Below are 114165 nucleotides of genomic sequence, written 5' to 3' on the forward strand. Positions count from 1 at the left end.
GCGATAGTCTCAAGAGTCCGTCGTGCCGTTCCATTTATCCTTGAAGATGCTGAAAATGGCCTTAGCGTCAGAATGCGCAGGACGATTACAGAACTCTACTGACTATTATATTGGCCTCAGAGATAGGGGGTTACAGATCTAGTACTTGACTGCATATTATATAAGCTCAGACTAACATTAACTAAGTCTCAACCATTTTTTATTCAAAAAGGAACAGCAAAAGGAGGTGCAAAGTGAACAGTATCACTATCTCCACTAAACAGGTACTCATCCTGAACAAAAGTCAACAGTTCCCGCGACCAACCCATAATGACATGCCGTTACTTGCAATATGCAAGGATGCGACGAAAAAGTACTGGTTATATGTATATCACAAACGGCAATGGAGGCTCGTGTCAGATACACCGTTCACCACTCAACGTTCGGCATCAGAAGCCGCTGGCGCTTTTGATTTCACCAAACTCTATAACCTCTATAACTGACCTGCTTCCTGTTGATTAATACACCGCGATGTTAGTAATGTCTTCATAAGCCATATGAGGACATCCCCATGAAGAAGCGTTTTTCCGACGAACAGATCATCAGTATCCTCCGCGAGGCTGAAGCCGGGGTTTCTGCCCGTGAGCTCTGCCGTAAGCACGCCATCTCCGATGCCACCTTTTACACCTGTAAGGAGGCACATCAGGTGGCTCTCGGGCGAAGGAACCGTCACGATCGCGCGGCGTGCGCAGCTCCAGCGGGCCATCGCCGGTGGTAACGGTCTTCGTGGTATAGCCATTGCGGGCGTTGGTCGCCGGTTTGGGCTGATTTTTATCGTAGCCGAGATGATGGGTCATTTCGGCATTGAGCGCCACCTCGACGCTGATTTTCTTCAGCAGGCGATCGAACTGGTTGAGAACCTCAGGGGTTTTGAGATTTTTTGGCCAGTTCGTTAGCCAGAGCCTGCAACTGTTTTCGTCCATAAATTAACCTGCTTTTGATGTTGGATTGAACATATCAAAATCAGGCAATTACACAAATTTATGTACAGGCTCGACACAGCCTAGTTACGCTGTGAGTAACCGCGCTGGATTATCAACACAGAGCTTGCGAAGAGTATCGTTGTCAACCCCACGGGCAGCCAGATAGGCGGGGAAAACATTCGGGACAAATCCCCAACCGTTCCCCCCATTTTTTGCCCACATCTGTTTGAGAAAAACATCATGGCTTAATACGATCTGGTCGGCGTAACCCAGTTCAATCAGATGTGCTACCGCATCTGCGGTCTCCTGAACTCCCGGGGCAATACCTTCTTTAGGGAAAGTAATGTCCAGACCAATCATGTCAAATTCAAGCCACACGCCGCGGTCGAGCATTTTACGTTGATAGGCAACATCTTTTCCTGACGGGTCTGAGTGCGCCAGCGAAACTTTTGCCGGAGAGACGTTCATCTCTTCAAGGACAATATTCAGTACCTCATCACCCAGCCGCAACCACCCTGGCATATGGATATTCATCGCCGTATGAGGATTATTACGTTGTGCCAGAGAAGCTGCCCGTAGGCTATTGCGCTCCGCTTGGGTAAAAGCGGGTGATACGCCAATTTCACCGATCATACCGGCGCGAATATCCGTCTCGCCAATCCCTTGATTCAGTTCCTTATCAATTAGTGAGGCTAACAACTCGACAGATTTATGGATCCTGGCGCTTTCAAACTTCTCCAGATAAGGTCCTGATGAAGCAACGATATTCAAACCGGTTTTTATTGCCACTTCCCGCAATGATGTGGCGTCCCGACCGATAGATTCAGAACCCGTTGCGTCGACAATAGTCCTGCCTCCCAGTGACATAAAATTATTGATTTCAAAGATGACATCATCAATCTCTTTTCTGTCCATGTTATCGGCGCAGCAGTATGGGTCGTGTTTCAGCCCCCACTGCAGGTCAGCACTTACTTTCTTTCCCACCAGTTGCTGTGAAAAAGCATACTGTGGTTCGTCAACAACCGATGACAGATCGTTAAACAGATGCTCATGCGGTAGCGTCAGACCCATATCCTTGTGCGCCACAGGGCCTGTCACAGTTTGCAGAAAACCTTTCATCCTGACACCTCCATTTTTTGCGCCATTTTGGATGCTCTGTATTCGGGGATGGTGGTAACAATGGCGCCAACTAACGCGAATAATGTACCGATGATGGTGACCAGATAGACCGTATTGCCTAATGATGGGATTAACTCATCAATCAACACCGATCCCAGCAACTGACCCGCGGTAGAAGCTACGCCCAGCATAAGCAGACCTAATCCTCTGACCAGAATCGCCATCAGCCCGATGGACAGCAGACCCAGCGGACCACCGAGATACATCCACCACGTATCGGGTAACTGGACGGTGACATGACCTAATGCGATACGTATCGCCAGCGCTGCGCCCAGGACGCAAAAGCCGACGATAAAGTTCCAGGTAATGGAAACCAGCATGGAGCCCGTTGCCTCGGCGACTTTGGCATTCCCCGCAGGCTGCCAGCCAGCGAGTAATCCTGCCAAAAATGGAATGATAGCAAGCAGGATAAAGGAAGTTGAGTGCCACTGTGGTAACACGACAAAAATCGTGGCAATAACAGCGAACAATGAGCCAACAATGCGCCATGGCGTAAAATATTTCTTCTCATCCACACCGACTCCAAAACGGTCGCAGAGCAGGCCGGAAAGGAGCAGGGCGGAAATTAATGCAGTTTGAAAAGTGGCAACGCCCAACGCGCTGGCTGATACGCCTTCAGAAAATACGACCATCGCCCCGCATAACCCGGCAAACCAATTCCACAACGGGATTTTCCGCTTTTTAATCAGAGTAGGGATCGACGCGAATTGCTGACGTGTTTCTTTACGCACAATAATAATAAAAAACATGACAACTAGACCACTGGCGAACGAGATTACTGCGCAGGCATTACCATCTTGCAGCCAGTGTCCCAATTGCCCATTAACGGCAGACTGCATTGGGGAAAGCATACCGGCTAAGATGGTTGCAAGCATCAGTAAGGGGGGCGAGTAATTATTCTTATTCATACAGCAATCCTTATGCTTTATAAAAGGAGCAACTTTCGTTACTCCATTGTTTTTCATTGTCTGGCGATGAATTGAAGTGTTTTAACCCACAGGTCGGTATAAAAAGGCCAGGACATGAATTGCTGAGTTCCCCAGTGCGGCGAACAGTCACTCATAAAACAGGCGGTTTTACCCTGATGGTATTCACCGAGCACTAATAGTGGGTCATTATTTATTGTTAATACGACATCGGCATCTTCTCTGGCGATAACCTGATTATATCCAAGAAATACCGGGTAGTCTGATAATCCGTTAACGACAGGATGTTTAGGCGAGACAGCCTCAGCGTAGATACCCTCTGGTTTTTCTACCCTGTCATCGCCGTCAAGCATAATAACTGGCAAAACCTCGGCAAGAATGGTGTTCTTGTAATTAGCCTTTGCCTCAATACCCATAAATGACAGATAACCGCCAATCATGAGCAGTCCACCACCATTCTTAACATACTCTTTAATTGATTCCAGAGCATTTGGCTTTACTTTTAGCTGATAGAACGTCTCGTTTTGCAACAGGAACGTATTGCTGCCGATATCGCTAATGACAATGACATCGTAACGGTTTAGCTCATCAATACTCTCTGGGAATGTGACTTGTACGGTATGAGCAGGCATATAATCAATTCCCATACCAGCTTTTTTTAAACATTCCAGTAACCATGTAGCACCTTCTTCATATTTACTGGAGGTGAAACTGTCATAGCCTTTTGAATGGATCATGTGAATATGCCAGGATTCTCCAATAAAGAGCACCTTTAGTTTTTTTTGCGTATTGTTCATAGTCTGCTCCTTGGCTTAGTGAGTAGAGATAGTTTGTTTGTAATGAGAACCCTGAATGCGATGAAGAACGGATTCGTTTTCTGGCATGTCAGAGGCATTGGGTGTTTCAACAGCAAGCGAAGCGAATGCGCTGGCGTAGCACAATGCGAATGCCAGTGACTTTCCTTTAGCAAGGCCAGACGCGAGTGCGCCATTGAAGGCATCGCCAGCCCCAGCGGTATTTTTTACAACTGCCGGGAATGCCGGAGAATAGATGAATTTCATTCCATCATAAGCGAGAGAACCTTTGCTACCTAATGTAATAATGGTATTTTTGGCGCCTTTCTGATGAATAATCCTCGCTGCACACTTGGCCGATTCAATATCATTCACGGACATGTTTGCCAGCAGGCCAGCCTCGGTTTCATTTGGTGTGATATAATCGACACCATCAATGATGGTATTAACCATTTCATTGTATGGCGCTGGGTTGATAACGACCGGGATATAATTTTCCCGTGCGAGACGAATTATTTGTTGAAGTGCCTCGTAATTTGTCTCCAGTTGTACTAGAACAATATCTGAATGAATGATAGCTTCTTTTTGTATGGTGATCTCATCAGGTGAAATTGTCATATTAGCACCGGGATAGATAGCGATGACGTTATCCCCGCTATCTCCATTAACCATGATGGTAGCTGTACCTGTTTGTGTTGCTTTGGTCTGGTAAATAACACTTTTATGGATTTTTGATGAGTTTATAAAATTAATGGCGTAATCACTAAAATGGTCTAACCCTACTTTAGTAATAAAATGCACATCAGAATCGGCATAGCTTGCTGCTAATGCCTGATTACATCCTTTACCGCCTGGCGAAAAGATAAATTTATCGGCAAGTAATGATTCCCCTGTCGAGGGTAGCCTCGGTAGGTAACTTATAATATCAACATTGAACGAGCCAATAACACATACGTTATTTTTCATGGCAGAGAAGCCTTTTTTTATTTTCTTCGCTGGTTCATATTTTTCCAGCACATAAGCAATTTCGTTTTTTGCAACGTTATCAAGAGATTTAAGGGTAATAAATGCACCACCATGGCAGCGAGTGAGATATCCCTGCCCGGCAAGTTCATTGAGATCTGAACGAATGGTTTCTTTTGTTACCTTGAGACTTTTCGCCAGATTTGAAACTTTTACAACTCCCGATATACTGACTTCTTTCAATATTCTATGGTGGCGTTCAAATTTCATTTTTTACCTCACCGTGGTTAAGTTAGTCTCAGGGTAAGTATATTATTGTGATTGTCACCATAAAGTGATGACAGAAAGCAAAAAAAAACAAAAATGTAATATTTAGGCTGTGTCCCTTAATTGCATAACGTCCTGTAAAACAGTCGGATGCAGCCCAGTTTCACCATCGCCAGATAATTCCTCACCGTTTTGTCGTAACATATGGCAATGCGTTCGATAAAAGTGGCGCCAACACGGCCGCCACGCCCAACTCCGTCAGGCCGGAAGAGGAAACCATCACCATCAGGCAGAGCAAGTACCTGAACAGCCTGGTGGAGCAGGATCACCGCAATATCAAACGACGGATTAAGCTGATGACCGGATTCAAATCGTTCCGGCGGGCGCAGACACTTCTTACAGGCATCGAACTGATACACATGTTGCGTAAGGGACAGTATCAGCATCCGCACGGGAACGGCCTGTCCCCGGCAGAGCAGTTCTATCTGCTGGCTGCCTGACATATGAACAACGCAACTTTTGCTGACCTCATCTTTTTAATGCGATAGAGCCGCGCCGTGTTGCCGGCGCCCCTGACCAGATGGCGTTCTCTTGCCTCTCAGCTGTCACCTGCATGCGCTGATGCACATACCGTGACGATGTTGTGAGAACAATGGCACAACACTGACCAATCGCTGTAACAGTATCGGTAGAGTAAGTTACTGGTTGTGCATACAGTTATTTGCACGACTCATTTTTTAACGTAAACAGCCAGAGAGGAAAAGATTATGAGTGGCGATGGTGCTGATAACGCCCATAACAATGCATTCGGCGGTGGCAAAAACCCGGGCATGGGAAATTCCGGCTCCGGGAATACTTCAGGTGCATCCGGGAATGGCGGTAATTCAAATGGATGGTCCTGGAGTGATAAGCCTCATCCAAATGATGGTTTTCATAATGACGGATCCTTCCATATTACATTTCATGGTGAGAGCACTCCAGAGAATAAACCAGGAGGACATGGTGGAAGTAGCGTAGGTGGTAAAGGTAGCAAGGGGAAAGGTGTAACAATCACACCAGTTCCCGGTAAACCTGGTAGTTACGCCTCCTCAGACCCCGAAAAAACGATGCTGGCTAAATCAATTGATGATAATTCAGCAAACGGTACAGGTTCATATACTCTGCATACTGAATTTGGTGCAACAATCAGGGTTACAGTGCCTGGTGGTGACATCAATAACATGAAAGCTGAGTACAGTAACTGGAAGGGACCAAAGCTCAATCACAAAAATCTTCGCAATTTCATCAAAGGATTTATGGATTTCAGAGCAGCAGAGAAGGCTCGTGATGAAAAGGAGGCGTTACTTAAAGCCAGCGAACTGATTTCAGATATGGGTGAAAAGCTCGGCGAACACCTGAGTGAAAAATATAAGGCAGTGGCAAAGGAAATTGCGAATGATATTAAAAATTTTCAGGGTAAAACGTTGCGCACCCATAAGCAGGCTATGGCATCTCTGAATAAAATCATGGCTAATCCGGGAATGAAAATTAACAAAGGCGATAGGGACGCACTGATTAATGCCTGGAAGAGTTTTAAAGCCAGTGATACGGCTAAGAAGCTTGCAAATATGAGCCGGGCGTTCAAAGTCGCAGATGTGGCCCTGAAAGCAGAGAAAGTGCGGGAGAAGAGCATTGAAGGGTATGAAACTGGCAACTGGGGGCCGCTGATGCTGGAGGTGGAGTCCTGGGTTCTGAGTGGTGTGGCCACAGGTGTCGCTATGGGGTTGTTTGGTGCCATTCTGAGTATGCTTCCTGTCACAGGCCTGGCGTTAACAGCTATAACCATTGCTAGAATTATGGCTATCAGTTATTTGTCATCGAAAATTGATGACAAAATAGCTGAAAAGATAAATAACGAAGTTATTCGTCCAGCCCATTAGCCTTAGTGAGAGAGGCAGTTTTACTGCCTCTCTTTAAATTGGCCAAATACGGCGCGGGCATAACACAGCGGTTGCCGACAGCGCGTGTCCCGCAGCGGGAGTGGCACATCGCTCAGGTGGAAGGCAAACGCCGCCAGCAACGGCCCACTTAGCCGCCGATGCTGATACATCGCCTGCCAGCGCTCTGCCGTCCAGCGGTGACAGGGCATATTCAGGCGGGCTATTTCGGCCAGGACAGCCTGGATGGTCACCCGGACTATCCGCCCGCTCGCCCCGCTGCGCCGGGCAATACGACCAGCGGCTGCAATAACGGCGGGACAGGCCGGCGGTGCTGATACAGCGTGCGCCCGTGAGCGGTGCTGATAGCCCGGCGGTCTTCTTCTGACAACGTATCGTCGAGGCGGTAGGCCGCTCGCTCAAAGGGTTGCCAGATCACCGGGGGGCGATTTTCAGTCGGCATGGGACACCTCCGGACAGCCAAACACCTGGCTGGCGACGCGCCGGTCCTGCTCCGCGATCGCCCCGGCCATTTTGGCCGACAAATCGGTACCGGACAGGTGCAGGTATATCTGGGTGGTGCGTGGTGCGGGGATCGCGGTGGCCGGCATAGGCGGCGATTTCGTGCAGTCGCCAGCCGGCCCGGGCAAGGTGCGTCAGGCGCAGATGACGGAAGGTATGCGTTGAAAAATCCGGCAATTCGGCCTGTGCAGCCCAGCGCCGCACCGTCTTGCTCCAACTCCAGATGCTCAGGGGGACGCCGTGGTTACGGTCCGACACCGAACGAAACAGCGCGCCGCCGGTATGCCCTTCCCGTCGAAGTTGCTGCAGGTGTGCCGCCAGCATCGGGGCTACGGCCTGGCTGTAGCACACCACGCGCTCGCGCCGACTTTTGGTGGTTTCCGCCCGGATACGGATCAAGCGGAGCCCCGGATCCAGGTCTTCGACCCTGAGGGCGGTCACTTCGGCCCGCCGCAGGGCACCATAATAGGCCAGCGCCAGCATCAGCCGGTCGCGCAGAGAAGCATGTGCTGCCTGTCCGAGCAAGGCAAACCAGCCCGGATCATCCGGAATACGGGGCAGTTTGACGATACGCGGCACCAGTCCCCGTGCACTGAAACCCGTAGCGGGCTGCAGGGTGCGTGGCACCGGGTTATGGTCACAGTTTCCCTGGTAGAAGAGGAAATCATACCAGAGGCGAATGGCGGAGATCCGCAGTTGCAAGGTGGCGCTGGCGACGGGGTGCACCATTCCCGGCAACTGCGGGCGAAGATAGGCAGAAAAGTCCTCAAAGCACGCGGACTCGGGCCGCAATGCCTGCGTCTCACAGTGACGCAAATAATGTGCCAGCGCCTGGCGGTAGGCGAGTATCGTGGCTGGAGCACGCCCCAAATCAGCCAGGATCTTCAGCCATTGTTCGACAAAGAGCATGCTGCAAGTGGAAAGCGGACGTCTGGTCATTGGTATTCACCTTTGATGTGAGAACACGTTCAGTGTTGGCGATCACATGTTGCATTCCACTTAACTTACTACAGCGCGTAGTTAGAGGAGAACACCGCGACGTTGCGGCGGCGCATCTCCTCTTTGATCTTGAAATAAGGCGCGCCCATCGGCACGCCCAGCGCCTTCGCCTCGGCGCTGCGGGCGATCACGCAGCCGTCGTTGTTGGACAGCACGATCACCGGCCGCCCCCGCAGATCGGGCCGAAAGATGGTCTCGCAGGAAGCGTAGAAGCTGTTGACGTCTACCAGAGCGAACATGGTTACCGACCTTTCATCGTCAGTGGGTTGTTATTCATAACGGCACCAGATTACTGTTCATGCATACAGTATTTGTATTTTTCTGGCGACGATCAAGTAGAAACCACCCCATCGCTGCTATCCGTTTGATGCGCATTGGCTTTTAACTCAGCCTCCGTTTACCTGGAGCCAAGTTTTTCATTAACGGCGAACTTCACGCAGATCGAAACGAATCGGAATGTTCACGCTGAATTCCGCCTGCCCCGCTGCGATCTCGTTGCCGGGCGCGGGCAGTGGAGAAGCGCGCTGCGGTAACTGAAGCGCCTCCCGGTCGAGCGAAGCAACCCCACTCGATCGCAATAGCTTCACACCCAGCACGTTCCCCTGCCGATCCAACGTCACGGCAACCTGAACAATGCCCTGGCGCTGCTGGCGTACCGCCAGGGCCGGGTAGCGTTTGAAACGGCTCAAATGCGCCAACAGCAGGCCGCTCCAGACCGAGGCATCCTGGCTCGGCTGCGACGCCACGCTGGTTTGCGGCGCGGCAACACGCTTTCCATCCAGAGACGGCGGCGCGCTGGTGCTTGATGCTATTGAGCTTGCAGACGCTATTTTTTCCTGTTCCTTTTGCCTTGGACGCGGCAGTTCCGTCTTCGGTCTGATGGGGTCGTTCCGTTGCCCTTTGGCCTTGCTCTGCTGCTCCGTCGCACGCGGCGCATGAATCAGCGGAGGCATCGCCGCCTCCGGTTCCCGGTTGGCCTGCCGTTGCGCCACCGCCTGCACCTGGCGCACGCCGGTTGGCATCGGCTCTGCGTTGGGGATCGATTCCGCCTGCTCGGCAACCATCATCAACACCATCGGTTGCGCCGCGGGCAGCAACGGTGGCACCAGGTGATAACCAAGGCCAAACAACAACGCACCATGCAGACCCAACGCCAACACATTGGCGGTAGCCCAGCGCAATCGCCCGCCTGTAGGCGGTAAAGATAAATCGGCAGGTAATACGTTGTGATTCAACATGGAAAACGATACTCAGGTTAAGCGTGAAACAGACCAACGTACGCAGCGGTCAACGGCGGTCGGGGTATGTCAGAAAGGTCGTTTAGGCACGCGGCACCGGGCAGGGAACGAGAAAGAACAGACTAAACGAAAAGGAAATACCATAATGGCAGAGTAAAAAACTTTATGACACGGTAATGAAGTATTTTGACAGCATATTTACCCTAACCGGCAGCGCACCGGGCAGAGCCGCAATGACGCGCTCGGGGTCAGCCAGCGGGAACGCACCGGAGAGCCGCAGGCCGGCGACCTCCGGCCGGCAGCGAATAACGCCCTGACGATAACGCCCCAGCTCCATCAGGAAGTCGTCCAGCCGCATGTTGTCGGCCAACAGCATGCCTTGCCGCCAACCGGGCTCTTGCGTCACGCGGTACGGATCGCCAATGCCTTGCCGGCTTAATCTGCCGCCCTGACCGGCGTTGAGCACCGCGTTCCGATGCGCCGGCGAAAGGATTGTGACCCGGCCAAGATAAACGGCGATATCACTGTAGGTTTCCCACAGGCGAACGCTGAAGCGAGCAGCCTGCGCCACGATCTCGCCCTGCGGCAGCCTCACCGTCAACGCGCCGCTTTCCGGCGGCAGATTCACCATCATTTCACCTTCCAGCAATGCGGCCTGCTGAAGGCTGACGTTGACCGCCGTTTGCGTGTTCAGCATCAACTGCGCGCCATCCGCCAACGCGACGGTTTGCTGCTCCCCCACCGCCGTGCGGTAATCCGCCAGCCAGGGGCGCCATGGCAGCGCGCCAGAACCGATGCCAACCGACCCTACCACGCCGATGGCCGCCAGGCTTCTCAGCAACCGGCGGCGTTGCGGGTTTGGCAACTGCGACAGGCTACGCTGCGCCGCCGCCCCGTTAAGCAGAGAAAAACGGGATGAAAACGCGGCGATATGCCGCCAGGCGCGTTCATTTTCCGGTTTCGCCTGATACCAACGCCGCCAGTTTTCCCTATCCGCGTCGCTTGCCTCTTCCGACATCAGCTGGGTTAACCAGGCGGCGGCCTCACGCGCGCTCTGCCGATCGATATCCGATTCCATCATGGGTTCCGCACCTGCCGTTACGCCGCCAATGCAAAGAAACAGTGCAAATTGGCGCGCTGCAGATATTGTTTCACCGAACTGGTCGACACCCGCAAACGTTCAGCGATGTCGCAATAACGCATGCCCTGCAGGTGCGCCAACAGGAAAGCCTCGCGAACGTGCGCCGGCAATCCGTCCAACGCCTGATCCAACTGTTCGAGCATTTCGAGGGTTTGTTGACGGACCTCCGGCGAGGGCGCCTCGATCGCCGGCAGCTCGCTCAAGGCCTGCAGATAGCTCTCTTCGATTGTTTTACGTCGGTAATAATTCGCCACCAGCCGGCGCGCCACGGTCGCCAGGAAGGGGCGTGGTTGCCGAATGGCAAGCAACTGCGGACTCAGTAAAATACTGATGAACGTATCCTGCGCCAGGTCTTCGGCGTGATGCGCGCATCCGACCTTCTGTCTCAGCCAATGGCATAGCCAACTGTGGTGCTCAAGGTAAAGCTGTTGAGCAAACCCGTTGGCTGCCGCGGCCTCTTTCCTTGCCATTCGGTGACACCAATTGATAATGATATTGAAAATGATAATTATTATTATTTTAAAATTGTAACTTCTGTGTCAAGCGATTGCTGATGATTTATAAACGGCGAAAAAGTAGGGAAATACGGGAGAGAAAACGTGAAAAGGGGCCAAAATGGCCCCTGTCAGCAGGATATTCAGAAACGTTGGCTAACGCTAAACTTGATGTTGCGCCCTACGCCGGACACCGATTCGCCCAGGTAAGGGTAATAATCGCGGTTGAACAGGTTGTCCACCGCGACGCGAGCTTCGAAGCCCTGCAAACCGCTGGGCTGCCACGAGGCGAACAGGCCGTGCAATGCATAACCCGACGTTTTCGGCAGCGCCCAGACAACGGCCATTGGATCGCCGTCGGCCGGTGAACGATCCTGTTTACGCACAAAATCGCCGGTCCAGCCGAAGGCCATGTCCCACTGCGGCACTTTCATGCCCAGCATCGCGTGTGCCGTAACGGGTGGAATTTCGGCAATCCAGATTTCGTTGCCCCACGGATCGCGCGGTGAAGCGTCGCGTTTGCCGCGAATCGAGGAGAACGACAGGCTGCCGAACAGGCTTTCGCTGTCATAAAACGATTCGAGCTCCACGCCCTCAATGGTATAGCCCGGCAAGTTGCGATAGTTCGACAACGGTTGACCACATTGGCCCCCATGCCGTGCGGCGTCGCACACTACGCCGCGACGATAGAAAATCTCGTCCTTGCCGCGATTGCGGAACAGCGTAGTGCGGATCTGCAGGCTGTCTCGCGCCATCAACACATCGTTGAAGTCCAGCACCGCGCCAAGGCGCACGCCCGTCATGCGTTCCACCTGCAGGCCGCGGCTGGTGCCGGGCACGCTGGAAGCGGCGTATTGCACTTCGTACTGTTCGTCGATCACCGGGGCGCGCCAGGTGCGGCTGACGTCGGCAAACAGGGACAGATTCGACGTCGCTTTCCACATCACGCCCAAATGCGGCGACCAGCCGGTATAGGTCACGCTGCTGTAATCATGGCCCACGAGCGGATCGCTGTCGTTATAGCGCGGCGCCCGGTTCGGTTGCCCGGTATTGGTCACATGATCGTAACGCACGCCCGGCGTCACGGTCAGGCTGCCGAAGCTGACCGCATCCTGCAGATAAACGCTGCGGGTTTCCTGTTCGCCCGCCGGCATGTAATACGGCTGGAAATAGCCGTAGTTGTAACTGGCGTTTTTCACCTGCGAGGGGTAATACATCAGGGTATCGCGCTGGTGTTTATGCCAACGCGCGCCGAGCAACAGCTTGTGTTCCAGCGGCCCGCTGGCGAAACGGCTTTCATTGCTGACGTCAAACTGCCGATCGGTATAGTTCACCCAGCTTTCATTGCCCAACGTACCGAGATAGCTGAACTTTGACGCGGAATCCGGCCGCTTGTCATGCTGTTCTGTCTTCGAATAGGCATAAGACAGCGTCAGATTCAGCAACGGCTGCGCTTCCGGCGCCAGATTCCATTTCACCGAGTAATTGGTGTCCGTCTGGTCGCGATACACCAGAATGCGGCGCCACGCTTCTTCCCGGCCATATTTATCGATATCCGCCTGGCTGGGCGCGGCGATATCGTCCCGCTTGGCGGCAAAAGGCTGCCAGCCATCGGAATCGGAGCGCATCGCCGATAGCGTCAGCGTTTGCGCCTCGCTCAGATAAATATTGGTTTTTAACAGGTAGGAAGCCTGATCGTTGGCGGAATAGGCAAAGCGCGTGCCGTCCGGCCGCTTCAGGTTGCCGCCGTCACGCTTGCTCATGTAGATCAAACCGTCGGCAAATCCTTCCGGCGTACGGCCGTACAACGCACCGCTGTAAATGCCCTGGCGATCGTTGGTGTGGTAGCTGTATTTCAGCAAGCCGCCAAAATCTTCGCCCGGCAGCAGCATATCCCCGGCATCTTTGGTCTCCAGCGTAATGGTTCCGCCAAAGCCGCCATTGCCGTTCAACAGATTGTGCGGCCCCTTATCGACCTCAACCTTTTTCAGCAATTCGGGTTCAATGAATACCGAACCCTGCCGATATTTCTCAAATCCCTTCGGCGCCCCGTCCAGCACCACCTTCACATCTTCCATGTCGCCCATGCCCCAGATATTCAGGCTTTGGCCGCCCGGGCGCGGCGATCCCGCCATCCCTACTCCGGGCAAGCGATCAAGCAAACTGGCGATATTGTCTGCCTGCACGCGTTCGATGTCTTCTTTATCCAGCACCGAACGGCCGGCGGCGACGCTGTCGGACAAACCGCCGACCACCGACAGCTCCGGTATCGTCAACGGCTGAACCGGCCCGGCGTCGACCAACCGATATCCCTGTGCGGTTTGCTGAGCGCGCAATCCGCTGCCCGCCAACAGCGTATTGAACGCGTCGGTGAGGCGATAATGTCCCTGCAGGCCCGCGGTGCTTTTTCCACGCGTCTGTTCGGGCGTGAAAATCACTATCACGCCGGCCTTAGCGGCCGCCGTCTGCAAGGCGGGCGCCAGATCACCGGCGGGAATGGCGAAGGAAAGGATAGCGGGCTGTTCGACCGCCGAGGGTGATGCCGACGCACCGGGTGCCGCCATCGCGGAGGTAAGCATGCCCGATAGTGCGCATCCTATCCCGATAGCGACGCGCTTCCCGGTAATGCGTTTGGCTGATGTGAACGTACGCCCTGCGCCGTTCTTGTTTTTTATGGCCATGAAGGATTCCCCTGAGTGTATTGAACTGGAAACTCAGTAGAGAGGTCACGCCAACGAAAAGATCGGGCAGAAAAAAAGGGCCGAAGTTACCGCGCCGCGTAGACGATAAAGGTCACCACGCCGAAGATCTCCAGCTGCGCCTCGTCGTCGAACACGATCGGCGCATAGGCGGGATTCATCGGCAACAGCCGCACGTCGGGGTGGCGCTGCAGCTTTTTGACGGTGAATTCGCCGTCCACCGCGGCGATCACGATATTGCCGTGCTCCGGCGTCAGGGCGCTGTCGACGATCAGCAGATCGCCATCCTGGATATTGCCGTCGATCATCGACTCGCCGCTGGCGCGCACGAAGTAAGTGGCGTTGGGGTGCCGCACCAGCAGCTTGCCGATGTCCAGCCTGCTCTCGACATAGTCCTGCGCCGGGGAAGGAAAGCCGCAGGCCACGCGATCGGCAAACAGCGGTAACGTCAGGGGTTCACCTGGTGAAAAAGCATACAACCTTGAATTGCTCAGCATAATCATAACCAAACTGTATATTTATACAGTTAAGCATAAACAAAACGCGAACGCGTGCAACCCCCAATCCCCCTGCGGATCACGCTTTGCCGCGTAATATAATAATTTTCTGAGTGATTTTTCCTGCAGCTTTTGGCGTTCTTCGCGTGTGTTTACACACATGATACCCACCAAAACTGTGGATAATGCGGCACTCAGACCGTTTGCGTATCGATGGGCAGGATGAGTGAGGGATTGTCATTGCGAACGGCGCCGACGGCGGGCGATACCGGTTGCCAGACGAAATCCTCTGCCTGCAGGCTGTACACGTCAGCCTGCATTTGACCAGAGGGCGGGACTAAGCGGGTGTCGCGCGCGGCCGTCGGTCTCTGCTGCGTACAGCGCCGCAAAGAACAGCGGCAGGCCTTGCCTCACGGGAGGAACGGCGGACGGCCTTACAAAATGACGCCAATAAAATTGCGACTGGCAATGGCATCAATGGGACGGCCAGAGACGAAAGTCAGTACGTTATGCCAGGAGCTTGGGATAACCCGACAAACGCTGTACCGCCACATTTCCCCTGATGGTCCACTGCGAGCTGACGGTATAAAGCTGCTCAACCAGGGATAATTTTAGCGGACGGAAAAATCTGGGGTTCCGGCGTAGAACCCCGAATAAGGAATAATCCTTAATTCATTTCAGGATTATTAATTCCATCTAAAACCTCTCGGCAATATTCTTTTTTATAGGCTTCATCATTACTTAATGACTTAACCAAAAAATCAGCATTTTTCCAACCATTATCCCAATGCGTATCGAATCCTGACTGTTCAAACTTTAATGTTCTAGTTAATGAGTCTTTTATTTGTTTTTTATATTTATCAATTTTCTCATTGGTTGCCCCACAAACATCATGTGCAACACGAGCATTTGAGCCAGAAAAACCTATTGCTGAAATTGCCATCGCTTCATTTGATTTGTCGAAATCATTCGCATATGCCACAGCATTAGATAAAGCGAATATGACAAGAGCAGGTATGGTTTTTTTGTATGAAATCATCTTTCACCTCTACTCATTGATTTTCATGGGTCAGTTTGGATATCGAAAATTATTGTACATTAAGGCTGCTTTTTAATCAGTCTCAACTTCTTTATAGAAGGCCTGAATGCGACAAACTCGGGAAGTACTGTAGCCTGTCGCGTCTGCTGTTTCTCGGATGCTCAGTTTCTTAATCTGTCGGTAGTGCCTGATCCATCCTGCACGCTCCATCTCGCCGCTGGCGCGCACGAAGTAGGTGGCGTTGGGGTGCCGCACCAGCAGCTTGCCGATATCCAGCCTGCTCTCGACATAGTCCTGCGCCGGGGAAGGAAAGCCGCAGGCCACACGATCGGCAAACAGCGGTAACGTCAGGGGTTCAGCTGGTGAAAAAGCATACAACCTTGAATTGCTCAGCATAATCACAACCAAGCTGTATATTTATACAGTAATGCATAAACAAAACGCGAACGCGTGCAACCCCCAATCCCCCTGCAGATCGCGCTTTGCCGCGTAATATAATAATTTTCTGAGCGATTTTTTTTTACGCCTGCTAAGCGTTTCACCGCCCCTTGCACACACGTTATCCACCAAAACTGTGGATAACCTGGTGGGGTCGCCGGCAGACGTCATTCCCTGCGCGAGCGGGATCAGAATCCTGTATAATCCCCACACCTGCTAATAAGAATTCATCCCCGTCGGCGCCTCGTCACCGACGGTCACGAGAACGTTATGAACAAGCACCTACTCCTCGCAGAAACCGACGATATCGAACAGGAATGCCTGTCGCGCCACGCGGTCTGGCAGCGCAACGATCTGGCTCTGGCGCAGCAGGATTGGCTGGCGGAAGAAGTGCCGGTCGCCCTGGTGTACAACGGCATTTCCCACGTGGTGATGATGGCGACGCCGAAAGATCTGGCGGCCTTCGCCATCGGTTTTTCGCTGTCCGAAGGCATCATCGCCTCCCCTGACGATATCTACGACATCCGCCAGCAACCGGCCTGCAACGGCATTGAAGTGCATGTGGAACTCTCGAGCCGCCGTTTTATGCAGCTGAAAGAGAAGCGCCGCAGCCTGGCCGGCCGCACCGGCTGCGGTGTCTGCGGGGTGGAACAACTGCAGGAGGTCGCCCAGCCCATCGCGCCGCTGCCCTTCACGCAACGCTTCGATTTGGCCCTGCTCGACCGGGCATTGGCGCAGCTGCAGGAGGTGCAAACGGTGGGGAAACTGACCGGCTGCACCCACGCGGCGGCCTGGATCCAGCCAGATGGCGCGCTCAGCGGCGGGTGTGAAGACGTCGGCCGCCACGTGGTGCTCGACAAGCTGCTGGGCTACCGCAGCCAACAGGCGTGGCTGCAAGGGGCGGCGCTGGTGTCGAGCCGCGCCAGCTATGAAATGGTGCAAAAATCCGCCATGTGCGGCGTCGAGATCCTGTTCGCCGTTTCCGCCGCCACCCGCCTGGCGGTCGAGGTGGCCGAGCGCAGCAACCTGACGCTGGTGGGCTTCAGCAAGCCAGGGCGCGCCACCGTCTATACGCACCCGCAGCGGCTCTGGCAATCGACGACGGCGGCATAGCGCCGCCGGATAAGAATCGACTATTCTCAATAGCAGGACACCAGGAAGCACCCACGTCATGATAATTCGCCCGAACCAGAACTGGTTTTTTCGCCTGTTCGCCTGGCACGGTTCCGTGCTGTCAAAGATCACCTTTCGCCTGTCGCTGAACGTGCTGATGTCGATAGTGGCGGTGATCAGCTATCAATGGTACGAACAGCTCGGCGTGCATTTGACCATCGCGCCGTTCAGCCTGCTGGGTATCGCCATCGCGATTTTTCTCGGCTTTCGCAATAACGCCGGCTACAGCCGTTTTGTCGAAGCGCGCAACCTGTGGGGCTCGCTGCTGATTACCGAGCGATCCCTGCTGCGCCAGATAAAAAGCCTGCTGCCGGACGAACCGGCGGTGCACCAGAAGGTCGCCAAGCTGCTGATCGCCTTCAGCTGGAGCCTGAAGCATCAGCTGCGCGCCACCGATCCGACCGCCGATCTGTACCACAACCTCAGCAGCAAAGAGCTGGCGGAGGTGATCGCCAGCCCGATGCCGACCAACCGCATCCTGCTGATGCTGGGCCAGGAGATCGGCAAGCTGCGCCGACGGGGGCTGCTGAGCGACATCACCTTCGAGCTGCTCGACAACAAGCTGAGCGAGCTGTCCCACGCCCTCGGCGGCTGTGAACGGCTCGCCAGCACGCCGGTGCCGTTCGCCTATACCCTGATCCTGCAGCGCACCGTTTACCTGTTCTGCAGCCTGTTGCCTTTTGCCCTGGTGACCGATCTGCATTACATGACACCGTTTGTTTCGGTGTTCATTTCCTATACCTTCTTATCCTGGGACTCACTGGCCGAAGAGCTGGAAGATCCGTTCGGCGTGTCGGCCAACCATCTGCCGTTAAACGCCATCTGCAACACCATCGAGCGCAACCTGCTGGAAATGAACGACCAAAGCCCGCTGCCGCCGCCGATGAAACCCGACGAGCACTTTAATTTGATCTGATCGATTTCACCCGAACACACTGGAGCCGAATGCAATGAATGCAAATAACAACCCGCCGCAAGCCGTATTCACGCCGGTAACGCGCCATGCCATCTTCATCGTCGCCACTCTGTCGCCCGTTCCCGCCCATCTGGCGGCGGTGCGCGCCTGGTGCGGCGACATCGCCGCCGTGGTGCGTTCGGTCGGCAAACGCGCGCCGGCGGGCAACCTCACCTGCGTTTGCGGCTTCGGCTCCGAAGCCTGGGATACGCTGTTTGGTGCCCCGCGCCCTCGCCAGCTGCATCCGTTCAGCCCGATCGGCAGCGGGGAACGCGTCGCCGTCGCCACGCCCGGCGATATCCTGCTGCATATCCGCGCCGATGAAATGGATCTGTGTTTCGAACTGGCCTCGCAGCTGGTCGGCAAGCTCGGCGATGCCGTGACGGTGGTCGAAGAGGTGCACGGCTTCCGTTACTTCGATCAGCGCGCCATGATCGGCTTCGTCGACGGCACGGAGAACCCGGAGGGGCACGAAGCCTTCGACTACACGGTGATCGGCGACGAAGACGCGGCGTTCAGCGGCGGCAGCTATGTGCTGGTGCAAAAATACCTGCACGATATGCAGGGCTGGAACTCGCTCAGCGTGGAAACGCAGGAGAAGATCATCGGCCGCCATAAGCAGTCCAACATCGAACTGGATGAAGCGGTCAAACCGTCGTCATCGCACAGTTCGCTGACCACCATCACCGACGAGCAAGGCAACGAGGTGAAAATTCTGCGCGACAACATGCCGTTCGGCCGCCCCGGCCTGCGCGAATTCGGCACCTACTTTATCGGCTATGCGCGCTCCCCGCAGCCAATCGAGCAGATGCTGGAAAACATGTTTATCGGCCGCCCGGCCGGCAACTACGATCGGCTGCTCGATTTTAGCCACGCGGTGACCGGCACCCTGTTCTTCGTGCCGTCCGCCCCGCTGCTGGAAGCGCTGGCCGATCGCAGCGGCGCCGAACTGCACTGATTTTGCCTGGGCGCAGGGCCGCAGCGATCAACCTTTGGTTATCCTGCAGCCCTGCGCATCGATCACCGGCTCCCCATCCTCTTTGCTGAAAGCCCCGCGCTGCGGATCCGGCAGAATATCCAACACCGCCTCCGACGGCCGGCACAGGCGCGTGCCGAGCGGTGTCACCACAATGGGCCGATTAATCAAAATCGGCTGTTGCAGCATGAAGTCAATCAGTTGCTCATCGTTCCAGCCGGTCTCATCCAGTTTCAGCTCGGCGTAAGGCTCGACGTTTTTACGCAGCAGCGCGCGCGGCGTCATCCCCATTTCGGCCAGCAGCGCAATCAACCGTTCACGGCTGGGCGGTGTTTCCAGATACAAAATCACCTCCGGCTCAACGCCGCTGTTGCGGATCAGCGCCAACGTATTGCGCGACGTGCCGCAAGCCGGGTTGTGATAAATCTTGATACTGCTCATGACGGTTTCTCCTATCAGGATCAAACGGACAGCCGCAGCGCCAGCGCGGCCAGGGTGACGAACAGGATCGGCAGCGTCATCACCAGCCCCACGCGAAAATAATAGCCCCAGGTAATGACGATGTTCTTCCTTGCCAACACATGCAGCCACAGCAACGTGGCCAGGCTGCCGATCGGGGTGATTTTGGGGCCGAGATCGCTGCCGATGACGTTGGCGTAAATCATCGCCTGCTTGATGACGCCTTCCGCGCCGCTGCCGTCGATTGACAACGCCCCCACCAGCACCGTCGGCATATTATTCATGACGGAAGAGAGAAACGCGCTCAGGAAGCCGGTGCCGAGCGTCGCCGCCCACAGCCCCTGCCGCGCCAGCGCGTCCAACACGCCGGAAAGCAGCTCGGTCAAGCCGGCATTGCGCAGCCCGTAGACCACCAGATACATGCCCAGCGAGAAAATCACGATCTGCCAGGGTGCCCCGCGCAGCACTTTGCCGGTGTCGATCGCGCGCCCACGTTTCGCCACCGCCAGCAGAACCAGCGCGCCGCAGGCAGCGACCAAACTCACCGGCACGCCGAGCGGCTCCAGAGCGAAGAAGCCAATCAGCAACAGCGCCAATACCGCCCAGCCGGCTCGGAAAGTCGCACGATCGCGAATCGCTTCTTGGGGTATCGGTAAACGCGTCAACGCGTAGCGCCGCGGAATATCCTTGCGAAAGAACAGATGCAACATCACCAGGGTCGCCGCCACTGCGGCAAGGTTGACCGGCACCATCACCGCCGCATACTCCGTAAAGCCCAGCCGGAAGAAATCCGCCGAAACGATATTCACCAGATTGGACACCACCAGCGGCAAGCTGGCGGCATCGGCGATAAAGCCCGCCGCCATCACGAAAGCCAGTACCGCCGCAGGGCGAAAGCCGAGCGCCGACAGCATGGCGATCACGATTGGCGTAAGGATTAACGCGGCGCCGTCGTTCGCAAACAGCGCCGCCACCACGGCCCCCAGCAGCAGCATGTAGGTAAACAGCCATCGGCCTTTGCCGTTGCCCCAGCGCGCGACGTGCAGAGCAGTCCAGGCAAAGAAGCCGCTCTCATCCAGCAGCAGGCTGATGATGATGACGGCGATAAAGGTCGCGGTCGCATTCCAGACTATCTGCCACACCACGGGAATATCGCCGACGTGCACCACGCCGCTCAGTAATGCCAATCCCGCGCCGAACGCCGCGCTCCAGCCAATGCCCAGCCCTCTCGGTTGCCAGATAACCAAGGCCAACGTCAGAATAAAGATCGCTCCTGCCACTATCATCGCCGTCTCACCGCCTCTTCACATATACATATTCGATTTTTCGCATGTGTTTGCGCAAATTTTTTACCGTTACGGGCAGCCTTTCGCTACGCGTTGCCCCAACTCCATCATCTGTTCTGCCCGACACTGATAAGCCTGCTCAATAATCCCCGCCGCCCAAGCCGGCATATGCGGCGACAGGCGATAATATATCCACTTGCCATCGCGCCGATCGAGCAACAGCCCGCTTTCACGCAGCATCGCCAAATGCCTTGAGATTTTGGGTTGCGGCAGCGCCAATGCGCCCGACAACTCGCACACGCACAACTCACCGGCGTGGCGCAGCAACAGCACCAGCGTCAGACGCGTCTCGTCCGACAGGTTTTTAAACAGCTTCAGCGGCGTCAATGACGTCATGTCGCACTCCCGTTAACCTTATCGTCTCCACAAATCGCTCATGAAGATACCATTTTCATATTCTGAAAAACAAATATAAAACACAAAGCGTTGTCCCCCTCGCCGAGGCATATACTTATCTTTATGCTGTTCTTGCAGGAAGGAGGCACCATGCCGCTCACATTCAAACGTTCGGAAAGGCTCTCCATCGGCACCGAAATAGAGCTGCAGCTGGTCGATGACAAGCACTACGATCTTACGGATCGGGCCGACCGGGTGGTCAGCGCGGTCGGCGACCGCCGGCGCGTCAAACATGAGCTCACCAAATCGATGGTGGAGCTGAACAGCTCGGTGCACCGCGATCTCGATGAGCTGCACGCCGAGCTGCGCGCCCTGACCCATACCGTCCGGCGCAGCGCGCAGCGCCTGGGCTGTGACGTCTGCGGCGGCGGCCGCCATCTGAGCAACGACTGGCGCAAGCAGGTCATCAGCGACAACGCGCGCTACAGGCAGCTGGCCAGCCGCTTTGGCTATCTTTCCAAGCTGGCCTGCGTGTTCGGCCAACACATCCACCTCGGCGTCAACGACGGGGACGAAGCGATGTACCTGTGCCATGCGCTGACGCCCTACTTTCCGCAGCTGATCGCGCTCAGCGCATCGTCACCGCTGTACCAGGGCGTCGATACGCGCTTTGCCAGCTCCCGTTTCAGCGCGCAGAATTCCTTCCCCAACTACGGATGCCTGGAACACATCTACAGCTGGCGCGAATTCAACGCCTATTACGAACGGCTGAACGCCGCCGGCGTGATTGAAAGCATCAAGGATATTTACTGGGATGCGCGGCCCAAACCGGAGCTGGGCACGGTGGAGATCCGCATCTGCGATACGCCGCTGCGCCTCGCGCATGCCGTGCTGCTGGTCGGTTACTGCCGTCTGCTGGCTGATTTTCTGTTGCAACACCGCACGCCGATCGCGCCGGAATACGATGCCTTCACCAATTACAACAAGATCAACGCCTATCGCAGCGGTTTCGCCGCCGAATACGTCGATCCCGCGACGCTGCGTCGCAGCAGCCTGACCGCCCATATCCTGCACACTCTCGATGCGCTGAGCGGGTTCGCCGAGCGACGGGAGGATCGGGCCGTGCTACAGGCGATCGAGCGCCATGTCCGCCAGGGCATCAGCGATTCGGAGCATATCCGCCAGATGTTGCACAACGGCCTGCCGCAGGCTCAGGTGATCAAGCGCCTGTGCGATGAGCTGTTGCAACCGGCAAGTTAAGTTTCGGCTATCGATTCCATACGCCAAAGCCGCTGTTCATTATGTGCTCTTTCGCTACAATCGTGAGCACTGACATTCACCGTATCGAGGACACCATGTACAACTTCTCCCGCTATCAGGCAAAAGAACTGGCGCTGGCTTACATGAGCGGCAAAAAACACGATCTGTCGCCGCAGGAATTTTTGCAGCAGCTGAAAAGCAGCGAGCGATCGTTTGAGCACCTGCTGAAACACGGCAGCGAAATGCCGCGTGACGTGCTGGTTAAAAGCTTCTGAACGGCCGGTTGCCGGCCACTTTCCGTTTACGCCGCCGGTGGCGAGCCTGCAGCCCGCGCATTCCCGGCCATTCATTCCCCTCCTCACCCTGCCTCAATTCGTCCTCACAGGCGAAAATCCGATAAATTCGCCCCTAAAGGCGAATTATTGACATATTCGCATCCAGGTGCGAATTTATAGTCATCCTTCTATAAACATCGGAACATGTCATGCCGACGCCAATCAGCGTAATCAGCGGCGATCTGGTCGATTCCCGCCGATCAGACACCGTCAACTACCTCAATGAGCTGCATAGCCTGCTCGATCGGCTGCGGCGCGACGGGCGGCTGCATCAGGTGGAAATCTTTCGCGGCGACGCCTTCCAGGCGCAGGCCGCCCCGGAGGACGGGCTGCTGCTGGCGGTGTATATTCGCCTCGCGCTGCGGGCAACGGGCGCCGCGCACTGGGATGCGCGCGTCGCCGTCGGGCTGGGCAGCCAACGGCCCGACGCCGCCGGCTATGGCAGCGCCTTTATCAACTCCGGCAGCGCGTTGGACGCCATGGCGAAAAATTGCCGGCTGGCTCTGAAAACCGACAACGATCGGACAAACGCCATTGTCAGCGATCTGCTGCCGATGTTAGATCATGTGATTGGCCGCCTGTCGCAGACCGAAGCGCGCATCGTCCAGGCGAGAATGTTCGCCGACAGCGGCGCTGCCGTGGCGGATCAGCTGCAAAAAGCCGCCTCCACGGTCTCCGCCGCGCTGAAACGCGCGGCCTACGAGGAAATCATGCGGTTTATTCACGCCATTAACAGGATCGTCTGACTATGGATCTGACCTATGCGCCTTTGCTGGCCTGGCTGTTGCTCGTCCATCTGCTGGCGGATTTTCCGCTGCAGCCGCTGAGTTGGGTGGAAGATAAAATCCAGCATCGCGCGCGTTCACGTTTTCTGGTGTTGCACGCGTTGCTGCACGGGGTGCTGGCCGCCTGGGTGGTGGCCGGTTTCGGCCTGCTGCACGGCGGGCTTTCTTCACTTCAGGTGCTGGCCAGCCTGCTGATCATCGCCGTCAGCCACTACCTGATCGATTTACTGAAGGTCACCGCGATGAACCGCCTGAGCCCGGCCCGCAGTTTCCTGCTCGATCAGGGATTGCATCTGGCGGTAATCGCCTTGCTGTGGCTGGGGCTGACGCCGAATGCCGGTGAACTGCTCGCCGCGCTGGGGCGGCAACTGGGGCGTTGGCAAACCGGCCTGGTGCTGGTGGCCTACAGCCTGATTTATCTGCCGATGAGCCTGCTGATCGGGCAACTGCTGGCGCACTGGACGCCGCAAATGCCGCCTTCGGCCAAGGCCGACAACGACTCGCTGCTGCGCGCGGGCAAACAGATTGGCTATCTGGAGAGAACGCTGATCCTGACCTTTGTGCTGCTGGGGCAAATCCCGGCGATCGGCTTTTTGCTGGCGGCCAAATCTATCTTCCGTTTCGGCGATCTGCGCCAGAGCGACGATAAGATGCGCACCGAGTATGTGCTGCTCGGCACGCTGTTTTCCTTCACGCTGACCATCATGCTCGGCCTGCTGGTCAACAAACTGCTGTAGCGGAGCGGGGGCGAAGAATTTCGCCCCCGAAGTGAGTGCCGAAGCGGCTTACAGCCACTCGCCGAAGCGGCGGATGTAGAAACGCTTCATCAACTGCGCGACCACGCAGTAGCTGACCAACGTAGCGGCCAACCACGGGAAGTATTCCCACGGCAGCGGCTGCAGGCCAACCAGGGCGCCGAGCGGCGAGAACGGAATGTAGATGCCGAGCGCCATCACCAACCCGGTGGTCAGCAATACCGGCAGCGCCGCGGTGCTCTGAATGAACGGGATCTTCTGGGTGCGCAGCATATGCACCACCAGCGTTTGCGACAGCAACCCCTCAATGAACCAGCCGGACTGGAACAGCGCCTGGTGTTCCACGCTGTTGGCGGCGAACACGTACCACATCAGCGCATACGTCGTGATATCGAAGATTGACGAGGTCGGCCCAATCCACAGCATAAAGCGCCCGATGTTTTTGGAGTCCCACTTGCGCGGCTTGCGCAGGAACTCTTTGTCCATCTTGTCCCACGGCAGCGACAGCTGGGAAATATCGTACATCAGGTTTTGAATTAACAGGTGGATCGCCAGCATCGGCAGGAACGGAATGAAGGCGCTGGCCACCAGCACCGAAAACACGTTGCCGAAGTTGGAGCTGGCGGTCATGTTCAGGTACTTGATGATATTGCCGAAGGTCTCGCGCCCTTTGATCACCCCCTCTTCCAGCACCATCAGGTTCTTTTCCAACAGGATGATGTCCGCCGACTCCTTGGCGATGTCGGTGCCGGTGTCGACCGAAATGCCGACGTCGGCATCGCGCAGCGCCGGCGCATCGTTGATGCCGTCGCCGAGGAAGCCGACGGTATGGCCGTTGGCCTGCAGCATTTTCAGCACCCGCGATTTTTGCAGCGGCGTCAGCTTGGTGAAGACCGTGCGCTGCTCCACTTCGCGCGCCAGCGTTTCGTCATCCATCTGTTCAATCTGCAGCCCGGAGAGCGGTTCACCCGGCTCCAGCCCGACGTCGCGGCAAATCTTGCAGGTGATCACCGGGTTGTCGCCGGTCAGCACCTTCACCGTCACGCCGTTTTCCTGCAGTGCGGCGATCGCCTGCTGCGCGCTCTCCTTCGGCGGATCGAGGAAGGTCAGCAACCCTTGCACCACCATGTCGCGCTCGTCGGCCACGCTCAGCGGGTCGGCCGGGCGTTGCGCATCCAGCTCGCGCGTCGCCAGCACCAGCACGCGGAAACCGTCTTCGTTATACTCGCGGGCCAGCGCCTGCAGCGCCGCACGGCGCGCGTCGTCCAGTTCCAGCGTCTTGTCGCCTTCACGCACGTGAGTGGCGATCTCCAGCATCTCCTCTACCGCGCCCTTACAGATCAGCTGCTGCTTGCCATTTTCGTCCGCCACCACGATCGACAAGCGGCGGCGCACGAAATCGAACGGCAGCTCATCCACCTTGCTGAAACGCCCCAGGGCTTCGATCCCCGGTTTGCCGCGCCCGAAGCGGATCACCGCCTGATCCATCAGGTTCTTCATGCCGCTCTGATGGAAGCTGTTCAGCCAGGCCAGGTGCAGCACCTCGTTATCCCTGGCGCCGTTGACGTCGATATGGTGCTCGAGAATGATGCGGTCCTGGGTCAGCGTGCCGGTCTTGTCGGTGCAGAGCACGTCCATGGCGCCGAAGTTCTGAATGGCGTTCAGGCGCTTCACCACCACCTTGCGGCGCGACATGGCGATCGCCCCTTTCGCCAGGTTGGAGCTGACGATCATCGGCAGCATTTCCGGCGTCAGGCCGACCGCCACCGCCAGTGCGAACAGCGCCGCCTCGCTCCAGTCGCCTTTGGTGAAACCGTTGATCAGCAACACCACCGGCACCATCACCAGCATGAAGCGAATCAGCAGCCAGCTGACGCTGTTCACCCCGCGATCGAACGCGGTTTGCGCCCGCGAACCGACGATCGACTTGGCCAACGAGCCGAAGTAGGTGCGCCCGCCGGTCGCCACCACCACCGCCGTGGCGGTGCCGCTGGCGACGTTGGTGCCCATCAGGCAGACGTTGGAGAGCTCAAGCAGCGCGTTCTCGCTGGACACTTCCCCTTCGCTCGACTTCTGCGCCACGCTGCCCATGGCATCGTATTTTTCGATAGGGATCGCTTCGCCGGTCAAAATCGCCTGGCTGATGAACAGATCGCGCGAGGCGATAAGGCGCACGTCGGCCGGCACCATGTCGCCGGCGGAGAGCTGAATGATATCCCCCGGCACCAGTTCGCGGATCGGCACTTCCAGCGTCAGCGGATGCGCGCTGTAGCTGCTGCGGCGCAGCACCGTGGCGGTGGTGCGCACCATCGACTTCAGCGCTTCCGCCGCTTTGTTGGTGCGGTATTCCTGCCAGAAACGCAGCAGCCCGCTCAGCGTGACCATGATGAGAATGATAATGACGCCGGTGAGTTCAGTTTCTTCACCGCTCTGGCGCGGCAGCCAATAATCGGTAAAGAAACTGATCGCAGCCAGCACCATCAGCACGAAGATAAACGGGTTGTTGAAAGCCTTGATCAGCTGGATCAAGGCATGCGGCGCCTTGTCGTGGGCGACCTGATTGGCGCCGAACTGCTCCAGCCGCTCATCGGCGTCGTCCTGAGTCAAACCGTTGCGGTTGCACTTCAGGTTCGCCAGCGTTTGGGCGATGCTGTTGGTCGCTTCTTCCGCAATGGCGTAGGTCACCGCGTCTTTATCACGGCGACGCGTTCTTTCATTAATCTGAGTCATAACGCTATTCTCTTATTTTCGTTCTGCGCACAGGGATATCCCGCCCGATAAACAGGTGACTCTGCGCAGAGTGGAATTTTTTAATTAGCGTGACTGAATAGCGTGATTACCCTGTCAGCCACGCACGAATCATTTCCCTTCCGGGGTCATCGTCCATAACGCCTCCTTAATGCCCGCGTTATTCAGGCCTACCTGAATAAACACGAACATATAATCAAGTTAATAAATATTTATATCATTACTCAGACAGGTAATTCGGACGCAACGCGCCAGCGAACGGCGCTCACGCTTTTTTCCAGGCTGACGCGGCAGACAATACCCTCAATTTCTTTTTGTGCGGCCGGCGTGGCGGTAATTTCCGCGCACACTTCCAATTGCCCCGGGCTGGAAATATCGGCGCTGCGCAAAGATTGCAGCCGCAAGGCGACGCCGTTCAGCGCCTGCAGAATCAGGGTGCGCACCAGAATTTCATCCTGCTCGCCACAGGTCACCTGAATGCGATAGCACAGTTCCAGATCGGTCGCCTGCTGGTGTGGCTGCAGATTGATGCGCTGGGCGGCCTCGCGCAGCAGGATATTGGCGCACAGGATCACCAGCGTGGCGACCACCGCATCCCAATGCTGGCCCAGGCCGCACAGTACGCCGATCCCCGCCGAACACCACAGCGTGGCGGCGGTGTTGAGGCCGCGAATGTTCAGCCCTTCACGCATGATAACGCCGGCGCCGAGGAAGCCGATACCGGATACGATCTGCGCAGCCACGCGGCCGGCGCTGGCCGGATCGGTGGACATGGAGCTGAGAATAAAGACCGCCGCGCCGGTCGCCACCAGCGCATTGGTGCGCAGGCCGGCCATACGTTGGCGCCACTGGCGCTCGGCGCCAATTACCGCGCCCAGGCACATCGCCAGCAATAAATTTAAAACGAAAGGAGTCATAGCCATGACTGTCCCCTTAATTAACCTCAGGAGATAAAATCATGTGCTGTTTAGCACACGCAAAATCGCGCCGAAAATAAATCAGCGAATCAGCGTACTGTGCCTGGAGGGAAAAGGCTGTGGCTGCAGAATACCATAATAACGTCCAACTCAATTCACCTGAAACCATCAGGCCTCAGGAAACGTTTTTTATTCGGGTATGCACAGCTCAGGAATAACTGGAGAGGGGTGCTGCCCGCCGATAACGGCAAGCAACAAATCAGAAGAGAATTGGTCAGCTTGCCTTATTTGTTTTATTACAACTACAACTGTCCAATTGGGTTTCTCCACCGAAATTTTGGCTGAGTATAGTGACGTCGGGTAATGAAGTAAAGGCTAATTTATTAAACGAAAAATAAACTGAAATACCGCGATGATATTTCGATGTCACAAATCGGCAGCGACAGCGTTGGGCGCCAGTGCGCTTATCGGTAAACTGCTCCCCTTCATCTTTCAAGGACGCCCCCGATGAAACACCGGCTTTCCCCGCTCGCGCTCGCGCTGCTCGTCAGCTATCCCGCCGATGCCCTGCTGCTGCAGCAAGGCGACGCGCAGTTTGAACTCGATCCCGCCACGCTGCGCATTGCCGCCGGCGCTGTGCCGGTCAATCTGGCGCAGCCCGCGCAACAGGTGGAAGATCTCACCGCGTCGCCACAACGCGCCAGTTGGCGCTGGCCGCAGAGCGCGGTCAAGGTTAGCGCCCGTCTGGAAGGCGGCGATCTGCGCCTGAGCTTCAGCAGCGACCGGCCACAGCCTCTGAACTGGTATCGCCTGCCGCCACAAACAGAAACGCTGCTGTTGCCGATCGGCGAAGGCAGCCGCATTCCGCTCGACAACGCCGTCTGGCGCCATTACCTGACGGCGGAAATGACGCCGCTGGATACCAACTGGGATCTGAAGCTGCCGCTGTGGAGCCAGCAATACCAGGGCAAGGTCTACAGCTGGCTGATGTTGACGCCGTTCAGCAACCGGGTCACCTTCGCCTCGGCGCAGGAAAAGCTGGAGATGCGCGCCGGGCATCAGTTCAACCGCTTCAATCAGCAACAGGCATTCGAGGTGCTGCTGCACGTCGGTGACACGCCGCTGTCCGGCGCCCGCCGCTATCGCGACTATTTGCAACAGAACGGCCAGTTCAGCAGCCTGCGCGAGAAGATAAAGCAGGCGCCCGAAGGCGAAAAGCTGATCGGCGCCACCCATGTCTACCTGTGGGGGGACAAACTGCTGGCGGCGGAAGATGTCAAAGATTGGCCGGGGTTGCTGCACTACCTCGCCTCTCCCGCCGCCGAAGCGCTGCGGCAGAAGATGGATGCCGAGAGCAGAAAGCTCCTGCTGCAGCTGGCGGGCAAAACACCGGAGGGCTGGCAGCAACAGCCCCTGATCGACGGCATCAACCAGGCGTTGACGACGCAAATCCCGCTGGGCGCCACGCCGGATGACGCAGACTTTCTGCAGGCGCAGCAGCGCCAGGCCGCTGCGGTACGGGAGCGGGCGCAGCGAGAGCTGGGGCGCTGGCTAACCCCGGCGGACCGTTGGGGGCAAGGGCTGGCCAAACCGGTGATCGACGCGCTGCGCCAGGCCGGCTTGCCGCGCCTGTGGTTAGGCACCGATAACTGGACCGCCGCCTTCCTGCACCCGCAGGCGGTGGGCGCCGCCAAAGCGGCCGGCTATCTGATCGCCAGCTACGACTCCTACGATACCGCCATTGCGCGCGGCGTGAACGACAGCTGGCTCACCGCGCAACTGCCGACGGCGCTGCGGGAAAGTTGCGCCATCGTGCGCGCCGACGGCAGCAAGAAACCCGGCTTCGGCAAACAGGGTTACTACCTCAACCCGGGCTGCGTCCTGCCCTATTCTCAACGGCGCATGCGCGAGCTGGTGCAACTGGCCGGGTTGAACAGCCTGTTCCTCGACGTGGACGGCACCGGCATGGTCTCCGACGACTATCAGCCCGGCCACCCGACCGGCGCGGCGCAGATGGCCGAGGCGCGCAACGCCCGGCTGGCCTGGTTCAGCGCCACCCTTAAGCTGCCGCTCGGCTCGGAGGACGGCAATGCGGTGACCGCCCGCAGCCTGATGTTCGCCCACGGCATGGAAACCTGGGGATTCGGCTGGGGCGACAAGCAGATGAATCAGGATAAATCCTCGCCCTATTATCTCGGCGCCTGGTGGCCCAACGCCCAACCGGCGTTTTTCTTCCGCCCCGCCAAGGTGAAGCAGCCCTACCGCACCGTCGAATTCGATCCGCGTTATCGCCTGCCGCTGTACCAGGCCGTTTTCCACGATGCGATCGTCAGCAGCCACCACTGGAATTACGACAATCTGAAGTTCAGCGACGTTCAGACCACCCGCAGTCTGCTCAGCCAGCTGTACAACACCGCGCCGATGTTCCATCTGAGCCGCGCCACCCTGGCGGCCCGCCTGCCGGCGATCAAACGCGTCGACGCCGCCTTCCGGCCGTTGCATCAGGCCCTCTGGGACAAAGCGCTGACCGACTTCCGCTGGCTCGATCGGGACGGCTGGGTGCAGCAGACGACCTTCAGCGACGGTTCGACGCTGACCGCCAACTTCAGCGCGCAGCCGTTCGCCGGCGTAGCGGCCCACAGCCTGCGCGCCAAACTGGCCGACGGCCGCACGTTCGACGTTGCGCCTTAGCAAGGTCGCCGGCGATGGGCTACGCTAGGCTATATTTCCGACGACCCGCAAGGAGTGGCTGATGACGCCTCTGATCCACACTCTGCTCGACGAGATTTGGCAAAGCCTGGGGCAACGCCCCGCGCCCTGCGACCGGTTAACCGTAAGCGGTACCGGCGCATTGCCTTCGGCTTTTCCCGTGACCGAATTGGCTACCGCCGCCTGGAGCGCCGCCGGTTTGGCCTGCGCCGAGTTGCTTCGCCGCGAGGCTGCCGATGCGCCGCAGGTCTGGATCGATCAACGCCTGGCCTCGCTCTGGTTCGGCTGGACGCTGCGCCCGCTGGGTTGGACGCTGCCTGCGGCCTGGGACGCCCTGGCCGGCGACTACGCGACGGCGGACGGCTGGATACGCCTGCACACCAATGCACCGCACCATCGGCGGGCGGTGGAACAGGTGCTGGGCGCGGCATCGGACAAAGGCGCGCTGGCGGAACGCGTGCTGGGCTGGAAAAAAAGCGAGCTGGCGGAACGCGTGCTGGGCTGGAAAAAAAGCGAGCTGGAGGAAGCGGTGATCGAGGCCGGCGGCTGCGCGGCTCAAATGCGCTCGGCGGCCGCGTGGCGACAACATATTCAGGGCAAGAGCGTGGCGCTCGAACCGCTGATCCACGCCTCGCTGCAGCCGGAAGCACCGCCGCCGGGCTGGACGTTGCCCGTCGCCCGGCCGCTGCACGGCGTGCGGGTGCTGGATCTGACGCGCATTCTCGCCGGGCCGATCGCCACCCGTTTTCTCGCCGGTTTGGGCGCCGACGTGCTGCGCATCGATCCCTATGGTTGGGATGAGCCCGGCGTCGAGCACGAGGTAATGCTGGGCAAACGCAGCGCGCGCCTCAACCTGACCAATGCGCACGATCGCCACACGTTTGAACATCTGCTGAGGAACGCCGACGTGATCGTGCACGGCTACCGTGCCGGTGCGCTGGAGAAGTTGGGCTATGGCGCGGAGGAAAGGCGCGCGCTGGCGCCGGGTCTGATAGACGTCTGCCTGAATGCCTACGGCTGGAGCGGACCGTGGCGCACCCGGCGCGGTTTCGACAGCCTGGTGCAGATGAGCTGCGGGCTGGCGGAGGCGGGCATGGTTTGGCGCAGCGCCAGTTTGCCGGTGCCGCTGCCGGTACAGGCGCTGGACCACGCCACCGGCTATTTGATGGCGGCGGCGGTGCTGACCGGTATGGCGCAGCGCCTAAGCCGCGGCACCGGCTACCACGCGCGGCTGTCGCTGGCGCGCACGGCGCAACTGCTGCTGGCGCATCCCTGTTCGGCAGATTATCGGCCGGAGCCGCTGGCGCCGGCCGGAACCGCCGACGAGAACCCGGAAACGGAACTGACTTACTGGGGCGCCGCGCAACGCCTGCGCGCCCCGTTAAGCCTGCAGGGTACGGCGCTGCAATGGGCGTTGCCGGCGACCACGCTCGGCACCTCACAGCCGGAGTGGCTGCGCCGTTAAACCGCCGCCAACTGTTGCTGCAGCCATTGCAGCAAGCGTGTGACCGCTGGCGTCAGCCCGGCGGTCTGCGGCCACACCAGATAAACGTCGTCCTCGCTCAGGCGACAGGGCGCAGCCAGCGCCACCAGCCGCCCCGCGTCGATCGCATCCTGCACCAGCAGCTTTTTCGCCAGCGCGATGCCGAACCCCTGCTCCGCGGCGCGAATCAACAACCCGGCATCGTTGAACACCGCCTGTTGCCGCCCGCACCGCGAGCGCCCTTGCGCATTGAACCAGTCGCGCCACGGGCTGACGTCGTGCTCCAGCAAGGGAACGTCGCCGCCGTTCTCGAATGCCGTTCCCCACTGCCGCGCCATATCCGGCGAGGCGACCGGCAGCACGTCGCCCGACGCGATGCGCTGCGCCTGCAGCCCCGCCCACTGGCCGCTGCCGATGCGGATCGCCGCATCGAACCCGCGCTGCGACAGATCCTGCAACGCCAGCGAGGCATCGATATCCAGCGCAATATCGGCGCAGGCTGCATGAAATGCCGGCAACCGCGGCAACAGCCAGTAATGGGCAAAAGACGGCAGCACGCTGATGCGCAGCGTCTGGCTCGCCGCCGAGCGCCGGGCGCGGGCGACGCCCTGCTGCAGCGCCTGCAGCGCCGGCTCTACCGCCGCCAGCAACTCTTTCCCGGCGGCATTCAGGCGCACACCGCGCCCGCGCCGTTCAAACAGCGGGTAGCCCACCGCCTGCTCCAGCAGCTGAATTTGCTGACTGACCGCGCCATGCGTCAAATGCACCTGCTGCGCCGTGGCGCGCAAATTCTCCAACCTGGCGGCGATAGCAAAGGTCGGCAAGACATGCAGCGGGAGACGTTCATTCATCATTGGTTAACCAGGCTAGCCAAAAAGGCTATTTTTCATCGATTTTGGCCCGCAGGCAAATGTTCTATGTTTACCTCATCATCCCTGACGCTTTCGGAGCCGCCATGCACCCGCGTTTACAACAGGATCTTGCACAGTTTCCGCAGATCCTCGATCACACCCGCCAGTTGGCGGAAGATTTTCTGGCCGGGCTGCAGCAACGCTCAGTCTGCCCACCGCTCGCGCAACAGCAGCTGCAACCCGGTGACGATCGGCTGGCGGAAAACGGCGAAGGCGCCCTGGCGGCGCTGGATGACTTTTGGCAACGTTATCAGGCGGGCATTTCCGCCAGCGCCGGCCCGCGTTATTTTGGCTTCGTCACCGGCGGGGGCACGCCGGCGGCGGTCGCGGCAGACTGGCTGGTTAGCGTGACAGACCAAAATAGCCAACTCAGCCATGATACGATCGCCGCGGCGATCGAGCTGGCCGCGGTGACGCAGTTGAAATCCCTGCTGGGCCTGCCGGAAGCGTTCAGCGGCAGCCTGGTCAGCGGCGCCACCATGGCCAATTTCGCCGGGCTGGCCATTGGCCGGCAATGGCTGGGGCAACAGCACGGCGTGGATATCGCCCAACAGGGCCTGGCGGCGCTCGGCCCCGTCCGGGTGCTGGCGGCCAACCCGCATTCCAGCAGCGTGAAGGCGCTCAGCATGCTCGGCATCGGCCGCGACGCGCTGACGACCGTCGCCAGCCTGCCGGACTCAGAAGCCATGGATATGGCGGCGCTGGAGCGACAGCTCGCCGCCGGCGCAGGCCGTCCCACGCTGGTGCTGGCCAGCGCCGGCACGGTCAACACCGTCGCTTTCGACGATCTGCCGCGTCTGCTGGCGCTGCGGGAGCGCTACCCGTTCTGGCTGCATGTCGATGCGGCATTCGGCGGCGTGGCGGCCTGCTCGCCGCTATACGCCCCAAGGCTCGAGGGCTGGCAGCATGCCGATTCCATCACCGTCGATGCGCACAAATGGCTGAACGTGCCTTATGACAGCGCGATCCAATTTACCCGCCACCTGGATCTGCAGATGCAGGTATTTCAGAACCATTCGGCTTACCTGGAAGCGCCGACGCCGCGGCCGGACAACTATCTGCACCTGACGCCGGAAAATTCGCGCCGCTTCCGCGCCCTGCCGCTTTGGCTGACGCTGAAAGCCTATGGCCGCAGCGGCATACGGGATATCGTCGAGCGCAACGTCCGATTGGCGCAGGCGCTGGGCGCGGCGTTAGCGGCCGACGACGGCTTCCATCTGCTGGCGCCGGTGAATTTGAACGTGGTGTGCTTCGCGCTCAGTCACCCGCAGGGCGACAGCGAAGCGGCGCGCGATCGCTTTCTCGATCGCCTTAACCGGCACGGCGTGGTGCGTTGCACCCCAACGAGCTATCACCATCAGCCGGGGATCCGCGCCGCGCTGGTCAACTGGATGACAGAGGAACAGGACATCAGACTGGCGCTGGACTCGCTGCGCCATTGCCTGGCGGAAGCGGCCTAATGCACGCGGCGCATTACTCGCGTCGGAAGGCCTGCAATTGCCGTGCTTGCCGCCCGTCATCGCCGATGTTATCCGGCGATAGCCAGGCGGCAAACGCCGCGCGCCGCGCCGGCCATTCCCCGTCGACGATCGACAGCCAGTCGGTGTCGCGCGTGCGTCCTTTGACGACGACGGCCTGGCGGAACGTGCCTTCATAGCGGAACCCCAGGCGCTCGGCGGCCTGGCGTGAAGGCAGATTGAGGCTATCGCACTTCCATTCGCAACGCCGGTAACCAAGATCGTCGAACAGGTGCCGCAGCATCAGGAAGATCGCCTCGCTGCCCAGCGCACTGCGCTTCATCAGCGGCGACCAGTTGATGGTGCCCAGTTCGGCCACGCCGTTGGCGGGATCGATGCGCAAAAAAGCGCAGGTTCCTACCGCGCGCCCGTTCGCCCGATCGATCACCACCATCGTGTTTCTGTCTGCGCTGGACGCCTGCGCCTGGAGATAACGTTGGAAATCTGCGCGCGACTGCGGGCGTTCCCAAAACAGATAGGTCCAGTCGCGATCGTCCTCGGCGGTTTGATAAGCCTGATAAAGCTCATCCCCCCAGCGCTCGAGGTTAAGCGGTTCCAGGCGGCAAAACCGCCCTTGCAGTGGCGTGTGGCCGGGCATGCCTGCCGGCTGCCAATGAGGGAGGGCTTCACCTATCGGCTGCCCATACTGATTCCGTCTCACCGCGGCATCCTGTTTTTTGAAAGGTGGAGAGGCAAGTTAAAACCAACGCGGGCCAGAGACAACTCCGACCTGCCATTCCTCCCCGGGGATCGGGCAGCAGGATGATAGTTTAGAAAAATCACTCAATCACCGTTAAACATTCGCGAAAACTATTTCATGTGAAATAAATATCCAGATAACTCATTGTAAAACGGTGATTTATAGCAACAATTAAGCTACACATTCCAGCCAGAATGTTAACTTCTGTTTGTTGTTATGATAAAAAAAGGCGTGCTTATCATTTGCGCGAAAAGCAAAAAACACCGCAAAATAATGATTTTTATATGTAAAAATCCAAAGCATTCAGGGCGAGTGTTTTTTCACCGTTCAAGAAACACGCTAAAAGACCTCAAAAAAACGACACATGAATTTTTTTTAAGACTTTTCCTAGCAAACTAAAATTTTGTTTCGTGACATGATGAACAGATTCACGGCAAGCAATGCAGACAGGCTCGGGCGCCAAGCGCAAATCAGGCTCAACATGCCGAAGCTGGACGAACAGCAGATCGCCCTGACTTAAGCCAAACTTATAGATTCATGCAATTAATAAGTTTAGTATGAAAATATCATTGAGTGACGTCGTGTTTATTGATAGAACACTCGCTACACTGAATTATTGCTCCATTTTGCCTTTCGGCTTTTTAGGCTTTTTCTCATATTACCGCAGTAAAACGGATTTAAGTGGGGGTGCGATATGCCAACGATCATCATGGATTCATGTAGCTATACCAGATTGGGATTAACCGACTATCTGACTTCGCATGGCGTGAAGAAACGCCATATTAATGCCATCGAGGACATTGACAGCCTGCACGAAAAATGCAGCAAGTTGAATCCCAGCCTGGTGTTTATTAACGAGGACTGCTTCATCCACGAAGCGAACGCCACCGAGCGAATAAAACGGGTGATTTCACTGCACCCGGATACGTTATTCTTCATCTTCATGGCCATTACCAACGTACATTTCGACGATTATTTATATGTTCGCAAGAACGTCATCATATCGTCAAAATCCATCAAACCAGAGACTATGAATCAGCTACTTAGTCACTATCTCGAGAGAACGTCCCTACGGGCGGAGAAATCCTCTCTGGATCAAACGCCGGTAACGCTGAGCCAGACCGAATCGAACATGTTACGCATGTGGATGTCCGGTCAAGGCACCATCCAGATATCAGACCAGATGCAAATAAAGGCCAAAACGGTCTCTTCCCACAAAGGAAACATCAAGCGGAAAATAAAGACGCACAACAAGCAGATCATTTACCACGTTGTTCGTTTGACCGATACCTTGACCAGTGGAATATTTGTCAATAGCCGTTAAACCACAGAGAACGCCCCCACTCTGTTTTGCCAGCCGTTAAATACCTGGTGATAATGTCATCTGGATATCAGATGCTGGCGCCCTTAAAAGAATACCTGCTGCGTTATCCCCCGCTAGCGCAACGGGTATTTTTTTGTCATCGATAAAAAGAATCTTACCGCTATGAAATAATCTCAAAACGGACAATTTCATTAGCAAATTAATGAGATTAGCCGAAGTTACTGTCCATGCTCGCGACAGGGCTCCACAAACGTGCCGTCACGGCTGTCGATTTCATTAAAAAACCATACGCCCGCCGGGTAGTCGTCAAGAGAAACCAGATACATGGTGCCTTCGTTGAACACCTCTACGGCCAAAATGATGCCTTCACGCCGTGGGCCGCCGTCTGTTTTTACCGTCACTCGATCGTTAACCTGCATACCATTCCCCATTATTTGCGATTGCCGTCAGTGTATTACAAAACCGAGGGCGATGGACATCACCCTAGCCCTGCCGGCCTCTGCTATCAGCGTAGCAGCCGCCTGGATTTTCACTTTCTTAACGGTTTGGCCGCAGAATCTTAAGCCGGTCTCGCGTAGCCTGTCTTCAGGCGTTTCCCCCCCAGAGAAGCGCTCGCAAATGAAGAAGTAACAAGGAACTTTTGCCCGCAGACTTGCGGGCTTTTTTTCGCACCGCCGAATTTCAGACACAAAAAAACCCGCCGCAGCGGGTTTTTTTCAATCAGCGCCAGGCGCCAATTAGATAGCGGTAACGTTAGCCGCAGATGGACCTTTCGCACCGTTCTCGATAGAGAACTGTACGTTCTGGCCTTCAGCCAGGGTCTTGAAGCCTTGATCCTGGATAGCAGAGAAGTGTACGAATACGTCTTTGCTGCCGTCTGCTGGGGTGATGAAACCAAAACCTTTAGCTTCGTTGAACCACTTCACTTGACCTTTGATCATGTTAGACATGTCTAATTCCTTCAATAATAAATGTAAGCCGCCATGGGCGAGGTAGCCGGTCATCAGTTACTTATGGAGGCACTGGAAAGGAAATTCGTCAGAGAAGGGCTATCCGGGATAACGCTTTAAATTTGAACTACTTTACTCAAAATGTCGTGCATAAATAGGTCTGTACCACAGGCCGACATCATTAACTCACGAGCGCGCGGCAATAGCAACCTTTTTCGCCGCGATGGGGCGCTAATCTCGGCTAAACGCACAGGATTTGACCCCGTCTGCTGATGGAATCGCCGCCTGGCTCGCCCGTAACGCCCAAGACAAATGATAGTAATTCTCGTTCTGCTGTTTTATAGTTGCCTGACGAAATCATTCAGGGAGAGTCACCATGCCGAGATGGCTTACATTGCCGGCCGCCAGTGCCATTCTGCTGGCCTTTGCCGCTTGCAGCGCCCCGTTGGGCGCGCTGGAGCTGAATTATCATCCGCCTGAACCCAGTATCTCCCCCGCCCCCAAAACTGCGCCGGAGCCGGGGCCGGCCCCCAAAGCGGAAAAAACGCCGATTGCCTGGGCAGAGGCGAGAGATAAAAGCGGTTTTCGCGTCGATATCGAGTGCGATCATCCAGGCTGCAGCAAACCGCGCGCCAAACCTTATCCCGCGTATGAAGGCCCGGTGAAGAAAACCGATCGCCGCCGCCAGTCCGATCCTTATTCCACCAATCAGGATCCCGATTACAACATTCAGTTGGGCTATGAGTGGTAGCGGCGCTTTCGGAGTAATACCTATATCAGCCGCCTTTGCCGCTGCATAGAATAGCGTCAGTTCACCACTCCTCCTGGTGTTGAACACAACAAGCTGTGTTGCAAATCTTTATGCGCCTCCCTATAGGCGCTTTTTTTTTGCCTCGCCCTCACAGCGTCTTCCCGATTACAGATTGCTCTCATTGCCCCGCAGAGTGATCAATGTCACAAATACGCCTCCTTGCCATTCTTATTCGGAGGTAACGTTCATGGCCACAGGATCCCTTGCCCTCCTGGCCGTCTTGGCCGGCATTGCGGGCTTCGCCCTCTATAAGCATTTAAAATCTCAGAAAAAAAGCACACTCATCCGCCCGTACGATCGGTAACCGACAACGCGCTTTCACCGCGAAGGCCCGGCACAACGCACGCCGCGCCTTCGCGGGCTGTCATGATTTCATCACAAAATTGTCACACTATGGCCATATGATAATTCGCGTATATCCGCTCTGGCTTAACACCAAGGATTTCGCCCATGACCATAATTAAAGCTGCAAACCATCAGGAAGCAGAAAAACTCATCCGCGCCGGCACCGCCAAGAAAATCGAACTGGCCTACGATATCGACAGCGACGACTTCTTCCAGCTTGCCAGCCTGTGGTGCGATAAAGGCGCCAAGATCTCCAAAGGAAAAGACCACTTCATCGTCTCGTTGAAAGGGTTCCGCATCCCCCCTAACGATTGATGCCCTGCCGCCCATCGCGGCGGCTTCGCCCCTTCCTCGCAAAACCGCTCTATTCGACCACGCGCGCCTCATTCGATTTCGCTAAGCTAACAGCAGACTTTATTGCGGACGTTTCGCCCGATAGCCACGTCCGCCACGATGAGGAGAGTAACCATGTCAACAAATGCAGCGCTGCCCGGCACGATGAAAGCGATTGAAATCAGCCAGCCGGGCGCCCCCGAGGTTCTGGTCGTCGCTGAACGCCCGGTGCCGGTTCCGCAAGCGGGCCAACTTCTGGTGAAAATCGCCGCCGCCGGCGTTAACCGCCCCGACGTGCTGCAGCGCCAGGGGAACTATGCGCCGCCGCCCGGCGCCTCGGATATCCCCGGCCTGGAAATTGCCGGCGAAGTGGTGGCCACCGGGGAAGGCGTGACCTGCTTCGCGCTCGGCGATCGGGTTTGCGCCCTCATCGCCGGCGGCGGCTATGCCGAATACTGCACCGTGCATGAAAGCAATGCGCTGCCCGTTCCGGCGGGCCTGAGCCTGACCGAGGCCGCCGCGCTGCCGGAAACCTTCTTTACCGTCTGGGTCAACGTGTTCCAGCGCGGCCACCTCAAGGCCGGCGAGACCGTGTTGATCCATGGCGGCACCTCCGGCATCGGCACGGTCGCCACCATGCTGGCGAAGGCCTTCTGCGCTCAGGTGATCACCACCGTCGGCTCCGAAGAGAAACGACAGGCCAGCCTGGCGCTGGGCGCCGACGTGGCGATTAATTACCGCAGCGAAGACTTTGTCGCACGCACCAAAGACGCCACCAACGGTAAAGGCGCCGACGTTATCGTCGACCTGATCGCCGGCGATTATGTAGCCAAAAACTATCAGGCCGCGGCGATGGAAGGCCGCATCGTGCAAATCGGCACGCAAAACGGCGTGGTGAAAGAGCTCAATCTGATGCCGCTGCTGTTGAAACGCCTGACCCATACCGGTTCGACGCTGCGTTCGCGCAGCGTGGCGGACAAAGCGCAGATCGCCGCCGAGCTGCGCGAGAAGGTTTGGCCGCTGCTGGAGCGCGGCGTGCTGAAGCCGCAAATTTTTAAAACCTTCCCGCTTGAGCAGGCCGCCGCCGCGCATGCGCTGATGGAGTCCAGCGAGCACATCGGCAAGATCATGCTGACGTTCTGACCTCATTCCCCGCGGCCGGTGCTGCGGGGAAACCGATGCCACGCTCAGGGGATGATGCCGCGACGGCGGAACTCATCGAACAGCGAGAAAAACATGGCTTCGGTTTCGACGAACTGATGGAAACCGAAGCGCCGCGCCTTGCTGCCGTCCGCGAACATGTCATAGTCCCAGGAAAAGACGAAATCGGCGAAGCGCCAGCCGGCCACCGCGCGATAGTCCGGTTCAGCCAATTGGTGCCGCTGCACCAGCTCGCGCCACAGCGGCGCTTTGTCCGCCATCATGCTCTCCAGCGGCATCGGCAGCGGCGGCGCACATTCCAGCCCAAAGTAAGCGGCGATTTTCGGCCACATCTCGCTCCAGCGAAACAGATCGCCGTTGTTGATATTAAATGCCTGATTGGCCGCCGCCGGCTCGGTCGCCGCCCACAGCGTGGCGCGCGCCAACAGCCCGGCGTCGGTCATTTCCAGCAGGCTGTGGTAAGCGCCCGGTTTACCGGGGAAGCGCAGCGGCAACCCGAGCGCTTTGCTGATCGACGCGTAAACCGCGATGCTTAACGCCAGATTCATCGGATTGCCGAGGGAGAAGCCCCCCACCACGCTCGGGCGAATGGCGCTCCAGCGCCAGCGCTTGCCGGCCTGCCGCTGCGCCAGATACTGTTGCTGCGCCACGTTAAACTCCGGCGGCATATGCCCGGCGTCGCTTTCGCGCGCCGGCGTTTTAAACGGCCCCAAATGCGCGCCATACACCTTATAGCCCTGCATCAGACTGATGTGCTCCAACGCCGGTGCGGCCGGCTCCAGCCCCTCGACAACGTGTTGCAACATCTGCAGGTTCGGCGCCACCAGCCCCGCCCAGTCCGGCGCATCCTGATAGGCGGCATAGAAAACGTGGCTAATCGCGCTCAGCGGCCGCAGCGCGTCGCGCGTCGCCGCCGCATCCAGCAGATCAACCTGCAGGTGGCGCCCCCCCGGCGCCGGTTGCCCACCCCGGCGCGAGACGCCCACCACTTGCCAGCCCTGGCCGGTCAGCTCCTCAATCAATCGGCGCCCAATCACGCCATTGGCGCCGATCACCAATGCCTGTCGCTTTGCATTCATCTTGCCACTCCTCGGGTTGTCGATGCCCTGAGTGTTATTGATTAGCGATGCTTGCGGTAGAGCCGAATTAGCACTAACACTTATAAGAAAAATCTATAGGCAAGATCGACATGGATAAGCTGAACGCAATGAAAACCTTTATGCGGGTGGCGGAACTGGGCAGCCTGTCGGCCGCCGCTCGCGATCTGCGTTTGACGCAGCCGGCGGTCAGTCAGCAAATCGCTGCCCTGGAGCAGCGACTGGGAGCCCAGTTGCTGTTTCGCAGCACCCGGGCGGTCACCCTGACCGATGCCGGCAGCGGTTATTATCAGCGCCTCAAACCGATTCTGGCGGCGGTCGACGAAGCGGAAGAAGCGTTGCACGGCCAGCGCCACCAGTTGCAGGGCAATCTGCGCATTCACGCCCCGACCGGGTTCGGGCAGTTGCACGTCACACCGCTGGCCATCGCTTTCCAGCAGCGCCATCCGAACCTCGCCATTGAGCTGCTGCTGGACGATCGCCTCGCCGACGTGATCGGCGAAGGCATCGACGTGGCGCTGCGTTTCGGTGAACTGCATGCGCCCGGCATGGTGGCGAAACGTTTGGGCGAGCTGCAACGCCTGCTGGTGGCGTCACCGGCCTATCTGGCCAGGCATGGCACGCCGCGTTCCCCGGCGGAGTTGGCGAAACATGCGCACATTCGTTACAGCGGCCTGAACGACGGCGATACGCTCACCCTGTTCGGCCCGCACGGCCCCGAGACGGTTGCTCTGCGGCCCACGTTCCGCGCCAACAATACGCTATCGCTGCTGGCCGCCATTGATGCTGGGGCCGGCATCGGCGGCGCTCAACGGCCTTTAATCGCCGAACAGCTGGCGACAGGGGCGCTGGTGCCCGTTTTACCGGAATACCGCTACCCGCCTATGGCGCTGCACGCGGTCTATCCCGCCTTGCGTTTTATTCCGGAGAAAGTGCGCGCCTGGGTGGCGCATCTGCAGCAGGCGTTGACGACGATCGAAGGGATCAGCGGAGTGAATGCCCCCGGCCAGACGCCGGGAGCCTAATCATTATTTGAACAGTTTACCGACCATGTCGCCCAGCTCGTTGCTGTCTTGCTGCACTTCACCGTTTGGCGAGGCGGCATCGGTGACCGTTGGCAAGAACTGTGCAATGGTGCTGGACGCCTGAGCCGGATCGATACCCAGCTTTTCAGCCAGTTGGTTGATGGCGTCGCTACCCAACGCCTGCTGTACGTGATCGCCGGTAATCGGCTGATTTTCGCCATTGCCGAGCCAGGAACCGACGATATCGCCGAACTGCCCCTGACGGAATTTGTCCAAAATGGCCTGCAGGCCGCCTTGTTGCTCGACCCACTGCATAATGGCGATGTAGTCGATGCCTTTGCCGTTGGCGCCGCCGCCCAGAATGTTACCCAATACGCTATCGAACAGACCCATGATATTCCCCTTTCAGCGAGTGCGGACTGCGCCGCGCCGCCGGATTGATTTCACGAAAAAGGGCCGCCGCGGCGACCCTGTTGAGCAATGGCTGCTTAGCCTTTGATCTTCCTGTAGACAAAAAGCACCACCAGGGCGCCGATTACTGCCACCACAAAGCTGCCCAGGTTAAAACCGTCAACGCGGCCCATACCGAAGAAGGTGCTGATATAGCCGCCGACTACGGCGCCCACGACCCCCAATATAACGGTCACAATAAAGCCGCCGCCGTCTTTGCCCGGCATAATCCACTTGGCCAGGATACCGGCGATTAAACCAAAAATGATCCAGGAAATGATGCCCATCTTTACTCTCCCTATTACCTTTTGCCTAACAGAAATCCTATTACCAGGCCCACGACGGCGCCGGCGCCTATCCCCGCCCAAGGGTTATCCTTGATGCAGGCACATGATTGCTCGAGCGCTGCCTTTACGCCGCTGCGCACTTCGCAGGCGGTGGTTTTCACGTAGTCGCTCGGTTGCTCAACACCGTTTAGATCGTCATTTTCATATGACATGTCAAATCCTTACAGACCAACCCTCTGAGAATCTCGTCACATGTTTCGCGCCAGGCGCCGTCCGCTCCGCGATCTTGCTCTGGGCAACCTGCCCGCTGCCGCTCAATGCAGAGGCGTACGGCGACAAACGCATAACTTCACACTATGACTATAGTAAAAAATCAGCGGTTTACCCATTTCCGTCCGTCTGAATTTCACCGTACAAAAAACGATCTGATTTCATCCTGCTGTCATCTCGCGAGGCTAAACTTTAAACAAATCCTCCTGGAGGAAACGCCGATGTTCAATGCCCCTTTTGTCCTGATTCTCGCGCTACTGTACGCACTGGCCGCCGTTTGGGACGGTTCCGCCGCGTTATTGTTTCATTAAGGTTACATAGCAGTTGTCACTTTTGCGATGCGCTTAATTGTGTCTTTATTTTTCAATTTCGCCAGTCGTTTGAAATAGCGGAAAATATCTGCCATTCCCTCGGTAAAAATCCTATCTCTCCCCGTTTTTCGCCTGCGCTTAACTAAAGCGTAAAAAAAGCATTAATGGAAAATCCTATTTAGCTCAGAATGTTCTACCATTCGCCCTATGAAAATTTGGGTTAAGGTCCCATTGAAAAAGACAAGGAATCACAGGAAAAATGCTTTCTAACCAACGCTTTGAGCGCGAATTCTTGCGCCCTCGTTATTGGTTGCTGTGGATAGGGCTGGGAATACTCTATCTCTTGGTATTACTGCCCTACCCGCTCATTTATCGACTCGGACACGGCCTTGGCAGAATAGCCATGCGCCTGATGAAACGCCGGGTAAAAATAGCGCGCCGCAATTTAGAGCTCTGCTTCCCCGCAATGCCCGCCGCCGAGCGCGAGGCGCTGATCGTCAAAAATTTTGAGTCCGTCGGTATGGGCCTGTTCGAAGTCGGCATGGCCTGGTTCTGGCCCGACTGGCGCATCGCCCGCTGGTTCAAGGTGAGCGGCATGGAAAACATGCGGCTGGCGCGTCAGGGCGGCAAAGGCGTTCTGCTGATCGGTCTGCATTTTCTGACGCTGGAACTGGGCGCGCGCATTTTCGGCATGCAAAACCCCGGCATCGGCGTGCATCGCCCGCACAACAACAGGCTGATGGAGTGGGTACAAACCCGCGGCCGGCTGCGCTCGAATAAATTCATGCTCGACCGTAAAGATATCAAAGGCATGATCCGCAACCTGAAACAGGGCGAAATCCTGTGGTACGCGCCGGATCACGATTATGGGCCGCAAAGCAGCGTGTTCGCGCCGCTCTTCGCCGTGGAAAACGCCGCCACGACCACCGGAACCTTTATCCTGGCGCGCATGGGACGGCCGTCGATCGTGCCTTTCGTGCCGCGCCGCCTGCCAGATGCTCAGGGCTATGAGCTGATCGTGCAGCCGCCGTTGACGGACTTCCCGCTGGATGATGAAACGCGCGCGGCGGCCAAGATGAACCGCGTGGTGGAAGAACAGGTGCTGCTGGCCCCCGATCAGTACATGTGGCTGCACCGCCGCTTTAAAACCCGCCCAGCCGGCGAGCCGTCGCTGTATTGACCGCCCTTGCGCCTTCGCCCGTCATGCCGGCGGCGAAGGCGCACTCACCTCGCACAAGCATTCTGCGCCAGGGGAACTACACTAATAAGTCACCGACGGCAATTATTGCCGCCAGCAACCATTTCTTCCTGCCCGAGGGCCGGTCGTTGCCTGTCGAGCCACAACCGAGGTCAATGTCATGCTGGTACAACCCTATCTGTTTTTCAGCGGTAACTGTGAGCAAGCGATTAACTTCTACGAACAGCAGTTGAATGCCAAAATTGAAATGGTCATGCGCTATAAAGACATGCCCGAAGAAGCCCGGCAAGACGGGCCGCAGGACGTCAATCCGGAGGCGATCATGCATGCGCGCCTGCTGATCGGCGACGGCGTACTGATGGCCTCCGACGGCTGCCCGCAAGATGACGGCGGCGGCGCTTCTCATAAAGGCTTCTCGCTGTCGCTGAACCCCAGCGATGCGGAACAAGGACGCAAACTGTTCGACAATCTGGCGCAGGGCGGCCAGGTGACGATGCCTTACCAAGCCACCTTCTGGGCCAAAGGCTTTGGCATGCTGACCGACAAATTCGGCGTCAACTGGATGATCAACGTCGAATAACCCGTCATGGCGCCGCTAGCCATAGCGGTGCCAGTCATACGCCGCCTTGGCGAACAGCACGAACAGCAGCGCCAACAGCGCCAATCCCAACCGCCAATAGGGCGACCGGCGCCGCCGCCAGGCGAAGTACATCATCACCGCCAGCGTCCCCAGCGTAAGGGGGTAATACACCGCCAGCGTCAGTAAAGTGATTATGATGTAATCCGACATGGCTCTTTCACTCCGCAGTGTCCACCCCGCCGCTGATACGGGGTGCAAACGCCCTTTCTCGCTATCGCCACGTTAGGGGCTAGAGGTCTGGCGCATTTATGCATAAAATATAAGATTGCTCTTAACTCAAATTGAATAGTAATCAAACAACAAGGGTGACATGACTCAGCAGCAACCCATACAGGATGCCGTGCCGGCGCGCAGCGTTAAAAGCTCCCCATTATTATTTCAGGCCGGCGTGTTTGTCATCATCGTTGCCGCCACGCTGATCCTCTTTAACAGCTGGCAAATCTGGAACGCGCATCAGCGCGATCTGCGCAGCGCCGAGCATGAGTCCGCCAACCTCGCCCGCTCGCTGGCGCAGCATGCCGACGATACTTTCATGCAGGTGGACGGCAACCTGCTCGATCTGAACGAACGTCTCCAGACCGACGGGCTGGGCCCAGCGCAGCTGACGCGACTGCAGCGCGTCATGCAGACGCAGGTCGGCAACCTGCCGCAGCTGCACGGGCTGTTTCTCTACGATGCGCGCGGGCGCTGGCTGGCGACCTCCTCGGGCAAATTCATCAAGAACGCCAACAACGCCGATCGCGATTACTTCAAATACCATCAAAACCGCGACGGCGGCGGCCTGTACATCGGCAAGGTGGTCCGCAGCCGCACCACCGGCGATCTGATCATTCCCGTTTCGCGGCGATTCAACAACCCGGACGGCAGCTTTGGCGGCGTGGTGCTGGCGACGCTGTACGTCGATTATTTCCGCCAGTTTTACGACAGCTTCGCCCTCAATACCGACGCCTCACTGAACCTGCTGCTGGCGGACGGCACTATCCTTTACCGCCGCCCTTACTCGGCGGCGTCGATCGGTAAAAACATCGCCAAGGGCGTGCTGTTCAGCGAAATTTTGCCGCATTCGGAATTCGGCAACGCCACCATCACCTCGCTGTACGACAAAGTGGAGCGCATCTACGGCTATTCGCGGGTCAACCGCTTTCCGCTGGTGATCGCCGCCGGGTTGTCGAAACGCGACGCGCTGGCGGACTGGCGCACCGACGCCGGTCTGTTCGCCGCGGGCGGCCTCTCGCTGCTGATGATCCTGTTGGCGATGGGCATGGTGCTACTGCGGCAAATCAAGCACAGCATGCAAACCGAAGCCGAGCTGATGCGCACCCGCGATCAGTTGACCAGCATCAACCAAATGCTCGAAGAGCTGGCGCTGCTGGACGGCCTGACCGGGCTGGCCAACCGCCGCCAGTTTGATATCGCGCTGAAGAACGAGCTGGCGCGGGCTTCGCGCAACTACCGCAGCGTGGCGCTGCTGATGCTGGATATCGACTATTTCAAACAGTACAACGACAGCTACGGCCACGTCGCCGGTGACCAGTGCCTGCAGCAGATCGGCCAAACGCTCAAAGGGTTGGCCTGCCGCAGCAACGACGTCCTGGCGCGCTACGGCGGCGAAGAGATGGGGATTATCCTGCCGGATACCGACGTGCAAGGCGCACTGATTTTCGCCGAGCGCGTTATCAACGCGGTGCGCGATCTGAAAATTCCGCATCAGGGCAACCCGCACGGCATCGTTACCATCAGCATCGGCATCTGCGCCAAAGTGCCGCATATGTATAACGATACGCCGATCAGCTTTATCAATGAGGCGGACAGTGCGTTGTATCAGGCCAAGAAAAAAGGCAAAAACTGCATTTACGGCGCTTAACTAATAATCGGGCCACCAAAATTTGGCGGCCCGATTTATTCGCCAGAAAAATGAAGTAGTTCCCTCGCGAAACATTATTTCACCGGTTTACCCTGCACTCTGAATAAAATAACGGAAATAATAAGCAGTATATTTATTTTCATTACAATTCAATAGGATAAAATACGCCATTCAGCAGGCAATTTGTGCCTTTTTTGATTATTCGTGCCTATACCTCGCCTCGTTTATACCTCGTTTACTTTTCATTGGCATTGCCGGTGATACCCTTATCAGGATTATTCTATCTATCAGGAAGCCATCGCACGCTTCGGCGCATTGCGCCCTGCTGATACAACCATAATAGAACCCACAAATTTCACGTTGCCATTGGGCGGCCTGCTGACGCCGCTCCAGCCAGCCACTGCGCAAGCCAGTGCAGCCAATCACGCGGCAACCTGAGAGGCAGGAATAAAGCGATATAGATTTGCAAGGAGATCTCATGCCTACTGGCGATATTATGCACGAACAGGCCGTCCTGACGCTGCCGTTACGACAATGGGCGGCAGCGGAAGCATCCAGCACGGTCAGCGAACTGGAACAGGGCAAGGTGCTGTTTCTGCCCGAACTGGCCTTCACCCTGTCTGAACAGGAAATGCCGCTGCTGGATCCGACATTGGTCGACCCGAAGCGCAAAAACATCAGCTACCAACCGCTGTCCGGCAAGCTGAGCGGCGTCGCCGTCGCGGAACGCCGGCAGCAGGTTCAGCAATTGCTGGAACGCTATTACCAATCCTGCCGCCAGTTGATCGCCGGGCTGTTGCCCGAATATCAGGAGGCGCTGCACCACCCGACCGGCAGCCTGCGTTTACATCCGGTTTCCGCCTGGCGGGCGGCCAGTTCCTGGCGCAAAGACGACAGCCGGCTGCACGTTGACGCCTTCCCGTCACGCCCGAACTACGGCGAACGCATTCTGCGCATTTTCACCAACATCAACCCGCACGGCGAGCATCGCCAATGGCGGGTCGGCGAGCCGTTCCCTGAGCTGGCGGCACGCTTTATGCCGCGTCTCGCTCGCTACTCCGCCTTCGGCAGTTGGCTGCAGCACCAGGTGCGCATCACCAAAACCCGCCGCAGCCATTATGACCACCTGATGCTGCAGTTGCATGACGCCATGAAGGCCGACGGCGATTATCAGCAACGGGGGCCGCAGCTGGCGCTGACGTTCCCGCCGGGCAGCAGCTGGATTTGCTTCTCTGATCAAACGCCGCATGCCGCGATGGGCGGCCAGTTTATGCTGGAACAGACCTTCCTGCTGCCGGTGAATAAGATGCAGGATCCGCAGCGTTCACCGCTGAAAGTGCTTGAACAGCTGCGCGGTCAGCCGCTGATCTGAATGATTTGCCGCCGCCGGGGGCCGGCGGCGGCAAACGCGCATCACGCTTCGAAGTCCCCCTGTTGGCGCGCCACCAGCGTCAGAATGCTGTACAGCGCCACCGGCTGCTGTTGCTGATTCAACACCTGCACATCCCACACCACCACGCCGTGCGGGCGATCTTCGGCGATTTTCTGCGGCTTGCGGATTTTCTTTTTGCAGGTCAACCGCACCTGAATGGTATCGCCGATCTTCACCGGCTCGATAAAGCGCAAATTTTCCATGCCGTAGTTGGCGATCACCGGCCCGACGGCGGCGTCGACAAACAGCCCAGCCGCGGCGGACACCACAAAGTAACCGTGCGCCACCCGCTCGCCGAACAGCGAGTCGGCGGCGCCGATCTTGTCCATATGCGCGTAGAAATGGTCGCCGCTCAGGCAGGCGAAGTTGACGATATCCGCTTCGGTCACGGTGCGGCGCGCGGTCAACAGGCTATCGCCCAGCTGCAGCTGCTCAAAGTATTTCCGGAACGGATGCACCGGATGCTCGGCGACCGGCGCGCCGCGCACCCATTCGCCGCCGATGGCCGCCAGCATCGCCGGGCTGCCCTGGATCGCCGTGCGCTGCATATAGTGTTTCACCGCGCGCAGCCCGCCCAGCTCTTCACCGCCGCCGGCGCGCCCCGGGCCGCCGTGCACCAGCATCGGCAGCGGCGAACCGTGGCCGGTGGACTCCGCCGCCGCCCGCTCATCCAAAATCAACATGCGGCCGTGGGCGCAGGCCGCCGCGCGAATGAAGCGCGTGGCCAATGCCGGATCGGCGGTCACCAGCGAGCCCGCCAGGCTGCCCTGCCCCAGCAACGCCAGCGCGATCGCCTGTTCGGTATCCGCATACGGCATCAGCGTCGCCACCGGGCCGAAGGCCTCGGTGCCGTGCACCGCCTGATGGGTGAACGGATCGGCGCAATATAACAGGGTCGGCGGATAAAACGCCCCGCCGCACGCGCCGTCGCCCAGCACCTCCAGCTTATCCAGCGCCGCGCCACAGAGCGGTTCGCAGCCGTTGCGCAGCAGGAACTCCACCTTGCTTTGCACATCATCACGCTGCTCGTGGCTGACCAACGCCCCCATGCGCACCTGCTCCAGCTGCGGGTCGCCCACCGTCACCCCCGCCAGGCGCTGCAGCAAGGCCTGACGCACCGCCGCCACCTGCGCCGCCGGCACGATGATGCGGCGGATCGCGGTGCATTTCTGCCCCGCCTTGGCGGTCATTTCACGGCACACTTCTTTGATGAACAGCGCAAACTCCGGCATTTCCGGCGTCACGTCTTCTGCCAGCACGCAGCAGTTGAGCGAATCCGCCTCCATGGTGAACGCGATCGATTTCTCCAGCAGGCGCGGGTGTGCCCGCAGCCGCTGCCCGGTCTGCGCCGAACCGGTGAAAGTCACCGCATCCTGGTAATCCAGGTGCGCAAACATGTCGCCGACGCCGCCGCAAACCAGCTGCAGCGCCCCTTCCGGCACCAGGCCGCTATCGACGATCAGCCTGACCATCGCCTGCGTCAGCTGCGCGGTGGCGGTTGCCGGCTTGATGATGGCCGGCATGCCCGCCAGCCAGGTCGGCGCCAGTTTCTCCAGCATGCCCCAGCACGGGAAGTTGAAGGCGTTGATGTGCAGCGCCACGCCGGGGCGTGAAGTGAGCACGTGGCGGGCGGCGAACTGCGCCTGTTTCGACAATGGGATCAGCTCGTCTTCCGGCCACAGGGTATCGTCCGGCAGATCGCGGCCGGCCATGCCGGCATAGGCGAACAGCGTGGCGATGCCGCCCTCGATATCGACCCAGCCGTCGCTGCGCGTCGCCCCGGTTTGATAGGAAATCTGATACAGCGCCTCTTTATGCGCCAGCAGGTGTTTGGCTACCGCTTTCAGCATCTGGGCGCGCTGCTGGAACGTCATGTGCGCCAGCGCCGGGCCGCCGCGGCTGCGGGCATAGTCCAGACTCGCCGCCAACGGCAGGCCGTCAGAGCAGACCTGGTACAGCGCTTCGCCGGTCACCGCGTGGCGGATTTCGCGCGCCTCTCCCTGCCCGTACACCCAGGCGCCAGAAAGATAACTGTGTAACTGCTGCATGTGCCCTCCGAAATTCATAAATTTTCACCATACAGCTTAATTACGTATCATATAAATGCCAGTCGAGGCCAAATCAAATTTTAACAAAAAGAGAACAAAAGGCGTTTTCAGACCGCTTAACCTGCCATAAACAAGTAATTAATCACTTTATTTATCAAATAAAATCAAATAAATAACAAAACCAATTATGAGTAACCTCGCAAAACCACATTAATTACGTTTGATCTTTTTGTTATCAGTTTGTAGCCTTATGGTTAGTTAAAGTGATTCACATTTTTATGTTTAATGTGAAAAACACGAATCACCAAGAGGCAAGCATGACAACTGACGCACAGTATCAGCAGCATTTCGACGACAAGATCGCGGCGGATATCGCCATTGAGGCCAAAGACTGGATGCCGGACGCCTACCGTCAGAACCTGATTCGGCAGATTGGCCAACACGCCCACTCGGAAGTCATCGGCATGCTGCCGGAAGCCAACTGGCTGACGCGCGCCCCCACGCTGCGCCGCAAAGCGGTGCTGCTGGCCAAAGTGCAAGATGAGGCCGGCCACGGCCTGTACCTCTACAGCGCCGCCGAAACCCTCGGCTGTTCGCGCCAGGACATCTACCAAAAGATGCTCGACGGCAAGATGAAGTACTCCTCTATCTTCAATTACCCCACGCTCAACTGGGCGGATATCGGCGTGATCGGCTGGCTGGTCGACGGCGCCGCCATCGTCAACCAGGTGGCGCTGTGCCGCGCGTCCTACGGCCCCTATGCGCGGGCGATGGTGAAGATCTGCAAAGAGGAAAGCTTCCATCAGCGCCAGGGCTACGAGGCGGTAATGGCGATGGCCAACGGCAGCGACACGCAGCGCGCCATGCTGCAGGACGCCATCGATCGCTTCTGGTGGCCGGTGCTGATGATGTTCGGCCCGAGCGACGCCGACTCCCCCCACAGCGCCCAGAGCATGGCGTGGAAGATCAAACGCCACAGCAACGATGAGCTGCGGCAGAAGTTCGTCGACAACACCGTGCCGCAGCTTGAAGCGCTCGGCATGACGGCGCCGGATCCGGAGCTGCGCTGGGACGCCGCCGCCGGCCACTATCGCTTCGGCGAAATCGACTGGAGCGAGCTGCATGAGGTGATCAAAGGGCGCGGCCAATGCAACCACGAACGCCTGCAGGCCAAACGCCGAGCCTGGGAAGACGGCGCCTGGGTGCGCGACGGCGCCATGGCCCACGCCGCGAAAAACGCCGCCTCCGCCGCATAGCCAACATAAGGAACCGAGATCATGAGCCACGTTGAATGGCCGCTGTATGAAGTGTTTATCCGCAGCAAACAAGGGCTGGCGCATCGCCACGTCGGCAGCCTGCACGCCGCCGACGACCAAATGGCGCTGGAAAACGCCCGCGACGCCTACACGCGCCGCAACGAAGGTTGCTCGATCTGGGTGGTGCAGTCGCGCCATCTGATCGCCTCGCAGCCGGAAGATCGCGGCGCGTTCTTCGATCCGTCCGAAGACAAGATCTACCGTCATCCGACGTTTTACACCATTCCCGACGGCATCAAGAACATGTAGAGGCGACCATGACGGTTAACGATCCGCGCATCAGCTATTTACTCCGCCAGGGCGACACGCCACTGATCCTCGCCCAGCGCCTGTGCGCCTGGTGCGGCCACGCGCCCGAGCTGGAAATCGATCTGGCGCTGGCCAACATCGGGCTCGATCTGCTCGGCCAGGCGCGCAACTTCCTGGGCTACGCCGCCGAACTGGCCGGCCCGTCCTGCAGCGAAGACAGCCTGGCCTTCGGGCGCGACGAGCGCCAGTTTCATAACCTGCTGTTGGCGGAGCAGCCGAACGGCGGTTTCAACGACACGCTGGTGCGTCAGTTCCTGCTCGATGCCTACCACGTACAGCTGCACCAGGCGCTGAGCCGCAGCCGCGACGCGCAGATCGCCGCCATCGCCGCCAAGTCGTTGAAGGAGGCCGATTACCACCTGCGCTTTAGCCACGGCTGGATGATCCGCCTTGGCGACGGCAACGACGTCAGCCACCGCAAGATCCAGCAATCACTGGATAACCTGTGGCGCTTCACCGCCGAGCTGTTCCACGCCGACGCGCTGGAGCTGGAACTGGCGGAACAAGGCATCGCCGTCGATCCGCGCGAACTGCAGGCCCCCTGGCAAGCGCAGGTGGAAGAGACGCTGCGCCAGGCGACGCTGGCGCTGCCTGCCGAGCAGGCGTTCCGGCACGGCGGCAAGCAAGGCCGGCACAGCGAACACCTCGGCCCGCTGCTGGCGGAGATGCAGTTCCTGCAGCGCGCCTATCCAAACGGGCAATGGTAGGAGGCCGCGATGAACGTCACCCGTTTGCAACCCGCCGAAATTCCGCAGATTTGGCACTGCCTGCAGCAGATCAGCGATCCCGAACTGCCGGTGCTGTCGATCACCGATTTGGGCATGGTGCGCGACGTGGCGCGCGACGGCGCGGGCTGGCGCGTGACCTTCACTCCAACCTATTCCGGCTGCCCGGCCACCGAATTTCTGCTCAACGCCATCGAGCAGCGGCTGGCGGCCGCCGGCTTCAGCCCGGTGCAGGTGGACATTCGCCTCAGCCCGGCCTGGACCACCGACTGGATGAACGCCGACGCCCGCGAACGGCTGCGGCAATACGGCGTAGCGCCCCCGCAGGGCCACACCTGCGATCGGCCACACGCCCACGGCCCGGTAGCCTGCCCGCGCTGCGGCAGCACCCACAGCGAGAAGATCAGCGAGTTCGGCTCCACCGCCTGTAAAGCGCTGTACCGCTGCTGCGACTGCCGGGAACCGTTCGATTATTTCAAATGCATATAGGAGCGCTGACACCATGACGGTCTTTCATCGCCTGAACGTCGCCGCCATCGAGCGCGAAACGCCGGACGCCGTAGCCATCACCCTGCGGGTGCCCGAAGAGCTGCAAAACCAATACCGCTATACCCCCGGCCAGCACCTGACGCTCAAGGCGTTGGTCAACGGCGAAGAGTTGCGGCGTTGCTATTCCATCTGCAGTTCACCGCAGGAAGGCCTGCTGCAGATCGGCGTGAAGGCGATTGATCAGGGGCGCTTCTCCGGCTTCGTCAACCGCATGCTGAAAGTCGGCGACGCGCTGGAGGTGATGGTGCCGCAGGGGCGCTTCGGCTACCAGCCGCAGGCAGAGCGCCACGGCAACTACCTGGCGATCGCCGCCGGCTCCGGCATCACGCCGATGCTGTCGATCATCAAGGCGACGCTGCTGCTCGAACCGGGCAGCAGCTTCACCCTGATCTACGGCAACCGCAACAGCCGTTCGATGATGTTCAAAGAGGCGCTGTCGGATCTGAAAAACCGCTACCCGCAGCGTTTTCAGCCGCTGTACCTGTTCAGCCAGGAAAGTCTCGACAGCCCGTTGCTCAGCGGCCGTATCGACCGCGAACGCCTCGCGGCGATCGGCGGCGCGCTGCTGAATTTCCGCGACTATGACCACGCCTTTATCTGCGGGCCGGAATCGATGATGGACGACGCGCAAACCGTGCTGGAACAGGCCGGCGTACCGGCCAATCACATCCACAGCGAGCGCTTCAACACCAGCGGCTTGGCCGCCCGCCCGCGCCACAGCGGCGATCGCAACGCCACCCGGGTGGCAATCCTGCTCGACGGCCGCCGGTTGGATATCGAGATCGGCGAACAGGACGACAGCATTCTCGACGCCGCGCTGCGCCAGGGCGCCGATCTGCCCTACGCCTGCAAAGGCGGCGTCTGCGCCACCTGCAAATGCCGTCTGAAGGCCGGCAAGGTGGAGATGGGCGTCAACTATAGCCTGGAGCCGGATCAGCTGGCTGCGGGCTACGTATTGAGCTGCCAGTCGTGGCCGAAAGGCGACGGCGTGGTATTGGACTTCGACGTCTAGGAGCCGCGATGGACACCCCCTTTATTTTGCATCAGCAGCAGCACCGCGTGGTCACGCTGACGCTGCATCGCCCGGAGGCGCGCAACGCCCTGAGCACGCCGTGCCTGGAACAGCTGGTTGCACGGCTGGAGCAGGCCGACGCCGACAGCGGCGTGGGCGCCGTGGTGATCGCCGGTGCGGCGCGCTTCTTCGCCGCCGGCGCCGATCTGCGCGAATTGCAACAGCAGGATCTGCCGGCCGCGCTGGCGGATCGCCGTCCGCAGCTGTGGCAGCGTCTGGCGCAGTTCAGCAAGCCGCTGCTGGCGGCGGTGAATGGTTATGCCCTGGGCGCCGGCTGCGAGCTGGCGCTGGCCTGCGACATCGTCATCGGCGGCGAAAGCGCCCGCTTCGGCCTGCCGGAGATCACCCTCGGCCTGATGCCGGGCGCCGGGGGCACTCAGCGCCTGATCCGCTGCGTCGGCAAGTCGCGCGCCAGCCAGATGGTGCTGACCGGCGAGCCCATCGACGCCCGCACCGCGCTGCAGGCCGGTCTTATCAGCGAAGTGTGCGTCGATGCCCTGACGCTGGAACGCACGCAGCAGATTGCCGATCGCATCAGCCGTCAGGCGCCGCTGGCGCTGCGCGCCGCCAAACAGGCGCTGAAACAGGCCGAGGAAATCGGCCTCAGCCAGGGGCTGACGATGGAGCGTCAGCAGTTCGTCACCCTGGCCGCCACCGACGATCGCCGCGAAGGCATCGCCGCCTTTTTCGAAAAACGTACGCCAAACTATCAGGGGCGCTGATTTATGGATAACGCATTGATTCTCAGCCATCTCGACGCCGGGGTGTTGACGCTGACCCTCAACCGGCCGGATCGGCTCAACAGCTTTAACGATGAGATGCATCGCCAGCTGAGCGAAGCGCTGACGCAAGCCGAGCGCGACGACAGCGTGCGCTGCCTGCTGATCGCCGGCGCCGGGCGCGGTTTCTGCGCCGGGCAGGATCTCAACGATCGCAACGTCAGCGCCGATCAACAGGCGCCGGATCTCGGCCTGTCGGTCGAACGTTTCTACAACCCCCTGATCCGTCGCCTGACCGCCCTGCCGAAGCCGGTGGTGTGCGCGGTCAACGGCGTGGCGGCCGGCGCCGGCGCCGCGCTGGCCCTGGCGTGCGATATCGTCATCGCCGCCGACAACGCCAGCTTCATTCAGTCGTTCTGCCGTCTGGGGCTGGTGCCTGACTCCGGCGGCAGCTGGTTCCTGCCGCGGCTGGCCGGCCACGCCCGCGCGATGGGGATGGCCATGCTGGGTGACAAAATCAGCGCCCAACAGGCGCTGGCGTGGGGCATGATCTGGCAGGTGGTGCCGGCGGATGAATTGGCCGACCACACGCAAACGCTGGCGCGCCATCTGGCTACCCAGCCGACCTACGGCCTGGGGCTGATCAAAAAAGCCCTCTACAGCTCGGCCACCAACAGCCTCGATCAGCAGCTCGATCTGGAGCGCGATCTGCAACGCCTGGGCGGCCGCAGCGACGACTATCGCGAAGGCGTCAGCGCGTTCTTTGCCAAACGCACGCCCAACTTCAGCGGGAAATAGCCATGAATGCGCCCCTTCTTAACGGCCAGGTGGCGGTGATCGGCGCCGGCACCATGGGCATCGGCATCGCCCAGGTGGCCGCCGCCGCCGGCCACCCGGTGCGGCTGTTCGATATCGCGCCCGCCGCCGCCCAGCGCGCGATCGACGATCTCGCTCGCCGCCTGCGCCAGAGGGTAGACGGCGGCAAGGCCGACGCCGCGCCCACCGAAGCGCTGCTGGCGCGCCTCGAACGCGCCGACTCGCTCGAGCAGCTGGCCGACTGCACGCTGGTGATTGAAGCGGTGGCGGAAAATTTGGCGATTAAGCAGAGCCTGTTCCGCGATCTGGAGGCGATCTGCTCGCCCACGACGCTGTTCGTAAGCAATACCTCTTCGCTGTCGATCACCGCCATCGCCGGCGCACTGCAATACCCGCAGCGCATGGCCGGGCTGCACTTCTTCAACCCGGCGCCGCTGATGAAGCTGGTGGAGATCGTCAGCGGTCTGGAGACCGGTACCGAGACCCTCGCCGCGCTGCAGGCCCTGGCGCAGCGCTGGGGTAAGCAAAGCGTCGTATGCCGCTCGACGCCCGGATTTATCGTCAACCGCGTGGCGCGGCCGTTCTATGCCGAAACCCTGCGCGCGCTGGAGGAACAGGTGGCCGACGCCGCCACGCTGGATGCGGTATTGCGCGACGCCGGCGGTTTCGCCATGGGCCCGCTGCAGTTGACCGATCTGATCGGCCAGGACGTCAATTACGCCGTGACCGAATCGGTGTATCAGGCCTTCTATCAGGATCCGCGCTTCACGCCCTCACTGGTGCAGCAGGAGCTGGTGGCGGCCGGGCGCCTCGGCCGCAAGTCCGGCCGCGGTTTCTACCGCTACGACGCACCGCGATCCGCCGCCGCGATCGCCTTTGCGCCTCCGGCGCAGGCCGCATTGCCGCAACGCGTTACGCTGCACGGCGACTGGTCTTCGCTGGCCGATTTGGCGGAACTGTTGATCGAAAATGCGGGGGCGATCAAACAACCCGGCCAGACCAGCCCGCACGTCACGATCGACGACGTTACACTGATGTTAACCAATGGTAAAACCGCCGGCCAGCTGGCCGACGAACGTGGAACGCCCGTGGTGCTGTTCGATCTCTGTGCCGACTATGCGCACGCCTCCGCCATCGCCATCAGCTGCGCGGCGCAAAACGGTGCGCAACACAATGCCAAAGCGATTCGCCTGCTGCAGTCCCTTGGCAAGCAGGTCATTCAACTGCCGGATTACCCCGGCCTGCTGACGATGCGCACCCTGGCCATGCTGGCCAACGAAGCGCTCGACGTGGTGAACAAAGGCGTCGCCAGCGCCAAAGATACCGATCTGGCGATGCTGCGCGGCGTCAACTATCCGCGCGGCCCGCTGGCCTGGGGCGCCGCGCTCGGCTGGCGCCACATTCTGGCGACGCTGGAAAACCTGCAACGCTATTACGGCGAAGCGCGCTATCGCCCGATGCCGCTGCTGCGCCGCTACGCTTCCCCCGCCTCTTTCCCAGGAGCCGAACGATGAACGCCAATACGCCGCGCGCGCTGGCTCAGCGCTGCGCCGAACAGATGTTCCAGCAAGATACCTGCGCTCAGGCGATGGGAATGCACATCGACGCCGTCGACGCCGGATACGCTCAGGTCAGCATGACCGTCGGCCCGCAGATGCTCAACGGCCACCAGACCTGCCACGGCGGCCAGCTGTTCAGCCTGGCGGACACCGCCTTCGCCTACGCCTGCAACAGCCAGGGGTTGGCGGCGGTGGCCTCCGGCTGCAGCATCGACTTCGTCCGCCCGGCGCTGGCCGGCGACCGCCTCACCGCCAGCGCGGAGATGCGCCATCAGGGCAAAGCCACCGGGCTGTATGACGTCGAGATCGTTAACCAACGGGGCAAAACCGTCGCTTGGTTCCGCGGCCGCGCGCACCGCCTCGGCCACAGCATTTTAGGAGATCAGGCATGAATCAGGCATTTATCTGCGACGGCGTGCGCACCCCGATCGGCCGCTATGGCGGCGCGCTGGCCCAGGTGCGCGCCGACGACCTCGCCTCCCTGCCGCTGCGCGTGCTGTTGGAACGCCATCCGCATGTGGATTGGGCGCAGTTGGACGACGTGATCCTCGGCTGCGCCAACCAGGCCGGGGAAGACAACCGCAACCTGGCGCGCATGGCGCTGCTGCTGGCCGGAGTGCCTGTCGGCGTTTCCGGCACCACGGTGAACCGCCTGTGCGGATCGGGCCTGGATGCGCTGGCGATGGCGGCACGCAGCATCAAGGCCGGCGACGCCGGGCTGCTGCTGGCGGGCGGCGCGGAATCGATGACCCGTGCGCCGCTGGTGATGGGCAAGGCCGACAGCGCCTTCAGCCGCCAGGCGCAGCTGTACGACACCACCCTCGGCTGGCGCTTCGTCAATCCGCGGATGCAGGCCGAGTTCGGCACCGATTCGATGCCGGAGACCGCCGAAAACGTCGCGGCGCAGTTCAACATCAGCCGTGCCGATCAGGACGCCTTTGCGCTGCGCAGCCAGCAGCGCGCCGCCCGGGCGCAGGCGCTGGGCCACCTGGCGCAGGAGATAGCCCCCGTCAGCCTCAGCGGCAAAAAAGGCGCGGTGACGCTGTTTAGCCAGGATGAACACCCGCGCCCCGACACCACCCTCGAACAGCTGCAGGCGCTGAAAACCCCGTTCCGTCAGCCCGGCAGCGTCACCGCCGGCAACGCCTCGGGCCTGAACGACGGTGCGGCGGCGCTGATCGTCGCCTCCGAAGCGATGGCGGCGCGCCAGGGGCTGACGCCGCGCGCGCGCATCGTTGCCACCGCCACCTGCGGCGTGGAGCCGCGGCTGATGGGCATCGGCCCGCTGCCCGCCACCCGCAAGGTGCTGGAAATCGCCGGGCTGAGCCTGGCGCAGATGGACGTTATCGAACTGAACGAAGCGTTCGCCGCCCAAGCGTTGGCGGTGATGCGCCAGCTTGGCCTGCCGGACGATGCCCCGCAGGTCAACCCCAACGGCGGCGCGATCGCTCTGGGGCATCCGCTGGGCATGAGCGGCGCGCGCCTGGCGCTGGCCGCCCTGTTTGAACTGGAACGGCGAGCCGGCCGCTACGCGCTTTGCACCATGTGCATCGGCGTCGGCCAGGGCATCGCCATGATCATTGAGCGTGTCTGACCCCTGAGGCTAACCATGACAATAAATCCACAGCCCCTCGAAACGATCGAATTCGCCTCGCGCGATGAGATTGAAGCGTTGCAGTTGGCGCGTCTGAAGTGGACGCTGCACCACGCCTACGACAATGTGCCGATGTACAAACGCAAATTCGACCAGGCCGGCGTGCACCCCGACGATCTCAAACAGCTGAGCGATCTGGCGCGCTTCCCCTACACCACCAAGCAGGATCTGCGCGACAACTACCCGTTCGACACCTTCGCGGTGCCGATGGAACAGGTGGTGCGCATCCACGCCTCCTCGGGCACCACCGGCCGCCCGACGGTGGTGGGTTACACCCAGCGCGACATCGATAACTGGGCCGATATCGTCGCTCGCTGTCTGCGCGCCGGCGGCGCCACCGCCAAAGACAAGGTGCACGTCGCCTACGGTTACGGCCTGTTCACCGGCGGCCTTGGCGCGCACTACGGCGCGGAGCGGCTCGGCGCGACGGTGATCCCGATGTCCGGCGGCCAGACGGAACGCCAGGCGCAGCTGATCCTCGATTTCAAACCCGACATCATCATGGTGACGCCGTCCTATTACCTGACGCTGATCGACGAGCTGGAACGCAAGATGGGCGGCGACGCGCGCGGCTGCTCGCTGCGGCTCGGCGTGTTCGGCGCCGAACCCTGGACCGAAGCCCTGCGCCACGAAATCGAAACCCGCATGGGCATCAAGGCGCTGGACATTTACGGCCTGTCGGAAGTGATGGGGCCGGGCGTGGCGATGGAGTGCCTGGAAAGCGGCGGCGGCCCCACCATTTGGGAAGACCACTTCCTGCCGGAGATCATCTGCCCGGAAACCGGCGTCGCCCTGCCGGACGGCGAGCACGGCGAACTGGTGTTCACCACCCTGACCAAAGAGGCGCTGCCGGTGATCCGCTACCGCACCCGCGATCTCACCCGGCTGCTGCCGGGCGACGCGCGCCAGATGCGCCGCATGGGCAAAATCACCGGCCGCTCCGACGACATGCTGATCATCCGCGGCGTCAACGTCTTCCCGTCGCAGGTGGAAGAGCAGATCATGCAGTTCGAGCAGCTGTCGCCGCACTATCAGCTGCAGGTCAGCCGCAGCGGGCACCTGGACACGCTGGCGGTGCGCGTCGAGCTGAAAGAATCGGCGCTCAGCCTCAGCCACCAGCAGCGTTGCGACATCTGCCACCAGCTGCGCCACCACATCAAATCGATCGTGGGCGTCAGCACCGACGTCAGCATCGCCAACTGCGGCGATATTCCGCGCTCGGAAGGCAAAGCGCAGCGCGTGGTCGATTTGCGGCCGCGCTAAGGCGCACGGCGTCACGGATGACGCCGCCCCAAATTAGGCGTAATGTTATGGCTCATCGAAGGCTAACCCATGGAAAAATATGGAACATAAACTGGATGAGTTCATTCGCCATGCCGTCGACGCGCAGCCGATCAGCGGCACCTCGCTGATCATTTCGCTGTACGGCGACGCGCTCAGCCACCGCGGCGGCGAAGTGTGGCTCGGCAGCCTGAGCGCGCTGCTGGAGGCCTTCGGCTTCGGCGATCGCTTCGTGCGCACCTCGGTGTTCCGCCTGCAAAAAGAAGGGTGGCTGGCGGTGGAGAAAATAGGCCGCCGCAGCTTCTACCGCGTGACCGAGCAGGGAATGCGCCAGTTCCGCCACGCCGAATCGAAAATCTATTTGCGCGAGCAGCCCGCCTGGGACGGCAAGTGGGAGCTGTTGCTGCTGGAAAGCGCCGAAAAAAACGCACGCGCGCGGCTGAAAAAAGAGCTGGGCTGGCTCGGGTTCGGGCAAATCGCCAACAACCTGATGGCCGCTCCCACCCATGCGCAAACCGACGTGACGGCGCTGCTCGGCGAGCTGAACGCCAGCGAGCAGGTGATTTATTTCCGCGCCGATTATCCCTACAACCGCTCCGAGCAAACCCTGCAGAAATTGGTGGCCGACTGCTGGTCGCTAAGCGAGGTGGCGGCCGGCTATCATGAGTTTATCGTCTCCTTCCGGCCGCTGATGGCGCTGCTGCGCGAAGTCGATCCGGCGGCGCTGACGCCGCTGCGCTGTTTCCAGATTAAGCTATTATTGATTCACTTCTTCCGTCGCGTGGTGTTGAAAGATCCGCTGCTGCCGGACGCGCTGCTGCCCGCGCAGTGGGAGGGCCAGATCGCCCGCAATCTGTGCATCAATCTCTATCAGCAGGTCGATCGCGCCGCGACGGAGTACGTCAGCGCGCTGGCGGAAACCACCATCGGCGCCCTACCCGCGCCGGCCGCCGGCTACTATCGGCGCTTCGGCGGCCTGCCGCGCGACCCTACATATTAAGGAACTCACGCTATGCCTGTGTATCAGATTGACGGCCTGACGCCGGTCGTTGACCCCAGCAGTTACGTGCACCCGACGGCGGTGCTGATCGGCGACGTGATCGTCGGCAAACACGTGTACATCGGCCCGAACGCCAGCCTGCGCGGCGATTTTGGCCGCCTGGTGATCTGCGACGGCGCCAACATTCAGGACAACTGCGTGATGCACGGCTTCCCGCAGCAGGACACGGTGGTGGAAGAAGACGGCCATATCGGCCACGGCGCCATCCTGCACGGCTGTCGCATTCGCCGCAATGCGATGGTGGGCATGAATGCGGTGGTGATGGACGGCGCGGAGATCGGCGAGAACACCATCGTCGGCGCGATGGCGTTCGTCAAAGCCGCGGCGACTCTCGAAGCCAACAAGCTGGTGGTCGGCAGCCCGGCGCGCGTGTTGCGCGATCTGACCGAGCAAGAACTGGCCTGGAAGATCGCCGGCACCCGCGAATATCAGGATCTGGTTCAGCGCTGCAAATCCTCGCTGCGTGAAGTGGCGCCGCTGACCGAAATCGAACCGGGCCGCCAGCGCCTGAGCTTCGGCGACCACCTGATCCCGAAAAGCCAGCTGTAATCCCCGGGGCTGAGGCGCGCCTCAGCCCCTCTCCCGCATTACTCCACCTCCGGCGCCTTGAACGGCGACGGCGCCGCCGCGCGGCGGCTTTGGAAGCGGTAGGCCGCCACCAGCAGCAAGGTGAACGGAATACCGAACCACAGCGTCATGCGGAAGAATTCGGTAAACGCGGTCGAGATCATCAGCGCCGCCATCAGCCCGGCGCCCAGCAAGGTGGTATAGGGGAACCCCCACATGCGGAATTTCAGGTGGGTCTGCCGATGCCGGCGGCGGAAGAACAGGTGGGTGACGAAAATCATCAGCCAGGTAAAGCAGGCGCCATACACCGAAATGGACATCATGGCGGCGAACGAGGTTTCCGGCGCCACCAGGCTCAGCACGATAGACACCACGATGCCGATGCACGACATCGCCAGCGCATTGACCGGAATGCCGCGCCGGCTGACGCGCCCCAACGCCGCCGGCGCCTGCCCGGCGCGCGACAGCGAGAACATCATGCGGGTGGTGATATACAGCTGGCTGTTCATCGCCGACAGCGCCGCCACCAGCACGATAAAGTTGAAAATACCGGTGGCGGCGGGCAGATGGATGACGTTCATCGCCATCAGGAACGGGCTTTCGCCGGTGCCGGACTGGCGCCAGGGCACGATGGCCAGCATCAGGGCGATCGACAGCATGTAGAAGATGAACAGCCGCACGAGTGTGCCCTTGAACGCCGCCTTCACCGCAATCACCGGATTTTTCGCCTCGCCGGCGGCCACCGCGATCATTTCAATGCTCAGGTAGCTGAAGATGGACACGATCGTTGCGAACCACATGCCCTTGACGCCAAACGGCATGAAGCCGCCGGCGGTCAGGTTGCGCAGGCCGTAGGCCGGGTTGCCCGAGAACGCCAGCATGCCGAGACCGATCAGAATGAACGCCACGATCGCCGTCACTTTGACGGTGGACAGCGCGTATTCCACCTGGCCGAACGACTTCACGCCGATCACATTGACGACGATCACCGCCGCCGAGAACAGCAGCACCCACGGCCAGGTCGGCGTCGCCGGGAACCAGAACTGCATGTACATGCCGATGGCGGTAACTTCGGTGCCCACCGCCAGCACCACGCAAGACCAGTAGGAATAACGCACCAGAAAACCGAACAGCGAGCCGAGGTAGAATTCGGCATAGTCGCCGAACGAGCCGGGCGTCGGGTGTTCGGAGGTCATTTCCGCCAGGCACCCCATCAACAGCAGCGCAATAACGCCGCCGATCAGGTAGCTCAGCAATACCGCCGGCCCCGCCATCTGAATGGCGTAGGCGCTGCCGAGAAACAGCCCGGTGCCGATGGCGCCGCCGATCGCCAGCATCGACATCTGCCCGGCGGTAAGATGCTTGTTCAACCCGCCCTGACGGCGGGCGATATGCTCAAAATCATTCATCTGTGGCATGGCTGGGTTCCCGGGCGAAGTTAGACGGTACGGGTGACGTCGAGAATGGCGGCGGTCACGTAGTCGATATTGCCGGGGTTGAGCCCCGGCAGGCACATGCGGCCGGGCGAAAATCATGCTGCCGGTCGTAATAGAGGCCAATGCCTAAATTCACTTTTTGCGGATTGGGATCCTGCAAATAGACTCCCATCAGCGATGGAACAGAATCGGCCGCGGAAGGTGCAATCTGTTTAAACATGACGCATCCTTAACTCGTTATTGAATTAATATGAAGACGGACTTAATGAGAAATTAAATCAGGCGATGGCGCTGACGGTAATTTCTATTTTCATTCCCGGCACCACCAATTTTTCGACAATAACCGTGGAGCGATTGGGATAAGGATAATTAAAGTATTTCCGGTAAATATCATCGAGCAATTTAACGTCATTAACGTCGGTGAGATAAACCATTACCTGCAGCACCTTATCGCTGTGGCTGCCCGCCGCCTTCAGCGTCTGGGCCAGGTTGTCGAAGGTTAACGCAATCTGTCGCTCAGGCGCGCCGGTCTCGATGCTGCCGTCCGCCCGCACCGGGCCGTGGGCGGTAAACAGCATGCCGCCGCCCCGGGTAGCCCAGGAAAAAGGCTGGCCGATCTCCGGCAGCCCGGTTTCTACGATCTCGCGCATGTCAGTGGTTCCCGTGGTGGTCAAGTTGGCGAAGCAGCGCGCCGTCGGCGGCGAACAACGCATCCAGAATGGTGAAATGATTGGCGCCGGGCACCGCGACCAGATCGGCCGGCAGCCCGCCTTGGCGCAGCGCCGCGTGATAGTGCTGCGACTGGCCGATCAGTTCCGGCAGCTCATCAGCGCCGTAATACAACGTGAGCGGCTTACTGCGCGCCGGCAGCCGGCGCGCCGGGCTGAGCGTTTCAATCTGCCGCGCGGTCAGCTGCAGCGCACGGTTGACATAGCTCTCTTGCAGCGGCGCCAGTTCGAACAGGCCGCTGACGGGAAAGACCGCATCCACCAACGCATGCCGCTGCCAAAACGCCGCCAGATGCCCGCCGGCGGAATGGCCGCACAAATGCACCGGATGGGCATAGTGCGGCGGCAGACGACGCTGAATGGCATCAAGCGCCGCCCCCACCTGGCGACAAATGGCGTCAAGATTAACCGCCGGCGCCAGCGCATATTCCACCAGCACCACGTCAAAACCCAACGCCAACGGCCCGGCGGCGATAAAGGCGAAATCCGCCTTATCGCAGCATTGCCAATAGCCGCCGTGAATAAAAATTAACGTGCCCTGGTGCTGCTTTGCAGAATAAAGCCAATCAAACGTCTCGCGTTCGCTTTCGCCATACGCAATATTCTTTTCATGCTTAGCCTGATGATAAATAGCCGCGCTGCGAGTTTGAAATGAAGTCAAAATAGCATCTTCATTATCCACCGTGGCGCCGTTGTCATAGCTCCCCGCAAGTTGTTTCATATATTAAACTTCGTTTATTATTTAAGATATGAATTAACTATTAGCACCGGCAACATTATTGTCAAGATGGGCGCATCAGCAATGCGCGCCCGGTAAAATAAAATGAGACAGGCGGCGAAAAAGTTTAACCCATGAAACTTTTCGCGCTTATTTTCCCCGCCCGTCCGGCTGAATTTGCGGCAATGCGCTGAGCCGTTCAAACGCATAATCCCAAAAGGCGCGCACCTTCAGCGGCATGCGCTGCGCCTGCTGCGCCACCAGCTGTACCGGCATCGGCAACGGTTCATGGTCCGCCAGCAGCCGTACCAGCGTGCCGGCGGCCAGATCGTCCGCTACCTGATACGAGAGCAGCCGGGCGATGCCCTTGCCGGCGCGCACCGCCAGCAGCTGCGCCTCCACGTCGTTGAGCAACAGCCGGGGAGCCAAGCGCACGCGCTCGCCGTTTTCCTGCGGGCCGAAGCGCCATTCGCGCAGTGACGGCCGCTGGGTGCCAACGATGGTGGCATGCTCCGCCAGCTGCGCCGGTGAGCGCGGCTCGCCGCAGCGCGCCAGGTAAGCCGGGCTGGCGACCGTCACCCGGCTGACCTGCCCCAGCCGCCGCGCCGCGCGGGAAGAGTCCTGCAGATGACCGATGCGCACCGCGATATCCAATCCTTCGTCAATCAGATCGAGATTGCGATCGTTCAACACCATTTCGATCTGCATCTGCGGGTAGTCATCGAGAAACGCCATCACCACCGGCGCCACGTAGCGGCGGCCGAACTGCACCGGCGAGGTGACGCGCAGCAAGCCGCTCAGCTGCGCTTCGGCGGTATCCTGCACCACCGCCTGATAATCCTGCAGCAGCTGTTGCGCGCGCTCCAGCAACCGCACGCCCGCTTCGGTAGGCGCCAGCCGCCGGGTGGTGCGTTCCACCAGTCGGGTGCCGAACCGCTGTTCCAGCGCGGCGATCGCCCGGGTGATCGCCGGCGCCGAGCGCCGCAGTTTGCGCCCGGCGGCCGCCAGGCTGCCCTGCTGCACCACCGCCACGAAGATGGCCAACTCGTCTAACCGATCCATAGACTCTTCCGGTAAGTGAAATTATCAATTTCCACATTGCCGGATCCCGCTCATTCGCCGCAAGAGTATGCTGAAAAAAAGCACTGAGGAGAAACGCCATGTCCACCATCACCCTCTACGGCACCCCGCTTTCCGGCCACGTTCACCGCGTGGCGTTGCTGCTACGCATGCTGGCGCAGCCCTATGAATGGGTAGAAGCCTCGGCGGAAGTACGCCAGAGCGCGGCCTTTCGCCGGCTCAACCCGTTCGGCCAGATCCCGGTCTTGCAGGACGGCGATCTGACGCTGGCCGACAGCAACGCCATTCTGGTCTATCTGGTGAAGCGCTATGCGCCGAACAGCCACTGGCTGCCGGAACAGCCGGCGGCGGCGGCGCGAGTGCAGGCCTGGCTTTCCAAAGCCGCCGGTGAAGTGCGCTACGGCCCGGCCTCCTGCCGGCTGATCGCCCAGTTCGCCGTGCCGGAGGATTATCAGGCGGCGCGGGCAATCAGCGATCGTTTTCTGCCGCAGATGGAGCAGCACCTGAGCGAGCGCGACTATCTGGCCGGCGAACAGGCGACCATCGCCGATCTGGCCTGCTACAGCTATGTGGCGGTCGCGGCCGAAGGCGGCATTTCGCTGGCGCCTTACCCCGCCATACGCCGCTGGGTGGCGAGCATCGCGGCGCTTCCCGGCTTCTTCGCCATGCCGGCTCTGCCGGCACCGGCGGCGAGCTGACGCCATGATCTCGCAGCGGTTCCACCCCGATGAGCTGCGCGCGCAAACGCTGGCCGGTTTCGATCGCGTGGGCGGCGGCATCTACCCCGCGATGCCGGATCAGCACCGCGCGTTTTTCGCCGCGTTGCCCTACCTGTTCGTCGCCACGCTGGACGAACAGGGCTGGCCCATCGCCACCCTGTTCAGCGGCCCGCCCGGGTTTTTACGCACGCCGGACGACACGCACCTGCGCATCAGCGCGCCGCGCCGCAGCGACGATCCCGCCCAGGCGCTGTTGCTGCCCGGCAAACCGGTCGGCGCGCTCGGGCTCGACTTCAGCAACCGGCGGCGCAACCGCGCCAACGGCACCGTCGGCCGCACCGACAAAAACCGGGTGGAGATCGTCGTTCACCAAAGCTTCGGCAACTGCCCGCAGTACATTCAGCGCCGCGAACTCTACCCGGTGGAGAGCCGGCCACAGCCGGTTGAGCATTTAGCTTCGCTCGATGCGGCGGCGCAGGCGCTGATCCGCACCGCGGACACCAGCTTCGTCGCCAGCGGCGCGCACCTGGAACTGGCGCAGGGCGGCGTCGATATTTCCCATCGCGGCGGGCGGCCCGGCTTTATCCATCTGGCAGGCGACACGCTGTGGATGCCGGACTTTCGCGGCAACCGCTATATGAATACGCTGGGCAACCTGCTGGCCGAACCGCGGGCGGCGCTGCTGTTCATCGATTTTGAGCGCGGCGACGTGCTGCATCTGCAGGGAAAAACGCAGATCCTCTGGCAGGCGGAAGGACATCCCGGCGTTGAAGGGGCGGAACGCTATTGGCGGTTTGACGTTCACCGCGCTTGGCGCTTTGCGGCGGCGCTGCCGTGGCGGGGACGCGATCTGGAATATTCGCCGGCGACGCTGGCGACCGGGGTGTGGCGCCGCTGAAATGAAAAGCCCCGCTGCGGCGGGGCTGAATCGGAAGATTACAGGCTGTGTTCGGCCGCCGATGCGGCCTGATAAAGCTGACGAAAATAACTCAACCGCGCAAAGAACAGGCGGCTTTGCTGTTCCGACATATTGCCGGCCACCTGCCCGGCGTCAATCTGCCGCCCTTGCCATTCCATCAGGGCGATGCTCGACGCCAAAAAATCCATTTCGCTGCCGTAGGCCGCGAGATGTCTGTCCACTGATTTCATCATTCGCACACTCCTTTTAATCACATCGAAAAGGGTCATATGCCTGCTCTTTCAGTATCGGCCCGGCGGCGGATATTTTTTGTACAGAAGGTGCGCATAAAGAAAACGCTCATCTTGTCGTCGCGGCGGCAAACGGCGGCGGCAAAGTTTGCTAGGGTAAAGGGTAGCCGTATGGGATAGACCATTCTGTTGAACTCAGCAAAGGAAGAGAACAATGAGCACCAGCATCAGCGCTACCCTCAAGGATCCCACGCTGTTCCGCGAGGCCAATTACATCGACGGGCAATGGTTGCCGGCCCAAGCAGGCCGTTCGATCGCCATTCATAACCCCGCCAACGGCGAGCTGGTCGGCCACGTGCCGGCCTTCGGCGCCGAAGAAACCGCGCGCGCCATCGCCGCCGCCAAGAAGGCGCAGCCCGCCTGGCGTGCGCTGACCGCCAAAGAACGCGCCGGCAAACTGCGGCGGCTGTTTGAACTGATGATGGAAAATCAGGACGATCTGGCACGCATCATGACGGCGGAACAGGGTAAACCGCTGGCTGAAAGCCGCGGTGAGATCGCCTATGCCGCCTCCTTTATCGAATGGTTCGCCGAGGAAGGCAAGCGGGTCTACGGCGACACCATTCCGCAGCCGCAGGCCGGTCGCCGCATTATCGTGCAGAAAGAGCCGATCGGCGTGTTCGCCGCCATCACCCCGTGGAACTTCCCGGCGGCGATGATCACCCGCAAAGCCGGCCCCGGCTGGGCCGCCGGCTGTACCGGGGTGATCCGCCCCGCCAGCCAGACGCCGTTCTCTGCGCTGGCGATCGCCGTGCTGGCGGAGCGCGCCGGGCTGCCCGCCGGGGTGTGCAACGTGATCACCGGCCCCAGCAAGGGCATCGGCGGCGAACTCACCGCCAACCCGGATGTGCGTAAACTCTCCTTCACCGGCAGCACCGAAGTCGGCGCGCAGCTGCTGGCCCAGTGCGCGCCCACCATCAAGAAAACCAGCATGGAGCTGGGCGGCAACGCGCCGTTTATCGTGTTCGACGACGCCGATCTGGACGCCGCCGTGGCCGGCGCGGTCGCCTCGAAATACCGCAACGCCGGCCAGACCTGCGTCTGCACCAACCGTTTTCTGGTGCAGGACGGCGTATACGACGCCTTCGCCGCCAAACTGAAAGCCGCCGTCGCCAAGCTGAAAGTCGGCAACGGGCTGGATGAGGGCGTCACCATCGGCCCGCTGATTAACCCGGACGCAGTGGAGAAAGTGCGCGAGCATATCGCCGACGCCGTCGAACACGGCGCATCGGTGCTGCTGGGCGGCAAGCCTGACGCGCTGGGCGGCAATTTCTTCACCCCGACCATCCTGACCGACGTGCCGCGCACGGCGAAAATCTTCCGCGAGGAGACGTTCGGCCCGGTGGCGCCCCTGATCCGCTTCAGCCACGAGGCCGACGCCGTCGAACTGGCCAACGACACGCCGTTCGGCCTGGCCGCTTACTTCTACAGCCGCGACATCGGCCGAGTGATGCGCGTGGCCGAAGCGCTGGAGTACGGCATCGTCGGCATCAACGAAGGGCTGATCTCCACCGAGGTGGCGCCGTTCGGCGGCATGAAGCACTCAGGTTTGGGGCGCGAAGGCTCAAAATACGGCATCGAAGACTATCTCGAAATCAAATACCTGTGCCTTGGCGGTTTGGGCGCCTGATGCGATGGGCTCCCGCGCCTGCGGGGGCCCTGCCTGGCGGTTTTGGAGAGTCTTTGCTACCTTTAGGCCTCTTTTCAGCGGTTAAAAGGCACTGCCTCCGTAACAGTGAGATCAACGATGGCCACCTTCTTCCCCGCCATTCCGATCCTGCGCATCTTTTCGGTCGACAAGGCCAAAGAGTTTTATCTGGATTTTCTCGGTTTCACGCTGGCGTGGGAGCATCGTTTCAGCGAGGATCTGCCGCTGTACATGCAGGTGAGCCGCGCCGGATTGACGCTGCACCTGAGCGAACACCATGGCGACAGCACGCCCGGCGCCGCCCTTTTCATCCCGGTGCACGATATCGACGCGCTGCACCGGGAGCTCACGGCCAAAAACTACCGCTATGCCCGGCCGGGGGTGGAGGTTGTCGACTGGGGCAAGGAGCTGAATCTCACCGATCCGTTCGGCAACCGCCTGCGGTTTTGCGAGCAGAGCCACGAAGCCTGAGCGGCCTTATTGGCGGTACTCCGCCTCGCTGACCGGCTCCAGCCAGGTCACCGGGCTGCCGTCCACCGCTTCGGCGATGGCGATATGGGTCATGGCGGTGTCCGGTGTCGCGCCGTGCCAGTGTTTGACGCCTGCCGGGATCCAGACGATATCGCCGGGGTGCATTTCCTGCGTGGCCTCGCCCCACATCTGGATCCAACCGCGCCCCTGAGTGACAATCAGCGTCTGGCCGAGCGGATGCGTATGCCAGGCCGTGCGGGCGCCGGGTTCGAAGGTGACGGTCGCGCCGCCCACCCTGGCCGGCGCGTCACCGGCGAACGGCGCGTCGATGCGTACCTGCCCGGTAAAATAATCCGCTGAACCGCGCTGTGATGGGATCGAACCGCTGCGTTGTATTTTCATCTGTCGTGTCCTCCGCGCCGGCTCTCACCGCCGGCGCTGATCGTCATGAATGCGTGATGCCAAGATAGCGCCATGCTTTTCCGGCGACTAGCGGGTAAAATGCGCAAGGAGCTATGAGCTAAATTCATAAATCTGCGCGACAGTGCGCTCACCTTCCTCTTCGGTGCCGATATGTTGAAAGAAAACTTTAACGATCTGATCGCTTTCCTGATGGTGGCCAGGGAGCGCAGCTTCACCAAAGCGGCGGCGCAGCTTGGGGTTTCCCAATCGGCGCTCAGCCACGCTATTCGCGGGCTGGAAGAACGCCTGGCACTGCGCTTGCTCACCCGCACCACCCGCAGCGTCGCCCCCACCGAGGCCGGTGAACGGCTGCTCAACAGCATCGGCCCGCGCTTTGCGGAGATTGAAAGCGAGCTGAACGCGCTGGGTGAAATGCGCGATCGGCCCGCCGGCAACATCCGCATCACCGCCGGCGAACACGCGGTGGATGCGGTGCTGTGGCCGGTGCTGCGCACTTTTCTCGTCGATTACCCGGATATCAACGTGGAAATCACCGTCGACAACAGCCTGACCGACATCGTCGCCGGGCGATTCGACGCCGGCATTCGGCTGGGGGAACAGGTGGCGAAGGATATGGTGGCGGTGCGCGTCGGGCCGGACATGCGCATGGTGCCCGTCGCCTCCCCCGCCTATTTCGCCCGTTACGGCCTTCCTGCCACGCCGCAAGCGCTGCAAAACCATCGCTGCATCAACATGCGCCTGCCCACCCTCGGCGGGCTGTACGCCTGGGAATTTGCCCGCGATGGCCGGGAGATCAAAGTGCGGGTGGAGGGGCAACTGACCTTCAACAGCCTGCGCCAGCGGATCGACGCCGCGCAGCTCGGCCTGGGCATCGCCTTTGTGCCGGAAGACACCGTCGCCGAGCCGCTGGCCGACGGGCGGTTGCAGATGGCGTTGGACGACTGGTGCCCGCCGTTTCCCGGCTATTACCTCTATTATCCGAGCCGCAGGCAGCACACCACCGCCTTTGCGCTGCTGATTGAGGCGCTGCGGCGCGGGGCTTAACGCCCGACGTTTTTCTGCAGATGCGCCGGGTAGCGATCGCCGATCACGTCGATAGCGGAGAGCGCGCGCTCAATCTCGCCCAGCTCGTCCGCCGCCAACGCGACCGCCGCCGCCGCGAGGTTTTCTTGCAGACGATGGCGCTTGGTGGTTCCCGGGATCGGCACGATCCACGGCTGCTGCGCCAGCAGCCAGGCCAGAGCGATCTGCGCCGGCGTCGCGCCCTTGCGCTGCGCTATCTGCCCCAGCACATCCACCAGCGCCTGGTTGGCTCGGCGCGCCTCGGCGCTGAAGCGTGGCACCTGGTTGCGAAAATCGCCGCTGTCGAAGGTGGTGTCCTCGGTGATGGCGCCGGTGAGAAAGCCCTTGCCGAGCGGGCTGAACGGCACCAGACCGATGCCCAGTTCCGCCAGCGTCGGCAAGATTTCACGCTCCGGCTCGCGCCACCACAGCGAATATTCGCTTTGCAGCGCCGTGACCGGCTGCACTGCGTGGGCACGCCGAATGGTTTGCGCTCCGGCTTCCGACAGGCCGAAGTACTTCACTTTCCCTTCGCGAATCAGTTGCTGCACCGCCCCGGCCACCTCCTCGATAGGTACCTCGGGATCGACGCGATGTTGATACAGCAGATCGATGGCCTCTACCCGCAGGCGCTTCAGCGAACCGTCCACCGCCCGGCGAATATGCTCCGGACGGCTGTTCAACACCTGTTGCCCCGCCGGCTGCGACAGATCGAAACCAAACTTGGTGGCGATAACGACCCGCTCGCGCACCGGCGCCAGCGCTTCGCCCAACAATTCCTCGTTGGTGAACGGACCATAAATCTCGGCGGTATCGAAGAACGTCACGCCTTCGTCGACCGCGGCACGGATCAGCTCGATCGCCTGTCGTTTGTCGGTGGCCGGGCCATAGCCAAAACTCAGCCCCATGCAGCCCAACCCCAACGCCGAGACTTCCAGCCCTTCGTGCCCCAATTTGCGTGTTTGCATCTTCACTCTCCCGCTGATTGATACCGGCGCCGCCTGACGCGGCACCGCTCCGGTGTGATGACTGTAAAACACGGTTGGCACCATGACTATGGGGCGAAATACGCTTGGGCTTATGAGCCAGGCTCATGAATCAAACGTCATCGTTGAGCGCTTGGCCGATCGCCTCCTCACACAGCAGGATGTTATGGTGATGACAAGCCAGCGGGATGACCCTCAGCCGCTCACAGACCGCGCCTAGCCCATTATCCGCCACCGCCAGCAGCGGCGCCGTGACCGCCTCCGGCAACTGCGGGTTCCTCTCCGTCGCCTTAAACAGCGTCACCTCGGTGGTCTGCAGCCTGCGGCTCAGACTCCCCTCAGACAGCCGCCGCTCCGCCTGCCCTGCGGCCATGGCGCGTGTAGCCGCCTCGCCTTCGATGCCCAGCACCGGCAGCAGCTGATCCAAGGGCAACTCCGCCGTAGCCTGCCGGTAGAAGCTGTCCAGCAGATACAGTTGCACGTTACGGCAGCCACGCGCTTCCAGGCGGGCGGCAATCTCCAACGCGATAATGCCCCCCAGCGACCAACCGAGAATGCGCACCGGCCCGGCGCCTTGCAGCAGAGCGGCGGCGATCATCTCGTTCAGATACCGTTCGGCCAGATCGCCGAGCGAGTCGATAGCGGGTTGATGGTAAAGGTTATGGTTATCGACGCCATAGCAGTTGAATCGCCCCTGCAGCGGCTGGGCGAAAGCGTGGAATGCCTCCGCCCCTACCAGCGCCGGATGGATCATCCATACGACGGGCGCGCCCTCTGCCCAGCGGTTAAGCGGCAAGACCAGGCGGCGTTCGTTGGCGGCCAACAGGTTTTTCAGCGTGCGACTTTGCAACAGCTGCACCACCGGCACCGGCGCGGCCATCAATTCGCCCATGCCGACACACAGGGAAATGGCCTTGATCGAGGTGCCGCCCAGCAGGAAGAAATCGTCCGTCATGCCGACCTGCCCGCACTGCAGCGCCGCCTGCCACAGCGCACACAGCTGCTGTTCCAGCTCGTTCGCGGGAGCGACATAAACCTGCGGTTCGCTCGCAGCAGGCATAGGCAACGCCTTGCGATCCAGCTTGCCGCTGGAGTTGTGCGGCAACGCTTCCAGCCGCATCAGCGCCGCAGGCAGCATGTACAACGGCAATTGCCCGCTCATAAAGGCCAACAGCGCCGATTCATCCAGCGGCGCCTCGCTGACGTAATACAGCGCCAGGCGCTGCCGATGCGCCTCCGACAGCACGACGGCGCAACAGGATTTGATCGCGCCGAACGCCAGCGCACATTGCTCGACCTCGCCCAGCTCAACGCGGTAGCCGTTGATTTTCACCTGAAAATCCATACGGCCGAGGAACTCCAGGTTGCCGTCCGGCAAATAGCGGCCGGCGTCGCCGGTGCGATAAAGCCGCTCCCCCAGCTCCGGATGGTAGATGAATTTCTCTTCGGTCAGCGACGGATTGCGGTAATAGCCGCGCGCCACGCCGATCCCACCGATGTATTGCTCCCCCGGCAAGCAGGGCGGCAGCACGCGCAGATGACGATCCAGCACGTAAAAACGCTGATGGGCCATCGCCTGACCGTAAGGCACGCTGGGCGCCAGGATCGGCGTCTCCGGGATGTCGTACAGGATCGACCAAATGGAGCTCTCGGTCGCGCCCCCGGCGCTGACGACTCGGCACCCCGGCCGCCATTGACGAATGCGCGCCGGCAGTTGGCGGGAGATCACCTCGCCCACCAGCACCACGTTGCGCAGCTGCGGCCACTGCGCCTGCGACGCGGCGGATTCCAACTGCTCTACCAACAGCGTCATCACCGAAGGCGCGGAGTTCCAGAAGGTCACGCCCTGAGTCATCAACAGCCGATGCCAGGCCTCAGGCTGATAGCGTTCGGTTTCGGACGGCATCACGATAGCGCCGCCCACCGACAGCAGGCCGAAAATATCGAACACCGAAATGTCGAAACTCAGCGCGCTGAGCGCCAACCCGCGATCGTCCGCGCCGAGTTCCAGCTGGCGCAAGGTATCGATGATGCTGTTCACCGCGCCGCGATGTTCTATCGCCACCCCTTTCGGCGCGCCGGTAGAGCCGGAGGTGAAAATGACATAGGCCAGCGCGGAAGGCGCCGGCAAGACAGGCTCTCCCGGCGCCGCCGGCGGTAACGCCGTGACGGCCCCCTGCGGATCGATGGTCAACAGCCTGGCCTCGCCGCTGGTCGCCCACTCCCGGCTGCTGAGGATAATTCGGGTTTGCGACTGCGCGACGATATCCAGGCGGCGGCGTTCCGGCCAGGCGCCGTCCAGCGGCAAATAGGCCTTGCCGGCCATCAGAATCGCCAGCACCGCAATGATTTGCGCCCGCCCTTTGTCCACCATCACCGCGATGGTATCGGCGCGCATGTCCGCGTGCTGACGCAGCTGCAGCGACAGCGTCAGCGCGCGCCGATACAGCTCACCGTAGCTCAGTTCGCCCCATCCATCGACGATTGCCAGCCGTTGCGGATGGCGCTCGGCCTGACGGATGAAATCATGATGGATGGCGCGCTCAAAATCGTAGGCCGGCGGACAGGATTGATGGAAGGCGCGTTGCCGCGCCATTTCACTCTCCGAGACCAGCGCCAACTGGCTGACGCGCTGCTCCCCGTGATTGACGATCTGCGTGAGGATGGTCAGATAATACTCGCCCAACAGCGCCAGCGTGGCCGGTGAGAACAATGCGGTGGCATAGTTGAAGATCGCCCTGCCGCCCTGCGGCGCCGGCTGTATGCTCAGCGTCAAATCGAATTTGGCCGCCTGGTAGTGCGCCAGCAGATCCTGTGGCGCCAGCCAGGCCGGCGCATCCCCCACTTCCTCCAGCGCGAACAGCGCCTGGAACAGCGGATGGCGCGACAGATCGCGCGGCACCTGCAGCAGCTCGATCAGCTGATCCAACGGCAAATTCTGATGCCGTTGCGCCTGCAGCACGCCGTCAAAGACCCGGTTTACATAGTCGTTCAGCGACGCCGCATCGTCGATCTGCGAACGCAGCGGCAGCGTGTTGACGAAGAACCCGATCGCCGAGCGGGTCTCCGCCACCGGCCGGTTGGCGACCGGCGTGCCGACCAGAATGTCTTGCTGGCCGCTGAAGTAACCGAGCAGCAGGTTAAAGGCCGCGAGATACAGCGCAAACGGCGTGACGCCCTGGCGCCGGGCGAACTGCGTCGCCTGCATCGTCAGGGCCTCCGGCAGCGCGATGACGTGGTTGGCGCCGCGATGATCGAAGCGGGCAGGCCGCACGAAATCGAGCGGCATTTCCAGCGCCTGCCATCCATCCAGCGCTTGCCGCCAATACGCCTTCGCCTCATCCGCCTGAGCGGATTCCAGCCAGCGCCGCTGCCAGACGGCATAGTCGCCATAGTGCAACGGCAACGCCGCCAGCCCGGCCTCTTGCCCTTGCCGCTGCGCCTGATACAGCACGTCCAGCTCCTGCAACAGCACCGGCTGCGACCAGCCGTCAAACGCCAGGTGATGCACCAGAATCAGGCTGTAAGTCACCCACCCGCTATCCGGCTGCGCCACCCGGTAAACGGCTGCCCGGATCGGCAACTCCACCCCCAGCGCAAACGGCCGGTCGATATCCTGCCGCAGCCTGTCCGGCCAGTGCGCCGCCGCCAGCGTCACGCGCTCCAGCGAAAGCGTCAGTTCACAGGCGCGGGCGACGGCGCTTTGGGATGGCATCTGGACAATCAGGCTGTGCAAGACCTGATGCCGGGCGACCACCGCCTGCAAACTGCGCTCGTAAGCCGCCAGGCACACCCCGTCGCCGAGACGGAACAGCATCGGCACGTGGTAGAGATTGCCGCCGCCGTTCAAATTCTCGATAAACCACAACTGCAGCTGTGAAGAAGAGAGCGGATACTCGCGCTGCCGCAGCGGCGGGATCGACACCGGCGCGGCGCCCTGCTCCTGTTGCGGCAACGCGCGGCACAGCGAGCGGATCGTCGGGAAGCGCCCCAGCTCGCTCAGCGTGACCTCGCGCGCCAGCCGCCGGCCGATCTGATAGCAGGCCTGGATAGCCAGAAGAGAGTTGCCCCCCAGCGAGAAGAAATTGTCCTCCACGCCGATATCCTGCCGCTGCAGCAGATCGCGCCACACCGCCAGACAAGCGTTCTCCCATTCGCTCTGCGCCGCGACGAACTCACGCGCCGCCCTTTCCGGCTGCGGCAACGCCTGTCGCGCTATCTTGCCGTTTTCGGTCAGCGGCAGCTGCGCCAGCTGCATCAGCGCCTGCGGCACCATGTAAGGAGGCAGTTGGCGGCTCAAATGCTGAGCCAGCGCCTGAGGGGCGATCGCCTCATCGGCAACGTAATACGCGGCCAGGCAGGGCTGCGGTTGCGTGACGAGCACGCAGCAACAGGCGGTCACGCCCGGATAGGCGAGCGCGGCATGTTCTATCTCCCCCAGTTCGATGCGATAGCCGTTCAGTTTGATCTGCTGATCGAGGCGCCCCATAAACTCCACGTTGCCATCCTCCAGCCATCGGCCCGCATCGCCGGTGCGATACACCCGCTCCTGCAGCTCGTCATGCCAGAAGAAACTCTCGGCGGTGCGTTGCGGATCGCCGTAATACCCGCGCGCCAGGCCTTCCCCCGCCAGATAGATTTCGCCTCGGACACCCGGCGCGGCGGGCCGCCGCCCGGCATCCAGGATATAACAACGCTGGTGCGGCAACGGTTTGCCGTAAGGAATGCTGACCGACCGAATTTTCTGACCGCGCGGCACCTCGTACAGCATGGTGAAGATCGCCGCCTCCGTAGCGCCGCCGGCGCTGCAAAAACGGCCGTGCGGCGCCCAGGCCAGGCAGCGTTCCGGCAGTGAGGTGGCGATCCAGTCGCCCCCCACCATCACCGCCCGCAGCGCCGGTACAGGCCCGGCCGTCAACCCCGCGCCGTTTACATAATCCAGCAACAGCTCCATCAGCGCCGGTGCGCTCAGCCATTGCGTCACCCGATGGGTCATCATCAGCTGATACCAGGCCTGCGGATTGGTCCGATCCCGCTCGGCTGGCATTACGACCGCGCCGCCGGCGCTCAACGGGCTGAAAATGTCGAAGATCGCCAGATCGAAGCTCAACGCGCTGAGGGCCAGGCTGCGATCCCGCTCGTTGAGGCCGAAATACCGCCGCACGCCCTCCAGCATATTCACCGCGCTGCGATGTTCGATCGCCACGCCTTTCGGTGTGCCGGTCGATCCCGAGGTGAAAATGATATAGGCCAGGCTGTCGGGCCCGGCATCCAGCGCCGGCAGGCGCTGTTCCGGCAGCGGCAGCTGCGCCGCCAGCCCTGCGGCATTCAGTTCGATCAGATTGATCTCGTTGCAGGCCCAGGGCGCATCGCTGAGCAGCGTATTGATGCCGGCCTGCGCCATCACGTTCAGCTGGCGCTGCGGCGGCCATGCTGCCTCCATCGGCAAGAACGCCTTACCGCACATCAGCGCCGCCAGCAGGGCTACCGGCTGCCGGCGCCCCTTGTCGGCGATGACGGCGATGGCGTCACCGGTCATCCGCCCTTGCACGCGCAGCTGAGTGGCAAGCGTCAGCGCCGCCGCGTGCAGCTCGCCGTAAGTCATCTCGCCCTGCTCGTCGACAACCGCCACGGCCTGCGGATTGCGCCGCGCATGCTGCACGAAGTCCTGTTGCAGGCTGCGTTCAAACGCATAGCCGAAGGCGGGCGACGCCGGCAACGCCTGGCCCTGCGGTTGCAGACGGATATTTTCCAGCGGCCAGTCGTCGTGGTGCGCCATCTGCTGCAACACGGCGAGATAGTAGCCGGCCAGCCGATCCATCGACGCTTTGCTGAACAGCGCCGAAGCAAAGTTGAAGCGCGCGCGCATCTGCTCCCCCTGCGGCGTCAGCGTGAGCGTAAGATCAAACTTGGCGGTGCGTTCATAAGCGCTCAGATCGACCACCGACAGCCAGTCCGGGCGCGCCAGTGCGCCGCCTTCGCTCTCCAGCGCGAACATGACCTGGAACAGCGGATGGTGCGAAAAATCGCGCGGCAGCGCCAGGTCGTCCACCAGCGCTTCCAGCGACAGCGTCTGATGCTGCTGCGCCTGCAGCGTCGTGGCCGCGACCTGCCGCACAAACTCGACGACGCGATGGCGCGGGTCGATCTGCCGGCGCAAAGGCAGCGTATTGACGAAGAACCCGATCAGATTCTCCAGTTCAGGGCGGCTGCGGTTGGCCAACGGCGTGCCGACCATGACATCGTTCTGGCCGCTGTAGCGGGACAACAGCAACATGAACCCCGCCAGCATCACCGCATGCAGCGTCACCCCCTCTCTGCGCGCCAGCGCATCCAGCGCCTTCACCAGCGCCGCCGGCAACGGCACTTCGCTGTTGTCGCCGCGCTCGTCGAAGACCGCCGGCCGCAAAAAGTCCAACGGCAGCGAGAGTTGCTGGCAGCCCGCCAGCGCTTGCCGCCAAAAGGCCAATTCTTCCGCCCGGCGCTGCACATTTTCCGGCGCTTGTTGCCAGCACGCATAGTCGAGGTATTGCAACGCAGGCTCTGTCGCCTCGCGCCACGTGCCCCGATAGCGCGCGTCCAATTCCTGCAGCAGCACCTCAAGTGACCAGCCGTCAAAGACGATGTGATGGAACACCAACAGGCAAACGGTCGTTTCCCGCTCCGCCGCATCGCGGTAACGGTAGCGCGTGGCGCGCAGCGGCAGCTCGCGCGTCAAATCCATCGGCTGGCTGCAGGCTTGCGTCAGCGCGGCGTCAAATTCATCGGCGCTCAGCGTTAGCACAGGCACCGGCAACGCGGTGTCGCTGACCCACTGGCTGGCTTCGCCCCGATCATTCTGGCGAATCAGGCTGCGCAAGATCTGGTGGCGCTCGACGATCGCCTGCAGGCACTCCGCAAAACGTTCGTCATCGATATCCGGCGACAGCCGCAGCAGCACCGGCGACAGATAATGCGTGGCGTTCACCGACAGTTGCTGAACAAACCACAGCCGCGACTGCTGAAGCGACAGCGGCGCCTCCCGCAGCCCGCCGGGGAGGATCGGCAGCTCGTCCGGCGGCGCCTGACGCTGGGCAGCGATGTGCTCGCTCAGCGCGGCCACCGTCGGGTGCTGATTCAACGTTAGCACCGAGATCTTCGCCCCCGGCAGTTTATTCACTTCGTGGCACAGCCGGATCGCCATCATGGAGTTGCCACCGAGGCGGAAGAAGTTGTCATCCACGCCGACATCGCCCCCCAGCAGCCGATTGAACAGTGCCGACAGGCGAATCTCCAGCGGCGAACACGGCCGGCGAAACGCCGTTTGCGGCTCGATCGGTAGCGGTTCTGGCAATGCCCGGTAATCGACCTTGCGGCTCACCGTCAGCGGCAGCGCCGCCAGCGCCCGCATCGCCGAGGGCAACATGTAGTGCGGCAGCTGCGCCGCCAGCCGTTGCAAGATGTCGCCGGCCTCCGGCTCCGCGCCAGGTTGCGGCACATACCAGGCCGCCAGCTGATCCGCCGTGCCGGGACGCAGGCTCACCACCGCCTCGGCCACCTCAGGCAGCGCGCGCAGCTGCATTTCTATCTCGCCCAATTCGATGCGATAGCCGTTGATCTTGATTTGCTGATCGTGCCGTCCGAGGTACTCCAGACTGCCGTCGGCCAAGCGCCGCACTCTGTCGCCGGTGCGGTACAGGCGCCGGTACGGCTCACGCAGTTCAAAAGGATTGGCGGTGAACGCGGCCTCCGTCAACGTCGGCAGGTTCAGGTATCCGCGCGCCAGACCGACGCCGGCCAGGCACAGTTCGCCTTCCGCCCCCAGCGGCAGCAAGTTATCGTGCTCGTCAACCACATAGCAACGCATGTTGGCGATGGCGTGGCCGATATTGCGCGCGCCGTTGCGGCGATAAATATTCAGGCTGGCGCTGACCGAAGCTTCGGTCGGGCCATACATGTTGGCGACCTGCATGCCGCGGGCCAGGTAATGGTCGAGCGCTTCCTGCGCGCTCGCCTCGCCGCCGGTCGCGAGATAGCGCACCGAAGCCGGCAATTCAGGGAAGATGCCAAGCAGCGCCGGCGGCAGGAAGCAGGCCTCGATGCACCAGGCCGCCATCTGTTCGCACAACAACGCCGGATCTCGTCGCTGCGCTTCGCTCGCGATGAACAGCCGGTGGCCGTTGCCCAGGGCCATGAACACCTCAAAGACGTGCGCGTCAAAGGCCAGCGAGGCGAACTGCAGGCAGTTGAGCGCATCCGGCTCATTGCGCAACAAACGCTGCGTATGGCCAAGCACCATATTGGCTGCACCCCGGTGTTCGCACAGCGTGCCCTTCGGCCGCCCGCTGGTGCCGGAGGTGTAAATCACGTAGGCCAACTGCCGGGCGTCCACACTCGGCAAGCTCGCGGCATCCGCATCGGCGAGCGGTTCATCCGCCGACAGGCAAAGATCGCCCGGCGCCAATCGCTGCGCCGCGGCCTGCAACGCGCTTTCGGTCAGGACGATCGGGCTGTTCACCTCTTGCAGGATATAATCCAGCCGCTGCGCCGGCGCGGCGGGATCCAGCGGCACATAGGCGCCGCCCGCCTTCATGATGGCCAGCATCGCCACCACCGCCTCCGCGCTGCGCTGCAGATACAGCGGGATCAGCGTCTCCGGCGGCATGGCCACGCCGCGCAGCCGTTGATACTCCGCCCGCAGCCGCAGCGCCAGACGATCGCTGCGCTGCGCCAGCTGGCGGTAGCTGAGCGATCCTTTGGCGTCGGTCACGGCGATGCGTTCCGGGTGACGGCGCGCCTGGCGAGCCAGGCCGTCGAGCAGCGTCGCTTCCGCGTCGGCCGTTGCAGGCCCGCTCTCCCAGGCGTCGCGGCAGCGCAAAACCTGTTGCGCCGTCAGCTGCGGCCAAGCGGCAATCGGCGCATCCGGTTCGGTTAACGCGCGCTGCAATAGCCAAAGATACTGCTCCGCCATCTCCGCCATCTGGGTCGCGTCGAACAGATCGGGGCGGTAGCGCAGGCGAAACTCAAAGGCCTGTTCGGTGGGCTGATACTCCAGCAGCAGTTCCGAACCGGCCAGATCGACGTTGAACCGGTGATTGACGCCAATGCGACACCCCTCGAGCGCCAGCGGCGCATCTTTCAGGTAAGCCTGGGTAAAGTTGACGTTCAGCTGACGCACCGGACTGAGGCTCAGCATGTCATAAACCGGTAATTGGCTGTGCCGCAGCTTGCCAGCCACCTTGAGTGCTTTGCTGTAGGCCAGCGTCGCGCGGTACAGCTGATTGAACGTGGCTCCCGGGGCGAGGGTCAAGGGAAACACCGCAGTGTTGACCTGTGCGCCGAAGAACAGCGCCTCGCCGCCCTCCGGCGCGATGGGATAACCGATATGCACCGTTTCCTGCGCAGATTGTCGGGCGATCAGCAGCGCCCACAGCGTTTTGAAGATCAGGAAAGGATTGGCATACCTGACGCCGGATTTCAGCGCTTGCCACTCAGCGAACGGCAACGCAAAGCGCACTTCGCCGGCGCCGGGCGCTTCGGCCGCTGCGCCGGGGAGATAAGGCAACGCCACGCGCGGGGCGCATTCGGCCAGCATGTCGCCCCAGAATGACGCGGAACCGAACTCGTGTTTCAACGCCGCGATATCCGCCTCATAGCGCCGGTACAATGTGCTGATGTCCGTTTCATCCGCCTGCGGCGGCGTCACCGCCGTGCCGCGATTGTAATAGGCAGAAACGGCGCTGTAGAACTCCTGTCCGGACAGGCCGTCGATCAGGATGTGATGAACGACAATGATCAGGTTATAGCGCTGCGGAGCCAGCTCAATCAGGTAGAAGCGGCACAGCGGGCCTTCCCGGAGATCGAACGGCGCATTGATTAACTTACCGACATCGCAATCGGCATCGAGCGTTTCCAGCGCAATTTTTTTCGCCGACCTTACCCAGCGTAATTGCGAGGCGCTGTCATCCAGAACGTGGTGAAACAGAATATAGTCACGGCAAACCCCGTCGATCGCCGCGCGCAGTCGGCCGACGTCCAATTCTCCCTCAATCGTCTGATCCAGCACCAGGTTGTACTCGCAGGAGTGTGGATTGAGCATGTACTCATTCCAAAATGTGTGGGTATAGGGTGAAGCGATGAGCGCGTCCATAAATCAATTCCCTTTTAATATATTCCGTAAATATATAAATAGATATTTATGCATGACATAAATACCGTAAGCGTTATACGATTGAGCTGTTAACTGAAAACCTAAAAAACATAAGAGGGAATATTATTTTATTTTTATAAAAAATAAAGCCACAAAAATACAAATAAATAAATATGATAAAAATCAATCAGATAAAATATATTTTTATTTTCCACCAATGAATTAACCACATTGCATTCATTAATAAAATAAATGAGATAAACAAATTAAAAAAACGAATAGGATTATGTTTAAGATAAGCCGGGGTGATTTAAAAACGCCCAGCACATCGCTATTGAATAGAGAATTTTCTTAATTGAAAACACGCCTCTTTCGGCTGCGCTATTCCAAAGCATACGATATCGGAATATCCTATACTTTTGCAGGATGCAGTTTCCTTCCCCTTGAATGCCGGTACAGGGAGTCAAAAATGGCTATTTTCGCCCCCTTGCGGGCAACTCTTTCAGCATTATTGGCAGAATTATCTGATGAATAAAAAACGTCCCGCCTTGACCCCGGCAACCCTGTTATTGCTACAGCCGATCTATATCGGCTCGGCCCTGGCGGCGGAGCAAAAAGACAGCGACACCCTGGTGGTGATGGCGCAACCCACCGGATTGACGGAGCTGGGGTCGCCGGTCTCCGTCAGCGTGATCGACGGCGAAGACCTGCGCAACGCCGCGCCGCAGATTAACCTGTCGGAAAACCTCGGCAGCGTGCCGGGCCTGCAGATCCAAAACCGGCAAAATTATGCGCAGGATCTGCAGCTGTCGATACGCGGGTTCGGTAGCCGCTCGATGTTCGGCGTGCGCGGGGTGCGCATGTACGTCGACGGCATTCCCGCCACCATGCCCGACGGCCAAGGGCAAACCTCCAATATCGACATCAATTCCGTCGAACGCATCGAGGTGCTGCGCGGCCCCTATTCCGCGCTGTACGGCAACGCCTCGGGCGGGGTCATCAATGTTGACACCATTACCGGCACCCAGCCGCCGACACTGGAGGCCGGCGGCTATTTCGGCAGTGACAACACCTGGCGCTACGGGGTGAAAGCGACCGGCGCCACCGGCGACGGCACCCAGGCCGGCGACGTCAACTACGCCATCTCCGGCACCCGCTTTACTACCCAGGGCTACCGCGATCACAGCGCCGCGCGGAAAAACCTCGGCAACGGCAAGCTCGGCGTGCGGCTGGACGACGTCAGCACCCTGACGCTGATGTTCAACAGCGTCTCAATCGATGCCGGCGATCCGGGCGGCCTGACCGAAGCGGAATGGAAGGAAAACCCGCGCCAGGCGCCGCGCGCGGATCAATACAACACCCGCAAATCGCTCGACCAGACCCAGGCCGGCCTGCGCTATCAACGCCAGATGAGCGAACGCGACGAACTGACCCTGACCGCCTACCACGGCGAGCGCCACACCACGCAGTACCAATCGATCCCGATGGGGCCGCAGCTCAACCCCACCCACGCCGGCGGGGTGATCGTGCTGGAAAGAAAATATCAGGGCATTGACACTCGCTGGAAGCATGAGGATACTCTCGCATCGTTACCGGTAACACTGATCGGCGGTCTGGATTATGAAACCATGACCGAACGCCGGCAGGGGTTCGAAAACTTTATTCTGCGAGACGGCACAGTGGACTACGGCGAGAAAGGCGACCAGCGGCGCAACGAGAAGAACCGCATCTGGAACCTGGATCCTTACCTGCAAACCTCCTGGCAACTGACGCCGCACTGGACGCTGGATGCCGGCCTGCGCTACAGCACGGTCAGCTTCGACTCGACCGACTATTACATCACGCCGCGCAACGGCGACGACAGCGGCAGCAAGCGCTACCACCAGTGGCTGCCGATGGGCTCGCTCAACTACAAGATCAATCCGGCGTGGAACGTTTATCTCTCCGCCGGCCGCGGCTTTGAAACCCCCACCATCAACGAGCTCTCATACCGCCCCGACGGCCAGGCGGGCCTCAACATCGGCCTGCAGCCGTCTACCAGCGACACCGTCGAGCTGGGCAGCAAGCTGCGCCTCGGCAACGGCCTGGTGAGCGCCGCCCTGTTCCAGACCGAGACCGACAACGAACTGGTGGTGGCGGAAAGCAGCGGCGGGCGCACCAGCTATGCCAACGCCGGTAAAACCCGGCGGCGCGGCCTCGAGCTGGCGCTGGATCAGGAGTTTGCGCTGGACTGGCGCCTGAATATGGCCTGGACGCTGCTGGACGCCACCTACCGCAGCGATATGTGCGGTAAATCCGGCTGTACCCCCGCCGGCAATCGCCTGCCGGGCATCGCACGCAATATGGGCTACGCCTCGCTGGCCTGGGCGCCGCCGGAAGGCTGGCACGCCGGCGCGGAGCTGCGCTACATGAGCGACATTCAGGCTAACGACGCCAACAGCGCGCAGGCGCCCTCTTACACCGTGGCCGGCGTAAACGCCGGTTATCGCTTTACCTGGAACCGCTGGGCGCTGGACGTCTTCAGCCGGGTAGACAATGTGTTCGATCGCCGTTACGTCGGTTCGGTGATCGTCAACGAAGGCAACGGCCGCTATTTCGAGCCGGCGCCGGGTCGCAACTGGGGTGGCGGCGCCACCTTGTCTTACCGCTTTGAATAAGGCAAAGCACCTTAAGGTTAAAAAACGGGATGGGTTTTACGTCACCCTAGCGGCTTCCCGCTGAAATATTAGGGATAAACCGCGTGTTTTTTCCGATTTGGCTTAATCTCTAAATCGGGGACTTTCATTTTTGGTAAGGGTATTGCTATGCAAAATAAAGCGTCACTATCGCCGCTTATCGTCATAACGGCGCTATTTGCCGCGCTGAGCGGGCTTTATCTGCTCGGCGGCGGCATTTGGCTGGCCAAGTTGGGCGGTTCGCTGTATTACATCATCGCCGGGCTGGTGCTGCTGGCGACCTCCTGGCTGCTGTTCCGCCGCCGCGCCACCGCGCTGCTGCTGTACGCGGTATTCCTGCTGGGCACCACTATTTGGGCCCTGTGGGAAGTTGGCCCGGACTTCTGGGCGCTGACGCCGCGCCTGGACGTCACCTTCTTCTTCGGCCTGTGGCTGGTGCTGCCGTTTATCTACCGTAAGCTGGTCGCCAACGGCAAGTTCGCCTACGGTGCGCTGAGCGCGGCGCTGGCAATTACCGTCATCGCGCTGGCCTATGCCGTATTCAACGATCCGCAAGAGATCAACGGCACTCTCGACGCCGCGCAGGTGCAGCCGAAAGACGCCAACGGCGCCGACTGGCCGGCCTATGGCCGCACCCAGGAAGGCACCCGTTACTCGCCGCTGAGCCAGATCAACGACAAAAACGTTGGCCAGCTGCAAGAGGTTTGGCGTTTCCAGACCGGCGATCTGAAGACCGCCAATGATCCGGGTGAGATCACCAACGAAGTCACGCCGATCAAGATCCGCGATACCCTTTACATGTGTACGCCGCACCAGAAGCTGTTCGCGCTGGATGCCGCCACCGGTAAAGAAAAGTGGAAATTTGATCCGCAGCTGAAGTACAACCCGACCTTCCAGCACATCACCTGCCGCGGCGTGTCTTACCACGAAACCGCTGCAGCCGCGGGCGCCGCCGGCGATGCCGCACCGGCGATGTGCGCGCGCCGCATCATTCTGCCGGTCAACGACGGTCGCCTGTTCGCGCTGGACGCCGACACCGGCAAACCGTGCCCGGACTTCGCCAACAACGGCGAGTTGAACCTGCAGAGCAACATGCCGTATGCGACGCCGGGCCACTACGAGCCGACTTCGCCGCCGGTGATCACCGATAAAGTGATCGTCATCGCCGGCGCCGTGACCGACAACTACTCCAACCGCGAGCCTTCCGGCGTCATTCGCGGCTTCGACGTCAACAGCGGCAAGCTGCTGTGGGCCTTCGATCCGGGCGCGAAAGATCCGAACGCCATCCCGGCGGACGAGCATCACTTCGTGCCGAACTCGCCGAACTCCTGGGCGCCGGCCGCCTATGACGCCAAGCTGGATATCGTCTATCTGCCGATGGGCGTTTCCACGCCGGACATCTGGGGCGGCGATCGCACCCCGGAAATGGAGCGCTACGCCAGCGGCCTGTTGGCGCTGAACGCCTCCACCGGCAAGCTGGCCTGGTTCTATCAGACGGTACACCACGACCTGTGGGATATGGACGTGCCGGCGCAGCCGACCCTGGCGGACATTACCGACAAGAGCGGTAAAAAAGTGCCGGTCATCTACGTGCCGACCAAAACCGGCAACATCTTCGTGCTGAACCGCACCAACGGCGAGCTGGTGGTGCCGGCCCCGGAGAAACCGGTACCGCAGGGCCCGGCCAAAGGCGACCGCCTGTCGCCGACCCAGCCGTTCTCCGAGCTGACCTTCCGTCCTGAGAAGAAACTGACCGGTGCGGACATGTGGGGCGCGACCATCTATGACCAGCTGGTCTGCCGCGTGATGTTCCACAGCCTGCGTTATGAAGGCACCTTCACCCCGCCGTCCGAGCAGGGCACGCTGGTGTTCCCGGGTAACCTCGGCATGTTCGAGTGGGGCGGCCTGGCCGTCGATACCGATCGCGAAATCGCCATCGCCAACCCGATCGCGCTGCCGTTCGTGTCCAAGCTGATCCCACGCGGCCCAGGCAACCCGATTGAGCCGCCGGAAGGCGACAAGGGCGGCAGCGGCACCGAGTCCGGCGTACAGCCGCAGTATGGCGTGCCGTTCGGCGTGACCCTGAACCCGTTCCTGTCACCGTTCGGTCTGCCGTGCAAACAGCCGGCCTGGGGTTACATTTCCGCCGTGGATCTGAAAACCAACGACATCGTGTGGAAAAAACGCATCGGCACCGTGCGCGACAGCTCCCCGCTGCCGCTGCCGTTCAAAATGGGCATGCCGATGCTGGGCGGCCCGGTGACCACCGCCGGTAACGTGTTCTTCATTGGCGCCACCGCAGACAACTACCTGCGTGCCTTCAGCGTGACCAACGGTGAAAAACTGTGGGAAGCGCGCTTGCCGGCCGGCGGCCAGGCGACGCCGATGACCTATGAGGTCAACGGCAAGCAGTACGTGCTGATCTTCGCCGGCGGCCACGGTTCCTTCGGCACCAAGCTGGGTGACTATCTGGTCGCTTACGCCCTGCCCGACCAGAAGTAACCGCTGCTGTTAATACCGCGCAAAGCACGCCGCAAGGCGTGCTTTTTCTTTTCCCGCACCGCCGACTGCCCCTCGTAATACCCTTAATTTTTTACTCTCAATATTGATAATGGTTATCATTCGCAATATTATGAGTGCGTGGCCCCGGCAGCGGCCCGAAATCCTTCTCTAGCTTAATGGGCAATACAACGATCGGCCGCCTGCGGGCGGCTTTATTCGGAGGCGCATGGTCGACCATACTCGGAAGCATCGAAAGAAAATTCTGCAAGCGGCGGTGAAGACGCGGCGCGCCGCTCTGCCGCTCGCGGCGAACTCCCCCGCCACTGCGCATTTTATTGGTTTGCCCCATCAGACGGAGGCCGTGCTGGTGCACCTGGTCGGCCATGATGACGCACAAGAGGAGCATGAATGAACCTGCAGCCCTTTACCGCCATGCTGATGTTCGCCTACGTGCTGTTGATGGTGCCGCTGCTCTACATCATCGACAGCCGGCTGAGCGCCAGCAAACTGGTGCGCAAAGCCACACAAAACGTCATCATCATCGTGTTGACGCTACTGTTCTTCAGCGCGATGACGCTGCTGTATTGACGCCGCAGCGGTTCCGGCGCCAAGCCGCGCACCTGAACCGCACCCCTCTCCTCGCGACCGCTCTACGGTTTTCAGGCCCCCTTGCCGCAGCCAGTGGTATAAATCGACGTTGCGCTTGAACCCCAGTTTTCTCATCGCTGCCTGTTTGTGGTTACTGACGGTCTTCACGCTCAACGCCAAATAACGCGCTATCGCCGTCGGCGGCATTTCCCAGGCCAGATAGCGCATCACATCCTGTTCGCGGCGGGTAATGCGCTGTCGCTCGCACCAATAACAGCGGCGCGCTTCGCTATCAGACGTCTGCAACGCCAGCGCCTGTTCCACCCGGCTCAGCACGAGGCCGATCGTATCGTTGCGAAAGATCACACCCGATTCGCTGATGCAGCGCGGCTTGTCGCGCCAACGGGTGTCATCCGGCGCACGCAGAGAAAAATTAATCTGTTTACCGCCCTCCGCGGCACGCAGGCAGAATCGCGCCTGCCAATCCCTTTCCACGGACTGGAACACCATATCCGCCTGCGCCGCCGCGGCGGGATCCAGCAATCGAACCGGAATCGCCCTGCGGGCAAAATAAGACAGCAGCACCCGCTGCAGCCCTTCAATAAAAAAGCGGTCGTTATCGATGAACGCCAGGGACAGACTATTTCCCATCGGTACCTTCTCCATGAAATCTCCCTTTTCGCACCCAGATGCACGTCATCCTTTCCGCTTATCAGCGATAAAAAGACCGATGACGGCCTTGCGGTGATACGCGGCCTTAAGCGCGACCAAGCGGCTACGGCAGCGCCAGAATGGCGACCGACTGCCCAGAGTAATCACCGGCTTTGACCGTTCCGGTCACGCCGAGCGTTGAAGTGACCGGCAACGTGATGCCGCTCGTGTCGGCAGTGAACGGATACCCCTGATTGCCCAACACGCCATTGATGCGCAGCGTGCTGTAGACGCCCGAGTTGTTGCCCAGATCCAAACGGCCGCTGCTGCCGGTGCGGATATACATGACGATATTCATCTTCTGCGAACACACCACCCGCAGACTGCCGCGCGCGGTATTACCCGCCAGTTCAGTGTCCTGCAGCACGCCATGGTTCAAATCGAGCTGCTGCTCATCAATGCCGCACACCCCGACCGGCGGCGGCGCGATGCCGCAGACGCTGCTGGGCATCAGGCGCGCATTGCTCCCCGTTACCACGGAACCAGAACGCGTGTTGTAAAACAACCCGACGCACTCCTGAGTGATCGACTCCCCCACGTGCGAAGTGCTCCCCTGTATCGGCAACGGATAGATGCTTTGATAAAAACGGCTGAGCTCGCCCATCGTCGCCAATTGAGTAATTTGCGGATAACGCGTCGAGCCGACAACGTAGGCAGACGGTGACACCGAAGATGTGCCCCCGGTGTTGGTGCTGGTATGCCGGTGGTTAATGCCGATAGCGCAATTTGCCTGCTGATAGCAGGGATTGGGCGACAGGTCGTCCATATCCCAGCTTTCAAGCACGAACTTATAGCTAGCGTTGGAGGGAGAGCCGGTGCTTTGGGTGACGTACGAATAGATTTGTGCCGAGCACAGCCCCGGCGCCAGGCCAAGCAGTAGAGACATCCATCTGAAGTGAGCACGCTGCATCGCGTCAGGTCCTTATTCTGTTTTGCCGAATACCGGGCCGGCCCGGCGTTTATTGATAGTCCAGGTTGAAAGTCGCAATGGCGTTGAACGCGCCGCGACCGATGGTCTTCTTCGCCAGCGCCTCCGGTTCGCCCCGCACATAAGCCTGCACGGCGATCACCGTACTGCCGTTCTGCAACGGGTATTTGCCGCCGGCGCTGTTGAGCGGCAATGGCCGCCCTTGCGCGGTTTCCATGCCGATGGCGATCCCGCTGGCCTCGCTGCTCGCCGCCAGCGCCAACAACCCCGGCAACTGCGGGTTTTCCTCGCCCTTGAAGGTGATCGACACCGTTTTTCCCAGACTCAGATCGCATTCGGACAGCCGCAGCTCGAACGGTTGGCTCAACGTGCGCTGATTCAGGTACAGGTATTTGTCGACCACGGTGCCGAAATCCAGTTGGATATCTTCGTCGCCCGGCTGAATGACACAGGGCTCCGCCACCAGCGCGCCGTGCATATACAGATTGTCCGCCGCTCGCACCATGCCGCTCGCGCCCAGTGAAAACAGCAACAGCCCCGCCGTCGCCCAGCGGCGTCTTGGCGTCATTTTCATACGTGTTCCCTCCTTCACTGGTAGTCAGCCTGCAGGGTCGCCGTGGCGTCGAACGCCCCTTCCGTCAAGGTTTCCCCCGCCTTGCCGACCGGCACCGCTTCCAGCACCGGCGGCTTGAGCGGATCGATGGGCAGCGAACTGCCCACTTTGAATGGCGCGGCATTTTGGTAAATGCGAATGCCCAGATAACGGTGGTTGGTTTGCACCGCCGCCTCATCGAAAGAGGTCGCCGTGCCGTTCAGGCGCAACATCATGTCCCACTTGCCGATCCCCGGCTCGCAGGTAATGCGATAGCCGATGGTTTGCCGGTAATTCACGCCGTCGACCTTATTGATACCGACGCGATCGCCGAAATCCACATCGATCACGCCATCATCGTTGATGGTGCAGGGCGGCGGCTCGATCAGCGTGCCGCGGAACTGCATATCGACCGTTTTTTCCGCCCAGGCGAAGTGGCACACCACGCCGGCGCACAGCAGCACGCTCGCCGTTAAACGCTGTTTCATGCTCTAGCTCCTGCGTTACTGATAGTCCACTTTCATCGTCGCGCCGGCGGTGAATTCGCCCGCCGTCAGTTTGGCAGTGGCCGATTTCACCGGCACCGCCTCAAGCGTCGGCGTGACGGGATAGGTAAAACTCAACCACTGATTGATCGGCCAGCGGCCGCCCCCGTGAAGCAGCGCGATGCCCAGTCCGTCCTGGCTGGTGCGCAACAATTGACCGTCGAAACCGGCCGCCGCCCCCTGAACCTGCAGTTTGAGAGCGTTGCTGCTCTGCCCGTTGCACGTCAGCGTATAGTTCACCGGCCGCCGATAGTTGCTGCCGTCGATCCGGGTGGTCATCACTTCATCGCCGAAATTCACCTCGATAGGCTGCCCACCGTTGATAACGCAGGGAGGGGAAAGCACGGTGACCCGCACGTTCACCAGGGTGTTCGCCTCAGCCGACAGTTGAACCAGCGCCAACAGCCCCGCCAGCCAGAGCGCCGTTCGGCTTCGTTTCATCATCTGCGCCATCTCGCCGCCTCAGTCATAACTCAGCCTAAAATCCACCGCCGCCCGATAAGCGCCGGCCATCAACGGCGCCGCGGTTCGCTCCGGCGCGACGGTGTAGCTCAAGGTATTCTGCCCCGGCGTCAGCATCAGCGGCTCACCGCGGCTGCCCAGGCGAACGTCGCGGCCGCGGCCGTCCAGCAGGCGCAGCCCCAGACCAGACACGCCCTGCGCTTTCACCAACTGTGGGTTGTCCATATCCGCCGGCGCGCCGAAGCTGACCGTCACCGCCGGTTGGTTCGGCGCCCAGGTCAGCGCGCCGGTGCGCGCATCGCGCTGGCTGGTCGAGGCGCGCAGACAATCTTGCAGACGCAGCTCGAACGCCACCGGCAGCCCGCGATCGCCGGCCTGCCGCAAGCGTGCGGTGCCGGTTTCCCCCAGCCAAATATCCTGCCGCGCGCTGGTCATCTCCAACCGACAGGCACTCTCCGTCAGCGCGCCGCGCACCTGCAACACGCCGTTGGCGCCTTCCACCTGCCAGTTGTCGGCCGCGACGGCTTTCGGCAATAGCAGCGGCAACATCAGCGCCAGGCCGCCCATCGCGGCGTAATAGCGCCATTCGCAGCGCTGCGGCAGGCTGTCCTTTTTCAGTTTTCGTTTCATCCTTTGCACCTGAGTCACTCTCCCGTCGATAACGGCCTGAACAGAGGGTTATGAAGCCGGTTTCTTTTCCGGCACCACTTTGCAACTGCCGCCGCTGCAGCTGAAACTGAGCTGCGGCCGGCCGCCGTAGTCGTTGATATAGGTCAGCACCGGGCTACCGCCCAGGGCCGCCGCGCTCACGGTCAGCCGCGCATTGCTCTTGGGCGCGATCATGAAGGGCTCGAAACCCTGCGCGCCTTCGCCGTGCTTTTTGCTCCCGGCATCGACAATGGTGATGTAATAAGGGGTCGGGTTATTGACCTGATAGCCGTCTCCCTGCCGCGTCAGTGTCAGTTGCTCTTGCCACGGCGTCGCCATGTCGGCGCGGCTCGGCACGATCGCCGTCGGCCGGTAAAACAGCTTGATGCGCGTTTGCAGCGCGATCTGCAGCGTGTTCGGTTTGTCGCTCTTCGGCGGGATCTCGCGCAAATTGAAGTAGTACAGGCTCTCGCGATCCTGCGGCAGCTGTTTGGCCGCCGGCAGCGCCTGAATCTTTATCTGGCTCGGTTTGCCCGGCTCGATGCGCTGCACCGGCGGCAGCACCACCAGCGGGCTCTGAATCTTGTTGCCCTGCTCGTCCTCCAGCCAACCCTGCGCCAGATACGGCAGCTGTTTGTTCTGGTTGCTGAGGTTCAGGCTGACCGAGCTCTGGCCGCCGTCAAAGATCACCCGGGTACGATCGAGCGCGATCGCCGCCGATGCCTGCTGCGACATCGCTATGCTCAACAGGGCGATCGCCGCCGCGGTCTTCAGGGAAATGTTCTGCATGTTGTCGATTACTCCAGATTCAGAATGATGAATTTATTCAGCCGGGGCGAGCGGCCGGCAAGGCAGCAACAATGTGCGCATCAGCATGTCGGCCGGCAGCGAAGACGGCAGCTGTATTTGGCACTGTGCGGCGCCATTCCAGTGGACCGTCATGGTTTCACCGGCGTTGATGCCGCTCAGGTAGACGCTGCCGCCGTCGTTGACGATGCCGGTTTCCTGTTTGCGGGCGTTCAACACCGTAGCGCCGAACGGCGGCGTACTGCCGTCCGCCAGTTTGACGATCGCCATTGCCTTCTCACCGGCGATCACATCGAACTTGCGGTAGCCAATCGCCCCTTCCGTCAGGGTGGCCTGCACCACCGATCGGGTGGCCTCGGCGTTGTCTCCCAGCTTGTTCAGATCGATGCTGGCCTTGTTGCGGTAATAACTGTTGACGTCCGCCACCACCGCCTTGCCGAAGCGGTTGGTGCTCACGGTGCTGCCGTAGCCGCGCACCGGTACCCCGGCTACGCCGTTGGTGTCCAGCAACAGGCGCGTACCGCCCATAACGGTAGAGCGATGCAGCGCGCCGCCTTCCTGCGTGACGGTCATCCCTCCCTGCGCGGACAGGCCAACGGCGCTGTAGCGCCCGGCCTGATAGCTGGCGTTGGCGCTCAGACGCGCCACGTCGCCCTCGTGGTTGTAGTAGCCGTTCAAATTGGCGCCGCTACGCGCGCTGCCGGCGCTCACCTGATAGTTGTTGTGTTCGTCGACGCGGTTGTAGTACCCCACGCGATGAGTGTTGTCGTTGCGATTCACCGTGGTGTTGTAGCTGAGAGTGGCACCATTGCCCCACGGCATTGACAGCGACAGATACATGCCGTCGTCGTTGGTCTCGTTGTAACGGTTGCGATAAGCCGACAACGACAGGCTTAGGTTTTTGAAGTCGCCGATGTCGAAATAGCGCGACGCCGTCAGGCTGTAACGGTCATTGGCCGGGCGATCCCAATAAGTCTGATGGTTGTAGTTGAGGTAGGTGCTCAACCCCCAGTCGCGGAACTGCTTGTTAAAGGTGATGGTGTACATCTCCTTGTTGTTGCCGACCCGATTACCGTAATAACGCGCGTCGAGGTATTCGCTCATACTCATGTAGTCTTCTTCCGAGAAACGGTAGCCGGCGAAGGTGACCTGGCTGTCCAACTCATCGAAGGTTTTCGAATAGCTCACCCGGTAAGAACCGCCGCTCAGCGTTTTTTCCTGCTGCGGCAGGCGCGCCCGCGATTGGGTGGCGTCGAACGACAGCGCGCCGAACATCATCAGATCGCGCCCCACGCCCAGCGAAAGGGCGTTATAATCGCCGCCCGCCAACGCGCCGCCATACAACGACCAGCCGTTGCTGATGCCCCATGAGAATTCGCCGGTGCCAAACAGCGGCCCGCGAGCGTGGTGTTGCCAGTCGGACGGCTTGCCCGCCGCCAGTTTGAAACGCCACGAGCCCGGGCGGGTCAGATACGGAATGCTGGCGGTGTTCATCTTGAACGCCTGTACGCTGCCGTCCTGTTCTTCCACCCGCACATCCAACTCGCCGGAGATGGCGTCATTGATGTCCTGAATACGGAACGGCCCCGCCGCCACCTGGGTTTCATAAATGACCCGCCCCTGCTGACTGATGGTCACCTTGGCGTTGGTTTTGGCCACGCCGACCACCTCTGGCGCATAGCCGCGCAGGTTGGGCGGCAGCATATTGTCGTCGGAGACCAGACTCGCGCCTGAAAAACGGAAGCTCTCGAAAATGCCCGAATCCAAATAGTCTTCACCCAGCGTCAGGCGCGAACGCAGCGCGGGGATGGCGCGGTAGGCGTAATAGCGGCTCCACTCCAACTTCTTATCGGTAGGCTGCCCGACACCGGTTTGATGGTTAAGCTGCCCCTGCCAGTCGGCGCGAAGACGCCAGGCGCCGAGATTGGCGCCGGCGGTACCGTTGCCGCTGACGCTATACTCGCGAGTGCCCTCCTTTTGCTGATGCCGGCTTTGAGCATTGAGGTTATAGTCGAACAACAACCCCGGAATGCCCTCATCCCAGCGCGACGGCGGATCCCAGTCTTCCGAGCTGTACTCCATATAAGCCTGCGGCACGCTCAGATAGAGCGCAGCCGTCGCAAGATCGCCGCGCGACGCCATGCCTTTCAGGCTGGATTCGTCCAGACACTCACCCTGATGCCACCAGCTGAGCGATCGCATCATCTCTTGCTTCAGCCCCAATTGTTCGACCAACGCTTTGGTGATGCAGGCCCGGCTGCCGTCCGGATCGCTGTCCGGCGGATAAAACGATATTTTTTGCTCCGGCAGTTCGTTTTTATTGATATGAACCACCATGCTGTAACTCCCCGGCATAATGTAGCCGCTGCGGGAAAATTGGCTTAGGTCGATATTTTTCCGATCGTTAACATCCAGAATATCGGTATTAAATTGAATACCGTCTTCAGCGTAAACACGCGTTGATGAACTTCCCAGTGCCAGCGTGATACATAACCCCAAAACCTGAAATCGAAATAGCTTCCCAGCAGGTGATAACATCATATCCCTAACCTTTATCGTATATTTCCGTCGTTGCGGCCCACCGTAAGCCGTAATAAAAACTTCAGTAATAATCCAGCTTGAAGCGCACCGCAGAAAAATAGCTTCCGGCATGCAGCGGTTGCTTATTGGCAACCAGCTTGATGGAATAATTGAGCGACATGCTTCCTGGTGAAATATCGCCACGCGGCAAAGGCACGCCGGGCGCCGCGATATTCCCTTGGCCATCGGATATTTGCAGCGCCACACCCTTCGCGTCTCCGCGCACGCCGAATAACTCGCCATCGGCATCGCCGTCAAAAACAACCTGGAATTGCTTCCAGTTCGGCAAATTGGGCTTTGGCCGTTCAAACGTGCAGTTGATTAATTCGATGGTGAATGGGCGCGTATTGCCCTGTCCATCGCGCGCAATATTTCCCAGCGGCAACACATCCATATCGATAGTCTGATCGCGACTGCCGGCGGCAATGGCGCAAGCGGTATCGATAATGGCTCCTTGCATATTCACTCGCCCCCATCCCTGAACCTTGGGAGCAGCCTGAGTGGCCGGAATAACTAGCATGGTCATCAATATGCAAGGAGACACTAAATGGTAAATAAACCGGTTCATTGAATACCCCTGACAAATACCCTTCATCCTGGGAAAATGCATGCGGGATATCCCGCATGCATAAAAGACGTCACGCCAATGGCGATGAGACTTATTGGTAAGCCAGTTTGAAATCGGCTACGGCGGTGAAATCACCTGGAACCACGGTGGCGGAAGCGCCGTCACCCTGCAGGTAAGCCGCGAAGCGCAGCGTATTGTTGCCGTCGTTCAACGTCTGAGGAGCCGTTGCGGTGCCCAGTTTGATCGGATTGCTCGCCATGTCGGTAATGGCGATGCTGGCGCCGCTGGCGGTACCGATGATGCCCAGCAGATCAGGGTTCGCGGCGGAAGCCTTGCCGTCAAAAGTGGTGGTGACGGTTTTCAGCGTGGAGGTGTCGCACTGTTCCAGTTTAATATCGAACTGACGCGGCGCTGATTTGCCGCCATTTTTCAGCGCGACATTGGAAATCTGCCCCATTTCCACAGTTTGATCGACCGATTCAGGCGCAATGGAGCAAGGAGCATCAATAATAGAACCGGTAAAAGTCACTTTGCCATGACCCTGATCGGCGGCATTCGCCAGAGAAGACACGCCAAACGCCAGAATAGTTGCCAGCATGATTTTGTTCAGTTTCATAATTCACTTATTCCTTTAATATTGTGTAAAAAGCGCAGGATTGCTCCCGTTCCTTTAACAGCCATTTATACATTCCAGAATGAATAACGGTATTACTCTTCGCCAAAAAGAAAGACGTCGCAATTGTGAAATCGCGACTGTCAATTCATTACCACCCAATTAGGGTTATAAACGAATAGCTAAACAGGCAAAAGAAAAACACGCTTAAATAAAGATCGTCTAAAGACTTACCCTTCAGAGATATTTAAAATAAGTTCCGTCTTACCCGCTCATTTTGGCCTGGTTATTCTTACAAAAACACTCACACCTTGGAAAGCCATTTTAATCAAAACCAATAAATACAAAATATAAGCCCAAAAACCACGAGACGAATATATTTTTGCGAGACAACAGATCGTAAAAGCAATAACACCAGTAAATTGTATCGAAAAACATATTTTCCACGACATTAACGATCGCCATTTTGCTATTTGCGTTATAATGCGCCGAGAAAGAGAAGGAAGACTTAACGATCCGAACAGGTGAAAACCAGGCTCGGAAGTACACCATGGAGCAAAACAATGAAATACAGCCAATACACACAGCCTGCCGGGCCCCCGGCAACGGCATTCTCCATCCTGCCCCTTGCGCGCCGCCGGGTTATAGCGGCGAAAATATCAGGTTCAGACGGCCGTCCGGGAATAGCTCAGGAGCGTCTTGTCGGCAACCGGCACTATTCTCTGACCCATCTTTTACCGCTATATCAAAACTCACCTGAAGTTTAAGGGAGGCTTACATGGCAAAACGCATCTCAAAACAACAAGAATTGCAGAACCTGCAGCAACATTTACTCACGACGCTACACAACCTGTGCCCTTCAGCCAGGGAAACGCCGCCGCCGCCCCCCGGCGAATGGCCCACCACGCGCCAATTGGCCGAGTCCAACGACTTGACGATTTATCAGGCGCGCAATTTGCTGCTGAGCCTGGCGGGCAAGGGAAAAGTGCTGGTCACCCAAGGCCCTGTCAATAACTCACTGCGCTGGTATCCTTCGACTCACCACTCCTGACGACGCCATTTTCTTGTCGGCGGCCGTTCAATCGGCGCCGGCAGTTTCCCGATAATACACGGTTAACCTTTCCTCTCTCGCCTCATCCGCGGATATTTCCGCAGCCAGCGCCCGCTGACCATGCGCCAATAGAACAAGGCGCCGCGCACCGCCCAATCGAGGAACATCCCCAACCAGACGCCCACCACGCCCATGCCCAGTTCAATGCCCAGCGCGTAGCCCGCCACCACGCGGCAGCCCCACATGCCCAGCATCGTCACCCACATGGCAAAGCGGGCATCGCGCGCGCCTTTCAGCCCGGCAGGCAACACCCAGGAAGCGGCCCAGATCGGCATAAAGGCGGCGTTGAGCCAAATCAGGGTTTTCACCACCGATTTCACGTCATCCTGCGAGGTATAAAACGCGGCGAATACCCCGGCCAGCGGCGCCGTGCCCCAGGCGATGGCGGTTAGCCCAAGGGTAGACAGCCAGAAAATATGGCGCAGCTGCCGCTCCGCCTGGCCGATCTCGCCTTTGCCGAGCCGCCGGCCGACGATGATGGTCGAGGCCGATCCCAACGCGTTGCCCGGCAAGTTGATCAACGAAGCGATGGAGAAGGCGATGAAGTTACCGGCGATCACGTTGGTGCCCATGCCGGCGACGAACATCTGCGTCAACAGCTTGCCGCCGTTGAACAATACCGATTCAACGCTGGCGGGAATGCCGATCCCCAGCACTTCCCACAGGATGCTCATCTTCAGCGGCGTGAAATAGCTTTTCAGCGCGATGTGCAGCGCCGGGTTAAAACCGATCGCCAGCACATAGAGAATGGCGATGGCGCCGATATAGCGGGAAATCGTCAGCCCCAGCCCGGCGCCGACGAAGCCCAGCCCGTGCCAACCCAGCATGCCGTAAATCAGGATGCTGCTGATGATGATATTGAGGATATTCATGCCGCCATTGATCAGCAGCGGGATCTTGGTGTTGCCCGCGCCGCGCAGGGCGCCGCTGCCGATCAGCGCAATCGCCGCCGCCGGGTAGCTCCACACCGTGGTCTGCAGGTAAGAGAGCGCCAGCGCTTTCACTTCCGGCGAGGCCGCGCCGGCGATCACATCGATGATCGGTTCGCCCGCCAGATGAATGCCCGCCGCCAACAGCAGCGCCACGCCGGTCATCAAGACCAGCGACTGACGCGCCGCCGCCCGCGCGCGCCTGCGATCCCGCTTGCCGAGGCTGAAGGCCACCACCACGGTGGTGCCGAGATCCACCGCGGCGAAAAAGGCGATGATCACCATGTTGAAGCTGTCCGCCAGCCCCACCCCGGCCATCGCCTCTTTGCCGAGCCAGCTCACCAGAAAGGTGCTCAGCACCCCCATCAGCAGCACGCAGGCGTTCTCCAGGAAGATCGGCACCGCCAGCGGCGTGATCTCGCGCCAGAACAGCACGCGGTAGCTTTTCCGTTTGGCGTACCAGGGCGTATTTTCCACGCGCTGACGCAGGGCGGCATACAGGTTCAAGGTGGGCTCGGTGGATAAAAGTGAAACATCATTTCAAATGATGATCGATAAATCGTTATCCTGCAAAGAATTTTTGGGCGCCCGTGACGAGCACCCGACAGGCTTGCCGCAACGCTACTCCATGTAGTCTTCCTGATCGGCCTGCGCCGCCGCGATAAAGCGCGCGGTGCTGCGGCTGAGCGTGGCGCATTTATCCGTCAGCAGCTGATTGTCCTGCTGCAGAGTCAGGTAGCGCGCTTGGGTGAGCGCCGGCAGCTGCCGATACCCTGCCGCATGCGTGTCCCAGCCGCGGTGCTGCGCCGTACGCATCGCGGTGCGCTGCAATTTCACATCGTCCGGCACTTCGCTGCGCCCGCACGCCACGCGCAGGAAATGCCCGCCGGCCAGCATCAGAGCGATGTGATCCAACTGCGCCTGCAGCGGCGGCGCCGGTTTATGCGCCGTCTGCTGACAACCCGCAAGCAGCAGCAACGCCACCGCGCCGCAAAGAGAAGTGCGAAACAGAGTAGACATGGGCGCTCCCGGAAACCTGTGGGTGATGCAATGATCTTAGGTGAGCGGATGCCGGGCGGCAAGGCGGGCTACACGCTTAGCGCCGGCCGCTGCTGACCTTGGTGGCGCGGGCGGGGTTGCCGGCGACGAACTCCAGCGTGGGGGAATAGTAAAACGGCAGCCAGGCGTTATAGCCGCTCTCCCACTCCCATTTGACCGGGCAGGGCCACAGCATGTCTTCATGCAGGATGTAATAGATCCACCGCCCGGGCGGACGGCGCGGTTTGCGCGTTTTCATAGCGGGTTCGACGGCCTGATGGAATGCGATAGGGTGAACTGCTGCATTTTACCGCGATTTGGGTCGCGGGGACAGCCTGCGTTGCCGTGCGCAATGCCCGCCGAACCTCGCCCGCTGATTCGGCGTAAAGCCCGCCGTTTTACTGATCCAGAACATCTTTCGCATTCACCTTGCTGATATATTGATTGAAAATCATTCCTATTCAGGAGGAAGGGTCATGGTTAAGTCACTGAATGCGGCATTCACGCGCCTTTTTGATCGCCCGGACGCCGGTAAGTTGGCGCTCAGACTGACCTTCGGCGGGTTGATGCTGTTTCACGGCGTGGCGAAAATTCAGCATGGCATCGGCTGGATCGCCGATGCGTTACAACAACAGGGGCTGCCCGCCTTCATTGCCTATGGCGTGTATGTTGGGGAGATCCTGGCGCCGATACTGATCGTTTTGGGGCTGTTCACCCGCCCCGCCGCGCTGGTTTACGCCCTCACGCTGGTGGTGGCGTTTCTGATGGTGGGCACCGGCAAGGTGTTTACCGTCACAGACGTCGGCGCCTGGGGCATTGAAAACGAACTGGTGTTCTTTATGGGTGGGGTCGTCATCCTGCTGCTGGGCAGCGGGAAATACGCGATCGCGCGCAATGAAGCCTATCGGTAAGCGGCACTGTAAAGGAGGTTCCTGATTCGAACCTCCTTTTTGCTGAAACGACAATTAACTCTCGGCCAGGCGGTACACCGGGACCTTGCGCGTCGTGCCGGTCAGGGTGTCGAAGATCTCGGTTTCCGCCGTCACGATCGCCATGCCGGTTTTTCTTAGCCTGCGCACCTCGGCGGCAATGCGCTGAATGCCGAACCAGAACAATCCATCCAGCGCCGTTACCGGCAGCCCCTGCTCCAGCGCCAGCTTGAGCCGCTCACGCGGCGCTTTGAGCGCCTTGGCGATTTCCCGGTAAGGCAGCGCGTCCACGCCCGACGCCGAGGTTCGATGAATACGGGTCGACAGGCTGTACTGAAAGGCCTCCGGCACGCCGCTCAAATCGCTTTTCAGGCTGTAGACACAGCCGAAACGCTTGCCGTTGAACACCACATTTTTTTGACTTATCGACAGCTCATCGCGCAGGCCGGCGATCAGCTGCGGCGCCCGCACCAGCAATAAGCGAAACGGCAATTCGAAACTGGTCACATAGTCCACGTTGAGCAGCGCAATGCGCAGACGCTCTTCCGCCCCGGCCTGCGTCTCGCGGCACTCGTTCAGCACCTCACGCCACTGGTGCGCAAGCCGCGGGGCCTCATCCAGCGGCGCGAAATGGTATTTCTCGATGTGATAGTCGATTTTCTCGTTCATGTCCGTTGGCCCCCGCGTCAGTCATCTTTGCCAACAGCAAATTACCTTACCCGCGGGCAACAGTACAACACCGCATGACTCACCTGGCGCGGTAAAAAACCGGCGTTAACTCCGGCAGGTACCCAAAGTTCAAGATTAGTCGTGCAACAGCAGCGATATCTCTTCCGCGGCCGAGCGCAATAAAGGCAAGTGGTGCTGATACAAACGCTCTGCGGAAACCTGGCTGGCATGCACACCGACGTTCAACGCCGCGGCGATACGGCCGTCCGGCGTGGTGAGCGGCACCGCCAGTGAACGCAGGCCAATCTCCAGTTCCTGATCGTTGATGGCATATCCCTGCTGACGCACGCGCGCCAGCTCTTCCCGCAATGCGCTAACGCTCACCAGGGTATGGCTGGTGTAACGCAGTTGCGTCAGCCGCGCCAAATAGTCATTCAACGGCTCATTGGCGAGCCCGCTCAGCAGAACTCGCCCCATCGAAGTCGTGCTGGCAGGTAAGCGACTGCCGACGTGCAAATCGATGGTCATGATCCGCGAAGTCGATGCGCGGGCGATATAAAGAATGTCATCACCGTCCAATATGGCCATGGAACAGGACTCATTGAGCGTCTGGCTGAGTTGCCTCAACACCGGTTGCGCGGCGTTGGCCAACGGCGAAGCCGCCAGCCAGTTATGGCCCAGCGACAAGACGCGCGGGCGCAGCTCATAATTCTTGCCGTCTTCCGCGTACACAAAGCCCAGTTTACTCAGGGTGTAAAGGCAGCGGCGCACCGCCGCGCGCGGAATGCCGGTACGCTGGCTAATCTGCGATACCGACATCAGCCGCCGCTGCGGCGTAAAAGCCTGCAGAACTTCCAATCCTCGCGCCAAAGAGGCCATAAAGTCGGGATCCCCCTTCCAGGGATCGGTGCTGCTGCGCGTAATTTCCTGTCCTTTTTCCATTCTCGTTACCCCGCTGTCTGCCTGAAATTTCGGTGTGCCGACGATCACAGCCTGCGAACCTTTGTTAAACAATAGCCGATAATCGCACACTTTTTCGATAATCGGTATTGTTTGCCTGAAAGGGACGATCTACTTTTCCCATTGACGATAGACACTCCCCCCGGCGGGCATCGAACAAAAGGAACAACAGATGATCGATAAAAGTGTGGCCACCCTGGAAGATGCCGTGTCCATCATTCCGGACGGCGCGAGCATCATGATTGGCGGCTTTGGCCCCGCGGGACAGCCGCTGGAACTGATCGATGCGCTGATTGAACGCGGTGCCCGCGAGCTGACGGTAATCAGCAATAACGCCGGCAACGGCGACAGCGGCCTCGCGGCGCTGCTCAAGACCGGCTGTGTGCGAAAGATGATTTGCTCCTTCCCGCGCCAGGCCGATTCGTGGGTCTTCGACGATCTTTATCGCCGCGGCGCGATCGAACTGGAACTGGTGCCGCAGGGCAACCTGGCGGCCCGCATGCAGGCCGCCGGCAGCGGGTTGGGCGGCATTTTCACCCCAACCGCCTTTGGCACGCCGCTGGCGCAAGGCAAAGAAACGCGTGAAATCGACGGGCGTCATTACGTGTTTGAAACACCCTTGAAGGCGGATTTCGCCTTGATAAAGGCCCATCGGGGTGACCGCTGGGGCAATCTGGTTTACCGCAAAGCGGCGCGTAATTTTGGCCCGGTGATGGCGATGGCCGCCGCCACGACGATAGCGCAGGTGGCTGAATTGGTGCCGTTGGGCGCACTGGATCCGGAAAACGTGATAACGCCGGGCATCTTCGTCCAGCGCCTGGTGGCGGTGGCGCGCCCCGCGACCTTTTCCCTCTCTGCCTGAGGAGTAGAACATGCAAAAATTAACCCGCGACCAATTAGCCCAACGGGTGGCGCGCGATATTCCGGAAGGCGCCTACGTCAACCTCGGAATCGGGCTGCCGACCCGCATCGCTAACTACCTGCCCGCCGACAAAGAAGTGATTCTGCACAGCGAAAACGGCCTGCTCGGCATGGGGCCGTCACCCGCGCCGGGCGAAGAAGATCCGGAACTCATCAACGCCGGCAAAGAGCTGGTGACCTTGCTGCCCGGCGGCAGTTATTTCCATCACGCCGACTCTTTTACCATGATGCGCGGCGGCCATCTCGATATCTGCGTGATGGGGGCGTATCAGGTCTCGGCTGCCGGCGATCTGGCCAACTGGAGCACCGGCGCCGAAGACGCGATCCCGGCAGTGGGCGGCGCCATGGATCTGGCCATCGGCGCGCGCAAAGTCTATGTGATGATGGACTACCTGACCAAGACCGGCGAATGCAAGCTGGTGGAACAGTGCAGCTACCCGTTGACCGGGTTGGCCTGCGTCAGCCGCATCTATTCGGATATGGCAATCATTGATATCACCCCGGACGGCCCGCGGGTGCTGGAGCTGTGTCCGGGGCTCACCTTTGACGCGCTGCAAGCGTTAACCCCGATACGTTTACTGCAATCTGACCTGATCCCCGCTTGAGGAAATCGCCATGCAACAGGCTTTAATCTGCGATGCCGTTCGTACGCCCTTTGGCCGTTACGGCGGCGCATTATCCGCGCTGCGCGCCGACGATTTGGCCGCCCTGCCCCTGAAGGCGCTGCTTGCCAGACTGCCGCAGCTGGATCCCCAGGCCATTGATGACGTTATTCTGGGGTGCGCCAACCAGGCCGGTGAAGACAACCGCAACGTGGCGCGAATGGCGCTGCTGCTGGCCGGATTGCCGCACTCCGTGCCGGGCACCACCCTCAATCGCCTGTGCGGTTCGGGATTGGACGCGGTAGGGATGGCGGCGCGCGCCATTAAATGCGGCGAAGCGGAGGTCATCATCGCGGGCGGCGTGGAAAGCATGTCGCGCGCGCCCTTTGTCACCGGCAAAGCGGACAGCGCCTTCAGCCGATCGCTGAAAATGGAAGATACGACGATGGGATGGCGCTTTATCAATCCGCAAATGCGCGCTCAGTTCGGTGTCGAAACCATGCCTGAAACCGCCGAAAATGTGGCTCGCGAATTCGCCGTCAGCCGCGCCGATCAAGACGCCTTTGCATTGCGCAGCCAACAACGCACCGCCCGCGCTCAGGAGCTGGGCCTGTTTGATGAGGAACTGATCGCCGTCAGCATTCCGCAACGTAAAGGCGAACCGCTCAGCATGGTTCGCGACGAACATCCCCGCAGCACCTCTTTGGCCGCGCTGTCCGCACTGAAGGGCGTCGTACACGCCGAGGGGAGCGTCACCGCCGGCAACGCCTCGGGCATCAACGACGGGGCCAGCGCCCTGCTCATTGCCAGCGAACGCGCGGCGGTGCAGTATGGACTCGCCCCGCTGGCGCGGGTGGTCGCCATGTCCGCCTGCGGCGTAGAGCCGCGCATCATGGGTTACGGGCCGGTTCCCGCGGTCCGCAAGGTACTGGCGCAAACCGGTTTGAGCCTGGCGCAAATGGACGTCATCGAGTTGAATGAGGCCTTTGCCGCCCAGGCGCTGGCCGTGACGCGCGCCCTGGGGTTACCGGATGATGCGGAACAGGTCAACCCTAACGGCGGCGCCATCGCGCTGGGCCATCCTCTGGGCGCATCCGGCGGCAGGCTGGCCATGACCGCCGCTTATCAGCTGCGTCGCACCGGCGGGCGCTTTGCCCTGTGCACCATGTGCGTAGGTGTTGGGCAGGGCGTCGCCTTGATTCTGGAACGGATATAACCAATGTCACTCTATAGCGCAATGTTTATGACGTCGCCATTAACGCCCTGCTTCAGCGATACGGCCCTGCTACAGGGCATGCTCGATTTTGAAGCCGGCCTGGCGCAAGCCCTGGCATCTGCAGGGATTATCGATGACGAGTCTGCTCGAATCATACGCAGCCACTGCCGGGCGGAAAAACTCGACGCCGCCGCGCTGGCGCAGTCCGCCGGATTGGCGGGCAACTTAGCGATTCCGCTCGTCAAACAGTTGACGGCGCTGGTGGCTCAACGCTCGCCGGACGCGGCGCGCTTCGTTCACTGGGGGGCAACCAGTCAGGATGCGATTGACAGCGGACTGGTGCTGCAACTGCGCAGCGCGCTCAGCCAAACCGACACGCTGCTCAATCATCTGATTGCGGCGCTGACGGCGCAATGTCGGCGCCATAGCGCAACGTTAATGGTCGGCCGCACCTGGCTGCAACACGCGTTACCCACGACGCTGGGGCTGAAGTTGGCTGGCACGCTGGACGCCTTGCTGCGCTTTCGGGTTCGTCTGGCTGAAATGCGGCCACGCGTGCTGGCGCTGCAATTCGGCGGTGCCGCCGGCACGCTCGCCTCATTCGGCGAGCAGGGAGAACGCGTCGAGCAGGCGCTGGCGGAAGCGCTGGCGCTGCCGCGCAGCGCCACGCCGTGGCATACCCAACGCGACCGGTTGCTGGAACTGGCCGGCTGGTATGCCGGACTCACGGGCACGCTCGGCAAGCTGGCGCGTGACATGTCGCTGTTGATGCAAACCGAGGTCGCTGAAATCAGCGAACCTTCGGCCCCGGGTCGCGGCGGCTCCTCCACCATGCCGCATAAGCGCAATCCGGTACTCTGCGCCGCCATCCTCAGCGCGGCTAACCGCTTGCCTGCGCTGATGGCGGGATTGTATGCCGGCCAGGTGCAAGAGCACGAACGCGCGCTGGGAGGCTGGCAGGCCGAGTGGCAAAGCCTGCCGCAGCTCCTGGTGCTGAGCGGAGCGGCAATGGCGCAAAGCCTTGACCTCGTTAACGGCCTGGAGGTGCATGAAGCGGCGATGCGGCGCAATCTGGCGCTGACGCAGGGGCAGATCATGGCTGAATCGGTTTCCCTGGCCTTAGCCCCGCTTCTCGGCCGCCAGCAGGCGCACCAGCATATCGCGCAATGTTGCCGCCAGGCTCAGGCAACGCAGCAATCCCTGTTAACCCTGCTGTGCGCCGATGCGGAAGTCTCTTCCCGACTCAGCCGGGAGGCTCTGGAGACGTTGCTCGATCCGGCCAATGCCACAGGCAGCGCACAGCGTTTCATTCAACAAGTTCTGGCATCGGCCGAAAAGGAGCAATGATGTTGAATTATGTCCTGGAAGGGCCCGAAAACGCCCCGGTCATTCTGTTCAGCAACTCGCTGGGGACGTCATTGGCAATGTGGCAACCGCAGCGCGACGCGCTCATCTCCCACTATCGCATTCTGCGCTACGACGTTGCCGGCCACGGCGCATCGCCGCCCGGTGAACAACCCGGATCGCTGGCGCTGCTGGGCAGACAGGTGCTGTCATTGCTGGACGCTCTGGCGATTGAGCGCGTCCATTTTTGCGGTATCTCCATGGGGGGGTTAACGGGATTATGGCTGGCGCGTTTTCATCCCGAGCGCTTGCTGACGTTGACCATCGCCAATAGCGCAGCAAAAATTGGAACGGCGGCGAATTGGCGACAACGCGCCGCGCAAGTGCGTCAGTCGGGGATGTCCGCCGTCAGCGATGGCGCAGCATCACGCTGGTTCACGCCGGCATTTTGCCAATCCGCCCCCGCCAGGGTGCAAGCATTATTGAAACAGCTGACCGCCTGCGATCCCAACAGCTATGCCGCTTGCTGCGAAGCATTGGCGAACGCCGATTTACGCGCCGAGTTGGAAGGGATCCTCGTGCCGACGCTGATTATCGCCGGACATGACGACGCGGTAACCACCGTCGATGATGCCAAAGCGTTAGTGGCGGGCATTCCCGGCGCTCAATGCGTCATCTTACCCGCCTCTCACCTTTCCAGCGTCGAGGCCTGGCGGGCATTCAATCGCACTTTCCGGGCCTTTTTGGATGAACAGCTCACGCAGCGGCAACGCTATCAGCAAGGCATGACGGTGCGCAGAGCCGTATTGGGCGATGAGCATGTCGATAATACCCTCGCGGCGCTGTCGCCGTTCAACGAGGAATTTCAACATTTCATCACTCGCTACGCCTGGGGGGAAATGTGGACGCGTCCGGGTCTGTCGCGCCATACCCGCAGCCTGATCACCATCGCGATGTTGATCGCCTTGAATCGCGAAGCTGAACTGAAAATGCATATACGAGCCGCCTTCAACAACGGCGTCACGCGCGAAGAGCTCAAAGAAGTCCTGATGCATGCGGCGCTTTACTGCGGCCTGCCCGCCTCGAACGCCGCCTTTCATTTGGCGCAATCCGTCTTTGCGGAACACGATGCCGGGCAGCCGCCGGTCGAATAGAACAGCCGTTTATACCGGCACATCCAGTACTCTCTGACGCAGCGCTGCGACCAGGCGCTGCTGCTCAGGGGGCGTGAACGCCTCTTGCCGGGTAATGATGCCCAACGGTTCTGCCATTCCCTGAGTAGGCAACGGCAGCGCACGCAGGTGATTGCCGAACAGATCGTCGCGCACCGCGCCGTAAGGCACCAGCCAAACATAGCCATACTGCAACGTCAGGCAGCGCGCCAGCGTGACCGACAAGGTCTCGACGCAGCCTTCCGGCACGGCCAGCCCGTGGCTGACAATGAGCGCCTCCGCATTCTGGCGCGGTACGGTCCCACGCGGTGAGAGCACCAATGGCCAACTCAGGGCCTCCGCCAGCGTGACATCCGCATGCAGCAGCGGATGATGGGGGGAAACCACCAGCCGCAGCGTTTCATGATACAGCAGCTCGAAATTGAGCCCCTCCATGCGAGAGGGGTCTGACATACGCCCTATCCCTAAGGTTAATTGCCCGGATCTCACCGCCATCATCAGCGCATCGTTGGCCAGCGTCGAAACCTGCATGCGCCAACCTGGCGATTGCTGCTGCAACCCCACCACGACCGGCGCGACCAAACTCACCAGCGTGGTGGGCAGCGCCCCGATATGCAGCGGCGCCGGCAGCGCCTCGCTGTCCGATGCGACCGTACGCCCCAACACATTCAGCGCATCCAAAACGCGCCCCGCATCCTGCAGGAAACGCGCCCCGGCGGCGGTCAGCTCTGCCCCCTGCCGGCTGCGCGAAAACAGGCGCTCGCCGGCCAGGCTTTCCAGTTCATTGAGCGTTTTGGAGAGGGCGGGCTGCGTGATGCCCAATTGCTGTGCGGCGCGCACCAGCGTCCCCTGCTGCGCGGTAGCGACAAAGGCGTGCAGATGACGCAGGCGGATGCGTTGGCTAAAGCGAGAAGTCATGTTCATGATTTATAGTATTAACTTGCCGCCGACGCGGCAAGCTCATTCACAGGGCGAACGGAGGTCAAATATCAAAAAAAACGGTCTCGTTCTCGCCCTGTAGCCAGATATCGAAATGGTATACCGTCTGATCACCGCGCTGCCGCCTTTGCGCCAATAACGTGCCGCGCCGTTTCTCCCATTCAATGAGGTTCAACACCGGATCTTCAGCGTTCGCCGCCTGCTCGTCGGCGAAGTAAAGACGCGTGTTCAACCCGATGTTGATGCCGCGGGCCACGATCCATAAATTGAGATGAGGCGCCATCAGCCGGCCGTCGCGCCCCATCACTCTGCCCGGTTTAATCGTCTCAAATTGCCACAGGCCGCTGGTGAAATCCGAACAGGTTCGCCCCCAGCCGCGAAAAGCGGGGTCGTCGGGTTTATCTCGTTGGCCGTCGGCGGGATGCTGATATCGCCCGGCGGCGTTGGCCTGCCAGACTTCAACCAGCGCGTCTCGCACCGGCGTGCCGGTACCGTCATAAACATGCCCTTCCACCACGATGCGTTCCCCGCGCGTTTCCGGTTGCGTCAACACATGGGTGAAATTACGCTCAAAAATGTCAAAACCGGCGGCATGCGGCGCCAAACCGATGTGCACATAAGGGCCGGCGGTTTGCGAGGCCGTTTCAGACAAATACTTTTTCATCACGCGGCTCCCTGTGTACGGTTCTCAAACCACGTGGCCCGGTGGCCGCGCAGCACCAGATCGAAGCGGTAGGCCAGGCTGTCCAGCGGCACGGCGGCGTGCATATCCAGCTCGGCAATCAGCGTGCGCATCGCATCGTCGCTGCCTACCGACTGCAAGATGGGGCAACGAACGAGCAACGGATCGCCTTCGAAATACATCTGCGTGATCAACCGCTGCGCGAACGCCTCGCCGGAGAGCGAGAAGTGAATATGCGCCGGACGCCAGTCGCTGACCTGATTGCGCCAGGGGTACGGGCCCGGCTTGATGGTGCGAAAACAGTAATACCCGTTGTCGTCGGTCAGCATCCTGCCGCAGCCGCCAAAATTGGGATCGATAGGCGCCAGATACTGATCCTTCTTGTGACGATAGCGCCCTCCCGCATTGGCCTGCCATACCTCGACCAGGGCGTTGCGCACCGGCGCCCCGAAGGCATCGCGCACATATCCATGCACGATGATCCGCTCGCCGATCGGTAAGCCGTCTTTGGCGTAGTTCAGAATCAGATCGTGATCAATCGGGCCGATATCCGTTGGCGTGAACACGGGTGCGGTCAGTTCAGACAGCGAGTTTTGCAATGAAATTAATGCATTGCGCGGCGATCGCAGCACGCTGGTTTTATACAGCGGCGCCAGCGCAGGCGGGTGATGGCTGTAATCGCGATGCACCAGTTCTCGCGCCATCCAATCACTTTTCATCCCGGTATCCTTATTATTTGAGGGTACATGTCGACAGAGTGTAGGAAGCGCAATATGTAAAAGTAAAGTGAGAAAATCGATCGCTTTATATAACCAAAAGTCATGGAATGTTCTGAATTGACGAAACATTTCATTTGGTCCATAACAGGTTTCAATTCCCGTCGGTGGTCCGCCTCGCTACTGAATGGTCGCTTTCAGGTCATCCATGACCGCTTAACTGGAGGCAATGATGAAACGTTCTATCGCGACGGTCTCGGTATCGGGCTCGCTGCCGGAAAAACTGCGGGCTATCGCCGCCGCAGGCTTTGATGGCGTCGAAATTTTCGATAACGATCTGGTCTATTACCCCGGTTCACCGGCGCAAATCCGTGAGCTGTGCGCCGAACTGGGCCTGGAAATTTTGCTGTTCCAGCCGTTTCGAGACTTCGAAGGCGGCCCGCGCGAAAGCCTGGCGCAGAACCTTTCACGCGCAGCGCGCAAGTTCGACGTCATGCAGCAATTGGGCTGCTCGCGCATGCTGCTCTGCAGTAATGTCTCGCCCGACAGCAGCGAAGACCTGGCCACGCAAGTGAGCGATTTGCGCGCGTTGGCGGAGTTGGCCGCCGAGTATGATATTACTGTCGGTTATGAAGCGCTGGCATGGGGACGTCACGTGAACCTGTGGCGCGACGCCTGGGCGCGGGTTAAGGCCGTAGACCATCCGGCGCTGGGGATCATTCTCGATAGTTTTCATATCCTGTCGCGCGGCGATAATCTTGACGGCCTTGATGAAGTCCCCCCCGAAAAAATTGTGTTTGTACAACTGGCGGACGCCCCGCTGCTGAAGATGGACGTGCTCGCCTGGAGCCGCCATTTCCGCTGTTTCCCCGGCCAAGGGGAGCTGAACCTGGCTCAGTTCATGACTCAACTTTCCGCGCATGGCTATCGCGGCGCCTGGTCGCTGGAGATATTTAACGATGGTTTCCGCGCCTCGCCGGTGCTTCCCACGGCTCAGGACGGTTTCCGATCGTTGTTGTGGCTGGAGGAACAAACCTATGACTGGCTGGCCAAACAGCCTCTGCTGCCCAACGCCATGGCCTCGCTCATAGAACATTCATTATTTCATTCAGAAGCGCATCCCCCCTTGCTGGCGCTGGAGTTTATCGAATTTGCCGTCTCGCACAGCGATGGGCTGGCGATGGGCCAATGGCTGACGCAGTTGGGATTGGTTCACGCCGGCGAACACCGCTCCAAAAGCGTCGCCCTCTATCGCAACGGCAAAGTGAATGTCATTCTGAATGCCCAACCGGAAAGTCAGGCCAGCGGCTATTATCACTTGCACGGCATTTCTCTTTGCGCCGTGGCGTGGCGGGTTCGCGGCGTAGCGCGTTTACTGCAACGGGCGCAAGACTACGGTTACGCCCTCTGGCAAGGAGAAACCGGCCCCAACGAGCGGCAAATTCCCGCCCTGTGCGCACCGGACGGCAGCCTGATTTATCTGGTCGAGGCGGACGAAGATCCCAAGAACGATATTTATCACACCGATTTTCATCTGACGCATCGCAGCGCGCCGCCGCCTGCACTGCAGAGCATCGATCACCTCGCGATAGCGCTGACGGACGAATCTTGCGGCAACTGGATCATGTTCCTGCGCAGCGTGCCGGGTTTTGTGCAGGACAACGAGTGGGAACTGCCCGATCCGTTGGGTTTGGTGCGCAGCCGCGTGTTGCGCAGCCCCAACGACGCCATCCGGCTGCCGCTGAATATGTCGGTGAGCCGGGAAACCCAAATCGCCCAGGCATTAACCACCTATCAGGGCGCGGGATTACAGCATGTCGCCTTTGGCTGTAATGATTTGTTCAGCGTCGTGAAAGCGGCTCAGCAGCGTGGATTAAAAACGCTGAGCATCCCCGATAACTACTATCAAGACCTCAGAGCGCGTTTCGATCTTGATCCCGTTTTCCTTTCGCAGCTGCAAGCGTTCAATGTGCTCTACGATCGAGACGAGCAAGGTGGAGAATTACTGCACGTCTATACCGTCGCCTACGAGAAAGGGCGCTTCTTCTTCGAGTTATTGGAACGTCGGGGCAGCTACCGCGGCTTCGGGGCCGCCAACGCCCCGGTTCGGCTCACCGCCATGCGTTAACCGTGCGGGCCATCAAGGCCCGCTCATTCTTTCATCTTACTGAAAAGGTTAATGATCGCGCTCACACTCTCAACCGCTTCCGGCTCAGCCATTCCCACGGCAATCCCTTTTCATAGCATAAGGTTAACATTCCACCCTCACTTCCCTCTCACCTCATCGTCCGATAAACGCACATTATTTCGATAATCGACATTTATTGCCCCACCAACGGCTGCTTATAGTGATGACACTCAACTACTGCACCGGGAGCCCCCATGTCGGGAAACAACGCAATCAATGTTCGGGCGCTGATCGACAGCCGCCCCTTAGGGAAATGGCAAAAGATGGTCGTGCTGCTCGGCTTTTGCATCATTGCTCTGGATGGATTCGATATCGTTATCATGGGATTCATTGCGCCAGAGCTTAAGGCCGATTGGCAAATCACTAATCGCGAGCTGGGGCTGGTGATCAGCGCGGCGCTGATTGGCCTGTCGCTGGGCGCGATGCTTTCCGGGCCATTGTCAGACAGGTTCGGCCGCAAAGTGGTCATCATCAACAGCGTATTCTTTTTTGGCGTTTGGACGCTGGTGACGGCGTTTTCTCAAAATATGGAGCAGATGATGTTATTTCGCCTGCTCACTGGCTTGGGGCTGGGCGCCGCCATGCCGAATGTCGGCACCCTGGTGGCGGAATTCGCGCCTGCCCGGCGCCGCGCTTTCTTGATTACCGTGGTCTTCTGCGGCTTCACCTTTGGCGCCGCCTTGGGCGGATTCGCCGCCTCTTGGCTAATGCCACGCTTCGGCTGGCATTCCGTGCTGCTGCTCGGCGGGATCTTGCCCCTGCTGTTCGCGCCCGTGCTGATGGCAGCATTACCCGAATCGGTGTGTTTCCTGGTGGAGAAACGGGCGAAAAACGACGGAATTCAGCGTATTTTGGCGAAACTGGCGCCCGACCTCGATCTTCAGCACAGCACCATCATATTGCCCCCGCCAAACCAGGCCTGCGCGCACCCCATCAAATTAGTGGTGAGCCCGCAGTACCGTTTCGGCAGTTTAATGCTGTGGGGATCGTATTTTTCCGCGCTGTTTCTGTTCTATACGTTGGGCAGCTGGCTGCCGTTGCTGATTAAAGACGGCGGCTTCAACGTCACGCAAGCGGCGATCATCACCGCCCTGTTTCAGGCGGGCGGCACGCTGGGCTCACTGTTTTCCGGCTGGCTGATGGACAGGTCCGAACCGCATCGCGCTTTGGCGTCCATTTATGGGATGGGGGCGCTGTTCACCCTGCTTATGGGGCCGGCGATGGGCTACCCCGTCCTGATGGGAGGCTGCGCGATGGCGATCGGATTCTGCATCGGAGGAGCCAACACCGGCATGAACGCCCTGTCGGC

General features: G+C 60.0%; 106 protein-coding genes and 8 pseudogenes (1 of these 114 only partly in view). 55 read left to right on the forward strand and 59 right to left on the reverse strand.

Going from position 1 to position 114165, the window contains the following annotated elements; all coding sequences use genetic code 11:
* Positions 1–550 precede the first annotated feature (550 nt).
* Positions 551–682: pseudogene (locus REA38_RS00140) on the forward strand (transposase); the annotation flags it as partial.
* Between the two features lie 16 nt (positions 683–698).
* Here the strand turns inward: REA38_RS00140 and REA38_RS00145 are convergent.
* The 6 genes and pseudogenes from REA38_RS00145 to REA38_RS00170 form a co-directional block, all read right to left on the reverse strand.
* Positions 699–966: pseudogene (locus tag REA38_RS00145) on the reverse strand (transposase); the annotation flags it as partial.
* Positions 967–1046: 80 nt separating this feature from the next.
* Positions 1047–2081: a phosphotriesterase-related protein gene (locus REA38_RS00150; RefSeq protein WP_308884484.1), complete on the reverse strand. Its 1035-nt coding sequence runs from the start codon at positions 2079–2081 to the stop codon at positions 1047–1049.
* The gene (locus REA38_RS00155; protein ID WP_308884486.1) at positions 2078–3049 is read right to left on the reverse strand and encodes a DMT family transporter; all 972 of its coding nucleotides are present in this window, start codon (positions 3047–3049) and stop codon (positions 2078–2080) included. Before REA38_RS00155 ends, REA38_RS00150 begins: the two co-directional genes overlap by 4 nt.
* Before the next feature lie 53 nt (positions 3050–3102).
* On the reverse strand, positions 3103–3864 hold the full coding sequence (locus REA38_RS00160; protein ID WP_308884488.1) for a glutamine amidotransferase: 762 nt from the start codon (positions 3862–3864) through the stop codon (positions 3103–3105).
* Positions 3865–3879: 15 nt separating this feature from the next.
* The gene (locus REA38_RS00165; RefSeq protein WP_308884490.1) at positions 3880–5094 is read right to left on the reverse strand and encodes a PfkB family carbohydrate kinase; all 1215 of its coding nucleotides are present in this window, start codon (positions 5092–5094) and stop codon (positions 3880–3882) included.
* Between the two features lie 116 nt (positions 5095–5210).
* Positions 5211–5306 (reverse strand): annotated as a pseudogene (locus tag REA38_RS00170) (IS5/IS1182 family transposase); the annotation flags it as partial.
* Between the two features lie 3 nt (positions 5307–5309).
* Here REA38_RS00170 and REA38_RS00175 point away from each other — a divergent pair.
* Positions 5310–5591: pseudogene (locus REA38_RS00175) on the forward strand (DDE-type integrase/transposase/recombinase); the annotation flags it as partial.
* A gap of 267 nt (positions 5592–5858) precedes the next feature.
* Positions 5859–7010 (forward strand): colicin-like pore-forming protein, encoded by a 1152-nt coding sequence (locus REA38_RS00180; protein ID WP_308884491.1) that lies wholly within the window; start codon positions 5859–5861, stop codon positions 7008–7010.
* Between the two features lie 20 nt (positions 7011–7030).
* Here the strand turns inward: REA38_RS00180 and REA38_RS00185 are convergent, their stop codons facing one another.
* From REA38_RS00185 to umuD, 9 genes and pseudogenes are all read right to left on the reverse strand, one after another.
* Positions 7031–7261 (reverse strand): hypothetical protein, encoded by a 231-nt coding sequence (locus REA38_RS00185; RefSeq protein WP_308884492.1) that lies wholly within the window; start codon positions 7259–7261, stop codon positions 7031–7033.
* A gap of 5 nt (positions 7262–7266) precedes the next feature.
* Complete coding sequence (locus REA38_RS00190; RefSeq protein ID WP_308884493.1) at positions 7267–7470, reverse strand: hypothetical protein; 204 nt, start codon at positions 7468–7470, stop codon at positions 7267–7269.
* Positions 7443–8468 (reverse strand): site-specific integrase, encoded by a 1026-nt coding sequence (locus tag REA38_RS00195; protein WP_308884495.1) that lies wholly within the window; start codon positions 8466–8468, stop codon positions 7443–7445. The genes REA38_RS00190 and REA38_RS00195 overlap by 28 nt, the downstream gene beginning before the upstream one ends.
* Positions 8469–8539: 71 nt before the next feature.
* Positions 8540–8767 (reverse strand): annotated as a pseudogene (locus REA38_RS00200) (DNA polymerase V subunit UmuC); the annotation flags it as partial.
* Positions 8768–8947: 180 nt separating this feature from the next.
* Positions 8948–9709, reverse strand: a complete 762-nt coding sequence (locus REA38_RS00205) for an energy transducer TonB (RefSeq protein WP_053063703.1) — start codon at positions 9707–9709, stop codon at positions 8948–8950.
* Between the two features lie 220 nt (positions 9710–9929).
* Complete coding sequence (locus tag REA38_RS00210; protein ID WP_033647829.1) at positions 9930–10847, reverse strand: FecR domain-containing protein; 918 nt, start codon at positions 10845–10847, stop codon at positions 9930–9932.
* Positions 10848–10864: 17 nt separating this feature from the next.
* On the reverse strand, positions 10865–11377 hold the full coding sequence (locus tag REA38_RS00215) for a sigma-70 family RNA polymerase sigma factor (RefSeq protein WP_025303329.1): 513 nt from the start codon (positions 11375–11377) through the stop codon (positions 10865–10867).
* Between the two features lie 167 nt (positions 11378–11544).
* Positions 11545–14082 carry a TonB-dependent hemoglobin/transferrin/lactoferrin family receptor gene (locus tag REA38_RS00220; RefSeq protein WP_374213763.1) on the reverse strand — a complete coding sequence of 846 codons (2538 nt, stop codon included), beginning with the start codon at positions 14080–14082 and terminating at the stop codon, positions 11545–11547.
* Positions 14083–14168: 86 nt separating this feature from the next.
* Positions 14169–14603 carry a translesion error-prone DNA polymerase V autoproteolytic subunit gene (gene umuD, locus REA38_RS00225; protein WP_033635060.1) on the reverse strand — a complete coding sequence of 145 codons (435 nt, stop codon included), beginning with the start codon at positions 14601–14603 and terminating at the stop codon, positions 14169–14171.
* Between the two features lie 396 nt (positions 14604–14999).
* Here umuD and REA38_RS00230 point away from each other — a divergent pair.
* A pseudogene (locus REA38_RS00230) lies at positions 15000–15206 on the forward strand (resolvase); the annotation flags it as partial.
* A 58-nt stretch (positions 15207–15264) separates the two neighbouring features.
* On the opposite strand, the gene REA38_RS00235 reads toward REA38_RS00230, so the two are convergent.
* Together REA38_RS00235 and REA38_RS00240 are read right to left on the reverse strand one after the other, a co-directional pair.
* A complete protein-coding gene (locus REA38_RS00235; RefSeq protein ID WP_125460725.1) occupies positions 15265–15636 on the reverse strand; it encodes a hypothetical protein in 372 nt (123 codons plus the stop codon).
* A gap of 210 nt (positions 15637–15846) precedes the next feature.
* Positions 15847–16032, reverse strand: a pseudogene (locus REA38_RS00240) (DNA polymerase V); the annotation flags it as partial.
* Positions 16033–16344: 312 nt separating this feature from the next.
* On the opposite strand from REA38_RS00240, the gene fdhD reads away from it, so the two are divergent.
* Genes fdhD through REA38_RS00255 form a run of 3 tightly spaced genes read left to right on the forward strand, consistent with a single transcriptional unit; the run spans position 16345 to position 19160 of the window.
* Complete coding sequence (fdhD, locus tag REA38_RS00245; RefSeq protein ID WP_374213764.1) at positions 16345–17187, forward strand: formate dehydrogenase accessory sulfurtransferase FdhD; 843 nt, start codon at positions 16345–16347, stop codon at positions 17185–17187.
* Positions 17188–17245: 58 nt separating this feature from the next.
* Entirely contained in the window at positions 17246–18163 is a 918-nt protein-coding gene (locus REA38_RS00250; RefSeq protein ID WP_033635062.1) for a bestrophin family protein, read from the forward strand.
* A gap of 34 nt (positions 18164–18197) precedes the next feature.
* The gene (locus REA38_RS00255) at positions 18198–19160 is read left to right on the forward strand and encodes a Dyp-type peroxidase (RefSeq protein ID WP_033635063.1); all 963 of its coding nucleotides are present in this window, start codon (positions 18198–18200) and stop codon (positions 19158–19160) included.
* Between the two features lie 27 nt (positions 19161–19187).
* Here the strand turns inward: REA38_RS00255 and arsC are convergent, their stop codons facing one another.
* From arsC to REA38_RS00270, 3 genes are all read right to left on the reverse strand, one after another.
* The gene (gene arsC, locus REA38_RS00260; RefSeq protein WP_048321742.1) at positions 19188–19619 is read right to left on the reverse strand and encodes a glutaredoxin-dependent arsenate reductase; all 432 of its coding nucleotides are present in this window, start codon (positions 19617–19619) and stop codon (positions 19188–19190) included.
* A gap of 20 nt (positions 19620–19639) precedes the next feature.
* The gene (locus tag REA38_RS00265; protein ID WP_048321743.1) at positions 19640–20923 is read right to left on the reverse strand and encodes an arsenic transporter; all 1284 of its coding nucleotides are present in this window, start codon (positions 20921–20923) and stop codon (positions 19640–19642) included.
* A gap of 69 nt (positions 20924–20992) precedes the next feature.
* The gene (locus REA38_RS00270) at positions 20993–21319 is read right to left on the reverse strand and encodes a metalloregulator ArsR/SmtB family transcription factor (RefSeq protein WP_033647837.1); all 327 of its coding nucleotides are present in this window, start codon (positions 21317–21319) and stop codon (positions 20993–20995) included.
* A gap of 150 nt (positions 21320–21469) precedes the next feature.
* Here REA38_RS00270 and REA38_RS00275 point away from each other — a divergent pair, with 150 nt between their 5' ends.
* The 4 genes from REA38_RS00275 to REA38_RS00290 all read left to right on the forward strand — a co-directional run bounded on the left by REA38_RS00275 (position 21470) and on the right by REA38_RS00290 (position 24436).
* Entirely contained in the window at positions 21470–22579 is a 1110-nt protein-coding gene (locus REA38_RS00275) for a YbdK family carboxylate-amine ligase (protein ID WP_033647839.1), read from the forward strand.
* A 95-nt stretch (positions 22580–22674) separates the two neighbouring features.
* Positions 22675–22854, forward strand: coding sequence for a hypothetical protein (locus REA38_RS00280; RefSeq protein ID WP_004935085.1), 180 nt, complete (start codon positions 22675–22677; stop codon positions 22852–22854).
* Between the two features lie 209 nt (positions 22855–23063).
* Positions 23064–23660: a hypothetical protein gene (locus REA38_RS00285; protein ID WP_033635069.1), complete on the forward strand. Its 597-nt coding sequence runs from the start codon at positions 23064–23066 to the stop codon at positions 23658–23660.
* Between the two features lie 2 nt (positions 23661–23662).
* Positions 23663–24436 carry a DUF3307 domain-containing protein gene (locus tag REA38_RS00290; protein WP_033635070.1) on the forward strand — a complete coding sequence of 258 codons (774 nt, stop codon included), beginning with the start codon at positions 23663–23665 and terminating at the stop codon, positions 24434–24436.
* 48 nt (positions 24437–24484) lie between these two features.
* On the opposite strand, the gene mgtA is transcribed toward REA38_RS00290, so the two are convergent.
* Together mgtA and REA38_RS00300 are read right to left on the reverse strand one after the other, a co-directional pair.
* Positions 24485–27184, reverse strand: a complete 2700-nt coding sequence (gene mgtA / locus REA38_RS00295) for a magnesium-translocating P-type ATPase (RefSeq protein ID WP_033653591.1) — start codon at positions 27182–27184, stop codon at positions 24485–24487.
* Between the two features lie 242 nt (positions 27185–27426).
* A complete protein-coding gene (locus REA38_RS00300) occupies positions 27427–28125 on the reverse strand; it encodes an MgtC family protein (RefSeq protein WP_025303346.1) in 699 nt (232 codons plus the stop codon).
* A gap of 501 nt (positions 28126–28626) precedes the next feature.
* On the opposite strand from REA38_RS00300, the gene REA38_RS00305 reads away from it, so the two are divergent.
* Both REA38_RS00305 and REA38_RS00310 read left to right on the forward strand, forming a co-directional pair.
* Positions 28627–30810 carry a glycoside hydrolase gene (locus tag REA38_RS00305; RefSeq protein ID WP_308884501.1) on the forward strand — a complete coding sequence of 728 codons (2184 nt, stop codon included), beginning with the start codon at positions 28627–28629 and terminating at the stop codon, positions 30808–30810.
* A 61-nt stretch (positions 30811–30871) separates the two neighbouring features.
* A complete protein-coding gene (locus tag REA38_RS00310; protein WP_308884502.1) occupies positions 30872–32293 on the forward strand; it encodes a CoA transferase in 1422 nt (473 codons plus the stop codon).
* Here REA38_RS00310 and REA38_RS00315 read toward each other — a convergent pair.
* Positions 32290–33165: a LysR substrate-binding domain-containing protein gene (locus REA38_RS00315; RefSeq protein ID WP_308884503.1), complete on the reverse strand. Its 876-nt coding sequence runs from the start codon at positions 33163–33165 to the stop codon at positions 32290–32292. The genes REA38_RS00310 and REA38_RS00315 overlap by 4 nt on opposite strands.
* A 101-nt stretch (positions 33166–33266) precedes the next feature.
* Here REA38_RS00315 and REA38_RS00320 point away from each other — a divergent pair, with 101 nt between their 5' ends.
* Positions 33267–34682: a pyridoxal-dependent decarboxylase gene (locus REA38_RS00320; protein ID WP_033635075.1), complete on the forward strand. Its 1416-nt coding sequence runs from the start codon at positions 33267–33269 to the stop codon at positions 34680–34682.
* Positions 34683–34695: 13 nt separating this feature from the next.
* Here the strand turns inward: REA38_RS00320 and REA38_RS00325 are convergent, their stop codons facing one another.
* A complete protein-coding gene (locus REA38_RS00325; protein WP_080440893.1) occupies positions 34696–35337 on the reverse strand; it encodes a GNAT family N-acetyltransferase in 642 nt (213 codons plus the stop codon).
* Between the two features lie 796 nt (positions 35338–36133).
* Here REA38_RS00325 and rcsA point away from each other — a divergent pair.
* Positions 36134–36763, forward strand: a complete 630-nt coding sequence (rcsA, locus tag REA38_RS00330) for a transcriptional regulator RcsA (RefSeq protein WP_033635078.1) — start codon at positions 36134–36136, stop codon at positions 36761–36763.
* 218 nt (positions 36764–36981) lie between these two features.
* Here the strand turns inward: rcsA and dsrB are convergent, their stop codons facing one another.
* Both dsrB and cspE read right to left on the reverse strand, forming a co-directional pair.
* A complete protein-coding gene (gene dsrB / locus REA38_RS00335; protein ID WP_033635079.1) occupies positions 36982–37182 on the reverse strand; it encodes a protein DsrB in 201 nt (66 codons plus the stop codon).
* A gap of 318 nt (positions 37183–37500) precedes the next feature.
* Positions 37501–37713: a transcription antiterminator/RNA stability regulator CspE gene (gene cspE, locus REA38_RS00340; RefSeq protein WP_004935122.1), complete on the reverse strand. Its 213-nt coding sequence runs from the start codon at positions 37711–37713 to the stop codon at positions 37501–37503.
* A gap of 376 nt (positions 37714–38089) precedes the next feature.
* On the opposite strand from cspE, the gene REA38_RS00345 reads away from it, so the two are divergent.
* From REA38_RS00345 to REA38_RS00355, 3 genes are all read left to right on the forward strand, one after another.
* Complete coding sequence (locus REA38_RS00345) at positions 38090–38464, forward strand: hypothetical protein (protein ID WP_308884507.1); 375 nt, start codon at positions 38090–38092, stop codon at positions 38462–38464.
* A 510-nt stretch (positions 38465–38974) separates the two neighbouring features.
* Positions 38975–39184 (forward strand): hypothetical protein, encoded by a 210-nt coding sequence (locus REA38_RS00350; RefSeq protein WP_308884508.1) that lies wholly within the window; start codon positions 38975–38977, stop codon positions 39182–39184.
* Between the two features lie 153 nt (positions 39185–39337).
* Entirely contained in the window at positions 39338–40345 is a 1008-nt protein-coding gene (locus tag REA38_RS00355) for an NAD(P)H-quinone oxidoreductase (RefSeq protein ID WP_308884509.1), read from the forward strand.
* A 44-nt stretch (positions 40346–40389) separates the two neighbouring features.
* On the opposite strand, the gene REA38_RS00360 is transcribed toward REA38_RS00355, so the two are convergent.
* Entirely contained in the window at positions 40390–41442 is a 1053-nt protein-coding gene (locus REA38_RS00360) for an SDR family oxidoreductase (protein ID WP_308884510.1), read from the reverse strand.
* 110 nt (positions 41443–41552) lie between these two features.
* Here REA38_RS00360 and REA38_RS00365 point away from each other — a divergent pair, with 110 nt between their 5' ends.
* Complete coding sequence (locus REA38_RS00365; RefSeq protein WP_308884512.1) at positions 41553–42485, forward strand: LysR family transcriptional regulator; 933 nt, start codon at positions 41553–41555, stop codon at positions 42483–42485.
* Positions 42486–42488: 3 nt separating this feature from the next.
* Here the strand turns inward: REA38_RS00365 and REA38_RS00370 are convergent, their stop codons facing one another.
* From REA38_RS00370 to REA38_RS00380, 3 genes are all read right to left on the reverse strand, one after another.
* Positions 42489–42878: a YidB family protein gene (locus REA38_RS00370; RefSeq protein ID WP_033635085.1), complete on the reverse strand. Its 390-nt coding sequence runs from the start codon at positions 42876–42878 to the stop codon at positions 42489–42491.
* A gap of 95 nt (positions 42879–42973) precedes the next feature.
* A complete protein-coding gene (locus tag REA38_RS00375; protein ID WP_033635086.1) occupies positions 42974–43222 on the reverse strand; it encodes a GlsB/YeaQ/YmgE family stress response membrane protein in 249 nt (82 codons plus the stop codon).
* A gap of 14 nt (positions 43223–43236) precedes the next feature.
* Positions 43237–43434 carry a YqjD family protein gene (locus tag REA38_RS00380; protein ID WP_033635087.1) on the reverse strand — a complete coding sequence of 66 codons (198 nt, stop codon included), beginning with the start codon at positions 43432–43434 and terminating at the stop codon, positions 43237–43239.
* Positions 43435–44062: 628 nt separating this feature from the next.
* Here REA38_RS00380 and REA38_RS00385 point away from each other — a divergent pair.
* On the forward strand, positions 44063–44983 hold the full coding sequence (locus REA38_RS00385; protein WP_033635088.1) for a Kdo(2)-lipid IV(A) acyltransferase: 921 nt from the start codon (positions 44063–44065) through the stop codon (positions 44981–44983).
* Positions 44984–45161: 178 nt separating this feature from the next.
* Positions 45162–45581, forward strand: a complete 420-nt coding sequence (gene yjdN / locus REA38_RS00390) for a VOC family metalloprotein YjdN (RefSeq protein WP_033635089.1) — start codon at positions 45162–45164, stop codon at positions 45579–45581.
* Between the two features lie 15 nt (positions 45582–45596).
* Here the strand turns inward: yjdN and REA38_RS00395 are convergent, their stop codons facing one another.
* A complete protein-coding gene (locus REA38_RS00395) occupies positions 45597–45791 on the reverse strand; it encodes a hypothetical protein (protein WP_033635090.1) in 195 nt (64 codons plus the stop codon).
* Between the two features lie 160 nt (positions 45792–45951).
* Between REA38_RS00395 and REA38_RS00400 the strand changes: the two genes are divergently transcribed.
* Positions 45952–47505 (forward strand): sensor domain-containing diguanylate cyclase, encoded by a 1554-nt coding sequence (locus REA38_RS00400; protein ID WP_086580078.1) that lies wholly within the window; start codon positions 45952–45954, stop codon positions 47503–47505.
* 478 nt (positions 47506–47983) lie between these two features.
* Positions 47984–48877 (forward strand): Kdo hydroxylase family protein, encoded by an 894-nt coding sequence (locus REA38_RS00405; RefSeq protein WP_308884515.1) that lies wholly within the window; start codon positions 47984–47986, stop codon positions 48875–48877.
* 41 nt (positions 48878–48918) lie between these two features.
* On the opposite strand, the gene paaZ is transcribed toward REA38_RS00405, so the two are convergent.
* Complete coding sequence (gene paaZ, locus REA38_RS00410; RefSeq protein ID WP_308884516.1) at positions 48919–50985, reverse strand: phenylacetic acid degradation bifunctional protein PaaZ; 2067 nt, start codon at positions 50983–50985, stop codon at positions 48919–48921.
* A gap of 317 nt (positions 50986–51302) precedes the next feature.
* Between paaZ and paaA the strand changes: the two genes are divergently transcribed.
* The 13 genes from paaA (at position 51303) to paaY (ending at position 62594) form a co-directional block, all read left to right on the forward strand.
* Positions 51303–52241 carry a 1,2-phenylacetyl-CoA epoxidase subunit PaaA gene (gene paaA, locus REA38_RS00415; RefSeq protein ID WP_033635096.1) on the forward strand — a complete coding sequence of 313 codons (939 nt, stop codon included), beginning with the start codon at positions 51303–51305 and terminating at the stop codon, positions 52239–52241.
* Between the two features lie 21 nt (positions 52242–52262).
* On the forward strand, positions 52263–52550 hold the full coding sequence (gene paaB / locus REA38_RS00420) for a 1,2-phenylacetyl-CoA epoxidase subunit PaaB (protein WP_004935173.1): 288 nt from the start codon (positions 52263–52265) through the stop codon (positions 52548–52550).
* Positions 52551–52558: 8 nt separating this feature from the next.
* A complete protein-coding gene (gene paaC / locus REA38_RS00425; RefSeq protein WP_308884517.1) occupies positions 52559–53317 on the forward strand; it encodes a 1,2-phenylacetyl-CoA epoxidase subunit PaaC in 759 nt (252 codons plus the stop codon).
* A gap of 9 nt (positions 53318–53326) precedes the next feature.
* Positions 53327–53824, forward strand: a complete 498-nt coding sequence (gene paaD, locus REA38_RS00430; RefSeq protein WP_033653577.1) for a 1,2-phenylacetyl-CoA epoxidase subunit PaaD — start codon at positions 53327–53329, stop codon at positions 53822–53824.
* A gap of 13 nt (positions 53825–53837) precedes the next feature.
* Positions 53838–54896 (forward strand): 1,2-phenylacetyl-CoA epoxidase subunit PaaE, encoded by a 1059-nt coding sequence (gene paaE, locus REA38_RS00435; protein WP_197838979.1) that lies wholly within the window; start codon positions 53838–53840, stop codon positions 54894–54896.
* Between the two features lie 8 nt (positions 54897–54904).
* Positions 54905–55678: a 2,3-dehydroadipyl-CoA hydratase PaaF gene (gene paaF, locus REA38_RS00440; RefSeq protein ID WP_142110124.1), complete on the forward strand. Its 774-nt coding sequence runs from the start codon at positions 54905–54907 to the stop codon at positions 55676–55678.
* 3 nt (positions 55679–55681) lie between these two features.
* Complete coding sequence (paaG, locus tag REA38_RS00445; RefSeq protein WP_049197270.1) at positions 55682–56473, forward strand: 2-(1,2-epoxy-1,2-dihydrophenyl)acetyl-CoA isomerase PaaG; 792 nt, start codon at positions 55682–55684, stop codon at positions 56471–56473.
* A gap of 2 nt (positions 56474–56475) precedes the next feature.
* Positions 56476–58005 carry a 3-hydroxyacyl-CoA dehydrogenase gene (locus REA38_RS00450; protein ID WP_308884521.1) on the forward strand — a complete coding sequence of 510 codons (1530 nt, stop codon included), beginning with the start codon at positions 56476–56478 and terminating at the stop codon, positions 58003–58005.
* On the forward strand, positions 58002–58442 hold the full coding sequence (gene paaI / locus REA38_RS00455; protein WP_047730362.1) for a hydroxyphenylacetyl-CoA thioesterase PaaI: 441 nt from the start codon (positions 58002–58004) through the stop codon (positions 58440–58442). Before REA38_RS00450 ends, paaI begins: the two co-directional genes overlap by 4 nt.
* Positions 58439–59644, forward strand: coding sequence for a 3-oxoadipyl-CoA thiolase (pcaF, locus tag REA38_RS00460; protein ID WP_308884522.1), 1206 nt, complete (start codon positions 58439–58441; stop codon positions 59642–59644). Before paaI ends, pcaF (REA38_RS00460) begins: the two co-directional genes overlap by 4 nt.
* Before the next feature lie 15 nt (positions 59645–59659).
* A complete protein-coding gene (paaK, locus tag REA38_RS00465; protein ID WP_308884523.1) occupies positions 59660–60967 on the forward strand; it encodes a phenylacetate--CoA ligase PaaK in 1308 nt (435 codons plus the stop codon).
* Positions 60968–61046: 79 nt separating this feature from the next.
* Positions 61047–61985: a phenylacetic acid degradation operon negative regulatory protein PaaX gene (paaX, locus tag REA38_RS00470; protein WP_033635109.1), complete on the forward strand. Its 939-nt coding sequence runs from the start codon at positions 61047–61049 to the stop codon at positions 61983–61985.
* A 12-nt stretch (positions 61986–61997) separates the two neighbouring features.
* On the forward strand, positions 61998–62594 hold the full coding sequence (gene paaY / locus REA38_RS00475; protein ID WP_033635110.1) for a phenylacetic acid degradation protein PaaY: 597 nt from the start codon (positions 61998–62000) through the stop codon (positions 62592–62594).
* Positions 62595–62632: 38 nt separating this feature from the next.
* Here the strand turns inward: paaY and REA38_RS00480 are convergent, their stop codons facing one another.
* The 5 genes from REA38_RS00480 to REA38_RS00500 all read right to left on the reverse strand — a co-directional run bounded on the left by REA38_RS00480 (position 62633) and on the right by REA38_RS00500 (position 66556).
* The gene (locus tag REA38_RS00480) at positions 62633–64030 is read right to left on the reverse strand and encodes an amino acid permease (protein ID WP_308884524.1); all 1398 of its coding nucleotides are present in this window, start codon (positions 64028–64030) and stop codon (positions 62633–62635) included.
* Positions 64031–64085: 55 nt separating this feature from the next.
* Entirely contained in the window at positions 64086–64268 is a 183-nt protein-coding gene (locus tag REA38_RS00485; protein ID WP_072265542.1) for a hypothetical protein, read from the reverse strand.
* Positions 64269–64326: 58 nt separating this feature from the next.
* Positions 64327–64698 carry a RidA family protein gene (locus REA38_RS00490; RefSeq protein WP_060438525.1) on the reverse strand — a complete coding sequence of 124 codons (372 nt, stop codon included), beginning with the start codon at positions 64696–64698 and terminating at the stop codon, positions 64327–64329.
* Position 64699: 1 nt separating this feature from the next.
* On the reverse strand, positions 64700–65497 hold the full coding sequence (locus REA38_RS00495; protein ID WP_033647868.1) for an alpha/beta hydrolase: 798 nt from the start codon (positions 65495–65497) through the stop codon (positions 64700–64702).
* Positions 65498–65644: 147 nt separating this feature from the next.
* Positions 65645–66556, reverse strand: a complete 912-nt coding sequence (locus REA38_RS00500; protein ID WP_308884528.1) for a LysR family transcriptional regulator — start codon at positions 66554–66556, stop codon at positions 65645–65647.
* A 98-nt stretch (positions 66557–66654) separates the two neighbouring features.
* Between REA38_RS00500 and REA38_RS00505 the strand changes: the two genes are divergently transcribed.
* The gene (locus REA38_RS00505) at positions 66655–67272 is read left to right on the forward strand and encodes a glutathione S-transferase (protein WP_308884529.1); all 618 of its coding nucleotides are present in this window, start codon (positions 66655–66657) and stop codon (positions 67270–67272) included.
* A 4-nt stretch (positions 67273–67276) separates the two neighbouring features.
* The gene (locus REA38_RS00510) at positions 67277–68191 is read left to right on the forward strand and encodes a pyridoxamine 5'-phosphate oxidase family protein (RefSeq protein ID WP_164097559.1); all 915 of its coding nucleotides are present in this window, start codon (positions 67277–67279) and stop codon (positions 68189–68191) included.
* A 38-nt stretch (positions 68192–68229) separates the two neighbouring features.
* On the opposite strand, the gene REA38_RS00515 is transcribed toward REA38_RS00510, so the two are convergent.
* A complete protein-coding gene (locus REA38_RS00515; protein WP_033635117.1) occupies positions 68230–68445 on the reverse strand; it encodes a glycogen synthase in 216 nt (71 codons plus the stop codon).
* A gap of 211 nt (positions 68446–68656) precedes the next feature.
* On the opposite strand from REA38_RS00515, the gene gabD reads away from it, so the two are divergent.
* On the forward strand, positions 68657–70132 hold the full coding sequence (gene gabD, locus REA38_RS00520; RefSeq protein WP_060419019.1) for an NADP-dependent succinate-semialdehyde dehydrogenase: 1476 nt from the start codon (positions 68657–68659) through the stop codon (positions 70130–70132).
* Between the two features lie 117 nt (positions 70133–70249).
* On the forward strand, positions 70250–70621 hold the full coding sequence (locus REA38_RS00525) for a glyoxalase superfamily protein (protein ID WP_079656594.1): 372 nt from the start codon (positions 70250–70252) through the stop codon (positions 70619–70621).
* Between the two features lie 6 nt (positions 70622–70627).
* Here the strand turns inward: REA38_RS00525 and REA38_RS00530 are convergent, their stop codons facing one another.
* Positions 70628–71023 (reverse strand): cupin domain-containing protein, encoded by a 396-nt coding sequence (locus REA38_RS00530; RefSeq protein WP_060387987.1) that lies wholly within the window; start codon positions 71021–71023, stop codon positions 70628–70630.
* Between the two features lie 171 nt (positions 71024–71194).
* Here REA38_RS00530 and REA38_RS00535 point away from each other — a divergent pair, with 171 nt between their 5' ends.
* Positions 71195–72088: a LysR family transcriptional regulator gene (locus REA38_RS00535; protein WP_060421661.1), complete on the forward strand. Its 894-nt coding sequence runs from the start codon at positions 71195–71197 to the stop codon at positions 72086–72088.
* Here the strand turns inward: REA38_RS00535 and REA38_RS00540 are convergent.
* Both REA38_RS00540 and REA38_RS00545 read right to left on the reverse strand, forming a co-directional pair.
* A complete protein-coding gene (locus tag REA38_RS00540) occupies positions 72085–73074 on the reverse strand; it encodes an aldo/keto reductase (RefSeq protein WP_308884531.1) in 990 nt (329 codons plus the stop codon). The two genes, REA38_RS00535 and REA38_RS00540, sit on opposite strands and share 4 nt — an antisense overlap.
* 130 nt (positions 73075–73204) lie before the next feature.
* Complete coding sequence (locus REA38_RS00545) at positions 73205–83221, reverse strand: non-ribosomal peptide synthetase (protein ID WP_308884533.1); 10017 nt, start codon at positions 83219–83221, stop codon at positions 73205–73207.
* A gap of 527 nt (positions 83222–83748) precedes the next feature.
* On the opposite strand from REA38_RS00545, the gene pqqU reads away from it, so the two are divergent.
* The 4 genes from pqqU to REA38_RS00565 all read left to right on the forward strand — a co-directional run bounded on the left by pqqU (position 83749) and on the right by REA38_RS00565 (position 88986).
* Positions 83749–85878 (forward strand): TonB-dependent receptor PqqU, encoded by a 2130-nt coding sequence (pqqU, locus tag REA38_RS00550; protein WP_060421668.1) that lies wholly within the window; start codon positions 83749–83751, stop codon positions 85876–85878.
* 147 nt (positions 85879–86025) lie between these two features.
* A complete protein-coding gene (locus tag REA38_RS00555; RefSeq protein WP_033647880.1) occupies positions 86026–88398 on the forward strand; it encodes a glucose/quinate/shikimate family membrane-bound PQQ-dependent dehydrogenase in 2373 nt (790 codons plus the stop codon).
* Positions 88399–88624: 226 nt separating this feature from the next.
* A complete protein-coding gene (locus REA38_RS00560; RefSeq protein ID WP_033638531.1) occupies positions 88625–88810 on the forward strand; it encodes a hypothetical protein in 186 nt (61 codons plus the stop codon).
* Positions 88807–88986: a hypothetical protein gene (locus REA38_RS00565; RefSeq protein ID WP_033635123.1), complete on the forward strand. Its 180-nt coding sequence runs from the start codon at positions 88807–88809 to the stop codon at positions 88984–88986. The genes REA38_RS00560 and REA38_RS00565 overlap by 4 nt, the downstream gene beginning before the upstream one ends.
* On the opposite strand, the gene REA38_RS00570 is transcribed toward REA38_RS00565, so the two are convergent.
* The 10 genes from REA38_RS00570 to REA38_RS00615 all read right to left on the reverse strand — a co-directional run bounded on the left by REA38_RS00570 (position 88951) and on the right by REA38_RS00615 (position 97443).
* Positions 88951–89652 (reverse strand): LuxR C-terminal-related transcriptional regulator, encoded by a 702-nt coding sequence (locus REA38_RS00570; protein WP_079656596.1) that lies wholly within the window; start codon positions 89650–89652, stop codon positions 88951–88953. The two genes, REA38_RS00565 and REA38_RS00570, sit on opposite strands and share 36 nt — an antisense overlap.
* Positions 89653–89761: 109 nt before the next feature.
* Positions 89762–90583: an adhesin gene (locus tag REA38_RS00575; protein ID WP_308884536.1), complete on the reverse strand. Its 822-nt coding sequence runs from the start codon at positions 90581–90583 to the stop codon at positions 89762–89764.
* A 73-nt stretch (positions 90584–90656) separates the two neighbouring features.
* Complete coding sequence (locus REA38_RS00580) at positions 90657–91199, reverse strand: fimbrial protein (protein ID WP_371317395.1); 543 nt, start codon at positions 91197–91199, stop codon at positions 90657–90659.
* A gap of 14 nt (positions 91200–91213) precedes the next feature.
* Positions 91214–91705 (reverse strand): fimbrial protein, encoded by a 492-nt coding sequence (locus tag REA38_RS00585; protein ID WP_050438937.1) that lies wholly within the window; start codon positions 91703–91705, stop codon positions 91214–91216.
* 15 nt (positions 91706–91720) lie between these two features.
* Positions 91721–92203, reverse strand: coding sequence for a fimbrial protein (locus tag REA38_RS00590; protein WP_033638535.1), 483 nt, complete (start codon positions 92201–92203; stop codon positions 91721–91723).
* A gap of 21 nt (positions 92204–92224) precedes the next feature.
* Entirely contained in the window at positions 92225–92854 is a 630-nt protein-coding gene (locus REA38_RS00595; protein WP_194243208.1) for a fimbrial protein, read from the reverse strand.
* Between the two features lie 48 nt (positions 92855–92902).
* The gene (locus REA38_RS00600) at positions 92903–93661 is read right to left on the reverse strand and encodes a fimbria/pilus periplasmic chaperone (protein WP_060430544.1); all 759 of its coding nucleotides are present in this window, start codon (positions 93659–93661) and stop codon (positions 92903–92905) included.
* Positions 93662–93694: 33 nt separating this feature from the next.
* Entirely contained in the window at positions 93695–96220 is a 2526-nt protein-coding gene (locus tag REA38_RS00605) for an outer membrane usher protein (RefSeq protein ID WP_049197304.1), read from the reverse strand.
* A 61-nt stretch (positions 96221–96281) separates the two neighbouring features.
* Complete coding sequence (locus REA38_RS00610) at positions 96282–96827, reverse strand: fimbrial protein (protein WP_033647884.1); 546 nt, start codon at positions 96825–96827, stop codon at positions 96282–96284.
* 91 nt (positions 96828–96918) lie between these two features.
* Positions 96919–97443, reverse strand: coding sequence for a fimbrial protein (locus REA38_RS00615; RefSeq protein ID WP_308884545.1), 525 nt, complete (start codon positions 97441–97443; stop codon positions 96919–96921).
* A 775-nt stretch (positions 97444–98218) separates the two neighbouring features.
* Between REA38_RS00615 and REA38_RS00620 the strand changes: the two genes are divergently transcribed.
* On the forward strand, positions 98219–98491 hold the full coding sequence (locus REA38_RS00620) for a hypothetical protein (protein ID WP_033647885.1): 273 nt from the start codon (positions 98219–98221) through the stop codon (positions 98489–98491).
* A 62-nt stretch (positions 98492–98553) separates the two neighbouring features.
* On the opposite strand, the gene REA38_RS00625 is transcribed toward REA38_RS00620, so the two are convergent.
* The 3 genes from REA38_RS00625 to REA38_RS00635 all read right to left on the reverse strand — a co-directional run bounded on the left by REA38_RS00625 (position 98554) and on the right by REA38_RS00635 (position 100777).
* A complete protein-coding gene (locus REA38_RS00625) occupies positions 98554–99987 on the reverse strand; it encodes an EmmdR/YeeO family multidrug/toxin efflux MATE transporter (RefSeq protein ID WP_126192927.1) in 1434 nt (477 codons plus the stop codon).
* Positions 99988–100101: 114 nt separating this feature from the next.
* Positions 100102–100500 (reverse strand): type II secretion system pilot lipoprotein GspS, encoded by a 399-nt coding sequence (gspS, locus tag REA38_RS00630; protein WP_308884547.1) that lies wholly within the window; start codon positions 100498–100500, stop codon positions 100102–100104.
* 76 nt (positions 100501–100576) lie between these two features.
* Positions 100577–100777: a hypothetical protein gene (locus REA38_RS00635; RefSeq protein ID WP_015378375.1), complete on the reverse strand. Its 201-nt coding sequence runs from the start codon at positions 100775–100777 to the stop codon at positions 100577–100579.
* Between the two features lie 217 nt (positions 100778–100994).
* Here REA38_RS00635 and REA38_RS00640 point away from each other — a divergent pair, with 217 nt between their 5' ends.
* Positions 100995–101429, forward strand: a complete 435-nt coding sequence (locus REA38_RS00640) for a DoxX family protein (protein ID WP_039565328.1) — start codon at positions 100995–100997, stop codon at positions 101427–101429.
* Positions 101430–101483: 54 nt separating this feature from the next.
* On the opposite strand, the gene REA38_RS00645 is transcribed toward REA38_RS00640, so the two are convergent.
* Both REA38_RS00645 and REA38_RS00650 read right to left on the reverse strand, forming a co-directional pair.
* Complete coding sequence (locus tag REA38_RS00645; RefSeq protein WP_033647887.1) at positions 101484–102116, reverse strand: helix-turn-helix domain-containing protein; 633 nt, start codon at positions 102114–102116, stop codon at positions 101484–101486.
* Between the two features lie 135 nt (positions 102117–102251).
* On the reverse strand, positions 102252–103058 hold the full coding sequence (locus tag REA38_RS00650; RefSeq protein WP_033635136.1) for an IclR family transcriptional regulator C-terminal domain-containing protein: 807 nt from the start codon (positions 103056–103058) through the stop codon (positions 102252–102254).
* A gap of 190 nt (positions 103059–103248) precedes the next feature.
* On the opposite strand from REA38_RS00650, the gene REA38_RS00655 reads away from it, so the two are divergent.
* From REA38_RS00655 to pcaC, 6 genes and pseudogenes are all read left to right on the forward strand, one after another.
* Positions 103249–103938: a 3-oxoacid CoA-transferase subunit A gene (locus tag REA38_RS00655; protein WP_033647888.1), complete on the forward strand. Its 690-nt coding sequence runs from the start codon at positions 103249–103251 to the stop codon at positions 103936–103938.
* Between the two features lie 10 nt (positions 103939–103948).
* Positions 103949–104602 carry a 3-oxoacid CoA-transferase subunit B gene (locus tag REA38_RS00660; RefSeq protein ID WP_047571456.1) on the forward strand — a complete coding sequence of 218 codons (654 nt, stop codon included), beginning with the start codon at positions 103949–103951 and terminating at the stop codon, positions 104600–104602.
* A 10-nt stretch (positions 104603–104612) separates the two neighbouring features.
* Complete coding sequence (gene pcaF, locus REA38_RS00665) at positions 104613–105815, forward strand: 3-oxoadipyl-CoA thiolase (RefSeq protein ID WP_060425935.1); 1203 nt, start codon at positions 104613–104615, stop codon at positions 105813–105815.
* Between the two features lie 3 nt (positions 105816–105818).
* The gene (locus REA38_RS00670; RefSeq protein WP_164134310.1) at positions 105819–107162 is read left to right on the forward strand and encodes a 3-carboxy-cis,cis-muconate cycloisomerase; all 1344 of its coding nucleotides are present in this window, start codon (positions 105819–105821) and stop codon (positions 107160–107162) included.
* Positions 107159–107902: pseudogene (gene pcaD / locus REA38_RS00675) on the forward strand (3-oxoadipate enol-lactonase); the annotation flags it as partial. The gene REA38_RS00670 and the pseudogene pcaD, both read left to right, overlap by 4 nt.
* A complete protein-coding gene (gene pcaC / locus REA38_RS00680; RefSeq protein ID WP_223182120.1) occupies positions 107903–108313 on the forward strand; it encodes a 4-carboxymuconolactone decarboxylase in 411 nt (136 codons plus the stop codon). It abuts the pseudogene before it with no gap.
* Between the two features lie 9 nt (positions 108314–108322).
* On the opposite strand, the gene REA38_RS00685 is transcribed toward pcaC, so the two are convergent.
* From REA38_RS00685 to pcaH, 3 genes are read right to left on the reverse strand one after another with little or no spacing between them, the layout of a single operon-like run.
* Positions 108323–109255 (reverse strand): LysR substrate-binding domain-containing protein, encoded by a 933-nt coding sequence (locus tag REA38_RS00685; RefSeq protein WP_033635142.1) that lies wholly within the window; start codon positions 109253–109255, stop codon positions 108323–108325.
* A gap of 58 nt (positions 109256–109313) precedes the next feature.
* The gene (pcaG, locus tag REA38_RS00690) at positions 109314–109934 is read right to left on the reverse strand and encodes a protocatechuate 3,4-dioxygenase subunit alpha (protein ID WP_033635143.1); all 621 of its coding nucleotides are present in this window, start codon (positions 109932–109934) and stop codon (positions 109314–109316) included.
* Complete coding sequence (pcaH, locus tag REA38_RS00695) at positions 109934–110671, reverse strand: protocatechuate 3,4-dioxygenase subunit beta (protein ID WP_033647894.1); 738 nt, start codon at positions 110669–110671, stop codon at positions 109934–109936. The genes pcaG and pcaH overlap by 1 nt, the downstream gene beginning before the upstream one ends.
* A gap of 229 nt (positions 110672–110900) precedes the next feature.
* Between pcaH and REA38_RS00700 the strand changes: the two genes are divergently transcribed.
* Positions 110901–112796, forward strand: a complete 1896-nt coding sequence (locus REA38_RS00700) for a TIM barrel protein (protein WP_308884552.1) — start codon at positions 110901–110903, stop codon at positions 112794–112796.
* A gap of 254 nt (positions 112797–113050) precedes the next feature.
* Positions 113051–114165, forward strand: the 5' portion of a protein-coding gene (locus REA38_RS00705; RefSeq protein ID WP_308884554.1) for an aromatic acid/H+ symport family MFS transporter. It continues 262 nt past the right edge of the window; 1115 of the gene's 1377 nt are visible here — the first part of the coding sequence; the start codon lies at positions 113051–113053; the stop codon falls past the right edge of the window.

This window comes from Serratia sp. MF1(2023) (assembly GCF_030954545.1).
Classification (GTDB): Bacteria; Pseudomonadota; Gammaproteobacteria; order Enterobacterales; family Enterobacteriaceae; genus Serratia; species Serratia sarumanii.

What these genes read in the sequence shown, in the direction of transcription:
- REA38_RS00545 (WP_308884533.1), bottom strand. Translation starts at nt 83,221, where the DNA reads ATGGACGCGCTCATCGCTTCACCCTATACCCACACATTTTGGAATGAG.
- REA38_RS00615 (WP_308884545.1), bottom strand. Translation starts at nt 97,443, where the DNA reads ATGAAACTGAACAAAATCATGCTGGCAACTATTCTGGCGTTTGGCGTG.
- pqqU (WP_060421668.1), top strand. Translation starts at nt 83,749, where the DNA reads ATGAATAAAAAACGTCCCGCCTTGACCCCGGCAACCCTGTTATTGCTA.
- REA38_RS00485 (WP_072265542.1), bottom strand. Translation starts at nt 64,268, where the DNA reads ATGTTTAAACAGATTGCACCTTCCGCGGCCGATTCTGTTCCATCGCTG.
- REA38_RS00165 (WP_308884490.1), bottom strand. Translation starts at nt 5,094, where the DNA reads ATGAAATTTGAACGCCACCATAGAATATTGAAAGAAGTCAGTATATCG.
- REA38_RS00350 (WP_308884508.1), top strand. Translation starts at nt 38,975, where the DNA reads ATGACCATAATTAAAGCTGCAAACCATCAGGAAGCAGAAAAACTCATC.
- REA38_RS00560 (WP_033638531.1), top strand. Translation starts at nt 88,625, where the DNA reads ATGGTCGACCATACTCGGAAGCATCGAAAGAAAATTCTGCAAGCGGCG.
- REA38_RS00645 (WP_033647887.1), bottom strand. Translation starts at nt 102,116, where the DNA reads ATGAACGAGAAAATCGACTATCACATCGAGAAATACCATTTCGCGCCG.
- fdhD (WP_374213764.1), top strand. Translation starts at nt 16,345, where the DNA reads ATGAACAAGCACCTACTCCTCGCAGAAACCGACGATATCGAACAGGAA.
- REA38_RS00285 (WP_033635069.1), top strand. Translation starts at nt 23,064, where the DNA reads ATGCCGACGCCAATCAGCGTAATCAGCGGCGATCTGGTCGATTCCCGC.
- REA38_RS00220 (WP_374213763.1), bottom strand. Translation starts at nt 14,082, where the DNA reads ATGGCCATAAAAAACAAGAACGGCGCAGGGCGTACGTTCACATCAGCC.
- REA38_RS00360 (WP_308884510.1), bottom strand. Translation starts at nt 41,442, where the DNA reads ATGAATGCAAAGCGACAGGCATTGGTGATCGGCGCCAATGGCGTGATT.
- REA38_RS00155 (WP_308884486.1), bottom strand. Translation starts at nt 3,049, where the DNA reads ATGAATAAGAATAATTACTCGCCCCCCTTACTGATGCTTGCAACCATC.
- REA38_RS00490 (WP_060438525.1), bottom strand. Translation starts at nt 64,698, where the DNA reads ATGCGCGAGATCGTAGAAACCGGGCTGCCGGAGATCGGCCAGCCTTTT.
- REA38_RS00525 (WP_079656594.1), top strand. Translation starts at nt 70,250, where the DNA reads ATGGCCACCTTCTTCCCCGCCATTCCGATCCTGCGCATCTTTTCGGTC.
- pcaF (WP_308884522.1), top strand. Translation starts at nt 58,439, where the DNA reads ATGAATCAGGCATTTATCTGCGACGGCGTGCGCACCCCGATCGGCCGC.
- REA38_RS00160 (WP_308884488.1), bottom strand. Translation starts at nt 3,864, where the DNA reads ATGAACAATACGCAAAAAAAACTAAAGGTGCTCTTTATTGGAGAATCC.
- REA38_RS00620 (WP_033647885.1), top strand. Translation starts at nt 98,219, where the DNA reads ATGGCAAAACGCATCTCAAAACAACAAGAATTGCAGAACCTGCAGCAA.
- REA38_RS00355 (WP_308884509.1), top strand. Translation starts at nt 39,338, where the DNA reads ATGTCAACAAATGCAGCGCTGCCCGGCACGATGAAAGCGATTGAAATC.
- paaF (WP_142110124.1), top strand. Translation starts at nt 54,905, where the DNA reads ATGGACACCCCCTTTATTTTGCATCAGCAGCAGCACCGCGTGGTCACG.
- REA38_RS00255 (WP_033635063.1), top strand. Translation starts at nt 18,198, where the DNA reads ATGAATGCAAATAACAACCCGCCGCAAGCCGTATTCACGCCGGTAACG.
- paaD (WP_033653577.1), top strand. Translation starts at nt 53,327, where the DNA reads ATGAACGTCACCCGTTTGCAACCCGCCGAAATTCCGCAGATTTGGCAC.
- REA38_RS00510 (WP_164097559.1), top strand. Translation starts at nt 67,277, where the DNA reads ATGATCTCGCAGCGGTTCCACCCCGATGAGCTGCGCGCGCAAACGCTG.
- REA38_RS00480 (WP_308884524.1), bottom strand. Translation starts at nt 64,030, where the DNA reads ATGCCACAGATGAATGATTTTGAGCATATCGCCCGCCGTCAGGGCGGG.
- REA38_RS00600 (WP_060430544.1), bottom strand. Translation starts at nt 93,661, where the DNA reads ATGCAGAACATTTCCCTGAAGACCGCGGCGGCGATCGCCCTGTTGAGC.
- REA38_RS00595 (WP_194243208.1), bottom strand. Translation starts at nt 92,854, where the DNA reads ATGAAACGAAAACTGAAAAAGGACAGCCTGCCGCAGCGCTGCGAATGG.
- REA38_RS00365 (WP_308884512.1), top strand. Translation starts at nt 41,553, where the DNA reads ATGGATAAGCTGAACGCAATGAAAACCTTTATGCGGGTGGCGGAACTG.
- REA38_RS00370 (WP_033635085.1), bottom strand. Translation starts at nt 42,878, where the DNA reads ATGGGTCTGTTCGATAGCGTATTGGGTAACATTCTGGGCGGCGGCGCC.
- pcaG (WP_033635143.1), bottom strand. Translation starts at nt 109,934, where the DNA reads ATGAAAAAGTATTTGTCTGAAACGGCCTCGCAAACCGCCGGCCCTTAT.
- REA38_RS00395 (WP_033635090.1), bottom strand. Translation starts at nt 45,791, where the DNA reads ATGTCGGATTACATCATAATCACTTTACTGACGCTGGCGGTGTATTAC.
- REA38_RS00585 (WP_050438937.1), bottom strand. Translation starts at nt 91,705, where the DNA reads ATGAAACAGCGTTTAACGGCGAGCGTGCTGCTGTGCGCCGGCGTGGTG.
- paaC (WP_308884517.1), top strand. Translation starts at nt 52,559, where the DNA reads ATGACGGTTAACGATCCGCGCATCAGCTATTTACTCCGCCAGGGCGAC.
- REA38_RS00530 (WP_060387987.1), bottom strand. Translation starts at nt 71,023, where the DNA reads ATGAAAATACAACGCAGCGGTTCGATCCCATCACAGCGCGGTTCAGCG.
- REA38_RS00515 (WP_033635117.1), bottom strand. Translation starts at nt 68,445, where the DNA reads ATGATGAAATCAGTGGACAGACATCTCGCGGCCTACGGCAGCGAAATG.
- REA38_RS00405 (WP_308884515.1), top strand. Translation starts at nt 47,984, where the DNA reads ATGCCTACTGGCGATATTATGCACGAACAGGCCGTCCTGACGCTGCCG.
- mgtA (WP_033653591.1), bottom strand. Translation starts at nt 27,184, where the DNA reads ATGACTCAGATTAATGAAAGAACGCGTCGCCGTGATAAAGACGCGGTG.
- REA38_RS00610 (WP_033647884.1), bottom strand. Translation starts at nt 96,827, where the DNA reads ATGAACCGGTTTATTTACCATTTAGTGTCTCCTTGCATATTGATGACC.
- REA38_RS00660 (WP_047571456.1), top strand. Translation starts at nt 103,949, where the DNA reads ATGCAAAAATTAACCCGCGACCAATTAGCCCAACGGGTGGCGCGCGAT.
- REA38_RS00500 (WP_308884528.1), bottom strand. Translation starts at nt 66,556, where the DNA reads ATGGATCGGTTAGACGAGTTGGCCATCTTCGTGGCGGTGGTGCAGCAG.
- REA38_RS00305 (WP_308884501.1), top strand. Translation starts at nt 28,627, where the DNA reads ATGAAACACCGGCTTTCCCCGCTCGCGCTCGCGCTGCTCGTCAGCTAT.
- REA38_RS00540 (WP_308884531.1), bottom strand. Translation starts at nt 73,074, where the DNA reads ATGCAAACACGCAAATTGGGGCACGAAGGGCTGGAAGTCTCGGCGTTG.
- REA38_RS00505 (WP_308884529.1), top strand. Translation starts at nt 66,655, where the DNA reads ATGTCCACCATCACCCTCTACGGCACCCCGCTTTCCGGCCACGTTCAC.
- REA38_RS00270 (WP_033647837.1), bottom strand. Translation starts at nt 21,319, where the DNA reads ATGACGTCATTGACGCCGCTGAAGCTGTTTAAAAACCTGTCGGACGAG.
- REA38_RS00210 (WP_033647829.1), bottom strand. Translation starts at nt 10,847, where the DNA reads ATGATGGAATCGGATATCGATCGGCAGAGCGCGCGTGAGGCCGCCGCC.
- REA38_RS00325 (WP_080440893.1), bottom strand. Translation starts at nt 35,337, where the DNA reads ATGCCCGGCCACACGCCACTGCAAGGGCGGTTTTGCCGCCTGGAACCG.
- REA38_RS00375 (WP_033635086.1), bottom strand. Translation starts at nt 43,222, where the DNA reads ATGGGCATCATTTCCTGGATCATTTTTGGTTTAATCGCCGGTATCCTG.
- paaX (WP_033635109.1), top strand. Translation starts at nt 61,047, where the DNA reads ATGGAACATAAACTGGATGAGTTCATTCGCCATGCCGTCGACGCGCAG.
- paaB (WP_004935173.1), top strand. Translation starts at nt 52,263, where the DNA reads ATGAGCCACGTTGAATGGCCGCTGTATGAAGTGTTTATCCGCAGCAAA.
- pcaH (WP_033647894.1), bottom strand. Translation starts at nt 110,671, where the DNA reads ATGAAAAGTGATTGGATGGCGCGAGAACTGGTGCATCGCGATTACAGC.
- REA38_RS00215 (WP_025303329.1), bottom strand. Translation starts at nt 11,377, where the DNA reads ATGGCAAGGAAAGAGGCCGCGGCAGCCAACGGGTTTGCTCAACAGCTT.
- REA38_RS00290 (WP_033635070.1), top strand. Translation starts at nt 23,663, where the DNA reads ATGGATCTGACCTATGCGCCTTTGCTGGCCTGGCTGTTGCTCGTCCAT.
- REA38_RS00590 (WP_033638535.1), bottom strand. Translation starts at nt 92,203, where the DNA reads ATGAAACGAAGCCGAACGGCGCTCTGGCTGGCGGGGCTGTTGGCGCTG.
- paaI (WP_047730362.1), top strand. Translation starts at nt 58,002, where the DNA reads ATGAACGCCAATACGCCGCGCGCGCTGGCTCAGCGCTGCGCCGAACAG.
- cspE (WP_004935122.1), bottom strand. Translation starts at nt 37,713, where the DNA reads ATGTCTAACATGATCAAAGGTCAAGTGAAGTGGTTCAACGAAGCTAAA.
- REA38_RS00250 (WP_033635062.1), top strand. Translation starts at nt 17,246, where the DNA reads ATGATAATTCGCCCGAACCAGAACTGGTTTTTTCGCCTGTTCGCCTGG.
- paaE (WP_197838979.1), top strand. Translation starts at nt 53,838, where the DNA reads ATGACGGTCTTTCATCGCCTGAACGTCGCCGCCATCGAGCGCGAAACG.
- umuD (WP_033635060.1), bottom strand. Translation starts at nt 14,603, where the DNA reads ATGATTATGCTGAGCAATTCAAGGTTGTATGCTTTTTCACCAGGTGAA.
- REA38_RS00385 (WP_033635088.1), top strand. Translation starts at nt 44,063, where the DNA reads ATGCTTTCTAACCAACGCTTTGAGCGCGAATTCTTGCGCCCTCGTTAT.
- paaG (WP_049197270.1), top strand. Translation starts at nt 55,682, where the DNA reads ATGGATAACGCATTGATTCTCAGCCATCTCGACGCCGGGGTGTTGACG.
- REA38_RS00555 (WP_033647880.1), top strand. Translation starts at nt 86,026, where the DNA reads ATGCAAAATAAAGCGTCACTATCGCCGCTTATCGTCATAACGGCGCTA.
- REA38_RS00640 (WP_039565328.1), top strand. Translation starts at nt 100,995, where the DNA reads ATGGTTAAGTCACTGAATGCGGCATTCACGCGCCTTTTTGATCGCCCG.
- REA38_RS00535 (WP_060421661.1), top strand. Translation starts at nt 71,195, where the DNA reads ATGTTGAAAGAAAACTTTAACGATCTGATCGCTTTCCTGATGGTGGCC.
- rcsA (WP_033635078.1), top strand. Translation starts at nt 36,134, where the DNA reads ATGCCAACGATCATCATGGATTCATGTAGCTATACCAGATTGGGATTA.
- REA38_RS00575 (WP_308884536.1), bottom strand. Translation starts at nt 90,583, where the DNA reads ATGTCTCTACTGCTTGGCCTGGCGCCGGGGCTGTGCTCGGCACAAATC.
- REA38_RS00150 (WP_308884484.1), bottom strand. Translation starts at nt 2,081, where the DNA reads ATGAAAGGTTTTCTGCAAACTGTGACAGGCCCTGTGGCGCACAAGGAT.
- REA38_RS00650 (WP_033635136.1), bottom strand. Translation starts at nt 103,058, where the DNA reads ATGGAAAAAGGACAGGAAATTACGCGCAGCAGCACCGATCCCTGGAAG.
- REA38_RS00235 (WP_125460725.1), bottom strand. Translation starts at nt 15,636, where the DNA reads ATGATTTCATACAAAAAAACCATACCTGCTCTTGTCATATTCGCTTTA.
- REA38_RS00565 (WP_033635123.1), top strand. Translation starts at nt 88,807, where the DNA reads ATGAACCTGCAGCCCTTTACCGCCATGCTGATGTTCGCCTACGTGCTG.
- REA38_RS00320 (WP_033635075.1), top strand. Translation starts at nt 33,267, where the DNA reads ATGCACCCGCGTTTACAACAGGATCTTGCACAGTTTCCGCAGATCCTC.
- gspS (WP_308884547.1), bottom strand. Translation starts at nt 100,500, where the DNA reads ATGTCTACTCTGTTTCGCACTTCTCTTTGCGGCGCGGTGGCGTTGCTG.
- REA38_RS00400 (WP_086580078.1), top strand. Translation starts at nt 45,952, where the DNA reads ATGACTCAGCAGCAACCCATACAGGATGCCGTGCCGGCGCGCAGCGTT.
- REA38_RS00300 (WP_025303346.1), bottom strand. Translation starts at nt 28,125, where the DNA reads ATGGCTATGACTCCTTTCGTTTTAAATTTATTGCTGGCGATGTGCCTG.
- paaY (WP_033635110.1), top strand. Translation starts at nt 61,998, where the DNA reads ATGCCTGTGTATCAGATTGACGGCCTGACGCCGGTCGTTGACCCCAGC.
- REA38_RS00700 (WP_308884552.1), top strand. Translation starts at nt 110,901, where the DNA reads ATGAAACGTTCTATCGCGACGGTCTCGGTATCGGGCTCGCTGCCGGAA.
- REA38_RS00495 (WP_033647868.1), bottom strand. Translation starts at nt 65,497, where the DNA reads ATGAAACAACTTGCGGGGAGCTATGACAACGGCGCCACGGTGGATAAT.
- REA38_RS00310 (WP_308884502.1), top strand. Translation starts at nt 30,872, where the DNA reads ATGACGCCTCTGATCCACACTCTGCTCGACGAGATTTGGCAAAGCCTG.
- REA38_RS00345 (WP_308884507.1), top strand. Translation starts at nt 38,090, where the DNA reads ATGCCGAGATGGCTTACATTGCCGGCCGCCAGTGCCATTCTGCTGGCC.
- REA38_RS00315 (WP_308884503.1), bottom strand. Translation starts at nt 33,165, where the DNA reads ATGATGAATGAACGTCTCCCGCTGCATGTCTTGCCGACCTTTGCTATC.
- REA38_RS00180 (WP_308884491.1), top strand. Translation starts at nt 5,859, where the DNA reads ATGAGTGGCGATGGTGCTGATAACGCCCATAACAATGCATTCGGCGGT.
- REA38_RS00190 (WP_308884493.1), bottom strand. Translation starts at nt 7,470, where the DNA reads ATGCCGACTGAAAATCGCCCCCCGGTGATCTGGCAACCCTTTGAGCGA.
- paaZ (WP_308884516.1), bottom strand. Translation starts at nt 50,985, where the DNA reads ATGCAGCAGTTACACAGTTATCTTTCTGGCGCCTGGGTGTACGGGCAG.
- REA38_RS00570 (WP_079656596.1), bottom strand. Translation starts at nt 89,652, where the DNA reads ATGGAGAAGGTACCGATGGGAAATAGTCTGTCCCTGGCGTTCATCGAT.
- paaK (WP_308884523.1), top strand. Translation starts at nt 59,660, where the DNA reads ATGACAATAAATCCACAGCCCCTCGAAACGATCGAATTCGCCTCGCGC.
- REA38_RS00280 (WP_004935085.1), top strand. Translation starts at nt 22,675, where the DNA reads ATGTACAACTTCTCCCGCTATCAGGCAAAAGAACTGGCGCTGGCTTAC.
- yjdN (WP_033635089.1), top strand. Translation starts at nt 45,162, where the DNA reads ATGCTGGTACAACCCTATCTGTTTTTCAGCGGTAACTGTGAGCAAGCG.
- pcaF (WP_060425935.1), top strand. Translation starts at nt 104,613, where the DNA reads ATGCAACAGGCTTTAATCTGCGATGCCGTTCGTACGCCCTTTGGCCGT.
- arsC (WP_048321742.1), bottom strand. Translation starts at nt 19,619, where the DNA reads ATGAGCAGTATCAAGATTTATCACAACCCGGCTTGCGGCACGTCGCGC.
- REA38_RS00670 (WP_164134310.1), top strand. Translation starts at nt 105,819, where the DNA reads ATGTCACTCTATAGCGCAATGTTTATGACGTCGCCATTAACGCCCTGC.
- dsrB (WP_033635079.1), bottom strand. Translation starts at nt 37,182, where the DNA reads ATGCAGGTTAACGATCGAGTGACGGTAAAAACAGACGGCGGCCCACGG.
- REA38_RS00380 (WP_033635087.1), bottom strand. Translation starts at nt 43,434, where the DNA reads ATGTCATATGAAAATGACGATCTAAACGGTGTTGAGCAACCGAGCGAC.
- REA38_RS00655 (WP_033647888.1), top strand. Translation starts at nt 103,249, where the DNA reads ATGATCGATAAAAGTGTGGCCACCCTGGAAGATGCCGTGTCCATCATT.
- REA38_RS00195 (WP_308884495.1), bottom strand. Translation starts at nt 8,468, where the DNA reads ATGACCAGACGTCCGCTTTCCACTTGCAGCATGCTCTTTGTCGAACAA.
- REA38_RS00685 (WP_033635142.1), bottom strand. Translation starts at nt 109,255, where the DNA reads ATGAACATGACTTCTCGCTTTAGCCAACGCATCCGCCTGCGTCATCTG.
- REA38_RS00275 (WP_033647839.1), top strand. Translation starts at nt 21,470, where the DNA reads ATGCCGCTCACATTCAAACGTTCGGAAAGGCTCTCCATCGGCACCGAA.
- REA38_RS00450 (WP_308884521.1), top strand. Translation starts at nt 56,476, where the DNA reads ATGAATGCGCCCCTTCTTAACGGCCAGGTGGCGGTGATCGGCGCCGGC.
- gabD (WP_060419019.1), top strand. Translation starts at nt 68,657, where the DNA reads ATGAGCACCAGCATCAGCGCTACCCTCAAGGATCCCACGCTGTTCCGC.
- REA38_RS00580 (WP_371317395.1), bottom strand. Translation starts at nt 91,199, where the DNA reads ATGAAAATGACGCCAAGACGCCGCTGGGCGACGGCGGGGCTGTTGCTG.
- paaA (WP_033635096.1), top strand. Translation starts at nt 51,303, where the DNA reads ATGACAACTGACGCACAGTATCAGCAGCATTTCGACGACAAGATCGCG.
- REA38_RS00605 (WP_049197304.1), bottom strand. Translation starts at nt 96,220, where the DNA reads ATGATGTTATCACCTGCTGGGAAGCTATTTCGATTTCAGGTTTTGGGG.
- REA38_RS00635 (WP_015378375.1), bottom strand. Translation starts at nt 100,777, where the DNA reads ATGAAAACGCGCAAACCGCGCCGTCCGCCCGGGCGGTGGATCTATTAC.
- REA38_RS00265 (WP_048321743.1), bottom strand. Translation starts at nt 20,923, where the DNA reads ATGATAGTGGCAGGAGCGATCTTTATTCTGACGTTGGCCTTGGTTATC.